This is a genomic window from Streptomyces sp. AC1-42W (assembly GCF_003248355.1).
Classification (GTDB): domain Bacteria; phylum Actinomycetota; class Actinomycetes; order Streptomycetales; family Streptomycetaceae; genus Streptomyces.
In genome coordinates this window covers 2909135-3023667 of sequence record NZ_QKWY01000001.1, presented here as the reverse complement: position 1 = coordinate 3023667, position 114533 = coordinate 2909135, and the positions used below count along the sequence as shown (strand labels likewise).

At 72.1% G+C, this 114533-nt stretch carries 101 protein-coding genes, 2 tRNA genes, 1 pseudogene and 1 riboswitch (1 of these 105 cut by a window edge); of the genes and pseudogenes, 20 read left to right on the top strand and 84 right to left on the bottom strand.

The genetic code is table 11. The features are described 5' to 3' along the window. Positions 1–66 precede the first annotated feature (66 nt). The 4 genes from DNK56_RS14015 to DNK56_RS35930 all read right to left on the bottom strand — a co-directional run bounded on the left by DNK56_RS14015 (position 67) and on the right by DNK56_RS35930 (position 2965). On the bottom strand, positions 67–801 hold the full coding sequence (locus tag DNK56_RS14015; protein WP_111333970.1) for a CHAT domain-containing protein: 735 nt from the start codon (positions 799–801) through the stop codon (positions 67–69). A 246-nt stretch (positions 802–1047) separates the two neighbouring features. Continuing rightward, entirely contained in the window at positions 1048–1311 is a 264-nt protein-coding gene (locus DNK56_RS36705; RefSeq protein WP_111333969.1) for a hypothetical protein, read from the bottom strand. 887 nt (positions 1312–2198) lie between these two features. Further along, positions 2199–2519, bottom strand: a complete 321-nt coding sequence (locus DNK56_RS34710; protein WP_146610487.1) for a hypothetical protein — start codon at positions 2517–2519, stop codon at positions 2199–2201. 20 nt (positions 2520–2539) lie between these two features. After that, entirely contained in the window at positions 2540–2965 is a 426-nt protein-coding gene (locus DNK56_RS35930) for a polymorphic toxin type 30 domain-containing protein (RefSeq protein ID WP_241989865.1), read from the bottom strand. Between the two features lie 120 nt (positions 2966–3085). On the opposite strand from DNK56_RS35930, the gene DNK56_RS14000 reads away from it, so the two are divergent. Then, positions 3086–4249, top strand: a complete 1164-nt coding sequence (locus tag DNK56_RS14000) for an IS4 family transposase (protein WP_111329449.1) — start codon at positions 3086–3088, stop codon at positions 4247–4249. Positions 4250–4524: 275 nt separating this feature from the next. On the opposite strand, the pseudogene DNK56_RS13995 reads toward DNK56_RS14000, so the two are convergent. The 5 genes and pseudogenes from DNK56_RS13995 to DNK56_RS13975 all read right to left on the bottom strand — a co-directional run. After that, a pseudogene (locus DNK56_RS13995) lies at positions 4525–8797 on the bottom strand (putative T7SS-secreted protein); the annotation flags it as partial. A gap of 2 nt (positions 8798–8799) precedes the next feature. After that, positions 8800–9456, bottom strand: coding sequence for a hypothetical protein (locus DNK56_RS13990; protein ID WP_111333968.1), 657 nt, complete (start codon positions 9454–9456; stop codon positions 8800–8802). A gap of 149 nt (positions 9457–9605) precedes the next feature. Beyond that, a complete protein-coding gene (locus DNK56_RS35925) occupies positions 9606–9953 on the bottom strand; it encodes a hypothetical protein (RefSeq protein ID WP_241989864.1) in 348 nt (115 codons plus the stop codon). Between the two features lie 139 nt (positions 9954–10092). Continuing rightward, complete coding sequence (locus DNK56_RS13980; protein ID WP_342211063.1) at positions 10093–10902, bottom strand: NAD-dependent epimerase/dehydratase family protein; 810 nt, start codon at positions 10900–10902, stop codon at positions 10093–10095. Between the two features lie 105 nt (positions 10903–11007). Then, entirely contained in the window at positions 11008–12360 is a 1353-nt protein-coding gene (locus DNK56_RS13975; protein WP_111333966.1) for a peptidase C39 family protein, read from the bottom strand. Positions 12361–12549: 189 nt separating this feature from the next. On the opposite strand from DNK56_RS13975, the gene DNK56_RS13970 reads away from it, so the two are divergent. After that, positions 12550–13134 (top strand): uridine kinase family protein, encoded by a 585-nt coding sequence (locus DNK56_RS13970; RefSeq protein WP_111333965.1) that lies wholly within the window; start codon positions 12550–12552, stop codon positions 13132–13134. Positions 13135–13527: 393 nt separating this feature from the next. Further along, positions 13528–15429, top strand: a complete 1902-nt coding sequence (locus tag DNK56_RS13965) for an AAA family ATPase (RefSeq protein ID WP_111335786.1) — start codon at positions 13528–13530, stop codon at positions 15427–15429. A 92-nt stretch (positions 15430–15521) separates the two neighbouring features. Here DNK56_RS13965 and DNK56_RS13960 read toward each other — a convergent pair whose 3' ends face one another. The 10 genes from DNK56_RS13960 to ribD all read right to left on the bottom strand — a co-directional run bounded on the left by DNK56_RS13960 (position 15522) and on the right by ribD (position 24095). Continuing rightward, positions 15522–16619, bottom strand: a complete 1098-nt coding sequence (locus DNK56_RS13960; protein ID WP_111333964.1) for a hemolysin family protein — start codon at positions 16617–16619, stop codon at positions 15522–15524. Continuing rightward, entirely contained in the window at positions 16616–17977 is a 1362-nt protein-coding gene (locus DNK56_RS13955; protein WP_111333963.1) for a hemolysin family protein, read from the bottom strand. The genes DNK56_RS13960 and DNK56_RS13955 overlap by 4 nt, the downstream gene beginning before the upstream one ends. A gap of 186 nt (positions 17978–18163) precedes the next feature. Next, complete coding sequence (locus DNK56_RS13950; RefSeq protein WP_111333962.1) at positions 18164–18628, bottom strand: PH domain-containing protein; 465 nt, start codon at positions 18626–18628, stop codon at positions 18164–18166. A 25-nt stretch (positions 18629–18653) separates the two neighbouring features. After that, the gene (gene hisG, locus DNK56_RS13945) at positions 18654–19538 is read right to left on the bottom strand and encodes an ATP phosphoribosyltransferase (RefSeq protein WP_111333961.1); all 885 of its coding nucleotides are present in this window, start codon (positions 19536–19538) and stop codon (positions 18654–18656) included. Positions 19539–19599: 61 nt separating this feature from the next. Next, entirely contained in the window at positions 19600–19872 is a 273-nt protein-coding gene (locus DNK56_RS13940; RefSeq protein WP_018103937.1) for a phosphoribosyl-ATP diphosphatase, read from the bottom strand. 34 nt (positions 19873–19906) lie between these two features. Beyond that, positions 19907–20392 carry a 6,7-dimethyl-8-ribityllumazine synthase gene (gene ribH / locus DNK56_RS13935; RefSeq protein ID WP_111333960.1) on the bottom strand — a complete coding sequence of 162 codons (486 nt, stop codon included), beginning with the start codon at positions 20390–20392 and terminating at the stop codon, positions 19907–19909. Positions 20393–20440: 48 nt separating this feature from the next. Continuing rightward, positions 20441–21739, bottom strand: a complete 1299-nt coding sequence (locus tag DNK56_RS13930; protein WP_111333959.1) for a bifunctional 3,4-dihydroxy-2-butanone-4-phosphate synthase/GTP cyclohydrolase II — start codon at positions 21737–21739, stop codon at positions 20441–20443. Then, the gene (locus DNK56_RS13925) at positions 21736–22380 is read right to left on the bottom strand and encodes a nicotinamide mononucleotide transporter family protein (protein WP_111333958.1); all 645 of its coding nucleotides are present in this window, start codon (positions 22378–22380) and stop codon (positions 21736–21738) included. The genes DNK56_RS13930 and DNK56_RS13925 overlap by 4 nt, the downstream gene beginning before the upstream one ends. Continuing rightward, positions 22377–22994 (bottom strand): riboflavin synthase, encoded by a 618-nt coding sequence (locus DNK56_RS13920; protein WP_111333957.1) that lies wholly within the window; start codon positions 22992–22994, stop codon positions 22377–22379. Before DNK56_RS13920 ends, DNK56_RS13925 begins: the two co-directional genes overlap by 4 nt. Continuing rightward, complete coding sequence (gene ribD, locus DNK56_RS13915) at positions 22995–24095, bottom strand: bifunctional diaminohydroxyphosphoribosylaminopyrimidine deaminase/5-amino-6-(5-phosphoribosylamino)uracil reductase RibD (RefSeq protein ID WP_111333956.1); 1101 nt, start codon at positions 24093–24095, stop codon at positions 22995–22997. A 158-nt stretch (positions 24096–24253) separates the two neighbouring features. Next, a riboswitch (FMN riboswitch) is annotated at positions 24254–24384 on the bottom strand. A 284-nt stretch (positions 24385–24668) separates the two neighbouring features. Here ribD and DNK56_RS13910 point away from each other — a divergent pair. Further along, complete coding sequence (locus DNK56_RS13910) at positions 24669–27023, top strand: chitinase C-terminal domain-containing protein (protein ID WP_111333955.1); 2355 nt, start codon at positions 24669–24671, stop codon at positions 27021–27023. Between the two features lie 71 nt (positions 27024–27094). On the opposite strand, the gene DNK56_RS13905 is transcribed toward DNK56_RS13910, so the two are convergent. Beyond that, complete coding sequence (locus DNK56_RS13905; RefSeq protein ID WP_111335775.1) at positions 27095–28273, bottom strand: ROK family transcriptional regulator; 1179 nt, start codon at positions 28271–28273, stop codon at positions 27095–27097. 137 nt (positions 28274–28410) lie between these two features. Here DNK56_RS13905 and DNK56_RS13900 point away from each other — a divergent pair, with 137 nt between their 5' ends. Both DNK56_RS13900 and DNK56_RS13895 read left to right on the top strand, forming a co-directional pair. Then, positions 28411–29634 (top strand): MFS transporter, encoded by a 1224-nt coding sequence (locus tag DNK56_RS13900; RefSeq protein WP_111333954.1) that lies wholly within the window; start codon positions 28411–28413, stop codon positions 29632–29634. 98 nt (positions 29635–29732) lie between these two features. Further along, complete coding sequence (locus DNK56_RS13895; RefSeq protein ID WP_111333953.1) at positions 29733–31124, top strand: uracil-xanthine permease family protein; 1392 nt, start codon at positions 29733–29735, stop codon at positions 31122–31124. A gap of 47 nt (positions 31125–31171) precedes the next feature. On the opposite strand, the gene DNK56_RS13890 is transcribed toward DNK56_RS13895, so the two are convergent. From DNK56_RS13890 to DNK56_RS13875, 4 genes are all read right to left on the bottom strand, one after another. Then, the gene (locus DNK56_RS13890) at positions 31172–32872 is read right to left on the bottom strand and encodes a flavin monoamine oxidase family protein (protein WP_111333952.1); all 1701 of its coding nucleotides are present in this window, start codon (positions 32870–32872) and stop codon (positions 31172–31174) included. Between the two features lie 68 nt (positions 32873–32940). After that, positions 32941–33738: a carbon-nitrogen hydrolase family protein gene (locus DNK56_RS13885; RefSeq protein WP_111333951.1), complete on the bottom strand. Its 798-nt coding sequence runs from the start codon at positions 33736–33738 to the stop codon at positions 32941–32943. A gap of 164 nt (positions 33739–33902) precedes the next feature. Next, on the bottom strand, positions 33903–34358 hold the full coding sequence (locus DNK56_RS13880) for an Lrp/AsnC family transcriptional regulator (protein ID WP_018103925.1): 456 nt from the start codon (positions 34356–34358) through the stop codon (positions 33903–33905). Positions 34359–34493: 135 nt separating this feature from the next. Continuing rightward, complete coding sequence (locus tag DNK56_RS13875) at positions 34494–35960, bottom strand: GuaB1 family IMP dehydrogenase-related protein (RefSeq protein ID WP_111333950.1); 1467 nt, start codon at positions 35958–35960, stop codon at positions 34494–34496. A gap of 308 nt (positions 35961–36268) precedes the next feature. Between DNK56_RS13875 and DNK56_RS13870 the strand changes: the two genes are divergently transcribed. After that, on the top strand, positions 36269–37294 hold the full coding sequence (locus tag DNK56_RS13870; RefSeq protein ID WP_111333949.1) for a terpene synthase family protein: 1026 nt from the start codon (positions 36269–36271) through the stop codon (positions 37292–37294). 76 nt (positions 37295–37370) lie between these two features. On the opposite strand, the gene DNK56_RS13865 is transcribed toward DNK56_RS13870, so the two are convergent. From DNK56_RS13865 to fmt, 4 genes are all read right to left on the bottom strand, one after another. Beyond that, positions 37371–38387, bottom strand: coding sequence for a sugar-binding transcriptional regulator (locus DNK56_RS13865; RefSeq protein WP_111333948.1), 1017 nt, complete (start codon positions 38385–38387; stop codon positions 37371–37373). Between the two features lie 150 nt (positions 38388–38537). Next, entirely contained in the window at positions 38538–39221 is a 684-nt protein-coding gene (rpe, locus tag DNK56_RS13860; protein WP_111333947.1) for a ribulose-phosphate 3-epimerase, read from the bottom strand. A 114-nt stretch (positions 39222–39335) separates the two neighbouring features. Then, on the bottom strand, positions 39336–40769 hold the full coding sequence (locus DNK56_RS13855; protein WP_111333946.1) for an RsmB/NOP family class I SAM-dependent RNA methyltransferase: 1434 nt from the start codon (positions 40767–40769) through the stop codon (positions 39336–39338). A 77-nt stretch (positions 40770–40846) separates the two neighbouring features. After that, entirely contained in the window at positions 40847–41779 is a 933-nt protein-coding gene (gene fmt / locus DNK56_RS13850; protein ID WP_111333945.1) for a methionyl-tRNA formyltransferase, read from the bottom strand. 244 nt (positions 41780–42023) lie between these two features. On the opposite strand from fmt, the gene DNK56_RS13845 reads away from it, so the two are divergent. Beyond that, positions 42024–42491, top strand: coding sequence for a hypothetical protein (locus tag DNK56_RS13845; RefSeq protein WP_111333944.1), 468 nt, complete (start codon positions 42024–42026; stop codon positions 42489–42491). A gap of 75 nt (positions 42492–42566) precedes the next feature. Here the strand turns inward: DNK56_RS13845 and DNK56_RS13840 are convergent, their stop codons facing one another. The 14 genes from DNK56_RS13840 to pyrR form a co-directional block, all read right to left on the bottom strand. Continuing rightward, on the bottom strand, positions 42567–44711 hold the full coding sequence (locus tag DNK56_RS13840; protein ID WP_111333943.1) for a primosomal protein N': 2145 nt from the start codon (positions 44709–44711) through the stop codon (positions 42567–42569). A gap of 127 nt (positions 44712–44838) precedes the next feature. After that, the gene (gene metK / locus DNK56_RS13835; protein ID WP_111333942.1) at positions 44839–46062 is read right to left on the bottom strand and encodes a methionine adenosyltransferase; all 1224 of its coding nucleotides are present in this window, start codon (positions 46060–46062) and stop codon (positions 44839–44841) included. 238 nt (positions 46063–46300) lie between these two features. Then, on the bottom strand, positions 46301–47503 hold the full coding sequence (gene coaBC / locus DNK56_RS13830; protein ID WP_111333941.1) for a bifunctional phosphopantothenoylcysteine decarboxylase/phosphopantothenate--cysteine ligase CoaBC: 1203 nt from the start codon (positions 47501–47503) through the stop codon (positions 46301–46303). A 147-nt stretch (positions 47504–47650) separates the two neighbouring features. Beyond that, entirely contained in the window at positions 47651–47923 is a 273-nt protein-coding gene (rpoZ, locus tag DNK56_RS13825) for a DNA-directed RNA polymerase subunit omega (protein ID WP_003970369.1), read from the bottom strand. A 45-nt stretch (positions 47924–47968) separates the two neighbouring features. Next, entirely contained in the window at positions 47969–48586 is a 618-nt protein-coding gene (gmk, locus tag DNK56_RS13820) for a guanylate kinase (RefSeq protein WP_111333940.1), read from the bottom strand. Between the two features lie 38 nt (positions 48587–48624). Then, a complete protein-coding gene (locus DNK56_RS13815; protein ID WP_018103912.1) occupies positions 48625–48948 on the bottom strand; it encodes an integration host factor in 324 nt (107 codons plus the stop codon). Positions 48949–49193: 245 nt separating this feature from the next. Next, positions 49194–50033, bottom strand: a complete 840-nt coding sequence (gene pyrF, locus DNK56_RS13810; protein ID WP_111333939.1) for an orotidine-5'-phosphate decarboxylase — start codon at positions 50031–50033, stop codon at positions 49194–49196. After that, the gene (locus tag DNK56_RS13805) at positions 50030–51139 is read right to left on the bottom strand and encodes a quinone-dependent dihydroorotate dehydrogenase (protein WP_111333938.1); all 1110 of its coding nucleotides are present in this window, start codon (positions 51137–51139) and stop codon (positions 50030–50032) included. Before DNK56_RS13805 ends, pyrF begins: the two co-directional genes overlap by 4 nt. Before the next feature lie 56 nt (positions 51140–51195). Continuing rightward, complete coding sequence (gene carB / locus DNK56_RS13800) at positions 51196–54504, bottom strand: carbamoyl-phosphate synthase large subunit (protein WP_111333937.1); 3309 nt, start codon at positions 54502–54504, stop codon at positions 51196–51198. Beyond that, positions 54497–55636, bottom strand: a complete 1140-nt coding sequence (gene carA, locus DNK56_RS13795; RefSeq protein ID WP_111333936.1) for a glutamine-hydrolyzing carbamoyl-phosphate synthase small subunit — start codon at positions 55634–55636, stop codon at positions 54497–54499. Before carA ends, carB begins: the two co-directional genes overlap by 8 nt. Further along, entirely contained in the window at positions 55633–56220 is a 588-nt protein-coding gene (locus DNK56_RS13790) for a PH-like domain-containing protein (protein WP_111333935.1), read from the bottom strand. The genes carA and DNK56_RS13790 overlap by 4 nt, the downstream gene beginning before the upstream one ends. Continuing rightward, entirely contained in the window at positions 56217–57503 is a 1287-nt protein-coding gene (locus DNK56_RS13785) for a dihydroorotase (RefSeq protein ID WP_111333934.1), read from the bottom strand. The genes DNK56_RS13790 and DNK56_RS13785 overlap by 4 nt, the downstream gene beginning before the upstream one ends. Positions 57504–57505: 2 nt before the next feature. After that, complete coding sequence (locus DNK56_RS13780) at positions 57506–58504, bottom strand: aspartate carbamoyltransferase catalytic subunit (RefSeq protein WP_111333933.1); 999 nt, start codon at positions 58502–58504, stop codon at positions 57506–57508. A gap of 87 nt (positions 58505–58591) precedes the next feature. Beyond that, complete coding sequence (gene pyrR / locus DNK56_RS13775) at positions 58592–59176, bottom strand: bifunctional pyr operon transcriptional regulator/uracil phosphoribosyltransferase PyrR (RefSeq protein ID WP_111333932.1); 585 nt, start codon at positions 59174–59176, stop codon at positions 58592–58594. A 221-nt stretch (positions 59177–59397) separates the two neighbouring features. Here pyrR and bldD point away from each other — a divergent pair, with 221 nt between their 5' ends. Next, positions 59398–59898, top strand: a complete 501-nt coding sequence (gene bldD, locus DNK56_RS13770; protein ID WP_018103903.1) for a transcriptional regulator BldD — start codon at positions 59398–59400, stop codon at positions 59896–59898. A gap of 156 nt (positions 59899–60054) precedes the next feature. Here the strand turns inward: bldD and nusB are convergent, their stop codons facing one another. From nusB to DNK56_RS13695, 14 genes are all read right to left on the bottom strand, one after another. Beyond that, positions 60055–60486 (bottom strand): transcription antitermination factor NusB, encoded by a 432-nt coding sequence (gene nusB, locus DNK56_RS13760; protein ID WP_111333930.1) that lies wholly within the window; start codon positions 60484–60486, stop codon positions 60055–60057. Positions 60487–60488: 2 nt separating this feature from the next. After that, positions 60489–61055 (bottom strand): elongation factor P, encoded by a 567-nt coding sequence (gene efp, locus DNK56_RS13755; RefSeq protein WP_111333929.1) that lies wholly within the window; start codon positions 61053–61055, stop codon positions 60489–60491. Between the two features lie 51 nt (positions 61056–61106). Beyond that, entirely contained in the window at positions 61107–62213 is a 1107-nt protein-coding gene (locus tag DNK56_RS13750) for an aminopeptidase P family protein (protein WP_111333928.1), read from the bottom strand. A gap of 83 nt (positions 62214–62296) precedes the next feature. Further along, positions 62297–63145 carry a Pro-rich N-terminal domain-containing protein gene (locus DNK56_RS13745; RefSeq protein ID WP_111333927.1) on the bottom strand — a complete coding sequence of 283 codons (849 nt, stop codon included), beginning with the start codon at positions 63143–63145 and terminating at the stop codon, positions 62297–62299. 126 nt (positions 63146–63271) lie between these two features. Beyond that, positions 63272–63712: a type II 3-dehydroquinate dehydratase gene (aroQ, locus tag DNK56_RS13740; protein ID WP_111333926.1), complete on the bottom strand. Its 441-nt coding sequence runs from the start codon at positions 63710–63712 to the stop codon at positions 63272–63274. Next, positions 63709–64803: a 3-dehydroquinate synthase gene (gene aroB, locus DNK56_RS13735; RefSeq protein WP_111333925.1), complete on the bottom strand. Its 1095-nt coding sequence runs from the start codon at positions 64801–64803 to the stop codon at positions 63709–63711. Before aroB ends, aroQ begins: the two co-directional genes overlap by 4 nt. Further along, positions 64800–65342: a shikimate kinase gene (locus DNK56_RS13730; RefSeq protein ID WP_111333924.1), complete on the bottom strand. Its 543-nt coding sequence runs from the start codon at positions 65340–65342 to the stop codon at positions 64800–64802. Before DNK56_RS13730 ends, aroB begins: the two co-directional genes overlap by 4 nt. Further along, positions 65339–66523 carry a chorismate synthase gene (gene aroC, locus DNK56_RS13725; RefSeq protein WP_111333923.1) on the bottom strand — a complete coding sequence of 395 codons (1185 nt, stop codon included), beginning with the start codon at positions 66521–66523 and terminating at the stop codon, positions 65339–65341. Before aroC ends, DNK56_RS13730 begins: the two co-directional genes overlap by 4 nt. Positions 66524–66655: 132 nt before the next feature. Then, on the bottom strand, positions 66656–67492 hold the full coding sequence (locus DNK56_RS13720; protein WP_111333922.1) for a shikimate dehydrogenase: 837 nt from the start codon (positions 67490–67492) through the stop codon (positions 66656–66658). Beyond that, positions 67479–69260: an endolytic transglycosylase MltG gene (gene mltG, locus DNK56_RS13715; RefSeq protein WP_111333921.1), complete on the bottom strand. Its 1782-nt coding sequence runs from the start codon at positions 69258–69260 to the stop codon at positions 67479–67481. Before mltG ends, DNK56_RS13720 begins: the two co-directional genes overlap by 14 nt. 95 nt (positions 69261–69355) lie before the next feature. Then, the gene (gene ruvX / locus DNK56_RS13710; protein ID WP_111335773.1) at positions 69356–69829 is read right to left on the bottom strand and encodes a Holliday junction resolvase RuvX; all 474 of its coding nucleotides are present in this window, start codon (positions 69827–69829) and stop codon (positions 69356–69358) included. A gap of 8 nt (positions 69830–69837) precedes the next feature. Continuing rightward, positions 69838–72507, bottom strand: coding sequence for an alanine--tRNA ligase (gene alaS / locus DNK56_RS13705; protein WP_111333920.1), 2670 nt, complete (start codon positions 72505–72507; stop codon positions 69838–69840). Further along, a complete protein-coding gene (locus DNK56_RS13700) occupies positions 72507–72818 on the bottom strand; it encodes a DUF6167 family protein (RefSeq protein ID WP_111333919.1) in 312 nt (103 codons plus the stop codon). Before DNK56_RS13700 ends, alaS begins: the two co-directional genes overlap by 1 nt. A gap of 7 nt (positions 72819–72825) precedes the next feature. Then, positions 72826–73266: a DUF948 domain-containing protein gene (locus DNK56_RS13695; RefSeq protein WP_111333918.1), complete on the bottom strand. Its 441-nt coding sequence runs from the start codon at positions 73264–73266 to the stop codon at positions 72826–72828. A 213-nt stretch (positions 73267–73479) separates the two neighbouring features. On the opposite strand from DNK56_RS13695, the gene DNK56_RS13690 reads away from it, so the two are divergent. Further along, the gene (locus tag DNK56_RS13690) at positions 73480–75681 is read left to right on the top strand and encodes an ATP-binding protein (RefSeq protein ID WP_199563761.1); all 2202 of its coding nucleotides are present in this window, start codon (positions 73480–73482) and stop codon (positions 75679–75681) included. Here DNK56_RS13690 and rpsD read toward each other — a convergent pair. Further along, positions 75669–76283 carry a 30S ribosomal protein S4 gene (gene rpsD / locus DNK56_RS13685; RefSeq protein WP_111333917.1) on the bottom strand — a complete coding sequence of 205 codons (615 nt, stop codon included), beginning with the start codon at positions 76281–76283 and terminating at the stop codon, positions 75669–75671. The genes DNK56_RS13690 and rpsD overlap by 13 nt on opposite strands. A 188-nt stretch (positions 76284–76471) precedes the next feature. Between rpsD and DNK56_RS13680 the strand changes: the two genes are divergently transcribed. Next, positions 76472–77173: a DUF2470 domain-containing protein gene (locus tag DNK56_RS13680; RefSeq protein ID WP_199563762.1), complete on the top strand. Its 702-nt coding sequence runs from the start codon at positions 76472–76474 to the stop codon at positions 77171–77173. Positions 77174–77236: 63 nt separating this feature from the next. Here the strand turns inward: DNK56_RS13680 and DNK56_RS13675 are convergent, their stop codons facing one another. The 4 genes from DNK56_RS13675 to DNK56_RS13660 all read right to left on the bottom strand — a co-directional run bounded on the left by DNK56_RS13675 (position 77237) and on the right by DNK56_RS13660 (position 81606). Then, a complete protein-coding gene (locus DNK56_RS13675) occupies positions 77237–78613 on the bottom strand; it encodes a replication-associated recombination protein A (protein WP_111333916.1) in 1377 nt (458 codons plus the stop codon). 99 nt (positions 78614–78712) lie between these two features. Beyond that, positions 78713–79348 (bottom strand): vitamin K epoxide reductase family protein, encoded by a 636-nt coding sequence (locus DNK56_RS13670; RefSeq protein WP_111333915.1) that lies wholly within the window; start codon positions 79346–79348, stop codon positions 78713–78715. 286 nt (positions 79349–79634) lie between these two features. Beyond that, entirely contained in the window at positions 79635–80897 is a 1263-nt protein-coding gene (hisS, locus tag DNK56_RS13665; RefSeq protein ID WP_111335769.1) for a histidine--tRNA ligase, read from the bottom strand. Between the two features lie 13 nt (positions 80898–80910). Next, positions 80911–81606 carry an MBL fold metallo-hydrolase gene (locus tag DNK56_RS13660; protein ID WP_111333914.1) on the bottom strand — a complete coding sequence of 232 codons (696 nt, stop codon included), beginning with the start codon at positions 81604–81606 and terminating at the stop codon, positions 80911–80913. A gap of 148 nt (positions 81607–81754) precedes the next feature. Here DNK56_RS13660 and DNK56_RS13655 point away from each other — a divergent pair, with 148 nt between their 5' ends. Both DNK56_RS13655 and DNK56_RS13650 read left to right on the top strand, forming a co-directional pair. Next, a complete protein-coding gene (locus DNK56_RS13655) occupies positions 81755–82549 on the top strand; it encodes a peptidylprolyl isomerase (RefSeq protein ID WP_111333913.1) in 795 nt (264 codons plus the stop codon). Between the two features lie 174 nt (positions 82550–82723). Next, positions 82724–83953 (top strand): DUF349 domain-containing protein, encoded by a 1230-nt coding sequence (locus DNK56_RS13650; RefSeq protein WP_111333912.1) that lies wholly within the window; start codon positions 82724–82726, stop codon positions 83951–83953. 73 nt (positions 83954–84026) lie between these two features. Here DNK56_RS13650 and DNK56_RS13645 read toward each other — a convergent pair whose 3' ends face one another. The 15 genes from DNK56_RS13645 to pgsA all read right to left on the bottom strand — a co-directional run bounded on the left by DNK56_RS13645 (position 84027) and on the right by pgsA (position 99219). Then, positions 84027–86576, bottom strand: coding sequence for a RelA/SpoT family protein (locus tag DNK56_RS13645; RefSeq protein ID WP_111333911.1), 2550 nt, complete (start codon positions 86574–86576; stop codon positions 84027–84029). A gap of 147 nt (positions 86577–86723) precedes the next feature. Beyond that, positions 86724–87275 carry an adenine phosphoribosyltransferase gene (locus DNK56_RS13640; protein WP_111333910.1) on the bottom strand — a complete coding sequence of 184 codons (552 nt, stop codon included), beginning with the start codon at positions 87273–87275 and terminating at the stop codon, positions 86724–86726. Beyond that, on the bottom strand, positions 87275–88381 hold the full coding sequence (gene secF, locus DNK56_RS13635) for a protein translocase subunit SecF (protein ID WP_111333909.1): 1107 nt from the start codon (positions 88379–88381) through the stop codon (positions 87275–87277). The genes DNK56_RS13640 and secF overlap by 1 nt, the downstream gene beginning before the upstream one ends. A gap of 1 nt (position 88382) precedes the next feature. Next, on the bottom strand, positions 88383–90125 hold the full coding sequence (gene secD, locus DNK56_RS13630; protein ID WP_111333908.1) for a protein translocase subunit SecD: 1743 nt from the start codon (positions 90123–90125) through the stop codon (positions 88383–88385). Positions 90126–90271: 146 nt separating this feature from the next. Continuing rightward, positions 90272–90739: a preprotein translocase subunit YajC gene (gene yajC, locus DNK56_RS13625; RefSeq protein WP_111333907.1), complete on the bottom strand. Its 468-nt coding sequence runs from the start codon at positions 90737–90739 to the stop codon at positions 90272–90274. 164 nt (positions 90740–90903) lie between these two features. Then, complete coding sequence (gene ruvB, locus DNK56_RS13620) at positions 90904–91992, bottom strand: Holliday junction branch migration DNA helicase RuvB (protein ID WP_111333906.1); 1089 nt, start codon at positions 91990–91992, stop codon at positions 90904–90906. A 76-nt stretch (positions 91993–92068) separates the two neighbouring features. Continuing rightward, on the bottom strand, positions 92069–92695 hold the full coding sequence (gene ruvA / locus DNK56_RS13615) for a Holliday junction branch migration protein RuvA (protein WP_111333905.1): 627 nt from the start codon (positions 92693–92695) through the stop codon (positions 92069–92071). Then, positions 92692–93258, bottom strand: coding sequence for a crossover junction endodeoxyribonuclease RuvC (gene ruvC, locus DNK56_RS13610; RefSeq protein WP_111333904.1), 567 nt, complete (start codon positions 93256–93258; stop codon positions 92692–92694). The genes ruvA and ruvC overlap by 4 nt, the downstream gene beginning before the upstream one ends. Positions 93259–93373: 115 nt before the next feature. Then, the gene (locus DNK56_RS13605) at positions 93374–94126 is read right to left on the bottom strand and encodes a YebC/PmpR family DNA-binding transcriptional regulator (protein WP_111333903.1); all 753 of its coding nucleotides are present in this window, start codon (positions 94124–94126) and stop codon (positions 93374–93376) included. Positions 94127–94187: 61 nt separating this feature from the next. Further along, entirely contained in the window at positions 94188–94781 is a 594-nt protein-coding gene (gene pdxT, locus DNK56_RS13600; RefSeq protein ID WP_111333902.1) for a pyridoxal 5'-phosphate synthase glutaminase subunit PdxT, read from the bottom strand. Between the two features lie 6 nt (positions 94782–94787). Beyond that, entirely contained in the window at positions 94788–95708 is a 921-nt protein-coding gene (gene pdxS / locus DNK56_RS13595; protein ID WP_111333901.1) for a pyridoxal 5'-phosphate synthase lyase subunit PdxS, read from the bottom strand. A 205-nt stretch (positions 95709–95913) separates the two neighbouring features. Then, a complete protein-coding gene (locus tag DNK56_RS13590) occupies positions 95914–96459 on the bottom strand; it encodes a hypothetical protein (RefSeq protein ID WP_111333900.1) in 546 nt (181 codons plus the stop codon). Between the two features lie 11 nt (positions 96460–96470). Continuing rightward, complete coding sequence (locus DNK56_RS13585; RefSeq protein WP_111333899.1) at positions 96471–97628, bottom strand: glycosyltransferase family 4 protein; 1158 nt, start codon at positions 97626–97628, stop codon at positions 96471–96473. Beyond that, on the bottom strand, positions 97625–98572 hold the full coding sequence (locus DNK56_RS13580) for a phosphatidylinositol mannoside acyltransferase (protein ID WP_111333898.1): 948 nt from the start codon (positions 98570–98572) through the stop codon (positions 97625–97627). Before DNK56_RS13580 ends, DNK56_RS13585 begins: the two co-directional genes overlap by 4 nt. Next, positions 98569–99219 carry a phosphatidylinositol phosphate synthase gene (gene pgsA / locus DNK56_RS13575; protein ID WP_111333897.1) on the bottom strand — a complete coding sequence of 217 codons (651 nt, stop codon included), beginning with the start codon at positions 99217–99219 and terminating at the stop codon, positions 98569–98571. Before pgsA ends, DNK56_RS13580 begins: the two co-directional genes overlap by 4 nt. A 264-nt stretch (positions 99220–99483) precedes the next feature. On the opposite strand from pgsA, the gene DNK56_RS13570 reads away from it, so the two are divergent. Together DNK56_RS13570 and DNK56_RS13565 are read left to right on the top strand one after the other, a co-directional pair. Then, complete coding sequence (locus DNK56_RS13570; protein ID WP_111333896.1) at positions 99484–101655, top strand: elongation factor G-like protein EF-G2; 2172 nt, start codon at positions 99484–99486, stop codon at positions 101653–101655. Between the two features lie 144 nt (positions 101656–101799). Next, positions 101800–103470 carry a hypothetical protein gene (locus tag DNK56_RS13565; protein ID WP_111333895.1) on the top strand — a complete coding sequence of 557 codons (1671 nt, stop codon included), beginning with the start codon at positions 101800–101802 and terminating at the stop codon, positions 103468–103470. 67 nt (positions 103471–103537) lie between these two features. On the opposite strand, the gene DNK56_RS13560 is transcribed toward DNK56_RS13565, so the two are convergent. Beyond that, entirely contained in the window at positions 103538–104098 is a 561-nt protein-coding gene (locus DNK56_RS13560) for an HIT family protein (protein WP_111333894.1), read from the bottom strand. A 66-nt stretch (positions 104099–104164) separates the two neighbouring features. On the opposite strand from DNK56_RS13560, the gene DNK56_RS13555 reads away from it, so the two are divergent. Beyond that, a complete protein-coding gene (locus DNK56_RS13555; protein WP_111333893.1) occupies positions 104165–104842 on the top strand; it encodes a potassium channel family protein in 678 nt (225 codons plus the stop codon). A gap of 100 nt (positions 104843–104942) precedes the next feature. Here the strand turns inward: DNK56_RS13555 and thrS are convergent, their stop codons facing one another. The 3 genes from thrS to DNK56_RS13540 form a co-directional block, all read right to left on the bottom strand. Beyond that, complete coding sequence (thrS, locus tag DNK56_RS13550; RefSeq protein ID WP_111333892.1) at positions 104943–106919, bottom strand: threonine--tRNA ligase; 1977 nt, start codon at positions 106917–106919, stop codon at positions 104943–104945. A gap of 81 nt (positions 106920–107000) precedes the next feature. Next, positions 107001–108251, bottom strand: a complete 1251-nt coding sequence (locus DNK56_RS13545) for a hypothetical protein (RefSeq protein ID WP_111333891.1) — start codon at positions 108249–108251, stop codon at positions 107001–107003. Beyond that, positions 108251–108817: a DUF4365 domain-containing protein gene (locus DNK56_RS13540; RefSeq protein ID WP_111333890.1), complete on the bottom strand. Its 567-nt coding sequence runs from the start codon at positions 108815–108817 to the stop codon at positions 108251–108253. Before DNK56_RS13540 ends, DNK56_RS13545 begins: the two co-directional genes overlap by 1 nt. Positions 108818–109004: 187 nt before the next feature. On the opposite strand from DNK56_RS13540, the gene DNK56_RS13535 reads away from it, so the two are divergent. Continuing rightward, on the top strand, positions 109005–109730 hold the full coding sequence (locus tag DNK56_RS13535) for a 3'-5' exonuclease (RefSeq protein ID WP_111333889.1): 726 nt from the start codon (positions 109005–109007) through the stop codon (positions 109728–109730). A gap of 94 nt (positions 109731–109824) precedes the next feature. On the opposite strand, the gene DNK56_RS13530 is transcribed toward DNK56_RS13535, so the two are convergent. Together DNK56_RS13530 and DNK56_RS13525 are read right to left on the bottom strand one after the other, a co-directional pair. Beyond that, positions 109825–109896 (bottom strand) — tRNA-Val (locus tag DNK56_RS13530). A gap of 39 nt (positions 109897–109935) precedes the next feature. Beyond that, the gene (locus tag DNK56_RS13525; protein WP_111333888.1) at positions 109936–110382 is read right to left on the bottom strand and encodes an SRPBCC family protein; all 447 of its coding nucleotides are present in this window, start codon (positions 110380–110382) and stop codon (positions 109936–109938) included. A gap of 84 nt (positions 110383–110466) precedes the next feature. On the opposite strand from DNK56_RS13525, the gene DNK56_RS13520 reads away from it, so the two are divergent. Continuing rightward, entirely contained in the window at positions 110467–112977 is a 2511-nt protein-coding gene (locus DNK56_RS13520) for an SCO7613 C-terminal domain-containing membrane protein (RefSeq protein ID WP_111335767.1), read from the top strand. A gap of 58 nt (positions 112978–113035) precedes the next feature. Here the strand turns inward: DNK56_RS13520 and DNK56_RS13515 are convergent. Continuing rightward, a tRNA-Val gene (locus DNK56_RS13515) sits at positions 113036–113107 on the bottom strand. Between the two features lie 54 nt (positions 113108–113161). Next, positions 113162–113653, bottom strand: a complete 492-nt coding sequence (locus DNK56_RS13510) for a TIGR02611 family protein (RefSeq protein WP_111333887.1) — start codon at positions 113651–113653, stop codon at positions 113162–113164. A gap of 189 nt (positions 113654–113842) precedes the next feature. On the opposite strand from DNK56_RS13510, the gene DNK56_RS13505 reads away from it, so the two are divergent. Together DNK56_RS13505 and DNK56_RS13500 are read left to right on the top strand one after the other, a co-directional pair. Further along, positions 113843–114256, top strand: coding sequence for an SsgA family sporulation/cell division regulator (locus tag DNK56_RS13505; protein WP_003987206.1), 414 nt, complete (start codon positions 113843–113845; stop codon positions 114254–114256). Positions 114257–114520: 264 nt separating this feature from the next. Then, positions 114521–114533 carry the beginning of a CGNR zinc finger domain-containing protein gene (locus tag DNK56_RS13500; RefSeq protein WP_111333886.1) on the top strand. The gene runs 560 nt beyond the window's last position, so only the first 13 of its 573 coding nucleotides appear in the window; it begins with the start codon at positions 114521–114523; the stop codon falls past the right edge of the window.

Below are 114533 nucleotides of genomic sequence, written 5' to 3'. Positions count from 1 at the left end.
GAGAGAGATCCGTCACTGCCCGGCCGCCGCCCGGTGCGGGCGCGGCCGGGCCCTCCCCCGTACCGGTCAGCGGCCCACGGCCACCAGCCCCGCCCAGAACGCCGGGTCCGCCCGGTCGTGGCCCGAGGCGACCAGGGCGTCCAGCAGCTCGGTCGCGAGGCTCCGCACGGCGGCGGGCAGCGACGCGGGCAGCTCCCGTTCCGGGCCGGCCATCCACAGCTGCGCCCCGCGCAGGGCGTCCGCCGGGGCCTGGCCCGTACGCAGCCCGTGGTGGAACAGGAGGTCCACGAGGGCCGTCGCGTGCAGCCGGACCGGCCACAGCGAGCCGAGGACGCAGGAGGCTCCCCCGGCCAGGAACGCCGCCGCCATGGTGAACGACTCGTCGTGGTGGCGGCGGGGCAGGCCGTTCATGCACGAGGCCAGCGAGACGCACAGGCCGGGGCCGCGCTCCGGCACGGGGAACCGCTGCGCGGCGATGGTCTGTACGGAGAGCCGGTCGACGTCCCCGGACGGCGTCCCGTCCGGACCGGGGACCGCGCCGAAGGCGAGGTGCGAGCGCCAGCTGTCCGAGGGGTCGGGGAGCAGATGCGCGGAGACGTCCACGATGCCGTGCGCGAGGGCGGCCCGGCGGATCTCCGCCAGGATCTCGGCGGGCCGCGTCGTGCCGTCCGGGCTCCGGACCGGCCGGCCGGACGCCCCGCCGGGCGGGCGGCCCGCCTCCGGGGCCAGCAGGCGCGGCCGGGGGTAGAGCCCCCGCGCCGGCGGGACCGCTCGTGCTCCAGCCCCCTCGGAATTCCCCAAGCTCTCGGCATCGTTCGAGCAGGGGATACCCCATCCCTGATGGAGTGCCCGAGGGCGCGTCGCCCGATCGCGATACCAGCGGCGTCTGACGGTACATTTTCTGGTGTTGGATGGTCGGTGGCTTCTGCCAGTGCCGACCGCCCCACATCGAGGTGTAGGCCGTATCGACCGCAACGACCGCGAGCCCCTGCTCGGCGGCCATGGAGACGAGCCGGGCCTTGAGTCTGCCGGTGGGGATGCCGGAGATCAGCTGCCGGAGGCGTCTCCGGCGCCCGTGCTTCTTCGGGGTCTCTCCGCGCCGAAGTCGACGTCCCCGATGGCAACCGCACCTCCGTCGGTCTGCCGTGCCCAGTGCAGGAGTTGGGTGAGGGAATGGCGGAGCCGGGCGTCGCGGTGGGGTGCGGTGCCGGTGAGGCCGTAGGCGAAGCGGTGGGGTTCGCCGACGGAATTGCTGTGGGGGGCGAGGTGGTGGGCGGCGGCGTGGCCGGCGTTGGTGTCGAACCCGATCACGCCCCGGGCCAGGGCCGTTTCCAGGGGGACGGTGGTTGCGGTGGGGCGCTGCCAGGACGCGGTCAGGTACCAGCGGCCACGGGTGGTGTCGTGGCGGGTGCGAGTGCGGCCGGAGTGGTCTCGTGGGCGTCGAGACTGGTGACGGCACAAACCGACTCGCGGCTCTCACACCCACCGCTCTGTTCGCGGCGTCTGTGGACGCCGAGGGCTGGGCAGCCATGGGGGAGGCTATGTCTGGGCAGGGCGGTGAGTTGCCAGTAGGCGGTCGGCTGGTTCCGCTTGATCAGGGCGATGTAGTGGGCCCTCTTCGTCTCGACCAGCCAGATGACGTTCGCCTGGACCGAATGCGGGCGTCGAAGGCGTTCAGAGATCCGCCCAAGTCCAGTGGTTCGAGCAAGGGCCGGAAGCGCATGGTCTCGTTCGTATTCGCTTCGACCTCCGCCTGTGCGAGGGGCAGGGCCCTGTGGTGGGTCCCCGCGGAGCAGATACTCTCGGCCGTCGGACAGGCGGGCCGACCCTCTCGGCGACTTGCCGTCGCCCGCGATCACCTGTCGTTTCCCCGAAGCTGTTCCTGCGGTGTTCCGGTCGGTGAGGTGGGCGCCGACGGTCCGGTCCAGGACGCCACCGCCGACAACCGTCGGCACGCGGCCGAGCGTGGTTCGCGAGGGGAACGACGCCACCACAGCGGATGTCGACTCTGTGCTTCTCGCTCTCGACACGGCCGCGCAGGCGCAGACGAGGAGGATCGAGGTCAGCGAGCACCAGCGGCCCCGTCTTGCGCACGGGCCGGGCACCAGGTCGAGGAAAGGGCTCATGCCGGCGACTTGACTGATGTCCAGCGGACCGAGTGACCAGATGGCCGGTCCTGTCTTCCCAGTCTTCGTTCATCATCCTTCAAGTAGATCGCTGACGTATTCGCAGAGCTGAGAGGGAAGGTCATCGAGGGTGATTTCACGCAGAGGCAAAAGGTCGTCAGGACGGACATGTCCGGTCGATGTGAGTTCGATAATGGCATGCAACTCGGCTTCCAGGGCGGCGTTCCCCTTTTCCGATGCGGCGGTTGCCGCCAGGAGCGTAGCCAGAGCCGACACTTGGGCAGACGTATAGGCGGCGACGTGGTCGGTCACTTCGTCAGCCGCGCGTTCTCGTCCTTGCGCATCGACTTCCAGGATCGTTCGCGCAATCCTGATGAATTCATGGGACTTCACTCCGGAACATCCGTTCGTCACTAGTACGGAAGAGGAAACTGCGTCGGCCAAGGAATGTGCGTGGCGTGAGCTGCATTATCATTGTAATTCGGACTGTTCGGGTTGTGGACCTGTCGATGATACAGGTTTCCTGCTTCGTCTTGATATCTTCCGCCGATCGATAAACGGTAGATGCCCCCATTTGCCGCGTTGGAGCCGGGCGGGGCGGTTCCGTCTTTGTCGTGCACACGAAGTCGAACTGTATTTCCTGTCTCGGAATCCTGCCATTTATATTCCACTCCTTTCTGCGCTCCACCGTTGGGGTCCGGTTTCAGTGTCCGCATCTCCGCATCGCCGGGAACGATGTCGAGCGGGTTGCGGCCACGCACGTCCCAGCCGCCGCCTTCGACGCGGGAGGGACAAGGGGCCAAGCCCAGTGGATCGGCCCATGCATGCGGGTTGGTCACATACGTCGCCGGATTGGGGGCGGGCTCCCAACGTCGCTCGCTTAGTTCATGATCGCGTAGAGTCTCGGTCTTGTGCCGAGAGATCACATAGTTGGTGAGACGTACCCGGAGCGGGTCCGGATGGGGGTGCTGTCGCGTACGTTCACGCCCGAGCTGGTCGACTTCGTGGTCGATGAGGCGGGGGCGCGCGAGGAGCGGACCCGGTCGTTGCCGGCCCGGCTGATGGTGTATTTCGTCCTGACGATGTGGCTGTTCAGCGGTGACGGATACGGCCTGGTGCTGCGGGAGTTGGTGGAGCACTGGCCGCGCCGGGCGCGGGAGGTGTGGCGTCCGGCGCGCACGGGGTCTCTGACAACGGCGCGGGCCCGGCTGGGTGCGGGGCCGCTGCGACTGCTCTTCGACCGGGTCGCCGGTTGCACCGGCACTGCGGCCACGCCGGGGGCTTTCTGGCGCGGGCTGCGGCTGACCTCCATGGACGGCACACTGCTGGACGTTCCTGACAGCGAGGCGAACGCTGCCGCCTACACCCGTGCCTCCAACGGAAATCGGCCTGGACCGTACCCGCAGGTGAGGCTCCTCGCGCTGGTGGAGTGCGGCACGAAGGCGTTGATCGGTGCGGTCTTCGACTCCTTCGCCGTCGGCGAGCGCACCTTGGCCGCCCGCCTCCTGGTGCACCTGCGGGAAGGCATCCTGTTGATGGCCGACCGGGGCTTTCCAGCCTATGAGCTGTGGCGGGCAGCCGCGGTCACCGGGGCCGAACTCCTGTGGCGGGTCTCGGATTCCTTCACCCTGCGGCCGCATGAGGTTCTGGCCGACGGCACCTTCCTCACCCGCCTGAACGGGCCGCGCGGCGCCCGGATCACCGTGCGCGCCGTGGAGTACACCGTGGTCACCACCACGATCGGCGCGGACGGCGACAGTGAGGAGACCTCGGAGCTGTTCTGCCTGATCACCACGCTCCTGGACCCCGAGGCGGCACCCGCCGCAGAGCTGGCAGAGCTGTACACCGCCCGCTGGACCAGCGAGACGATCTTCAAGCACATCAAGATCGAACAGCGGGGAGGACGCACCGCGACCCTCCGGTCCAACAGTCCCGCCATGGTCGAGCAGGAACTGTGGGCCATGCTCTGCGTCTACCAGGCCGTACACGACCTGGCCGTGGACGCCGCCCACCACGCGAACCTCCCCGTCTCGCACATCAGCTTCAAGAACACCCTCGCCGCCGCCCGACGTTCCGTCGGCGCGGACTTTCCCCCCTCGGCAACTGGCCGCCAGGATCCGTGACATCCAGGCCGACCTGACCCGCGAGGCCGTCCGTCCCCGCCCCGGACGTGCCGCACCCCGCGCCACCAAACGCAGCACCACCGGATACCGCACCCTCAAACCGGACGAGCCCGCCACCACCAAGGTCACCCACACGATCAGCCTCTCGCTCTTCCCCGAAGAACGACGACCACGCAAGCCGCGGGCGAAGCCGAGACCCCTGCAACTCGCCCCGCAGGAAACGACGTCACCGACACTCAAAGACATGGCGACGGCCATCTAATAGAGCGACGTTGGGCGGGCTCCAGACCCAGCGGATCCGGGGTGAAATAGCGAGCTGTCGCAGGATCGTAATGGCGGAAGACGTTGTAGTGGAGGCCCGTCTCCGGGTCGTAGTACTGGCCGGGGAACCGAAGCGGGGTATAGGTGGTGCTGGCGCTGGTCCATGCGGTGGTGCCCCATAGCGTATTCCGGGTGCGCCAGGCGATGTCACCGTTCTCATCTACGAGTTCGGTCGGTGTGCCGACGAGGTCGGTGGCAATGGCGAAGAACCGGCGGTCGACCTCGCTTTGCCGGCCGTCCGAGGCAAGGATGCGTTCGGTTTGCGCCAGCGGCGCCAGACCGCGGTGATCCCATGTGAGGGCCACCGGGTTGGGCATGCCCTGGGACAACGTGGTCTGTTCGCACAGCGCGGCACCGTCCCAGTCGAAGAGAACCTCCTCGACGACCGTTACCCCATCCACGGCGAGGCGCTGCTTGGCAGTGCGGCGGCCAAGCGGTTCGTAGCGGTATCGCCAGCACGTCCCGTCGGGGGTGACGACGGAGGTCAAGCGGCCCTCGGTGTCCCACGTATAGCGCCAGATGTCCGCCTTGCGGGAGAGGCGGCTCCTCCGGCGGAGCACCACGCGACCGAGGGAGTCGTGTTCATAGCGGACACTTCCGGCGCGAGTGAGGGCTGTTCCCTCGTACGTCCGAAGGCCGGTGGCCTCATGACCCGGGTGGGAGGCGGGCCAGGACGCCTCGATCTGGTTGCCACTTGTGTCATAGGCGTATCGCTCGCTCCAGCCATCAGCGGTCACGGACGTGACGCGGCCGGTCGAGTCGAGGTCGAAGGTGCGGGTACCCGAGAGTTGGTCCGTGAGCGCGATGAGATGGCCGTCAGCACGGTAGGCATACGTGCGGCTGTTGAAAGCGCGGCCACTCGCGGTCAGGTACTGGGCGGCCAGCCGTCCTGCCTCGTCCCAAGCAGAGTTCACCGTGAAGGAGCTGCCGAAGGCCCGGGACACTTCACGGCCGGCCATGTCGTAGGCGAAGGTGATGTGGTGGCCGCCAGTGGTCAAGTGGTCGGGGCGGCCAGCCTTGTCGTAGGCGTACGTGGTGACGTGGCCCGTGGGCGTTATGCGTCGGACTCGGCGTCCGAGGGCGTCGCACGTGAACGTGGTGGCACGGCCGTCGACGAGTTCCGTTTTGAGTCGGCCGCACCGGTCGTAGCGGCGGATCAGTTCGGTGTTCGGACCTGATGCATGAGCAAGACGGCCGGCCATGTCGTAGGCGTAATTGGTGACCTGACCATCGACATCCTTGCGGATCACCCGGCCCAACGCGTCGTGAGTGAGAGAGATGACGCCGCCGAGTGCGTCGACACGTGCCGTCAACTTGCCTGTGGGGTCGCGGCGGTAGAGGAGAGTGCGCCCGTCGAAGTCCGTCTCGGTGATGAGTCGTCCAGCAGCGTCGTATGTGTAAGTCCAGTCGAGTCCGTGTGGATTGATGACCCTGGTGAGACGCAGAGCGGAGTCGTGCTCGAATTGGTGGCGGGCGCCGTCCGGTCCGGTGCGGGCGGCGAGGAGGTCGAAGTGGGTGTACTCGAAGCAGGTCACCCCGCCGACGGGATCGGTGTGGGACAGGCAGTTACCTTCGCCGTCGTACGTCCATAACTCGGTGGCGCCGTCCGGGGCCGCTCGACGGCTCAGATTGCCGTCGACGTCCCATACGAAGCGGGTGACTGCTCCGACGGGGTCGGTGACGTGCACGACTCTGCCGAGGGCGTCACGTTCCAGGCATGTGACACCGCCGACCGGGTCGGTGACCTCCACGGTCAGGCCGGCGGCGTCGCACTCGATGTGGGTGGTGGCGCCGAGGGCGTCGGTGGCCGAGGTGAGGCGGCCCGCGTCGTCGTAGGTGTAGCGGGTGGTGGCCCCGGCCGCGTCGGTGACGGCCGTGCGGTTGCCGCGTTCGTCGAACTCCTGCGTGCGGCGGGCACCGTCCGGCTCGTTGATCTCCACAGGTAGTCCGAGCGAACCGTACTCGACTCGGACTTGGTTGCCATCGGCCCGGGTGATCGCGGCGAGTCGGCTGTTGTCGTCGTAGGTGTAGGTGGTGGTGTGACCCAGTGGGTCGGTGCGGGAGTGCGGGTTGCCGTGTGGGTCGTGGGTGAAGCGGGTGGTGCGGCCGAGTGGGTCGGTGATGGCGAGCGGGAGGCAGCCGGGGCCGAAGAGGTGGCGGGTGGTGTGGCCGTCGGCGGTGGTGAGCGTGGTGGTGCGGTGGCCGGACTCGGGGTCGGTGTAGGCGAGGGTGATCTGTACGTGGCCGGCCTCGCCGCCCTCCGCGACGACGCGGTCCCGGTCGTCGTAGACGTAGTCGTAGCGGCTGTCGTTGGAGTCGATCCAGGCGGTGACGCGGTGGCGGTCGTCGTAGACGAAGGTGGTCGTGGCGCCGGACGGCTTGGTGACGGCGGTGAGGTCGCCGTCCGTGTAGCCGTAGCTCATCAGGAGCAGGTCCGTGGCGTCCGCACCCGCACCCGTCAGGGACAGGGCGGTGATCCGGCCGTCGGCGGTCGTCAGGCCGAGCCGCCGGCCCGCGGAGTGGACCAGGGCCAGCGGCAGGCCGCCCTCGGCGCGCTCGACGGTGATCCGGTGGCCGTTGCGATCGGTGATCTCGCCGAGCCAGGCGACGCCGTCGCCCCCGGGCTCCGCGCCGGGCGGGGCGTCGAAGTCGAGGACCAGGCCGCTGTCGGGGTCGGTGACCGTGTAGTCGCCGTTCGCGTCGCGGGCCAGCAGCGTACGGGCCCGCCCGGACTCCGGCCGGACGGGCGCGCCGGGTGCCGGGTGCGGGTAGCGGATCAGGAGGCCGTCCGCGGTGACGTGGAGGACGCCGATGGAGTCGATCTGGAGGCGTTCGTCGACGGTGGAGGTCCAGGACGGGCCCAGGAAGCGGCCGGCGGTCAGGCCGGACTCGGTGCGGCGGGTGAACAGCAGCGGCAGGATGCCGGGGAGCGCGACATCGGTCTGCGGCAGGAACATCCGGCCCGTGGCCAGGTCGACGGGGTCGGTGCCGTCGGTGACGCGCCGGCCGTCCGACCGGGTGTGGGTGCCCTCCGGGGCGTCGTCCGCCAGTCGCCGCAGCCGGGCGATGTCGGACGCCTCGTCGACGACGCGCAGGCCCTTGACCGCGGCGCCGCCGCCTCCCGTGGCGGCGGTCAGCGCGAGGTCGGGGATCAGCCGGCCGACGCCCTCGGCCGGGTCCTTCATGAAGTCCTGGACCATCCGGCTGCCGGTGCCGGCCGGGTCGTTCGCGGCGACCACCAGCCCGGCCGCCAGGCTGTTGAGCGAGGTGGCGTACTGCGCCGGGTGCGTCAGGTTGTACGGATCCATCGGGTTGACACCCCGCACGAAGTTGACGATGCCCGCCGACGCCTTGATGATCCCGCCGTCCAGGTGCATGCCCATGACCTGGGACTCCTCGAACCCGTCCCGCACCTGCCCGGCGTACGACGGCTTCCGCGGCGCCAGGTCACGGGCGGCCCTGACCGCCGTCCGGGCGGTCTCCGCCGCACAGTTGCGCTGCTCGCGGGCGGCGGCGAGTAAGTCCTGCGCGTCCTGCATCAGCTGCTTGCCCGGGGTCGGTGAACGTCGACGCCGGCCGCGGCGGCAGCGAGGACGGGTCACGCCGGTCGGCGGGCAGCGCGTTGCAGCGGTCGACGGCGCTGTTGTAGTCGTCCACCTTCTTGCGGTGGGCGTCCGCGGCGTCCTCGGACGCCTTGACGCCCGCCTTCCACTTGTCGATCGCCGTCTGCGCCTGGCCCTGGGCCCAGGTGACGGTGTCCGCGAAGGCGTCGAGAGCCCCCAGCGCCCCGGCCGCGGCGTCGGCGGCCGCGTACCACTTCGGCGGCTGGGTGCTCACCGCGGTGCGCAGGGCGTCGGCCGTCTCGCCCTTGAGCTCTCCGGAGTCCAGCCCCTTCAGCCCGTCCCCGGTGCCGTCGAACGCGGCCCGGAACGCGCGGAGCTTCGCGACCGTGGCGGTGATCCCGGCGGGGCTGCCGTAGACGAGCTCGGTCCTGTCCTCGGTCTGCCCGAGGTCCATCTCGTCGACCTCGGCGCCCATCCGGTTGGCGACGGAGCGGGACTGTTCGCGCACCCAGTCCGCACCGGACTGCCAGCCGACGTCGTCCAGCCGGTCGGCCGTCCAGTTCCCCGCGTCCTCGACCCGGTCACCGGCCCACTCGATACCGTCCTCGACCGCGTTCTCGACCGGGTCGGGCGTCAGGTCGCTGATCACGTCGCCGATGCCCACGGTCAGTCGCCCCCCGGCTCACTTCGCTGCTGTGCCCGCTGGGCACGCTCTTGCGGGGACGGGCCGAACGTCTCGTCCAGCATGCCGTCGAACTGCTCGCCGGAGATCCCCAGCGCACTGTTGAACATGTCGGCCCGGCGCCCGCCGGTGCCCTCGGTGAGGACCGTGCGGCCGGTGTCCTTCCAGGTCTGCCCCATCTCCTGGCCGGCCCGCTGGAACGACTCCGGGCTGTAGTCCGGGTCCAGGTAGTCCGGCGTGAGGACGTCGCCCCAGTCCTGCCGGGCGATCTCCTCCTCGCTCGCGTGCGGGTTCCCGCCGAACAGGGCGTTGGCGCCCACCTTGAGCGTGCCCGCGAGGTACTGGTCGTGCTCCCACTGCGTACCCGCCGCCAGACCCAGCAGGTTCGCGAGCCCACTGGCGTCCCGCACCAGAGCCCGCACCCCCCACTCCCAGCGCTCGCAGAAGTCCTCGAAGTCGACCGCGAGCCCGTGGTGCCCGGCCTCCATCCCGGTCATCGCCAGCTCCGAGAACCCCTTGCCCAGCACCGAACCGGTCGCCCCGCCGAGCTCCCCCAGCCCGTCGACGGTCGAGTTCAGGCCCTTGGTGAACTCGGCGACCGACGCCTTGTCCAGACGCAGGTCCGCGCCGTCACCGCTCACACCCACACCTCCCACACCTCCCGCACCTCCCACACCTCCCACACCTCACCGACAACGACAGCGGCCCGCCGGAACGATGTCGACGACCGGCGGGAAGGGCACCGCCCTACTCTCCGTTCCGACGTCCACCGCGAGGCCGGCCGACTCGCTCAGGGCGGCACGATCTCGTCCACGATCCGCGCGCCCAACACCGCTGCGTACTGTACGGGTTGATCGCTGGGGTCGTGCTGCCGGGCGAACCAGGCCAGCGTCGTCTCGTCCGTGAACCCACAGATCCACCGCACCGCGCTCAACCGCGCCGACCACAAGCCGTCAGCGGCTATCGGCACCAGGAGAACGGAGTGCCGCATCTCGCCGACCAGCGTTCGAGGGGCGCCACCCCGCCCTTCGCTCGGCGATCCGCTCGACCCAACGCAGTTCTGGGCTGTTCCACGGTCCATCTTCCAGGTGCCGCCGGGCCGGCGTGGCTCGGGCATGATGGAGCGGCTGATCGCCATACGGATCGAGTTGACGCATCCCCAGTTCAGGGGATCGCCGGCTGCCCTCTCCCTCGCCGAACAGATCGAGGACTTCAGCGCCCTGTCTCCGGCGGGGAGGCTCGGTGCTCAGAATCCGCTGGCGATTCCGGCATGCCCCCTACCGGCCCAGCGCCGCAAGGATCACGTCCTCTCTTTCCGGTGCGATCCCGTGCTCATTCCAGCGCGGGTGCTCCACCGGCGTCCCGCCGTCGCTGAGCCACGCCCAGGTGTCCGTCACTGTCTCCAGCAGTGGGCGGCACACCAGTCCCGCAGCCTGCGCCCGCGTCGAGTCGATCTTCCAGACACCCTCGTGAGTGCGCCACAGCGGCAGCTCCGTCCACAGCTTCACGTCGTGGTACAGGAGCAGCTTGTCCGGCGCCCAGGCCAGTTGAGCATCGCTGCCTGTGACCCGTACGCAGGCCGCGAGCAAGTCACCCATCGTCTCCCGGCCGATCGGGGCGACGCAGTTGTACGCGCCGCCCCGATCGGCCGCACCCTGATCGAGTGCGAACGCGGCCACATCGCGGACGTCGATAGGCTGGATGGGCTGGTCCGGGGCGCCCGGTGCGAGCATCCGGCCGCCGTGGGCCGCTCGGTTCAGCCACCAGGGAAGCCGACCGACGTACTCGCCGGGGCCGAGGATGACGCCTGGCCGCACAATGGCCACCCGGTCTTCGCCGAACGTCGCGGTGACTGCTCGTTCGGCCCCTGCCTTCTGCCGTCCGTAGTACCAGTCCGGCCCGTTCCAATCCTGCGGGAGCCGACCGTAAGCGGCGTCGGTGTCGGGCGGCCCGTCCAGAACTACGGACTCCTCGGTCAATGGCTCGTCCGGCCATCCACGGTAGGCGTTCACGGTCGAGACATAGACGTACCGGCCGGCGACCGGTTCCAGGAGACGGGCTCCCGCAAGAACATCGCGCGGTGCCATCTCCGAGGCCGACGTGTCCACCACGGCATCCCACGGCCCCTGTCCGGCAAGCCGCTCCAGATCGGCGGCGACGGTGCGGTCACTCGGGCCGGGCCCGCTACGTGTTCACAGCAGCCCCACCGATCGCAGCGCGCGTCGCTGGAACGGGTCGGGGTGGGCCGGCCAGTAGAGGTAGCAGACGCCGCCCGTGCCGCTGCGGACCTTGCCGTTGGCGTCGTAGCGCTTGGTGCGCAGCCAGATGGTCTCCCACTCGTGGCGGCGGTAGACGCGGCGGACCGCCTCGTCGTCCGGGGAGGCGGGGTCGTTGGCGATGACGTCGCCGTCCGGGGTGAAGCCGATGACCGTCATCAGGTGGCCGGAGGTGCCGTAGCCGGCGCCGGTCAACTCTTCATCGAGGAAGGACTGCGAGGTGATGACGGGGATGCCGGCGCGGATCAGGGTCTCCACGTCGGCGAGGGAGCCGAGCCGGGTGACGGCGGCGCTCATGGCGGGGTACGTGGCCGCGTAGGCGGCGTTGAACGGCCAGTTGCCGCAGCCCTCGTACTGGTAGTCGTAGGTGAAGCGCGCGGCGTGGCAGACCTGCGGGTCCTGGATGCCGGGCTCGACCCAGGCGAGGTCGTCGGCGGTGGGTTTCCGGCCCCAGTACTCGATGATCATCTGCGATGAGGTGGGGCTGCACCACGCCTCGCCGCCGTTGTCGTACTCGGGGTACTGGCCGACGTGGATGTTCTGCGAGTAGCGCGGCACCGGAAGTTCGCGGCGCAGGCGGGGGGTGCTGGCGGGCACGGTGAAGCGGTCGGGGATGTCCGAGGCCATCGCGCCCACGCGCCACACCGTGGGGGTGCGCCGGGTGCCCGGAGCGCGGTACAGCGTCAGCCGGAGGCGGTAGGACCGCAGGCGCAGGCCGCTCGCCGCGTCGTCCACCGAGAAGGTGTCGGTCCACACGGAGCTGCGGCCGTCGCCCTGGCCGTCCACCGAGGTGCGGCGGATGTCCGTGTCGCCGGAGGCCCAGCGGCCCATCACGTACCACGGGGTCTCGGCGCCGTCCGAGTAGCGGCCGCGCAACTCGACCTGGAGCCAGGTGCCGGGCGGGGTGTGGGCGTTCCAGGAGGCGATGACCTCGGTGGCGGGGACGGCGGAGCGGTGGACGGGCGAGGTCCAGGTCGCGTACTCCCAGGCGGTGGTGGTGCCGGTGTGCGGGTCGGTGTAGTCCGTACGGCCCAGCGGGTGGGCGATGACGAGACCGGCACGGCGGCCGGGCACCGCGCGGGTGCCGGCGCCGTTGCCGCAGCGCCAGTCGGTGTACGTGGTCCAGGCGTGGTTGTCCACCGGGGTGCGGGGCGGCGCGGGCCGGTCGGCCCGGGGTGCCGCGAAGGCGGCGGACGACAGTGTGCCGGCTCCGGCGGCGGCCGCGACGGCGGCGGCGAGCACGGTGCGGCGGGATGCGGGACTGGGCATGGGCGAGACCCCCGGTCGTCGGCGGAATGGGGCTGCGGTGCACGACAGTGCGCCAACTATCGCGGGTCGCGTCCCGGTTCGGCCAGCGCTTCGGGCCGTGCCGGGCCCACCAATATTGGTCTCTGCCACTGGCGTGACCTGCGGCTGGGCCGAACGGCCGAGGGCGCGCCCGGCTCGTAGGCTGGGCGCATGAGCGACCTCGCGCCCCGGGCCGCGCTGCTGCGCGCCCTCCCCCCGTCCTGCGGCCCGGTGCGGCTGGTCGCCGTCGACGGCCACGCCGGATCGGGCAAGAGCACCTTCGCCGGCCGGCTCGCGGCGGCGCTCGGTGACGCCCCCGTGCTCCATCTGGACGACCTGGCCAGCCACGAGGAGCTGTTCGCCTGGACGGAACGGCTGCGCGACCAGGTCACGGGCCCGCTGTCGCGCGGCGAACCCGCGCGCTACGCGCCGTACGACTGGACGGCGCGGACCTTCGGGCCGCCCAGGACCCTGGAGCCCGCCCCCGTGGTCCTGATCGAGGGGGTGGGCGCGGGCCGGCGCGCGCTGCGGCCGCTGCTGGCGCGGCTGCTGTGGATGGACCTCGGCGCGCGGGAGTCCTGGGCGCGGGGCCGGCGGCGCGACGGACCGGCGCTGCGCTCCTTCTGGGACGGCTGGACGGCGGCCGAGACGGCGCACTTCGCCGCCGACCCGTCCCGCCCCTGGGCGGACGCTCTGGTACGGCAGTTGCCCGTGGGGTACGCGTGGCTGCCGGGGCCCTTGCGAGAGCGGTGCTGAACCGTTCCGTCACCGGGCGTGACCGATGCCCGCCGCCGTGCCGGGCGGCCCGAAATCGGCTCGGAACCGCCTCAACTCCGCTTGACCCGGGGGCGGTACAGGTCTTACGTTCTCAATGTGCGGCTTTTCGGAGCCCCCACAGACGCGAAGCCCCCGGTTGTTCCCCCGTGACCGGGGGCTTCGTCCTGTCCGCCGCGCGCCCCTCCCCCGCCCCGTTTCTCACCCTGGGTCACGACGCCTCCCGGGCCTGCGGCACCCTTCGTCGGATACGCACCGCACAGGTACGATGCCTCTCGGTGGGGTCAATTCCCGTCCACGGCACAGTGATTCACGCGCCTCGGCGGGCTTTCGGGCGCGGCGGGACATCCTGGGGGCACGTTTGTGGGGGACCTGATGGACTTCGGCACGCAGGGCACACAGGCCCCGGCCGACCTCGCCTGGCTGCGGGGCGTGGACGCCTACACGATGGGCGCCTATCCGCAGGCCGAGGAGGAGTTCCGCGCGGCCGTGCGCCAGGACCCCGCGATGGCCGACGCCTGGCTCGGACTGCACGCGCTGCGCGTCGACACCGCGTCGGCCCTGCTGCACATGCACCGCCACCGCGACCGCTTCGGCGAGCAGCGCACCCGTCACCGGCGCACCCTGAACTCCTGGTACTGGCTGGGCTGGTGGGTGCAGCCGGTCCTTGAGAGCCCGCGCGATCTGCTCCTGGCGCACGCCTCGCACTGGCTGGACGGCCGCCATGTGGCGGAGCTGGACCGGGCGCTGGCGGCCCTGCCCCCGGTGGAGACCGATCCCCAGGTCCGCTTCCTGCACGCCTGCCGCTCCTATCTGGTCAAGGACTGGGAGCAGCTCGTGCGCCACACCGAGCAGTTGATCGACGATCCGCTGCTGGGCATCGAGGCCGGACTGTTCGGCGGGATGGCGCGGGTGCGGCTGGAGATGTACGGGCAGGCGGAGCCGATGCTCGCCACGGCCCTGATGCGCTGCCGCAGCGAGCAGCCCCAGCGCAAGGAGCTGCGCTACTGGCTGGCCCGCGCGCACGAGGGCACCGGCCGCAGCGCCGCCGCCCTGCCGCTCTACCGGGCCGTGCACCGGATCGACCCCGCCTTCATGGACACCTCGGCGCGGCTCGCCGCCATCGCGGACTACGACGGCCTGGACGGCTCGGAGGACGTGTCGGGGCTCGCCGCGGTGTCGCTGACCGGCGTCGAGGCGGACGGGTTCTACGGCGAGGGGCAGGCGGAGAGCGCCCTGCCGCCGGGGGCCGAGCAGCCGGACGGCCGGGAGCTGCCGGCGGGCGGCGAGCCGCAGGACGCCTCCGGTGCCGCCGTCTCGCCGCTGCCCGGCGGGGTGCGGGCGAAGACCCCGGCGCGCCGGCCGTTCCCGGCCGGGCCCAGCGATCCGGCGCTGCTGGCCGAGGCGCTGGCGGAGCTGGAGCGGATGGTGGGCCTGGAGCCGGTGAAGCGGCAGGTCAAGGCGCTGTCGGCGCAGTTGAACATGGCGCGGCTGCGGGCGGGCCAGGGGCTGCCCGTACAGCCGCCGAAGCGGCATTTCGTCTTCTCCGGCCCGTCCGGCACCGGCAAGACGACGGTGGCGCGCATCCTGGGCCGGGTGTTCTACGCGCTGGGCCTGCTCGGCGGCGACCATCTCGTTGAGGCGCAACGGGCCGATCTGGTGGGCGAGTTCCTGGGCCAGACGGCGGTGAAGGCGAATGAGCTGATCGATTCGGCGCTGGGCGGGGTGCTGTTCGTCGACGAGGCGTACAGCCTGTCCAACACCGGGTACAGCAAGGGCGACGCGTACGGGGACGAGGCGCTTCAGGTCCTGCTGAAGCGGGCGGAGGACAACCGGGACCATCTCGTGGTGATCCTGGCCGGCTATCCGGAGGGCATGGACCGGCTGCTGTCCACCAATCCGGGGCTCTCCTCGCGCTTCACGACCCGGGTGGACTTCCCGAGCTACCGGCCGCTGGAGCTGACCGCGATCGGTGAGGTGCTGGCCGCCGAGAACGGGGACGGCTGGGACGAGGAGGCGCTGGAGGAGCTGCGCTCCATCAGCGGCCATGTCGTGGACCAGGGCTGGCTGGACGAGCTGGGCAACGGCCGCTTCCTGCGGACGCTTTACGAGAAGAGCTGCGCCTACCGCGATCTGCGGCTGTCGGGCTGTACGACGCCGCCGACGCGGGACGACCTGGCGACGCTGCGGCTGCCGGATCTGATGCAGGCGTACGGCGAGGTGCTGTCGGGCCGGGGGCCTGCGGGACGCGGCCCGCAGGAGCCGCCGGCGCCGTGACCCCTGCCGTAGCGCGGCGCCGCCGACCACCGGGGGGTTCCGGTGGCCGGCGGCGCCGCGGTACGGGTACAGCGACGGCTACGGGGACGGGCTCAGCCCACCAGGGCGCCCGCCCCGTCCGGATCGGTGGTCCGCTCCGCCGTGCGGCGTGGTTCCGCCACCCGGTGCGCCGGGTCGCGTACCTCGCCGACCAGCATCTCCAGCACGTCCTCCATCGCGACCAGGCCGAGCACCCGCCCGGAGGCGTCGGCGACCTGGGCGAGGTGCGTGGCGGCGCGGCGCATCACGGTCAGGGCGTCGTCCAGCGGGAGTTCGGCCCGTACGGTGGCCATCGGGCGCCACAGCTGCTGGGGCACCGCGCGCTCGCGGTCCTCCAGGTCCAGGACGTCCTTGACGTGCAGGTAGCCCATGAAGGGGCCGCCCCCGTCGGCGCAGACGGGGAAGCGCGAGAAGCCGGTCCGCACGGTCAGCTCCTCGATGCGGCGCGGGGTGACGGAGGGGTCGACGGTCACCAGCGCGGCCCGGCGCAGCAGGACGTCGGTGACCGGATGGCTGCCCAGCTCCAGGGCGTCCTCCAGGCGTTCGCGCGCCTCGGGTTCGATGAGTCCGGCCTGCCCGGAGTCCTCCACCAGGCGGTTGAGCTGCTCGCTGGTGAAGACGGCCTCCACCTCGTCCTTCGGTTCGACGCCGAAGAGGCGGAGCACCAGCCGGGCGCAGGCGCCGAGCGCGGAGGTGACCGGGCGGCAGAGCCGGGCGAAGCCGACGAGGCCGGGGCTGAGCCAGAGCGCGGTCTTCTCCGGCGCGGCCATCGCCAGGTTCTTGGGGACCATCTCGCCGATGACGAGGTGGAGGAAGACGACGAGGGCGAGCGCCAGCACGTAGCCGAGCGGGTGGACCAGCCCCTCGGGCAGGTGCACGGCGGTGAAGAGGGGCTCCAGGAGGTGGGCGACGGTCGGTTCGGCGACGGCGCCCAGGGTCAGCGAGCAGACGGTGATGCCGAACTGGGCCGCGGCCATCATCCGGGGCAGGTTCTCCAGCCCGTACAGCACCTGGCGGGCGCGGGTGGAACCGGCGGCGGCGAGGGGTTCGATCTGGCTGCGGCGCACCGAGACCAGGGCGAACTCCGCCCCGACGAAGAAGCCGTTCGCCAGGACGAGGAGTCCGGCGAGGAGCAGTTGGACGAGGCTCATCGCGCGGCCTCCAGGACGGCGGGCCGCGCGGGGTCCGCGGCGGCCGGCACGGCCACCCGGACGAAGCGGACCTTCTCGGCGCGGTAGTGGCCGACCTGGCGGACGGAGATCCGCCAGCCGGGGAGTTCGGCGCGGTCGCCGGGGGCGGGGATGCGGCCCAGCAGGTCGGCGACGAGTCCGGCGACCGTCTCGTACGGGCCGTCGGGCACGTCCAGTCCTATGCGGCGCAGGGTGAGGACCCGGCAGCTGCCCTCGGCGTCCCAGGCGGGCCGGCCGTCCTCGGGCGGGGCGGGGGCCAGCTCGGGGCGGTCGGCGCCCTCGGCGTCGTGCTCGTCGCGGACCTCGCCGACGAGCTCCTCGATGATGTCCTCCAGGGTGACGACCCCGGCGGTGCCGCCGTACTCGTCGACGACGACGGCGATCGGCTGCTCGTTGCGCAGCCGCTGGAGGAGCTGCTCGACGGGCAGGGTCTCGGGCACCAGGAGCGGCGGCACGGCGATGCGGCCCGCGGTGGTGCGCAGCCGGTCGGGGGCCGGGACGGCCAGGGCGTCCTTGAGGTGGATCATGCCGACGACCTCGTCGATGCGCTCCCGGTAGACGGGAAAGCGGGAGAGGCCGGTGGCGCGGGTGAGGTTGAGGACGTCCTCGGCGGTGGCGGAGGTCTGCAGGGCGCTGACCTTCACGCGCGGGGTCATGACGTGCTGGGCGGTGAGCCCGGCGAGCGACAGGGTCCGTACGAAGAGGTCGGCGGTGTCCTGTTCGAGGGTGCCGGCCTCGGCGGAGTGCCGGGCGAGGGAGACGAGTTCGCCGGGGGTGCGGGCGGAGGCCAGTTCCTCGGTGGGTTCGACGCCCAGCAGGCGTACCAGCCGGTTGGCCGCGGTGTTCAGGGCGCCGATGACCGGCCGGAAGAGGCGGGTGAAGCGGGCCTGCGGTCCGGCGACGAACCGGGCGACCGTGAGCGGGCGGGAGACCGCCCAGTTCTTCGGGACGAGTTCGCCGATGACCATCTGGACGGCGGCGGCGAGCAGCATGCCGGTCACCACGCTGACAGTGGGGACGGCGCCGTCGGGCAGGCCGGCCGCGGCGAAGGGGCCGTCGAGGAGCTGGGCGAGGGCCGGTTCGGCGAGCATGCCGACCACCAGGGAGGTGATGGTGATGCCGAGCTGGGTGCCGGAGAGCTGGAAGGAGAGTTCGCGCAGGGCGTCGGTGACCGATCGGGCCCGCCGGTCGCCCTCGGCCGCGGCGCGCTCGGCGTCCGCGCGTTCCACCGTGACGAGGCCGAATTCGGCCGCCACGAAGAATCCGTTGGCGAGGATGAGAAGGAATGCCGCGGTGAGCAGCAGTAGGGGGGTTGTCATGCCGCCGCCTCCGCTGAGGGGGCGGCGCAGGTACTACCGGACGATCCGTCCATTGCTGGAGGGAGTCACTCCTCGGGTCGCAGGAAAAGCCCCGCCGGCCGGGTGGGCCTTCGGGCGGGGCGGGGCGCGCACGGGGCGCCGCCGTTCTCCAGAGTAAACAACGGGAGGCCCTGTGGGGCAGGGGGCTCAGCCGTTGTCCGTGCCCGTGCCGCGGTTCTCGGCGAGGGCGCGGAGCGCGCGGGCGTCCCGGATGGCCTGCTGCTTGGCGATGCCGGGCTGGATGCCGAGGGCGGGCATGCTGGTGCCGTCGCTGAGGTCGAGGAAGACCCACGGATCGCCGACGCGCAGGTTGACGCGGACGATCTGGGCCCAGGACAGCCGGCGGCTGCGGGTGAGGTTGACGACGGTGACGCCCTCCTCGTCGGCGACGACCTTGGGCCGGCTGAGCAGTGCGAGGACGCCGAAGAAGAGGAGGGCGGTGAAGACGAAGCTGATCCGCTCTCCCCCGCTGAGCTGTTCGAGGGTGAAGGCGACGACGGTGATGACGGCGAACATCACCGCCCCCACGGTGAGCAGGACCATCCGGGTGCGGGTCGGCCGGAAGGTGACCGGCAGGGCCGGGGGGCCGGGCGGGGGCGTGGGGGCTGGCATCGTGCTCTTCTTCCGTCTCCCGCCGTCAGAGACGGCAGGCGTGGATCGCGGTGGTGAGGATGGCGCGGGCGCCGAGGTCGTACAGGTCGTCCATGATCCGCTGTGCCTCGGCGGCGGCGACCATGGAGCGGACGGCGACCCAGCCCTCGTGGTGCAGCGGGGAGATGGTCGGCGACTCCAGGCCGGGCGTCAGGGCGACGGCGCGCTCCAGGTGCTCGACGCGGCAGTCGTAGTCCATCATCACGTAGCTGCGGGCGACCAGGACGCCCTGGAGGCGGCGCAGGAACTGCTGGACCTTGGGTTCCTCGGCGGGGGCGCCGGTGGAGGGGGTCCCCCCGGGCGAGTCGGTTCGAGCCTGGGGGAGGATGACGACGGCCTCGGAGGTCATGATCGGTTCGCCGATGATTTCGAGGCCGGCGTTGCGCAGGCTGGTGCCGGTCTCCACGACGTCCGCGATCACCTGGGCGACGCCGAGTTCGATGGCGGTCTCGACGGCGCCGTCGAGGTGGACGACGGAGGCGTCCACGCCGGAATCGGCGAGGTGCTTGGCGACGATGCCCTCGTAGGAGGTGGCGATCGTCAGGCCGCCGAAGTCCTGCGGTCCGGCGACGGTGCCGGGCTTGGCGGCGAAGCGGAAGGTGGAGCGGGCGAAGCCGAGCCGGAGGATCTCCTCGGCCTGGGCGCCGGAGTCGAGCAGCAGGTCGCGGCCGGTGATGCCGATGTCGAGACGGCCCGAGCTGACGTAGATGGCGATGTCGCGGGGGCGCAGGTAGAAGAACTCGACCTCGTTGGCGGGGTCGACGAGGACGAGTTCCTTCGACTCCTTGCGCTGCTTGTAGCCCGCCTCATGGAGCATCGCCATCGCAGGCCCGGAGATGGCTCCCTTGTTGGGGACGGCGATGCGCAGCATGAGGTCGGGTTTCCTTTGCGGAGGGTGGGGCGGGACGGGTAGGGGGGGTGCGGGGTCCGGCTCAGAGGTGGGCGTAGACGTCGTCGAGGGAGATCCCGCGCGCGACCATCATCACCTGGACGTGGTACAGCAGTTGCGAGATCTCCTCGGCGGCGGCGTCCTTGCTCTCGTGCTCGGCGGCCATCCAGACTTCGGCGGCCTCCTCGACGACCTTCTTGCCGATGGCATGGACCCCCTTCTCCACCAGCTCGGCGGTGCGGGAGGTGGAGGGGTCGCCGTTGGCGGCCTTGAGCTGCAGCTCGGCGAAGAGCTCTTCGAAGGTTTTGTTCGCCATGATGTGCTCAGAATACGGGGTGCCGGGCCCGTACTCAGCGCCAGGGTTCGCTGACCGAGCGCAGTGTGGCGGCGGTGGCGACGGCGGCGGTGACCGCTTCGTGCCCCTTGTCCTCGTTGGACCCTTCGAGTCCGGCGCGGTCGAGCGCCTGTTCCTCGGTGTCGCAGGTGAGGACGCCGAAGCCGACCGGGACGCCGGTGTCGACGGCGACCCGGGTCAGCCCGGCGGTGACGCCGTGGGACACGTACTCGAAGTGCGGGGTGCCGCCGCGGATGATCACGCCGAGGGCGACGATCGCGTCGTAGCCGCGGCCGGCCAGCACCTTGGCGACGACGGGCAGCTCGAAGCTGCCGGGGACGCGGAGCAGGGTCGGCTCGTCGATGCCCAGCTCGTGCAGGGCGCGCAGGGCGCCGTCGACGAGTCCGTCCATGACCTTCTCGTGCCACTGTGCGGCGACGACCGCCACACGGAGGTCACCGCAGTTGCGTACGGACAGTTCGGGTGCGCCCTTGCCGCTCATGTCTCTCCTGCTTCTCTGTACGGGTGACGTGTTGTGGTGCCGGTGGTGCTACTGGTTGCCGCAGGTCGACGCGGTGGCGGCGTCGAGCCAGGGCAGGTCGTGTCCCATGCGGTCGCGCTTGGTGCGCAGGTACCGCAGATTGTGCTCGCCGGCCTGGACGGGCATCGGCTCGCGGCCGGTGACGGCCAGGCCGTGCCGGGTGATGGCGGCGGTCTTCTCCGGGTTGTTCGTCATCAGCCGCAGGCTGTGCACGCCGAGGTCCTTGAGGATCTGGGCGCCGGCGGCGTAGTCGCGGGCGTCGGCGGGCAGGCCCAGTTCCAGGTTGGCGTCGAGGGTGTCGACGCCGCGCTCCTGGAGTTCGTACGCGCGCAGCTTGGAGAGCAGGCCGATGCCCCGGCCCTCGTGGCCGCGCAGATAGACGACGACGCCGCGGCCCTCCTCGGTGACGCGGCGCATGGAGGCGTGCAGCTGGGGGCCGCAGTCGCAGCGTTCGGAGGCGAAGATGTCGCCGGTCAGGCACTCGGAGTGGACCCGGACCAGGACGTCGTCGCCGCCGGCGAGGTCGCCGTGGACGAGGGCGACGTGTTCGACGCCGTCCGTGGTGGAGCGGTAGCCGTACGCGGTGAAGGCGCCGAAGCGGGTCGGGAGCCGGACCGCGGCCTCGCGCCGGACGGTGGGTTCGCTGGTGCGGCGGTAGTCGATCAGGTCCGCGATGGAGATGATCGTGAGGCCGTGCTTGCGGGCGAATGGCACCAGCTGGGGCAGCCGCAGCATGACGCCGTCCTCGCCGGCGATCTCCACGATGGCCCCGGCGGGCCGCAGTCCGGCGAGCCGGGCCAGGTCCACGGCGGCCTCGGTGTGGCCGTTGCGCACGAGCACGCCGCCGGGGCGGGCGCGCAGCGGGAAGATGTGGCCGGGGCGCACGAAGTCGCCGGGGCCCGCGGTGCCGCCGGCCAGCAGGCGGAGCGTGGTGGCGCGGTCGGCGGCGGAGATGCCGGTGGAGACGCCGTGGGCGGCGGAGGCGTCCACGGAGACGGTGAACGCGGTCTGCATGGACTCGGTGTTGCGGCCGACCATCTGGGGCAGTTCGAGCCGTTCCAGCTCGTCGCCCTCCATGGGCGCGCAGATCAGGCCGCGGCACTCGCTCATCATGAAGGCGATGATCTCGGGGGTGGCCTTCTCGGCGGCGATGACGAGGTCGCCCTCGTTCTCGCGGTCCTCGTCGTCCACGACGACGACGGGCCGGCCGGCGGCGATGTCGCGGACGGCCTGCTCGACGGGGTCGAGGGCGAGGTCCTCCTCGGGCGTCCGGTGTTCCGGGTGCAGCCAGGTGGGCTGGGCGGTCATGCCGTGACTCCTTCCAGTACGGGTGTCCGCGTACGCAGCCACCAGTCGCGCATCCCCCACAGGACGAGGGCGCCGTAGACGACGTAGATGAGACCGGAGAAGGCGAGTCCGCTGTGGAAGTTCAGCGGGACGCCGACCAGGTCGACCAGAAGCCAGGCGAACCAGAACTCGACCATGCCGCGGGCCTGGGCGAGCATCGCGACGAGGGTGCCGGCGAAGATGTAGGCGTCGGCCCACGGGCTCCAGGAGAGCGAGGGGAAGGCGGTGAACAGGCCGCCGACCGCGAGGGTGCCGAGGGCGGCCCCGCCGGCCAGGTAGCCGCGTTCGCGCCAGGTGGCGAAGCGGACCGCGAGGGTGCCGTCCTGCGCCTGGCGCCGGCCCCGGGTCCACTGCTGCCAGCCCCAGACGGCGACGGCGATGACGATGAGCTGCTTGCCGACGCTGCCCGCCTGGTGGACGGAGACGTTGGCGGCGACCAGCACGACGCCGGACAGGAGCTGGGCGGGCCAGGTCCAGATGGAGCGCAGCCAGCCCAGGGTGAGGGCGATCAGGCCGACGGTGTTGCCGATCATGTCGGACCAGATGATGTGCTGGCCGAGGAGGGTGAACGCCTCGGAGTTCAGCCAGTGCACGGCGCTCACTTCGCGTCCTCTCCGGGCTCCGGCGCGCCGGCGCCGAGCAGCCGCTCGACGTACTTCGCGATGACGTCCACCTCCAGGTTGACCGGCTCGCCGGGCCCCTTGAGGCCGAGCGTGGTCAGGGCGAGGGTGGTGGGGATGAGGCTGATGGTGAAGTGGTCGGGGGCGGCGTCCACCACGGTCAGGCTGACGCCGTCCACGGTGATCGAGCCCTTCTCCACCACGTACCGGGAGAGGTGCGCGGGCAGCGACACCTTCACGACCTCCCAGTTCTCGGAGGGGGTGCGCTCCAGGATGCGGCCGGTGCCGTCCACGTGGCCCTGGACGATGTGGCCGCCGAGCCGTCCGCCGAGTGCCATGGGACGTTCGAGGTTGACGCGGGAGCCGGCGGTCAGGGCGCCGAGGCTGGAGCGGTTCAGCGTCTCGGCCATCACATCGGCGGTGAACTCGTGCTCGCCGAGGTCCACGACGGTCAGGCAGACGCCGTTCACGGCGATCGAGTCGCCGTGCTTGGCGCCCTCGGTGACGACGGGGCCGCGCAGACGGAAGCGGGAGGCGTCGTCGAGCCGCTCGACGGCGGTGACCTCGCCCAGTTCTTCGACAATTCCGGTGAACACTCAGTTTTCCTTCCGGGTGCGGCCGGGAACGGCGGTGACGCGCAGATCGGGGCCGATGCGAACGGTCTCCGTCACGTCGAGGCGCAACGCCTCGGCGAGCGTGTGGATTCCGGCGTCGGCGAGGGCGGCGGGGCCCGCGCCGAGGAGGACGGGGGCGAGATAGCCGACGACCTTGTCGACGAGTCCCGCGGCGACGAAGGCGCCGGCCAGGACCGGGCCGCCTTCGAGGAGTACGGAGCGCACGCCGCGCCCGTGGAGGGCGGCGAGCAGGGCGGTGAGGTCGAGGCCGGGCCCGGCGGGGGCGGGCGGGAGGCGCAGGACGGCCTCGGCGGGCAGGTGGCGCGCGTCGGCGTCCTCGGCGACCGCGATCAGGGTGGGCGCGGTGGTGTCGAGGACCCGGGCGCCGGGCCGTACGGCGGTGGCGCGGGTGTCCAGGACGACCCGCAGGGGCTGGACGGCGCCGTCGATGCCGCGCACCCCGAGCTGGGGGTCGTCGGCGCGGGCGGTGCCGGAGCCGACGAGCACGGCGTCCGCCTCGGCGCGCAGCCGGTGGACGTCGGCGCGGGAGGCGGCGGAGCTGATCCAGCGGCTGGTGGCGTCGGCCGCGGCGACCCGGCCGTCCAGGGTGGCCGCGTACTTCCAGGTGAGGTGCGGGCGGCCCCGGCGCACGGAGGTCAGCCAGGCGGCGTTGCCGGCCTCGGCCTCGGCGGCCAGGAGGCCGGACTCGGTGCGGACGCCGGCGGCGCGCAGGGTGGCGGCGCCGCCGGTGGCCTGCGGGTTCGGGTCGCCGACCGCGTACACGACGCGGGCGATCCCGGCGTCGACGAGTGCTCGGGAGCAGGGGCCGGTGCGGCCGGTGTGGTCGCAGGGTTCCAGGGTGACGTAGGCGGTGCCGCCCCGGGCCCGGTCGCCGGCCGCGCGCAGGGCGTGGATCTCGGCGTGCGGGCCGCCGGCGCGCTGGTGGAAGCCCTCGCCCGCGGGCTGTCCGGCGGCGTCGAGGACGACGCATCCGACGACCGGGTTGGGGCTGGTGGAGCCGAGGCCGCGGGCGGCGAGCGCGATGGCTCGGCGCATGGCGGTGATGTCGGCTGCGGTGTCCACCGGGTCCTCCTGCCTCTTCGGGCACGGACTCCGGGGCCTGTCGATAACGACAGAAGAAGCGGGACGCACGACAGGGGACGCCGGATGCCGGAGAACACGGATGGTCCGGTTGCCCGGAAAACCATCCGCCGACGGCGGCGTACCCGCGAAACGGCCCGCCGCGCACTGCCTCCCATCCGGACTTTAACCGTCGGTCCAGGAATCTCACCTGGTCAACCGGCCGCTGGATGCGGACGGGTCGCGGACTATAACCGCCGGTTCGGAATTACACCGACCCCGGAGTGCGCTGCTGCTGGTACAGGGTCAGTGTGCCACGTTCGGGCGCGGCCCATACGGGCGAACGCTGTGGAGTGGCTCACAGACGCCGCGTGACAAGGGTCTTTTCGGACACCTGGACAGGAAAGAACCACGATTGGTCCAGACCTATTGACGCACTGGTCTAGTCCTCTTAATCTCTGCGTCACCTCCGAGGAACGGTCCCCCGGTGTGCGCACACCGGTGACCAGGGACGAGTCACCCCCCTGTCCCTTCTTGTCAGTTGTGTTCTGCCGACCTCCCCAGGAGGAACCGAACGTGCTGTCCCCCACCCGTGCGAGAGCCTCGCTCCTCGCCGCCGGCGCCGGCGTCGCCGCGCTGCTGATCGGCTCGCTCTCCGCGACCCCCTCGGCCGCCGCCGTCGACCAGGAGTCCTGTCGCCCCGACGGGCTCTACGAGACGCCCGGTGTCACCGTCCCGTACTGCTCCGTGTACGACTCCGAGGGTCGCGAGAAGATGGGCGCCGACCACCCCCGGCGCGTCATCGGCTACTTCACCAACTGGCGGACCGGCAAGGACGGCAAGCCCGCCTACCTCGCCTCCGACATCCCCTGGGACAAGGTCACCCACCTCAACTACGCCTTCGCCCACGTCGACGGCTCGAACAAGCTCTCCGTGGGCGCGGACGGCCCGAACAACGCCTCCACCGGGATGACCTGGCCGGGCGTCAAGGGTGCCGAGATGGACCCCGGCTTCCCGTACAAGGGCCACTTCAACCTGCTGAACAAGTTCAAGAAGCAGTACCCGAACGTCAAGACGATGGTGTCGGTCGGCGGCTGGGCCGAGACCGGCGGCTACTTCGACGAGAGCGGCAAGCGCGTCGACTCCGGCGGCTTCTACTCGATGGCCACCAACGCGGACGGCTCCGTCAATCAGGCCGGAATCGACACCTTCGCCGACTCCGCGGTCGACTTCATCCGGACGTACGGCTTCAACGGGGTCGACATCGACTACGAGTACCCCACGACCATGAAGGACGCCGGCAACCCGCTGGACCACACGCTGTCCAACGGCCGCCGGGCCGGCCTGGTCAAGGGCTACGCCGCGCTGATGAAGACCCTGCGCGAGAAGCTCGACCGGGCGTCCGCCGCCGACGGCAAGCACTACCTGCTCAGCGTCGCCGCCCCGTCCTCCGGCTACCTGCTGCGCGGCATGGAGACCTTCCAGGTCCAGAAGTACCTGGACTACGTCAACATCATGTCGTACGACCTGCACGGCGCCTGGAACGAGTACGTCGGCCCGAACGCCGCGCTGTTCGACGACGGCAAGGACGCCGAACTCGCCCAGGCGAACGTCTACTCCACCTCGCAGTACGGCGGCATCGGCTACCTCAACACCGACTGGGCCTACCACTACTTCCGCGGTTCCATGCCGTCCGGCCGGATCAACATCGGCCTGCCGTACTACTCCCGCGGCTTCAAGAACGTCCAGGGCGGCACCAACGGCCTGTGGGGCAAGGCGGCCACCACCGACTGCCCGGCCGGCGCGGGGCTGACCAAGTGCGGTGACGGCGCTGTCGGCATCGACAACCTCTGGCACGACCTGGACGACAACGGCAAGGAGTCGCCCGCCGGCTCCAACCCGATGTGGCACGCCAAGAACCTGGAGAAGGGCATCGTCGGCGACTACGTCACCGACTACGGGTTCCCGGCGGACACCGAGCTGACCGGCACCTACGTCCGCAACTACGACTCCACCCTGGTGGCGCCGTGGCTGTGGAACGCCGAGAAGAAGGTCTTCCTCTCCACCGAGGACGAGCAGTCCGTCCAGGCCAAGGCCGACTACGTGGTCGACAAGGGCATCGGCGGCACGATGATCTGGGAGCTGGCCGGCGACTACGGCTGGAACGCGGCCAAGGGCCAGTACGAGCCCGGCTCGACGCTCACCTCCACGATGTACGACACCTTCAAGAACGCCACCCCCTACGGCGCGAAGCGCTCCACGATCGACCTGCCCACCCAGGCGCTGAACATCGACGTCTCCTTCGGCGCGTTCCCGCTGGGCGACTCGAACTACCCGATCAGCCCCAAGCTGACGATCACCAACAACACCAAGGCGACGCTGCCCGGCGGCACGGAGTTCCAGTTCGACTACTCCACCTCGGCGCCCGCCAACGCCAAGGACCAGTCCGGCTTCGGCACCACGATCGTCCGCAGCGACCACACCGCCTCGAACAACATCGGCGGACTGAAGGGCGACTACAACCGCGTCTCGCTGAAGCTGCCGTCCTGGCAGAGCCTGGCGCCCGGCGCCTCGGTCCAGGTCGACTTCGTGTACTACCAGCCGACGTCCACGCCGTCCAACTGGACCGTGACCTTCGACGGCAAGTCCTACGCCCTGGCGGGCGACCTGGCGCGCGGCACGACGGTCGTCGAGCCGGGCACCGGCTCCACCCCGACGCCCGACCCGTCCGGCTCCACCGGCCCGAGCCCCGACCCCACCCCCACGGGCGGCGCCTGCACGGCGGCGGCCTGGAACGCGGACACCGCCTACGGCGCGGCCACGACGGTGAGCCAGGACGGGCACCAGTGGAAGTCGAAGTGGTGGACGAAGGGCGAGAAGCCCGGAACCACCGGCGAGTGGGGCGTCTGGCAGGACCTCGGCGCCTGCTGAACCCGCTGAACCACTGAATCCCCCCGGTCCGGGGCGGGGCGTCCGACGCCCCGCCCCGGACCGTTCCCGTGTCAGCCCCGGGGGGCGAACAGCGCGTCCTGCGCCGCCTCGCGCGCCGCGAGCAGCGCCCCCTGCCTGACCGCCGTGCCGCCCAGCAGGGCCGCCCGGACCCCGGTACGCAGCGGGGACATCGTGGCCAGCCGCTCCTCGACGCGTGCGGCGAGGGCCGCGCCGCCCGCGTGGCCCACCTCGCCGGAGAGCAGGAGGAGGCCGGGGTCGAGGACCGCGGTCACCGAGGCCGCGCCCACCGCGATGCGGTCGGCCGCGGCGTCGAGGAAGCCCTCGCCGTCACCCTCCCCCGCGAGCGCCGCCCGGACGGCCGCCGCCGCGCCGGGCTCCTGGCCGTCCGCCGGGACGCCGATGCCGTGGGCGGCGGCCAGTTCGCACAGCGGCACCGAACCGGTCAGCGAGTGGAACCCTCCGTCGCAGTTGACGGCGGACGGCCTGCCGCCCGTGCCGGGGACCGGCAGGAAGCCGATCTCGCCCGCGCCGCCCGAGGCCCCCCGGCGCAGCTTCCCGTCGAGCATCACCGCCGCGCCCACCCCGTGGCCCAGCCAGAGCAGGACGAACGTGTCGCTGCCGCGGGCCGCGCCGACGCGGTGCTCGGCGACGGCGGCGAGGTTCGTCTCGTTCTCCACGAGCACCGTCGCCGGCAGCCTCCCCTGGAGCGCGCGGACCAGGCTGCGGTGCCAGGAGGGCAGTCCGCCGCTGTCGCGCAGCTCCCCGGTGACGGGGTCGATCAGGCCGGGCGCGCCGATGCCGACGCTGTGCAGGGGCGCGCTGCCCGCGCTGCGGGCGGTGGTCGCGAGCAGGGCGACGGCCTGTTCGACGGCGTTGTCCTCGGCGGTCTCGGTGCCGATCGGCAGGGTCGCCTCGGCGAGGGTGACGCCCAGCAGATCGGCGACGACGACGGAGACGCTGTCGGTGCGCACATCGAGCCCGGCGAGCAGCGCGCGGTCCGCGACGATGCCGTAGAGCCGTGCGTTGGGGCCGCGCCGGTCGGCGCCGGTCTCCCCCACCACGTGGACGAGGCCCGCGTCCTGGAGCCGTTCGACGAGGTCGGCGACGGTGGGCCGGGAGAGTCCGGTCAGCTTCTTCAGCTGGGTGGCCGTCAGGGGGCCGTCCTGCTGGAGGTGTTGCAGGGCGAGCCGGTCGTTGATGGCCCGAGCGGTGCTCGGTGATGCGCGCATACCGGAATCCTTCCAGACCGCCGCCGGCATCGGTCGAGCGGGCGGACTATTTATCAGGCAGGGTTCCTGATAGTTTACTGCCCGCAACACCGACAACTGCTTCAGCCGGGACGGCTTCAGCGAAGGGCACGGGGGACATGGCAAAGGAATCGACGACAGCGGTCTTCGGCACCGGGGAGGTGCGGCGGGCCAGGTACGCCATCGCGGCGGTCTTCACCGTGCACGGAGCGGTGACCGGCAGTTTCGCCACGCGGGTGCCCTGGATCCAGGACCACGCGGGCGTCAGCGCCGGGCAGCTCGGGCTCGCCCTGGCCTTCCCGGCGATCGGCGCCTCGGTGGCGATGCCGCTGGCCGGGGCGGTGAGCCACCGCTTCGGCGCCCGGACCGCGCTGCGCGGGCTGCTGGCCCTGTGGACGCTGGCCCTGGTCCTGCCCTCGCTGGCGCCCGACCTGCTGACGCTGTGCGTGGCGCTGTTCGCGTACGGGGCGGCCGCGGGCATGTCCGACGTGGCGATGAACGCCCTCGGCGTCGAGGTGGAGAACCGGCTCGACAAGTCGATCATGTCGGGGCTGCACGGCATGTGGAGCGTGGGCGCCCTGCTGGGGTCCGCGGCCGGCACGGTGGCCGCGCACGTGGGCGCGGACGCCCGGCTGCACCACGTCGTCGCCGCCCTGGTGCTGACCGCCCTGGGCCTGGTCGCCTGCCGGTGGGTGCTCGACCTGCGCAGCCGGCCGGACGAGGAGGCGCCGCCGCGGTTCACGCTGCCGCCCAAGTCCGCCCTGATCATCGGCGCGGTGGGCTTCTGCGCGGTGTTCGCCGAGGGTGCGAGCCTGGACTGGTCGGCGGTCTACCTGCGCGACTCGCTGGGCAGCTCGGCCGGTCTCGCCGCGGCGTCCACCACCGCGTTCGCGCTGACGATGGCGGTCGCCCGGATCGCCGGCGACCGGGTCGTCGACCGCTTCGGCGCGGTGCGCACCGTACGGGCCGGCGGGCTGCTCGCCACGGCCGGCGGCGTCCTGGTGGTCACCGGGCCGAACGCGGCGCTCGCCCTGTGCGGCTTCGGGATGATCGGGCTCGGGATCGCCGTGGTGGTGCCGCTCGCCTTCGCGGCGGCCGGGCGCAGCGGGCCCAAGCCGGCCCAGGCCATCGCGGGCGTCGCGACGATCACGTACACCTCCGGGCTCATCGCCCCGTCGGCGATCGGTTCGCTGGCGGAGGCCACCTCGCTGGTCGTGTCGTTCGGCCTGGTGTCGGTGCTGGCCTTCGGCCTGGTGCTGGGCGCCGGGGTGCTGCGGGCCGGCGACCGCAAGGCGCCGTCCGGCGAGGCGGCACGGGAGACGGCGGCGGCGCCCCGCGCCTGACCCGGGCCGGGCACCACTACCATGGCGCTGATCTTTTCCGCGTAGAGCGCCGTGTCCGGCGGGTACGGGCTCACGCACCTACACCACAGGGAGCAACCATGGGCCTCGGCGTGCGCTGGACCTTGCACGGCGACGGGAAGACGCCCGCACCGGGAGCGGTGGTCCGCCCCGACGAGCGGCTCTCCTGGCCCCGGACCTTCGGGCTCGGCGCCCAGCACGTGGTCGCCATGTTCGGCGCGTCGTTCGTCGCGCCGGTCCTGATGGGGCTCGACCCGAACCTGGCGATCATGATGTCGGGTGTCGCGACCGCCATCTTCCTGCTGGCCACGCGCGGCCAGGTGCCCAGCTACCTGGGCTGCTCGCTCTCCTTCGTCGGGGTGGCCGCGACGATCCGGGCGAGCGGCGGCGACAGCGCGGTGGTCACCGGCGCGGTGTTCGTGGTCGGCGCGGTGCTCTTCCTGGCCGGTCTCGCGGTGCAGCGGTTCGGCGCGCGGATCATCCACGCGGCGATGCCGCCGGTGGTCACGGGCGCGGTGGTCATGCTCATCGGGTTCAACCTGGCGCCGGTGACCGCGTCCACGTACTGGCCGCAGGACCAGTGGACGGCGCTCCTGGTGATGCTGTTCACCGGTCTGGCCGTGGTGTGCCTGCGCGGCTTCTTCTCCCGGATCGCGATCTTCCTGGGGCTGGTCTTCGGCTACGTCCTGTCCTGGGTGCTGGACCGGGTCCTCGGGAAGATCCACTCCCCCGCGGGCGGCGCCGAGGCGGTGGACCACTGGCGCCTGGACCTGTCGGGCGTCGGGAAGGCCGACTGGATCGGGCTGCCCTCGTTCCACGCGCCGAGCTTCGAGTGGTCGGCGATCCTGGTCGCGCTGCCCGTCGTCATCGCCCTGATCGCCGAGAACGCCGGGCATGTGAAGGCGGTCGGCGAGATGACCGGCGACTCGCTGGACGGCAAGCTGGGCACGGCCATCGCCGCGGACGGCGCGGCCTCGATGCTCTCGACGGCGGTGGGCGGCCCGCCGAACACCACGTACTCCGAGAACATCGGTGTGATGGCCGCGACCCGGGTGTACTCCACCGCCGCCTACTGGGCCGCCGCCGGCTTCGCCCTGCTGTTCGGCCTCTGCCCGAAGTTCGGCGCGGTCGTCGCGGCGATTCCGGGCGGGGTGCTCGGCGGCATCACGGTCATCCTGTACGGCATGATCGGCCTGCTCGGTGCGCAGATCTGGCTGAACGCCGGGGTGGACCTGCGCAATCCGCTGAACCTGGTGCCGGCCGCGGCGGGCATCATCATCGGCGTCGGCGGGGTCAGCCTGAAGATCACCGACAACTTCGAGCTGGGCGGCATCGCGCTCGGCACCATCGTCGTGATCACCGGCTACCACGTGCTGCGGGCCTTCGCCCCGGCCCACCTCAAGACGCAGGAGCCGCTGCTCGACTCGGGCACCTCCGCGTACGACGAGAAGCCGCCGGCCGCCGGCTCCTGACGGGAGCGGCCGTACGGGCCTGGTGAGGCCCGTACGGCCGGCGGCGCTCAGTCCTCCGGCAGTTCGACCGGGGCCAGTTCGTCGAAGAGGTCGCCCGGTCCGGGGTTGGTCGGGTCGGTGGCGCCGCCGAAGTGGTGCATCACGCCCCATACGGCGTTGAGCGCGGTCTGCACGGCGCCCTCGGCCCAGCCGGCCGTCCAGGAGATGTCGTCGCCGGCCAGGAACAGGCCCCGCTTGTCGGCGGGCAGCCGGTCCTGCATGAAGTGGGTGAACAGGCGCCGCTGGTAGCGGTAGTGGCCGGGCAGGTTGGCCTTGAACGCGCCCATGAACCAGGGCTCGTTCTCCCAGGACACGGTGACCGGGTTGCCGATGACATGGCCGCGGATGTCGACGTTCGGGTAGATCTCGCCGAGCGACTTCAGCATCACGTCCATGCGCTCGGTCGCCGACAGCGGCAGCCATTTGAGGCTGTCGTCGCACCAGGTGTACGAGAGGCAGACGCTGGCCGGCCGGTCCGGTCCGTCGTCCAGCAGATAGGTGCCCCGGGTCATCCGGTCGGTCAGCGTCATCGACATGGTGTCGCGCCCGGTGCTCTCGTCCTTGTCCAGCCAGAACGGCCGGTCCACGGGCACGAACAGCTTGGACGACTCCATGTAGTGGGTGCGCTCCACCGCCGTCCAGTGGTCGATCGGGAAGAGCGCGTCGTCGCAGGCGATCTTGGAGAGCAGCAGCCAGGACTGGCCGGTGAAGACGGCCGCCCGGTAGGTGCGGATGTCGCCGGCGGCGTCGGTGACGGTGATCCGGTTGCCGGCTGTGCGGTGCAGCCGGGTCACGGCGCCGCGCGGCTCGCCGTCGTGCAGCGAGGACAGCGAGGTGCCGAGCGGCCAGTGGACGATCTTCCGCGGCTCGCGCTCCCACAGGCGCTGCGGGAGCTGCTGGCTGCCGCCGACGATGGAGCGGTGGTGGTCGTCCGCCTCGGTGTAGACGACGCGCAGGATCTCCAGGATCGAGTTGGGGAAGTCGGTGTCCCAGCCGCCGGTACCGAAGCCGACCTGGCCGAAGATCTCGCGGTGCCGGAAGGACTTGAAGGCGTCGGAGTCGCAGAGGAAGCCGTAGAAGGTCTGGTTGTCGAGCTTCTCGACCAGCCGGGACCAGATCTCCCTGATCCGGGGGACGTCGCGTTCGCGCAGCGCCCGGTTCATGTCGGTGAAGTCGGCGCCCTCCTCCAGGCAGGCGTTCCAGGCGTCCATCACATCGCGGTAGACCTGCGGGAGTTCGTCGATGGTCCTGGCATAGTGCGACTCGCCCTTGAGGTCCACGACGGTGGAGGGGGTGGCCGGGGCGAGCGGGTTGGGGAACGGCTTGGTCTCCAGGCCGACCAGGTCGATGTAGTGCTGGAGCGAGGTGGACGAGGGCGGGAAGCGCATCGCGCCCATCTCGGCGGTGAGCGGTTCGCCGTCCGTGGCGCAGCCCTCGAACTCGACGGTGCGCAGCCGTCCGCCGATGCGGTCGGCCTCGTAGACGACCGGCCGCAGGCCCATCTTCATCAGTTCGTACGCGGTGATGATGCCGGAGAGCCCGCCGCCGATGACGGCCACCTCGGTGCCGTGCTCGGTGGCCGGGACCTGGCCGATGCCCGCCGGGTGGGCGAGGAAGTCGTCGTACGCGTAGGGGAAGTCCGGCCCGATCATGGTGATCGGCGGGGCCGCTTCCTCGGTGCTCTGGACGGCGGGGGGCACGGACGTCATGGGGTACGGACTCCTTGCGGGTACGGCGGGGCGGCGGAGAGGAGGGGTGCGGCGGGCTCGCGTCGGGCTCAGGCGAGGGAGCCGTACAGGCCGGGGCGGCGGTCGCGCAGATACGGGTTGGCGGCCCGTGAGGCGGCCAGCAGGGCGGGGTCGACGTCGCCGGTGACGAGTTCCCCGCCGTGCCCGGCGCGGGCGCGGACCGTGCCGTCGGGGCCGGCCAGGCAGCTCAGTCCGGTGAAGTCGTACGGGCCCTCGGGGCCGGTGCGGTTGACGTAGGCGATGTAGAGCTGGCTCTCGAAGGCGCGGACCGGGACGACGGATTCGGCGACGAACGAGAAGGGGTGCATCAGCGCGGTGGGGACCAGCAGGAGGTCGGTGCCGGCCAGGGCGTGCGCCCGGACGTTCTCCGGGAACTCGACGTCGTAGCAGGTCAGCAGGCCGATCCGGATGCCGTCCAGTTCGGCCTGGACGACGGGCTGCTCGCCGGGCGTGAACCAGTGCTGCTCGAAGTCGCCGAAGAGGTGCGTCTTGCGGTAGCGGGCGAGCGGAGTGCCGTCGGGGCCGATGAGCTGGGCGGAGTTGTACAGCGTCTCGCCGTCGCGCTCGGGGTAGCCGTAGTGGACGGCGATGCCGTGCCGTACGGCGATCTCGGCGACGGCCCGGGCGGCGGGCCCGTCCGCGGCCTCGGCGAGCCGGGGGACGTCGTCGCCGATGGCGTAGCCGGTGAGGTACAGCTCGGGGCAGACCAGCAGCCGGGCGCCGGTCTCGGCGGCGCGGCGCGCGGCGTCCGCCAGCAGCTCGACGGAGCCGGCGACCGAGCCGGGGCGTCCGGAGCTCTGGAACAGGGCGGTGCGCAACGGCGGCATGGCTGACCTCGGACGATGCGGGCGGAGCGGGGACGTAGAAGACGGTACGTTCCGCGATTCGGCCCGGACAAGCGGCGACCGTTGCGCATCGACGGCCGATCCGTTGCGCGGTTCGGGCGGGATGCGGCGATTCGTTGCGTGCCCCCGGTCCGTGCCGCGCGGGGTCAGCCCGGTGAGCCCGAGGAGTAACGCCGGAGCAGCGGCGAGAGCACCAGGACCGACTTGGTGCGCTCCACGTACGGTTCGCCCGCGATGCGCTCCAGGACCTGTTCGAAGTGGCGCATGTCGGCGGCGAAGACCTGGACGAGCGCGTCGGCGTCGCCGGTGACGGTGGAGGCGGAGGCGACCTCGGGGTAGCGGGCGAGGCCCTGCTTGATGGACTCCGGGGAGGTGTTGCGGCTGCAGTAGATCTCGATGTAGCCCTCGGTCTCCCAGCCGAGCGCGGCCGGGTCCACCCGCACGGTGAACCCGGTGATGGCACCCTCGGCGCGCAGCCGGTCCACGCGGCGTTTCACGGCGGGCGCGGACAGGCCGATGATCGAGCCGATGTCGGCGTAGGAGCGGCGGGCGTCCTCGGCCAGGGCGTGGACGATGCGCTCGTCCAGGTCGTTCAGTCGCACGTCGTACGGGTCACTTCTCTGCGGTGGCGCGGGCGGAGCCGGGCACGGCTGTGCCGGGGACGACGCGTGCCGCCCCCGGCAGTAGAACACGGCCCGGGGCCCGTCCGGCGGATCGGGGCCCCGGGGGTGCGGCGGCTAGCTCCAGCTGGCGTGCAGCGGCTTGCCCTCGGCGTAGCCGGCGGCGCTCTGTACGCCGACGACGGCCTTCTCGGCGAACTCCGCGAGGGAGGCGGCGCCCGCGTAGGTGCAGGAGGAGCGGACGCCCGCGATGATCGAGTCGATCAGGTCCTCGACGCCGGGGCGGGCCGGGTCCAGGAACATCCGGGAGGTGGAGATGCCCTCCTCGAAGAGCGCCTTGCGGGCGCGGTCGTACGCGGACTCGTCGGAGGTGCGGTTCTTCACGGCGCGCGCGGACGCCATGCCGAAGGACTCCTTGTAGAAGCGCCCGTCGGCGGTCTGCTGGAGGTCGCCGGGCGACTCGTACGTGCCGGCGAACCAGGAGCCGATCATCACGTTGGAGGCGCCGGCCGCGAGGGCCATGGCGACGTCGCGGGGGTGGCGGACGCCGCCGTCCGCCCAGACGTGCTTGCCGTACTTCTTCGCCTCGGCGGCGCATTCCAGCACGGCGGAGAACTGGGGCCGGCCGACGCCGGTCATCATCCGGGTGGTGCACATGGCGCCGGGTCCGACGCCGACCTTGATGATGTCGGCCCCGGCCTCGATGAGGTCGCGCACGCCCTCGGCGGCGACGATGTTGCCCGCCACGATCGGGACCCGCGGGTCCAGGGCCCGGACCGCGCGCACGGCGCTGATCATGGATTCCTGGTGGCCGTGGGCGGTGTCCACGACGAGGGTGTCCACCCCGGCGTCGAGGAGCTGCTTGGCCTTGCCGGCCACATCGCCGTTGATGCCGACGGCGGCGGCGATCCGCAGCTTGCCGTCCGCGTCGGTGGCGGGGGTGTACAGGGTGGCGCGCAGGGCGCCCTTGCGGGTGAGGATGCCGACGAGGCGGCCGTCCGCGTCCACGGCGGGGGCGAGCTTGCGGTTGGCGCCGTCGAGCTTGTTGAAGGCGTCGCGCGGGTCGATGTCCGCGTCCAGCAGGACCAGGTCCTTGGACATGACCTCGGAGAGCTGGGTGAAGCGGTCCACGCCGGACAGGTCGTGGTCGGTGACCACGCCGACCGGCCGGCGCTCGTCGTCCACGACGACCCCGGCGCCGTGGGCGCGCTTGTGCAGCAGGGACAGCGCGTCGGCGACCGTCTGGGCCGGGGACAGCTCGATGGGCGTGTCGAGGACCAGGTGGCGCGTCTTCACCCAGGAGATGACCTCGGTGACGACCTCGATCGGGATGTCCTGCGGGATGACGACCAGGCCGCCGCGCCGGGCGATGGTCTCGGCCATCCGGCGGCCCGCGATCGCGGTCATGTTCGCGACGACGAGGGGGATGGTGGTGCCGCTGCCGTCGGGGGAGGACAGATCGACTCCCTGGCGCGATCCGACCGCCGATCGGCCCGGAACCATGAAGACATCGTCGTACGTCAGGTCGTACGGGACCGAAGGGGACTCTGTGTAGCGACCGGTGCCGGGCTCAAGAAAACGCATAACACTCATTTTTTCATATGAAATCACGCAGGTCGCTTCCACGAAGGCACAACAAATGACCCCCCAATTTGTAGCTTCCTCCAAAAGGAATCCGCGAGAGGGGCCAAGGGCATATGCCACCTGCCTTGCCCGACGACTTTACCGGAACCGCGTTCATCCATTCCGATCATCTGCCCTGGACCTGGTGACGGGGGGTCAGGTAGCTTCAAACCCGCAGGTCCCGTGGGTCGTCACCATGCCCCGGAGGAACGGACGGACCATGCACAACTACCGTCACCCGTACGACCGGAGAGGATTGAGACCCGCCCGTGGAGAACAAACTTCCGGACATTTACTGCCCGTTCCCCCAGCGGATGAATCCGCATGTCGATCACGTACGCCGACATCTGGACACCTGGACTCGCGACACCGGCCTGGTGCACCGGGATTCGGCCCGGGAGCGATTCGAGCAGGCCGACTTCGGCGCATTCGTCAGCATGGTCCATCCGACCGCCGACAGTGAGCATCTCGAACTCGTCGCCGACTGGTTCGTCTGGCTCTTCCTCGTGGACGACCAGCTCGACGACGGCCACCTCGGACGCAGCCCCGAGCGCGTCCGGGACGTCGTCGCGCTGATGCTGTCGGTCGTCGAGGGCACCCGGACCGGGGTCCTGGCGAACGAGAAGGTGCCCGCGGCCGTGGTCGCCCTCATCGACCTGTGGCAGCGCACCACGCCGACCGCGGCGGTGCACTGGCGGCGCCGGTTCGCCTGGCATCTGCGCAAGTACCTCACCACCACCACGACGTGGGAGGCCGGGAACCGCGCGGCGGGCATAGTGCCGTCCGAGGAGCTGTACATCGAGAAGCGCCGCCATACCGGCGCGATCCTCGTCTGCATGGACCTCATAGAAATCGTCGCCGGCATCGAGGCGCCCCAGTCGATCCACAACGACCCCCGGTTCATCACGGCCCTGGAGTCGTCCTGCAACCATGTGTCGTGGGCCAATGACGTGTACTCCTACGAGAAGGAGCAGGTGCTCGGCGAGATCCACAACCTCGTCCACCTGGTCCGCCACCACCGCGGCCTCGACAAGCAGCGGGCGCTGGAACACGTCTGCGCGCAGATCGCCGGGGAGACGGAGCGCTTCCTGACGGCGGAGGCCGAACTGCTCGACGCCTACCCGCAGCTGGCGCCGATGCTGGAGCCGTACCTCGACGGGATGCGCAGCTGGATGCGCGGCAACCTCGACTGGTCCGGGCAGACGCCCCGCTACAACCCGGCCGACGTCAGCCAGTACGACCGGCCGGAACAGTATCTGGAGGCCACGGTGCTGGGCGTCACCCCGCAGGACTGACCACCGTGCGCATGAGGGAGGGGCGGCCGTACGGCCGCCCCTCCCTCATGTCCGTCGTATCCTCCGTCCGGAGGGGTCAGTCGCCGTCCGGGTCGGCCCGCTCCAGGGCCGGCCGGCGCGGGGCCCCGGACTCCGTCAGCAGGTAGTCCGCCGCGGCCGTGTCCGTCACCAGGCTGGTGACCAGTCCCGAGCGCAGCACCGCGCCGATCGCGGCGGCCTTGCGCTGCCCGCCCGCGATGGCCACGACCTCCGGAATCCGGCGCAGCCGGTCCGCCTCGACGGTGATGCACCGCTCACCGAGGTCCCGGCCGACCCGGCGGCCCTCCGCGTCGAACAGATGGGCCGACATCTCCGCGGCCACACCGAGCGAGGCGTAGTGCCGGCGCTCCTCGTCCGAGAGCATGTCGTGCACCGTGGAGATACCCGGCTCCCAGGAACCGATGGAGACGGCCGCCACCGTCACCTTGTCGAAGTACTCGAAGGCGCGGGCGATCCCGGTCTGGTGGCGCAGCGCGGCGGCCGTCGCCGGGTCCGGCAGCAGCATCGGCGCGTAGATCGGGTGGGCCTCGCCGCCGGAGACCTGGGCCGCGCGCCGCACCGCCTCCACCGAACCGCGCTCGGCGGTGCCCGCGTCGTACACCCCGGTGAGCTGCACGACCGTGCACGGCGGCAGCCGGTCGAGGGCGGCGGCCATGTGGATGGTGGAGCGGCCCCAGGCCAGCCCGAGCACATCGCCCTCGGTCACCAGTTCGCCGAGCAGATCGGCCGCGACCTCGCCCAGGTTCTCCGGGTCGGCCGCGTCGTCCTGCTCCTCCGCCGGGGACTCGACGACCACCGCGTGGCGCAGCCCGTAACGGGCCCGCAGCGCGTCGGAGCGCTCGGCGTCCAGCTCCGCCGGGACGCGGATCTCGATCCGTACGAGGTCGCGCTCCAGTGCGGTCTCCAGGACGCGCGCGACCTTGAAACGGCTGACGCCGAACTCCTCGGCGATCTGGATCTTGGACTTGCCCTCGAGGTAGAAGCGGCGGGCCATGGCCGCCGCCTGCACCAGCTCCGCGGGCCCCATCCGCAGGGCGGACCGGCCCGCCGACATTGCAGACACCGCGTTCTCCTCACTGCTGTTCACGCTCTTGATACGTCGTTCATCCTGTCAGATACGACGATCCCTGACCGGTCCCGTCGGACCCCGTTCATCTGCTCTTGGCCCGGACGACTCCTGTGCCCGTGTCCGCGCCGCGGGGGCTCAGTGCGCGCAGCCCCAGCCGGCCGCCCCGATGGCTCCCTCGGCCTTGGCCCGCAGGGACCGCACGGCGGCGGCCGGGTCGGCGGCGTTGTAGACGGCGGAGCCGGCCACGAAGACGTCGGCGCCCGCCTCGGCGCAGCGCTCGATGGTCGACTCGGAGACCCCGCCGTCCACCTGGAGCCACAGGTCGAGGCCGTGCTTGGAGATCAGTTCACGGGTGCGCCGGATCTTGGGCAGCATGATGTCCAGGAACGCCTGGCCGCCGAAGCCCGGTTCCACGGTCATGATCAGCAGCATGTCGAGCTCGGGGAGCAGGTCCTCGTACGGCTCGACGGGCGTCGCCGGCTTGAGCGCCATGGAGGCGCGGGCGCCCTTGGCGCGGATCTCGCGCGCCAGCCGGACGGGGGCCGCGGCGGCCTCGGCGTGGAAGGTGACCGACCCGGCCCCGGCCTCGACGTACTGGGGCGCCCAGCGGTCCGCGTCCTCGATCATGAGGTGGCAGTCCAGCGGCGTGTCCGTGGCCCTGCTGAGCGATTCCACGATCGGAACGCCGAGGGTCAGATTGGGCACGAAGTGGTTGTCCATGACGTCGACATGGAGCCAGTCGGCGCCTTCGACGGCCTTCGCCTCGTCGGCGAGGCGCGCGAAGTCGGCGGAGAGAATACTCGGGTTGATCTGGGCCATGGGCCAAGACTGCCATGTTCTGCGTCACTTCCCCGCCCCGGTGCGCTCCAAAGCCTCACAGGATCATTACGGTTCGAGCAAGAGCGGTGTTCCGCCCCGGCGCGGGGGGCGCGGTCAGCCGGTACGGCGCAGCAGCGCGAGGTACATGGCGTCGGTGCCGTGCAGATGCGGCCAGAGCTGGACGTCGGGCCCGTCGCCGAGCGCGGGCACACCGGGCAGCAGCGGGCGGGCGTCGATCCATTCCGCCTCGACGGGCGCGCCGCCGCGGCCCTTGAGCACGTCCTCGACGACGACCCGGGTCTCGGCGAGGTGCGGCGAGCAGGTGGCGTAGCCGACGACGCCGCCGACGCGGACGGCCTTGATCGCCTCGCGCAGCAGCCCGCGCTGGAGGGGCGCGAAGCCCTCCAGGTCCTCGGGGCGGCGGCGCCAGCGGGCCTCCGGACGGCGGCGCAGGGCGCCGAGGCCGGAGCAGGGCACGTCCACCAGGACCCGGTCGAAGGTGCCGGGGAGCCACGGCGGGCGGGTGCCGTCGGCGGTGACCACCTGGTACGGGCCGGGGTTGCCGGTCAGCGCGCGCTCCACGAGGCGGGCGCGGTGCGGCTGGCGCTCGGCGGCGAGCAGGGCGGCGCCGCGTCCGGCGGCGAGGGCGGCGAGCAGGGCCGCCTTGCCGCCGGGGCCCGCGCAGCCGTCCAGCCAGCGGGCGTCGGTGCCCTCCAGCGGGGCGGCGGCGAGCGCGGCGGCGACGAGCTGGCTGCCCTCGTCCTGGACCCCGGCCCGGCCCTCGCGCACGGCGGTCAGGGCGCCGGGCTCGCCGCCCTCGGCCATGCGCACGGCGTAGGGCGACCAGCGGCCGGGCAGCGCGCTGTCCTCGCCCAGCTCGGCGGTGAGCTCGGCGGTGGTGGAGCGGCCGGGGCGGGCGACCAGGGTGACCTCGGGGCGTTCGTTGTCCGCTTCGAGCAGGTCCTCGATGCCGGCGCGGCCGCCGCCGAGCGCGTCCCAGAGCGCGGAGACGACCCAGCGGGGGTGGGAGTGGACGACCGCGAGGTGGTCCTCGGCGTCGTCCTCGTAGGAGGGGGCCACCTTCGCCACCCAGCCGTCGAGGTCGTCGGCGGACACCTTGCGCAGGACGGCGTTGACGAACTTGGCGCGTCCCTCCCCCAGCACCACCCGGGCCAGCTCCACGCTCGCGGAGACCGCCGCGTGGGTGGGGATACGGGTGCCGAGCAGCTGGTGCACGCCCATGTTCAGCACGTCCAGGACCGGCGGGTCCACCTCGCGCAGCGGCCGGTCGATGCAGGCGGCGACGATCGCGTCGTACGTGCCCTGGCGGCGCAGCGTGCCGTAGACCAGCTCGGTGGCCAGGGCCGCGTCGCGGTGGTCGAAGTCGCCCTTGGCGCGGGCCTTCCTCAGCAGCGGGGGCAGGACGAGGTTCGCGTACGCGTCGCGCTCGTCGACCGCCCGCAGGACCTCGAAGGCGAGGAAGCGGACCGGGTCCTTCTTCGGGCGGCGGTGCGGCTTGGCGGGACGGCGACGCGGCTGGTCGTTCACAGTGAAAGGTGCTCCGCTGGCGGTGAGGAAACGAACCCTCCCAGCCTACGTCCCCGCCCGCCGCGGGCCGGCCGGTCTCAGCTGCCCAGCAGCTCGCCGGGGACGAGGCGGACGCCGCGCGCCCAGTCGGCGGCGCGCATCGGCTTCTTGCCCTGCGGCTGCACCCAGAGCAGCTCCACCGCGTGCGACCCGGTGCCCACGAACACGTTGTTCTTACCGGCCGACAGCTCGCCGGGCGCCAGCTCGGACCGGTCCACGGCGGGGGTGGCCTGGACGAGCTTGAGCCGCTCGCCCCGGAACAGCGTCCAGGCGCCGGGGGCCGGGGTGCAGGCGCGGACGACCCGGTCCACCCGCAGCGCGGGCGCCGACCACTGGACCTGGGCGTCCTCCACGGTGATCTTGGGGGCGAGGGTGACGCCGTCGGCCGGCTGGGGCACGGCGTGCAGGGTGCCGTCCTCGATGCCGTCCATGGTCGCGGCGAGCAGCCCGGCCCCGGCGAACGCCAGCCGGGTCAGCAGGTCGCCGCTGGTGTCGGTGGGCCGGACCTCCTCGGTCAGGACGCCGTAGACGGGCCCGGAGTCGAGCCCCTCCTCGATGAGGAAGGTGGAGGCACCGGTCACCTCGTCGCCGGCCATCACGGAATGCTGCACGGGGGCGGCGCCGCGCCAGGCGGGCAGCAGCGAGAAGTGCAGGTTGACCCAGCCCCTGGCCGGAATGTCGAGCGCCACCTTGGGCAGCAGCGCGCCGTAGGCGACGACCGGGCAGCAGTCCGGGGCGATCTCCCGCAGCCGGGCGAGGAAGTCCTCGTCCCTCGGCCTCGCGGGCTTCAGCACCTCGATCCCGGCCTCCTCGGCGCGCTGGGCGACCGGGCTGGCCACCAGCCGCCTGCCGCGCCCGGCGGGCGCGTCGGGCCTGGTCACGACGGCGGCCACCTCGTGGCGGCCGGAGGCGATCAGGGCGTCCAGGGCGGGAACGGCTACCTCGGGGGTGCCGGCGAAGACGAGCTTCATGGGTGGCTGACTGCCTCTCAGGCCGGACTCTCAGGCCGAAACGTTACGGTGACGAGCGACGCACCAGTCTAGGCGGTGTCTTGGACGGGGGGCGTACGCGTCCTCGCGCGCCCCTCGCACGTGCTCATACGCCCCCCGAGCGTGACCAGATCCACAGGTGCGGCGTTGGTCAAGAGAGATTGACCGAAGCGAGCCGCCCTGGTGCGGCCCGATCCCTTTCAACGCCGGTTCGAGAGGCTTCTTCATGGCCGACCACGCAACCCACGACGCCCAAGCGAGGGCCAGTCTGCATCTTCTGGTGCGGGACATCGAGCGGGTCCGGCGGCAGGTGGACGCGCTGCGCACGCTCACCGCCCAACTGGGCAACGTCTACCGCCCGCGCCGCTCCGGCCCCTCCGCGGGCTTCGTCGTCTACGGCAGGGCCCCCGCCCCCACGGTCAGACTGGCCCAGGAACTGCGGGACAGCGTCGAGACGCTGGTCACGGCGGCCGTGGACTTCGACCGCTCGCTGGGCTTCTCCTGGGACGCGGTGGGCTCCGCGCTCGGGGTCACCAAGCAGGCCGTCCACCGCCGGTACGGGGCGCGGCGGGCCTCGCAGGCGGCCGCGGAGCCGGAGGTGGTCCCGCAACGCGGCCCCGCCGTCCCCGCCGCGCGCACGCCCCAGCCCCCCACGGACCGCCCCAGCCCCTTCCCGGGCCCCCGCAACGGCTGACGGCATCCGGCCGGGTCCATCACGACCCGGCCCGCCCGGCGTCCCAGGTCCACGCGCCGGGCGGGCCGGCCCGTCTCAGCCGATGTCCACCGGGTCCACCCGGACCCGCACCGCGCCCGCGCCCCCTCCGGCGCCCCGCGCGATCCGTGCCGCGCGCAGCGCCGCCGCCAGCGCGGCCCCGCTCCCCGGCGGCACCCGGATCAGCGCCCGCTCCCAGCTCTCCCCCGGCGGTGCCTCGAAGGACCGCCGCGGCCGCCCCGGCTGCGCGGCGGGCACCGGCACCGGGCCCAGCACCTCCGCGTCCTGCGGCAGCCCGGCCAGCGCCAGGAACGCGGCCAGCGCCTCCGGAGCCCCCGTCACCGAAGCCATCCGGGACACCGGCGGAAAGCCCAGCTCGGCCCGCTCCGCCAGCTCCCGCCGGGCGTGCCCGACCGGGTCCCAGCGGACCAGCGCCTGCACGGGCCGCAGCGTCGGCTCGGCGACCACGACCACCGTGCCGCCCTCGGGCCGGCCCCGGACCAGCGCGGCGGCGGCCGTCCAGCGGCGCAGGGCCTCCTCGGCGGCGCGCAGATCGGGCCGGCCGACCATCGCCCAGCCGTCCAGCAGCAGCGCCGCCGCGTAGCCGCCCTCGGCGACCGGCTCGGCGCCCGGTGTGGAGACGACGAGCGCGGGCCGGTCCGGCACCGCGTCCAGGACGTGGTCGCGCCCGGAGGTCCGCACCGGCACCGCCGGGAACGCCCGGCCCAGCTCCTCCGCCGTGCGCCGGGCCCCCACGACCTGGGCGCGCAGCCGCCGCCCGCCGCAGGCCACGCAGTGCCAGGACGTCTCGGCCCGCCCGCACCAGGCGCAGTTCAGGTCCCGTTCGTCGGGCGCCTCCAGAGGGCCCGCGCACTGCCGGCACCGGGCGGGCTCCCGGCAGCGCTCGCAGGCGAGCCGGGGGGCGTAACCCCGCCGGGGCACCTGGACCAGCACCGGGCCGGTGCGCAGCCCGTCGCGGACGGTCTGCCAGGCGAGGCTGGGCAGCCGCGCGGCCCGCGCCGCCCCGTCCCGCGCCAGCTCGCCGTCGCCCACGGTGCGGATCACGGGCGCCGCGGCCCGCAGCTGCTCCCGCCCGGCGCGCAGCGGCAGCGCCCAGCCGCTCTCGACGAGCTGCGCGGCCTCGACCGTACAGCTGAGGGAGCCGAGCAGGAACGCGCAGCGGCCGTGCGTGGCCCGCAGTTCCAGGACCTCGCGGACATGGGGGAAGGGGGCGCGGTCGTCGCTGTGGCTGGAGTCGCCGTCGTCCCAGACGACGACGAGCCCGAGGTCGGTGACGGGCGCGAACATCGCGGCCCTGGTCCCCACGACGGCCCGGACGGAGCCGCGCCGCACGGCGAGCCATTCCCGGTAGCGCCTGCCCGGTCCGGAGCCGGCCGTCAGCAGGGCGTGCCGGCCCTCTCCGAGGAGCGCGGTGAGCGCGGCGTCGACCCGTGCGGCGGAGCGGCCGTCGGGGACGACGACGAGAGCGCCGCGCCCGGCGGAGAGGGTGGCGGCGACGGCCGTCGCGATCTCGGCCGGCCAGTGCGGTCCGGGCAGCGCGGTCCACACGGCCCTGGGGGCGCCCCCGCCGGCCAGCGCGGACAGGAACGCGGGCCCCTGTTCGTACCGCTCCCAGGTGCCGGGGGCGGGGCGGGCGGGGGCGGGCAGGGGGGCGGGGGACGGCCGGGACTCGGCCTGCGCGTTCCTCGGCGGGACGGCGAGCTGGAGGACGTCGGCGAGGCTGCCCGCGTACCGGTCGGCGACGGCGCGGGCGAGGGCGAGCAGTCCGGGGCCGAGGACGGGCTCCGGGGAGACGACGGAGGCGAGCGCGGCCAGCGCCCCGTTGTAGTCGGACCGGGCCAGCCGTTCGACGAGGAAGCCGTCGACGAGCCCGCCGCCCTCGCGCCGGCCGCCGCGCACATTGCGGCCCCCGGCGCCGAACCGGACCCGTACCCGCACACCGGGCTGGGCGTCGGCGTCCAGCCCGGCGGGGACCGCGTAGTCGAAGTACTGGTCGAGGTGGAGCGCCCCCTTGTTGACCAGGACGCGGGCGACGGGCAGCTCGTCGGCGAGCGCGGCCCCGCGCCAGGTGCGCGGTTTGGCGCGCGGCGCCTTGGCCCGGCGCACGGTCTCCCGGATCAGCGCGAGCTGTTCCGGCTCCCCCGCGCCGGATTCGCCGGACCGCTCGTTCTCGCTGCTCACAGCTCCATCCCTACCAGACGCCTCGGACAGCGGCGCCCGTCCTCCGCCATGGCCCCCGTACCGCGACGCGCCGGAGCCCGGACGCCGTGACGGCGTCCGGGCTCCGGTGTGGGACTGCCTGGCCGTCCTACAGACCGGCGGCGGCGCGCAGGGCGTCCACCCGGTCCGTGCGCTCCCAGGTGAAGTCCGGCAGCTCACGGCCGAAGTGGCCGTAGGCGGCGGTCTGGGAGTAGATCGGGCGCAGCAGGTCGAGGTCGCGGATGATCGCGGCCGGGCGGAGGTCGAAGACCTCGCCGATGGCGTGCTCGATCTTCTCGGTCTCGACCGCGGCGGTGCCGAAGGTCTCGACGAAGAGGCCCACCGGCTCGGCCTTGCCGATCGCGTACGCGACCTGGACCTCGCAGCGGGCGGCGAGCCCGGCGGCGACGACGTTCTTGGCGACCCAGCGCATGGCGTACGCGGCGGAGCGGTCCACCTTCGACGGGTCCTTGCCGGAGAAGGCGCCGCCGCCGTGGCGGGCCATGCCCCCGTAGGTGTCGATGATGATCTTGCGGCCGGTCAGGCCCGCGTCGCCCATCGGGCCGCCGATCTCGAAGCGGCCGGTCGGGTTGACGAGGAGGCGGTAGCCCTCGGTTTCGAGCTTGATGCCGTCCTCGATGAGCTGGGACAGCACGTGCTCGACGACGAACTCGCGGATGTCGGGCGCGAGCAGCGAGTCGAGGTCGATGTCGCTGGCGTGCTGCGAGGAGACGACGACGGTGTCGAGGCGGATGGCCTTGTCGCCGTCGTACTCGATGGTGACCTGGGTCTTGCCGTCGGGGCGCAGGTACGGGATGGTCCCGTTCTTGCGGACCTCGGACAGCCGGCGCGAGAGCCGGTGCGCGAGGTGGATCGGCAGCGGCATCAGCTCCGGGGTCTCGTCGCAGGCGTAGCCGAACATCAGGCCCTGGTCGCCGGCGCCCTGCTTGTCGAGTTCGTCTTCCCGGTCCCTCTGGGAGGCACCCTCGACCCGCTTCTCGTACGCGGTGTCGACGCCCTGCGCGATGTCCGGGGACTGCGCGCCGATGGACACCGAGACGCCGCAGGAGGCGCCGTCGAAGCCCTTCTTGGAGGAGTCGTAGCCGATCTCCAGGACCTTGTTGCGGACCAGCGTCGGAATGTCGGCGTAGGCCTTGGTCGTGACCTCTCCGGCGACGTGCACCAGACCGGTGGTGATCAGGGTCTCGACGGCGACGCGGGAGGAGGGGTCCTCCCGCAGGAGCGCGTCGAGGATGGTGTCGCTGATCTGGTCGGCGATCTTGTCGGGGTGGCCCTCGGTCACGGACTCCGAGGTGAAGAGACGGCGGGACACATCGCTCCCTGGGGTTGCAGCGGCTGCTGGCTGATCATTGGCCGGGCCGTCCGGGAGCTGCGCCCGGCACGGTCCGGCTTGCAGTTTATCGGTCGGCCCCGGCCGCCGGACACCGTGTCTCGCCCTTTGACCGACCTGTGACGTGTTCCACCCAGGTCGAAGTGCCCCGGAAGCCCGCCGTCCGCAGGCCCCGGCCGGGTCGCGCGGCTCCGGGCCGCCCCGGCGTGTCACCGGAAATTCATCCGAGGCGGGCGGCCACCAGGTCCCACACGACGTCGGCGAGCGCTTCCTTGGGGCCGTGGGGCACCGGCGTCTCGGTGCCGTCGGCGGCGAGCACCACGGCCTCGTTCTCCTCGGAGCCGAAGGTCTTGCGCTCCCCCACCTCGTTGACCACCAGCAGGTCGCAGCCCTTGCGGCGGAGCTTCTCGCGGCCGTGGGCGAGGACGTCGTCGGTCTCGGCGGCGAATCCGACGACGAGCTGTCCGGGCACGGCGCGGTCGGCGGCGACCTCGGCGAGGATGTCCGGATTGCGGACGAGCGCGAGGGGGGCCGGTTCCCTGCCGTCCTTCTTCTTGATCTTACCGGTGGCGTATTCGGCAGGCCGGAAATCGGCGACCGCGGCCGCCATGACGACGACGTCGGCGTCCCGTGCCGCCTCGATCACGGCCTCGCGCAGCTGGGTCGCGGTCCCCACGCGCACGATGTCGGCGCCGGACGGGTCGGGCAGTCCGGTGTTGGCCTCGACGAGCGTGACGCGGGCGCCCCGGGCGACGGCGGTGCGGGCGAGGGCGTAGCCCTGCTTGCCGGAGGAGCGGTTGCCGAGGAAGCGGACGGGGTCGAGGGGTTCGCGCGTCCCGCCGGCGCTGATGACCACGTGCCGGCCGGTGAGGTCGGGGGCGGCCGCGCCGCGGGCGAGGACGCGGCGGCAGACCTCGTAGATCTCGCCCGGATCGGGGAGCCGGCCCTTGCCGGTGTCCACGCCGGTGAGCCGGCCCACGGCGGGCTCGATGACGACGGCGCCCCGGCGGCGCAGCGTGGCGACGTTCTCGCGGGTGGCCGGGTGCTCCCACATCTCGGTGTGCATGGCCGGGGCGAAGACGACCGGGCAGCGGGCGGTGAGCAGGGTGTTGGTGAGCAGGTCGTCGGCGAGGCCGTGGGCTGCCTTGGCCAGCAGGTCGGCGGTGGCCGGGGCGACGACGACGAGGTCGGCGTGCTGGCCGATCCGGACGTGCGGCACCTCGTGGACGTCGTTCCAGACCTCGGTGGAGACGGGGTGGCCGGAGAGCGCCGACCAGGTGGCCGCGCCGACGAAGTTCAGGGCGGACGCGGTGGGGACGACCCGTACGTCGTGGCCGGACTCGGTCAGCCGGCGCAGCAGCTCGCACGCCTTGTACGCGGCGATGCCGCCGCTGACCCCCAGAACGACCTTCGGCTTGTCCACTGCGTCTCCCCGCACTCGGTTACGCACCCGGCGTACGTACACCCCCATGCTGCCTCACGGGTGCGGGCACCGGCCGGTCGGCCCGGGACACACCGCGGGCCCGGCGGGGATGCCGCCGGGCCCGTGGTGAAGACGCGTCGTCGCCGCTTACTGCGCGGGGCCCTCGATGGCCTCGGACGTGAGCAGGCCGGCGTTGATCTCGCGGAGCGCGATCGAGAGCGGCTTCTCGTGCACGTGGGTGTCGACGAGCGGACCGACGTATTCGAGAAGGCCCTCACCGAGCTGCGAGTAGTACGCGTTGATCTGGCGCGCGCGCTTGGCGGCGTAGATCACGAGGCTGTACTTCGAGTCGGTTGCCTCAAGGAGCTCATCAATCGGCGGGTTGATGATGCCCTCGGGCGTGGTGATGGAAGAGGACACGCTCTGCCTTCCGAAGGGGGTGGAGATCAAGAGCCGGGCGGTGGGTCACTCGCCGCCGGGCCGGTGGCCGGAAGCCTCCAGCATCAAGGCTAGCAGCTCACGTGCCACGTCCTCGACGGAGGTGTTGACGAGCGTCGTGTCGAACTCCGATTCGGCGGCCAGCTCGACCTTGGCGGCGCCGAGCCGGCGTTCGATCACCTCGGGCGCCTCGGTCCCCCGGCCGGTGAGCCGACGCACCAGCTCCTCCCAGCTCGGCGGGGCGAGGAAGACCAGCTGCGCGTCCGCCATGGACTGGCGGACCAGCCGGGCGCCCTGGAGGTCGATCTCCAGGAGCACCGGCTCCCCCGCCTCCAGCCGCTCCTGCACGGCGCGGCGCGGCGTGCCGTAGCGGTTGCCGGCGAACTCGGCCCACTCCAGCAGCTCACCGTTGGCGATCAGCTTGTCGAACTCCTCGTCGTCCACGAAGAAGTAGTGGACGCCGTTGCGTTCGCCGGGGCGCGGCTTGCGGGTCGTCGCCGACACCGACAGCCACACCTCGGGGTGAACCTTGCGCATATGTGCGACGACCGTGCTCTTGCCGACCCCCGAGGGGCCGGAGAGCACGGTCAGCCGCGGACGTACGTCCGGGGGTACGGGGGACGCCCCCCGCGATGTTGCAGCCATGGAGCGATTATCCAGGTTCTCAGGAGTGCCTGAGAACGTCAGGCGGCGGTGCCGCCGAACTCGCGCTCCAGGGATGCGATCTGGTTGGAGCCCAGACCCCGCACGCGGCGGCTCTCGGAGATGCCGAGCCGCTCCATGATCTGCTTGGCACGGACCTTGCCCACGCCGGGCAGGGACTCCAGCAGGGCCGAGACCTTCATCTTGCCGATGACGTCGTTCTCCTGGCCCGACTTGATGACCTCGTGGAGGGAGGCGCCGGAGTGCTTGAGTCGATTCTTGACCTCGGCCCGCTCCCGGCGAGCCGCGGCGGCCTTTTCGAGCGCGGCTGCGCGCTGTTCAGGGGTAAGGGGCGGAAGAGCCACGCCTACGTCACCTCGGATGTCGATCTGTCGGATACGGACCGGTGAGGCGACTGGAGCGCCCCTCACCTGGTGAGCCGCGAACACCCCGTGCGCGTCGGCTCTCGACGGAGACTAGCGGCCAAGGCCGCCGGAGTCAGCGAGAACAGACGAAAAGTCCTGGTCAGCCTCAGCCGACCAGGACTTTTCAGGCATAACGACCGACTTTTTTGGTCAGGATTTCGTCAACACGGTGTGAAGGGGCACACTCAGCGGTCCGAGACGGCCGTCCGGACCTCGTCCGCGAACCGCCCTGCCGCGTCGCGCAGCCCCGCCATGTCCGGGCCGTGGCGCAGCACGCCCCGGCTCACGCTGGGCACCACATTGCCCACCGCGTCCCCGAAGACGCCCGGCAGGTCCGCCGGGGTCGCCCCCTGCGCGCCGATCCCCGGCGCGAGCAGCGGGCCGTTGATCGCCAGGTCCACGCCCGCGTCGCCCAGCGTGGCCCCGACCACCGCGCCGACCGAGCCGAGCGGGGCGGCGCCCGCGTTCTCGGCGGCCATGTGGTCGAGCATCAGCTGGGCCAGCGGACGGCCGTCGGCGGCGGTGGCGCGCTGCACCTCGGCGCCCTCCGGGTTGGAGGTCAGCGCGAGGACGAAGACGCCGGCGCCGGAGATCGCCGCCGCGTCGAGCGCCGGGCGCAGTGAGCCGAAGCCGAGGTAGGGCGAGACGGTGACCGCGTCCGAGAACAGCGGCGAGTCCTTGTCCAGGTAGGTCACCGCGTAGGCGCCCATGGTGGAGCCGATGTCGCCGCGTTTGGCGTCCATCAGGACCAGGGCGCCGGCCGCGCGGGCCTCCTCGACGGCCTTCTCCAGGACCGCGATGCCGCGTGAGCCGAAGCGCTCGAAGAACGCGGACTGCGGCTTGAGCACGGCGACCCGGTCGGCCAGCGCCTCGACGACGGTCCGGGTGAACCGCTCCAGGCCGGCGATGTCGTCGTTCAGCCCCCAGGCGGTGAGCAGCGAGGCGTGCGGGTCGATGCCGACGCAGAGCGGGCCTCGGGTGTCCATGGCGTGGCGCAGCCGGGCGCCGAAGGGTTCCGGGGTCATTTCGCTGCCTTCCGGCTTTCCGCGCCGACGGCGTCGGCGAGCGTGGCGTACGGGGAGGCGGCCAGGCGCGCGGCCAGGCCCTTGTGGATGGCGCGGGCGTAGAAGGGGCCCTCGTAGATGAAGGCGCTGTAGCCCTGGACGAGCGTCGCCCCGGCGAGGATGCGCTGCCAGGCGTCCTCGGCGTTCTCGATGCCGCCGACGCCCACCAGGGTGATCCGGTCGCCCACGCGGCGGTGGAGGCGGCCGAGGACCTCCAGGGAGCGCGCCTTGAGGGGGGCGCCGGACAGTCCGCCGGTCTCCTTCACCAGCGCGGGCGGGGACGTCAGGCCCAGGCCCGCGCGGGCGATGGTGGTGTTGGTGGCGATGATGCCGTCCAGGCCGAGTTCGACGGCGAGGTCGGCGACGGCGTCCACGTCCTCGTCGGCGAGGTCCGGGGCGATCTTGACCAGCAGCGGGACACGGCGGTGGGTGACGGTCCGGTCGGCGGCCTCGCGCACGGCGGTGAGCAGCGGGCGAAGCGACTCGGTGGCCTGGAGGTTGCGCAGGCCGGGGGTGTTGGGCGAGGAGACGTTGACGACGAGGTAGTCGGCGTGGGCGGCGAGGCGCTCGGTGGACTTCACGTAGTCGGCGGCGGCGTCGGCCTCGGCGACGACCTTGGTCTTGCCGATGTTGACGCCCACGGTGGTGCGGAAGACCGGGTTGCGGGCGGCGAGCCGGGCGGCGACGGCGGCGGAGCCCTCGTTGTTGAAGCCCATGCGGTTGATCAGCGCGCGGTCCGCCACCAGGCGGAACAGCCGCCGCTTCGGGTTGCCGGGCTGCGGTTCGCCGGTGACGGTGCCGATCTCGACGTGGTCGAAGCCGAGCATCGCCATGCCGTCGATCGCGACCGCGTTCTTGTCGAAGCCGGCGGCGAGGCCGAAGGGGCCGTGCATCCGCAGGCCCAGGGCCTCGGTGCGCAGCTCCTCGTACCGGGGGGCGAGGGCGGCGGCGAGGAAGGTGCGCAGCACGGGGACGCGGGCGGCGAGGCGAATCCAGCGGAAGGCCAGGTGGTGGGCGCGCTCGGGGTCCATGCGCTTGAAGACCAGCTGGAAGAAGAACTTGTACATCACGGTGTCCTCATGGAGAGGGGGACACCGTTTCCGGTGTCCCCCTTGTGGGCTTCTCAGTCGCGGGCCGCGGTCAGGTGTTCCGCGTGTTCCTGGAGCGAACGGACGCCGACGTCTCCGTTGTTGAGGGCGTCGATGCCCTGGACGGCCGCGGCGAGCGCCTGGACCGTGGTCAGGCAGGGCACGGACCGGGCGACGGCCGCGGTGCGGATCTCGTAGCCGTCGAGCCGGCCGCCGGTCCCGTAGGGGGTGTTGACGATGAGGTCCACCCCGCCCTCGTGGATCAGCTGGACGATGGTCTTCTCGCCGTTGGGGCCCTCGCCCTCGGACTGCTTGCGCACGACCGTGGCGTTGATGCCGTTGCGCTTGAGGACCTCGGCGGTGCCGGAGGTGGCCAGCAGCTCGAAGCCGTGGGCGACCAGCTCGCGGGCCGGGAAGATCATCGAGCGCTTGTCCCGGTTGGCCACCGAGATGAAGGCGCGGCCCTTGGTCGGCAGCGGCCCGTAGGCGCCGGCCTGCGACTTGGCGTAGGCGGTGCCGAAGACCGAGTCGATGCCCATGACCTCGCCGGTGGAGCGCATCTCCGGACCGAGGATGGTGTCGACGCCGCGGCCGTGGATGTCGCGGAAGCGCGACCACGGCATGACGGCCTCCTTGACGGAGATCGGCGCGTCCAGCGGCAGGGTGCCGCCGTCGCCGGTCTTCGGCAGCAGGCCCTCCTCGCGCAGCTCGGCGACGGTCGCGCCCAGCGAGATGCGGGCGGCGGCCTTGGCGAGCGGGACCGCGGTCGCCTTCGAGGTGAAGGGCACGGTCCGCGAGGCGCGCGGGTTGGCCTCCAGGACGTAGAGGATGTCGCCGGAGAGCGCGAACTGGATGTTGATCAGGCCGCGGACGCCGACGCCCTTGGCGATGGCCTCCGTGGAGGCGCGCAGCCGCTTGATGTCGTGGCCGCCGAGGGTGATCGGGGGCAGCGCGCAGGCGGAGTCGCCGGAGTGGATGCCGGCCTCCTCGATGTGCTCCATGACGCCGCCGAGGTACAGCTCGGTGCCGTCGTAGAGGGCGTCCACGTCGATCTCGATGGCGTCGTCGAGGAAGCGGTCGACCAGGACCGGCCGGGTGGGGCTGATCTCGGTGGACTCGGAGATGTACGCCGAGAGCCGGGTCTCGTCGTACACGATCTCCATGCCGCGCCCGCCGAGCACGTACGAGGGGCGTACGAGGACGGGGTAGCCGATCTCGTCGGCGATCTCCTTGGCCTCGGTGAAGGTGGTGGCGGTGCCGTGCTTGGGGGCGGGCAGTCCGGCCTCGGCCAGGACGCGGCCGAAGGCGCCGCGGTCCTCGGCGGCGTGGATGGCCTCCGGCGGGGTGCCGACGACGGGCACGCCGTTGTCCTTGAGGGCCTGCGAGAGGCCCAGCGGGGTCTGGCCGCCGAGCTGCACGATGACGCCGGCGATCGGACCCGCCAGCGATTCGGCGTGCACGATCTCCAGCACGTCCTCCAGGGTGAGCGGCTCGAAGTAGAGGCGGTCGGAGGTGTCGTAGTCGGTGGAGACCGTCTCCGGGTTGCAGTTGACCATCACGGTCTCGTAGCCGGCGTCGCTGAGCGCGAAGGAGGCGTGGACGCAGGAGTAGTCGAACTCGATGCCCTGGCCGATGCGGTTGGGGCCGGAGCCCAGGATGATCACCGCGGGGCGGGTGCGGGGCGCGACCTCGCTCTCCTCGTCGTAGGAGGAGTAGAAGTACGGCGTTTTCGCGGCGAACTCGGCGGCGCAGGTGTCGACCGTCTTGTAGACCGGGCGGATGCCGAGCGAGTGGCGGACCTCGCGGACGACGTCCTCGCGCAGGCCGCGGATCTCGGCGATCTGGACGTCCGAGAAGCCGTGCCGCTTGGCCTCGCCCAGCAGCTCGGGCCCGAGCTTGTCGGCGGCGGCCAGCTCGTCGGCGATCTCCTTGATGAGGAAGAGCTGGTCCACGAACCAGGGGTCGATCTTCGTGGCGTCGAAGACCTCCTCCTGGGTGGCGCCGGCCCGGATCGCCTGCATGACGGCGTTGACCCGGCCGTCGGTCGGGCGGACGGCGGCGGCCAGCAGCTCGGCCTTGTCGCCGGGGTCGCCGGTGAAGGTGAACTGCGAGCCCTTCTTCTCCAGCGAGCGCAGGGCCTTCTGGAGGGCCTCGGTGAAGTTCCGGCCGATGGCCATGGCCTCGCCCACCGACTTCATGGTGGTGGTGAGGGTGGAGTCGGCGGAGGGGAACTTCTCGAAGGCGAAGCGCGGTGCCTTGACGACGACGTAGTCGAGGGTCGGCTCGAAGGAGGCCGGGGTCTTCTCGGTGATGTCGTTGGGGATCTCGTCGAGCGTGTAGCCGACGGCCAGCTTGGCGGCGATCTTGGCGATCGGGAAGCCGGTGGCCTTGGAGGCGAGCGCCGAGGAGCGGGAGACGCGCGGGTTCATCTCGATGACGATGACGCGGCCGTCGGACGGGTCGATGGCGAACTGGATGTTGCAGCCGCCGGTGTCGACGCCGACCTCGCGGATGATCGCGATGCCGATGTCGCGCAGCCGCTGGTACTCGCGGTCGGTGAGGGTCATCGCCGGGGCGACGGTGATCGAGTCACCGGTGTGGACGCCCATCGGGTCGAAGTTCTCGATGGAGCAGACGACCACGACGTTGTCGTTGCGGTCGCGCATCAGTTCCAGCTCGTACTCCTTCCAGCCGAGGATGGACTCCTCCAGGAGCACCTCGGTGGTCGGGGAGAGCGTGAGGCCCTGGCCCGCGATGCGGCGCAGCTCGTCCTCGTCGTGGGCGAAACCGGAGCCGGCGCCGCCCATGGTGAAGGAGGGGCGGACGACGACGGGGTAGCCGCCGAGGGTCTCCACACCGGCCAGGACGTCGTCCATGGAGTGGCAGATGACCGAGCGGGCGGACTCGCCGTAGCCGATCTTCTCCTTGACGGCCTCCACGACGCCCTTGAAGAGGTCGCGGTCCTCGCCCTTGTTGATGGCCTCGACGTTGGCGCCGATGAGCTCGACGCCGTACTTGTCGAGGACACCGTTCTCGTGCATGGAGATCGCGGTGTTGAGCGCGGTCTGGCCGCCCAGGGTGGGCAGGAGCGCGTCGGGGCGCTCCTTGGCGATGATCTTCTCGACGAACTCGGGGGTGATCGGCTCGACATAGGTGGCGTCGGCGATCTCCGGGTCGGTCATGATCGTCGCCGGGTTGGAGTTCACCAGGATGACGCGCAGGCCCTCGGCCTTGAGCACGCGGCACGCCTGGGTGCCGGAGTAGTCGAACTCGGCGGCCTGCCCGATGACGATCGGGCCGGAGCCGATGACCAGGACGGACTGGATATCGGAGCGCTTAGGCACGCTGGCCCTCCATCAGGGAGACGAAACGGTCGAAGAGGTACGCGGCGTCGTGCGGGCCGGCGGCCGCCTCGGGGTGGTACTGGACGCTGAAGGCCGGTCGGTCGAGCAGCTGGAGGCCCTCCACCACGTTGTCGTTGAGGCAGACGTGGGAGACCTCGGCGCGGCCGTAGGCGGTGTCGGAGACCTTGTCGAGGGGGGCGTCGACGGCGAAGCCGTGGTTGTGCGCGGTGACCTCGACCTTGCCGGTCGAGCGGTCCTGCACGGGCTGGTTGATGCCGCGGTGGCCGTACTTCAGCTTGTAGGTGCCGAAGCCGAGCGCGCGGCCCAGGATCTGGTTGCCGAAGCAGATCCCGAAGAGCGGGGTGCCCCGGTCCAGGACGCCCCGCATGAGGGCGACGGGGTGGTCGGCGGTGGCCGGGTCGCCGGGGCCGTTGGAGAAGAAGACGCCGTCCGGGGCGACGGCGTAGATCTCGTCCAGGGTGGCGGTGGCGGGCAGCACGTGCACCTCGATGCCGCGCTCGGCCATCCGGTGCGGGGTCATGCCCTTGATGCCGAGGTCGATCGCGGCGACGGTGAACTTCTTGGTGCCGGCCGCGGGGACGACGTAGGTCTCCTTGGTGGCGACCTCGGCGGAGAGGTCGGCGCCCTTCATCTCGGGGGCCTGCCGCACGCGGTCGAGCATCGCGGTGTCGTCGGTGACGGCGGCGCCGGAGAAGATGCCGACGCGCATGGCGCCGCGCTCGCGCAGGTGGCGGGTGAGGGCGCGGGTGTCGATGCCGCTGATGCCGACGACGCCCTGGTCGGCCAGTTCCTGGTCGAGGGTGCGGCGGGAGCGCCAGTTGGAGGGGGTGCGGGCGGGGTCGCGGACGACGTAGCCGGAGACCCAGATCCGCTGGGACTCGGGGTCCTCGTCGTTGACGCCGGTGTTGCCGACGTGCGGGGCGGTCATCACGACGACCTGGCGGTGGTACGAGGGGTCGGTCAGCGTCTCCTGGTAGCCGGTCATGCCGGTGGAGAAGACCGCCTCGCCGAAGGTCTCCCCCACAGCCCCGTAGGCACGGCCGCGGAAGGTGCGGCCGTCCTCCAGGACGAGTACGGCGGGAGCCTGGGCTCCCCGAGTGGAGGTCGTCATCGTGCGATGCCTTCCGTAGTGCTGGTGAGGTGGTTGACGGCGTCGACCCACGCGGGGTGTTCGGCCGCGTGGTCGGAGCGGAATCCGGAGTCGATCAGCTGGTCGCCGAGCGCCCAGGTGACGACGAGGAGGCCGCCCTCGGGCAGGACCTTGCCCGCCAGTGCCTTCTCGGTGCGGGCGCCGCGCAGGTCGGCGGCGGGGACGAAGAAGCCGGCCGCGCCGGGCCTGACGACGTCGAGGCCCTCGGCGGTGAGGGTCAGCTCGACGCGGCTGCGGGTGCCGAGGCCGTGGGCCACGATCCGGTCGAGCCACTGCCCGGCGGTGGTCGAGGCGTGGTAGCGGCCGGTGAGCGTGAGCGGCTTCTCGCCGTCCGCGGAGCCGTCCGCGAAGCCGTCGGGGGTGCTCGCCGGGGCGGGCAGGTCCGACTGGAGGTTGCCGCGCCACTTCCAGCCCTGGCGCATCAGCCAGTAGACGAACACGACGAGGACGACGAGTCCGATCACCCAGCTGATCCGTGCGGACCAGTCGGTCACTTCCGCCGACTTCTGCTCGGCGGCCAGTTGGTACAGGGTCTGTGTTGTCACGCGAGCTTCCCGTCGACGACCGTGGCACGGCCCCGCAGGAAGGTGTGGGTCACTCGGCCCGGCAGCTCGCGCCCCTCGTACGGGGTGTTGCGGCTGCGGGAGGCGAAGCCCGCGGGGTCCACGGTTCCACGGTATGCCGGATCGACCAGGGTGAGGTTGGCGGGCTCACCCGCCGAGACGGGGCGGCCGTGTCCTTCGAGCCGTCCGATGGCCGCGGGGCGGGCCGACATGCGGTCGGCGACGCCGGCCCAGTCGAGCAGCCCGGTCTCCACCATCGTCTGCTGGACGACGGAGAGCGCGGTCTCCAGGCCCACCATGCCCATGGCGGCGGCGGCCCACTCGCAGTCCTTGTCCTCGTGCGGGTGCGGGGCGTGGTCGGTGGCGACGCAGTCGATGGTGCCGTCTGCGAGGGCCTCGCGCAGGGCCAGCACGTCGGCCTCGGTGCGCAGCGGCGGGTTGACCTTGTAGACCGGGTTGTAGGAGCGGACCAGCTCGTCGGTGAGGAGGAGGTGGTGCGGGGTGACCTCGGCGGTGACGTTCCAGCCCTTGGACTTGGCCCAGCGCACGATCTCGACGGAGCCGGCGGTGGACAGGTGGCAGATGTGCACCCGGGAGCCGACGTGGGCGGCGAGCAGGACGTCGCGGGCGATGATCGACTCCTCGGCGACGGCGGGCCAGCCGCCGAGGCCCAGCTCGGCCGAGACGATGCCCTCGTTCATCTGGGCGCCCTCGGTGAGGCGGGGCTCCTGGGCGTGCTGGGCGACGACGCCGTCGAACGCCTTCACGTACTCCAGGGCGCGGCGCATGATGACCGCGTCGTCGACGCACTTGCCGTCGTCGGAGAAGACCTTCACTCCGGCGGCGGAGTCGTGCATGGCGCCCAGCTCGGCGAGCTGCTTGCCCTCCAGGCCGACGGTGACGGCGCCCACGGGCTGCACGTCGCAGTAGCCGGACTCCCTGCCGAGCCGCCAGACCTGCTCGACGACGCCGGCGGTGTCGGCGACCGGGAAGGTGTTGGCCATGGCGTGCACGGCGGTGAAGCCGCCGGCCGCGGCGGCCTTGGTGCCGGTGAGGACGGTCTCGGAGTCCTCGCGGCCGGGCTCGCGCAGGTGGGTGTGCAGGTCGACGAGGCCGGGCAGCAGGACCTGGCCGGCCGCCTCGATCACGGTGGCGTCGCCGGCGTCGAGGCCGGTGCCGACCTCGGCGATGGTCTCGCCGTCGATGAGGACGTCCTGCGGGTCGCCGCCGAGTACCTTCGCGCCGCGGATAAGGATCTTGCTCATGGTTACTTGTTCTCCTCGGTACGGGCGGCGGGGGCGGGGGCGGCGGCCTGGGCGGCCGGCTCGTAGCCGCCCAGCAGCAGGTAGAGCACGGCCATGCGGATGGAGACGCCGTTGGCGACCTGCTCGACCACCGTGCAGCGGTCGGAGTCGGCGACCTCGGCGGTGATCTCCATGCCGCGGACCATCGGGCCGGGGTGCATGACGACGGCGTGCTCGGGCATCCTCGCCATGCGCTCGCCGTCCAGGCCGTAGCGGCGCGAGTACTCGCGCTCGGTCGGGAAGTAGGCGGCGTTCATCCGCTCACGCTGCACACGCAGCATCATCACAGCGTCGGACTGGGGCAGCACCTCGTCGAGGCCGTAGCTGACCTCGCAGGGCCAGCGCTCGACGCCGACCGGGACCAGGGTCGGCGGGGCCACCAGGGTGACGTGGGCGCCGAGCGTGTTCAGCAGGTGGACGTTGGAGCGGGCGACGCGGCTGTGCAGGATGTCGCCGACGATGGTGATCCGGCGGCCTTCGAGGTCCTTGCCGAGCCCGGTGTCGGCGCCGACGAGCCGGCGGCGCATCGTGAAGGCGTCCAGCAGGGCCTGGGTGGGGTGCTCGTGGGTGCCGTCGCCCGCGTTGACGACCGCGCCGTCGATCCATCCGGAGGTGGCCAGCCGGTACGGGGCGCCGGAGGCGCCGTGGCGGATGACGACGGCGTCGGCGCCCATGGCCTCCAGGGTCAGGGCGGTGTCCTTGAGGGATTCGCCCTTGGAGACGGACGAGCCCTTCGCGGAGAAGTTGATGACGTCGGCGGACAGCCGCTTGGCGGCCGCCTCGAAGGAGATGCGGGTCCGGGTCGAGTCCTCGAAGAAGAGGTTGACGACGGTCCGGCCGCGCAGGGTCGGGAGTTTCTTGATCGGCCGGTCGGCGACCCGGGCCATCTCCTCGGCGGTGTCGAGGATCAGGACGGCGTCGTCGCGGGTGAGGTCGGCGGCCGAGATGAGGTGACGCTTCATCTGGGTGTTCTCCGGGTGGCTGGAGTTTTCAGGCATGCGGGCGCGCGGAAGCCGCCGTACGGCGGGCGGGGCCGTACGGGTGGGTGGCTAGCGCTCGACCGCTGAGGCGTCCTGCTCGACCCCGAGCAGCACGGCGTCGCGGCCGTCCTCCTCGGCGAGCTGGACCTTGACCGTCTCCCGCAGCGACGTGGGGAGGTTCTTGCCGACGTAGTCGGCGCGGATCGGCAGTTCGCGGTGGCCGCGGTCCACCAGGACCGCGAGCTGCACCGCGCGGGGCCGGCCGATGTCGCCCAGTGCGTCGAGGGCGGCGCGGATCGTGCGGCCGGAGAAGAGGACGTCGTCGACGAGGACGACCAGGCGGCCCTCGATGCCCTCGCCGGGGATCTCGGTGCGGGCCAGGGCGCGCGCGGGGCGCAGCCGGAGGTCGTCGCGGTACATCGTGATGTCGAGGGAGCCGACCGGGATCGTGCGGCCGGTGATCTCTTCGAGCTTGGCGGCGAGCCTGCGGGCGAGGAAGACGCCGCGGGTCGGGATGCCGAGGAGCACCACGTCGTCGGCGCCCTTGGCGCGTTCGACGATCTCGTGGGCGATGCGGGTGAGCACCCGTGCGAGGTCGGGGGCCTCCAGAACGGGGCGGGCCGCGTTGCCGGTGGCGTCGTGCTGTGCGTCCATAAGAAACGGACCTCCTTCTCCGCCTCACGGGACGGACCTTAAAGGACGTCGGATGTGCGTCTACCACGCTACCAGGGCCCGCGGCCGGACCCTTCCCCGCCCCCGGGGAAAGCCGGTACGGACCATCTCAGCTTGACGCGACCAAGTAACGCTGCGTAACCTCACAGTGAGTTACCAGCCACGCGGCGCAGCCGCGTACGTTCCAGCGTCCGGGGAGCCATATGTCCAGCGAATACGCAAAGCAGCTCGGGGCCAAGCTCCGTGCCATCCGCACCCAGCAGGGCCTCTCCCTCCACGGCGTGGAGGAGAAGTCCCAGGGCCGCTGGAAGGCCGTCGTGGTCGGTTCGTACGAGCGCGGCGACCGTGCCGTGACCGTACAGCGCCTTGCCGAGCTGGCGGACTTCTACGGTGTCCCGGTCCAGGAGCTCCTGCCGGGCACGACGCCGGGCGGCGCCGCCGAGCCGCCGCCGAAGCTCGTGCTCCAGCTGGAGCGCCTGGCGCACGTGCCGCCGGAGAAGGCGGGCCCGCTCCAGCGCTACGCGGCCACGATCCAGAGCCAGCGCGGCGACTACAACGGCAAGGTGCTGTCGATCCGCCAGGACGACCTGCGCACGCTGGCCGTGATCTACGACCAGTCGCCTTCCGTGCTGACGGAGCAGCTGATCAGCTGGGGCGTGCTGGACGCGGACGCGCGCCGTGCCGTCGCCCACGACGAGGGCTGATCCGCCCCCTTCGGGAGAAACGTGCCGCCGGGCCGGCGGGGCCCCTCACGGGTGCCTCGCCGGCCCGTTCGCGTGGGCGGAAGGCATGCCGCACATGCCGAAGGGCCCACGGCCGGGTGGCCGTGGGCCCTTCGTGGGCGGAATGCCGCCGGGGTGTCACTGCTCCCGGCGGAGATTCGGCTTGAGGTCCTTGAAACGGGCCAGCAGGCCGTTCACGAAGGACGGGGAGTCGTCGGTCGAGAACTCCTTGGCGATCTGCACCGCCTCGTCGATCACGACCGCGTCCGGGGTGGCGTCCACCCAGATCAGCTCGTAGGCGCCGAGCCGCAGGATGTTCCGGTCGGCGACCGGCATGCGGTCGAGGTCCCAGCCCTCGGAGTACGTGACGATGAGGTCGTCGATGCGGTCCGCGTACTGCGCGTACCCCTCGACCAGCTCCATCGTGTACTCGGTGACCGGCGGCTGACGGGTGTCGGAGCGCGAGTGCCGCACCCAGTCCGCGAGGACCGTCAGCACGGACGCACCGCGCTGGTCGGCCTCGAAGAGGATCTGGAAGGCGCGCTTGCGGGCCGTGTTACGGGCAGCCACGACTACTTGTTCACCCGGCTGAGGTACTCGCCGGAGCGGGTGTCGACCTTGATCTTCTCACCCGTGGTGATGAAGAGCGGGACACCGATCTCGTAACCGGTCTCCAGGGTGGCGGGCTTGGTGCCGCCGGTGGAGCGGTCGCCCTGGACGCCCGGCTCCGTGTGCTGGATGGTCAGCTCGACGGCGGCCGGCAGCTCGACGTAGAGCACCTCGCCCTCGTGCTGGGCGACGGTGGCGGTGAAGCCCTCGACGAGGAAGTTGGCGGCGTCGCCGACGGTCTTGCGCTCGATCATCAGCTGGTCGTACGTGTCCATGTCCATGAAGACGAAGTACTCGCCGTCCATGTACGAGAACTGCATGTCGCGCCGGTCGACGGTGGCCGTCTCGACCTTGATGCCTGCGTTGAAGGTCTTGTCGACGACCTTGCCGGAGAGCACGTTCTTGAGCTTGGTGCGCACGAAGGCCGGGCCCTTGCCGGGCTTGACGTGCTGGAACTCGACGACGGACCAGAGCTGGCCCCCGTCGAGCTTGAGCACCAGGCCGTTCTTGAGGTCGTTCGTGGAAGCCACGGTTGCGGAATCTCCTGGACTGAAGCTGGTGGAACGACCGAGGGACACGCGCTACAGCGCGAGCAGCTCCTTGGTCGTAATGGTGAGTAGCTCGGGTCCGCCGTCCGCCTCGGGGCGCACGACGAGCGTGTCATCGATCCGGACCCCGCCCCGACCGGGGAGGTGGACCCCCGGCTCGACAGTGACCGGCACACAAGCGTCCAGTTTACCCATGGACGCGGGTGCCAACTGCGGGTCCTCATCGATTTCGAGCCCCACCCCGTGGCCCGTGGAGGGGGCGAGGCCCTCTCCGTAGCCCGCGGAGTCCAGGAGATGGCGGGCGGCCCGGTCCACGTCACGGTACTCGGCGCCGGGCAGCAGGGCCTCGCGGCCGGCCCGCTGAGCGGCGAAAACGAGCTCGTACAGTTCGATCTGCCAATCGGCGGGGGCCGTGCCGATGACGAAGGTCCGGCCGATCTCGCAGCGGTAGCCGCGGTAGTTGGCGCCCAGGCAGACCGAGAGGAAATCCCCCTCCTCCACCCGCCGGTCGGTGGGCCGGTGGCGGCCCCGGCCGGAGTTCGGGCCGGTGGCGACGGAGGTGGCGAAGGCGGGCCCGTCGGCGCCGTGGTCCACCAGCCGGCGCTCCAGTTCCAGCGCCAGGTGACGTTCGGTGCGGCCGACGAGGATGGATTCGAGAAGTTCGCCCAGCGCCTGGTCGGTGATCTCGGCCGCGATCCGCAGACAGCCGATCTCCTCCTCGTCCTTCACGACGCGCAACTGCTCCACGGTGGCGCCCAGGTCGGTCAGCCGCAGCTTCGGCGCGACGGAGGCCATGGCCCGGTGCCGGGCGACGGTCAGGTAGTGCTCCTCGACGGCCAGCGACCGGGCACCGCCGGTCGCGGCCAGCTCCGCCGCCGCGACCACCGGATCGGCGCCGGCCACCGGCAGCGGGTCCACCCTCAGCTGCTCGTCGGGCCGTCCGTCCGCCGGGTCACCGGTCGGCGGGCGCGGGCACAGCAGGACGTCCTCGCCGGGGCCGAGCAGCAGGACCGCGCCCGGCGGCGCTCCCCCGGCGAGGTAGCGGACGTTGGCGGGGCGGGAGACCAGGGCGGCCGCGGCTCCGACAGCGGCGCAGCGGTCGCGGAGCAGCCCGCGTCGGACGGCGTACACCTCTGACATGCGTCGAGCGTACGAGCGGGGCGGCGGGCCCGCCCGGCGGGCGCATCCGACCGGGGGGGCCGCGCCGGGGCCGCGGCCGGGGATCACCAGGACGGAGGGCTGGCCAGGGAGCGGGCGAGTATGTCGTCCAGGACCCTGGCGGTGGTCTCCACGTCGTACGCCGAGTTGTCGATGATCGGCAGTCCGGAGCCGTACCAGCCGGCCATCCGGCCGTGGATGCGGGCCACCTCCTCGTCGGAGAGGCGGCGGTTGCCGCTGCGCTTGGCGTTGCGCTCCAGGACGATCTCCAGGCCGGGCAGCAGCACGACGGGCAGCAGGCCGGGGCCGACGTGGCGCTTCCAGCCGCCGAGGCCGACGACGGGCCGGTCGGGGAAGACGGCGTCGTCCAGGATGCAGGAGATACCGTTGGCCAGGAAGTTGCGGGCGGCGAAGCCGCAGGTGCGGCGGGCCAGGCGGTACTGGGCCTCGGACTGGTCGTTCCAGCCGGACTGCGGGTCGGCGAAGCCGGAGCAGACCCACTCGCGGACGTCGTCCAGGCTGACGTGGGCGGTGGGCACCCGGCGGCGGGCCGCCCAGAGCCGGGCCACGGTGGTCTTCCCGGCGCCCGCGGGGCCGATCAGGAGCACGGCGAGGGTCGCGTTGCCCGTGCCGGGTCCGGCGGGCGGGGCGGGCAGCGGCACGGGCCGGCCGGGCGGCAGCTGGACGTGTCCGGTGGTCTCGCGGGGGGCCGGGGCGCGGTGCGGCGCGGGTCCGGTCCAGCCGCCGGGGCCCTGCGGCACGGGCGGGCCGGCGGGCGGGGGGCCCGGATGCGCGGCGGGCGGGTGCGGCGGCGGGACCGGCGCACCGGGATGCGGGCCGGGGTGCGGCGGGCCGGCGGGACCGTGTCCGGGACCTCGGGGCGGAGGCAGCGGGGCCCCCACTGCGTGCTGCATCCGGTGCGACTCCGTCTCGTACAGGCAACTGGCGCTGGTGCAACGGCAACGGTACCTTCCCCGGCCGCCACTGGGACAACGGCCGGGGAGGGCCCGAAGTGCCCCGAGGTGCCTCGCCCGGGACGGTCAGTCCGCGAGTTCCTCCGCCAGGGCGCGCAGGGCGAGCCGGTAGGAGCCGATGCCGAATCCGGCCACGGTCCCGGTGGCGACCGGGGCGACCACCGAGGTGTGGCGGAATTCCTCCCGTGCGTACGGGTTGGAGATGTGCACCTCGATCAGCGGGGCGGTGCGCTGGGCGGCCGCGTCCCGCATCCCGTACGAGTAGTGCGTGAAGGCGCCCGGGTTGAGAACGACCGGAATTGATCCGTCGGCGGCCGCGTGGAGCCAGCGGATCAGCTCGCCCTCGTCGTTCGTCTCGCGGACGTCGACGTCGAAGCCCAGCTCCTTGCCCAGCGCGCGGCACGTCTCGACGAGACCGGCGTACGAGGTGGCGCCGTAGACGTCGGGTTCGCGGGAGCCCAGCCGACCGAGGTTGGGGCCGTTGAGCACGAGGACCCGGCGGCTCATGCCGAGACCTCCCCGTAGGCGGCGAGCAGCACGGCCGGGTCGGGGCCCTCCAGGACGGCGGGCTTGCCGAGGCCGTCCAGGACGATGAAGCGCAGCAGGTCGCCGCGCGACTTCTTGTCGACCTTCATGTTCTCCAGCAGCCGGGGCCACTGGTCGCCGCGGTAGGTGAGCGGCAGCCCCACGGACTCCAGGACCGCGCGGTGCCGGTCGGCGGTGGCGTCGTCCAGGCGGCCGGCCAGCCGGCCCAGTTCGGCGGCGAAGACCATGCCGACCGACACGGCGGCGCCGTGGCGCCACTTGTAGCGTTCGTTCTTCTCGATCGCGTGGCCCAGGGTGTGGCCGTAGTTGAGGATCTCGCGCAGCCCGGACTCCTTGAGGTCGCTGGAGACGACCTTGGCCTTGACCCGCACCGAGCGCTCGATCAGTTCGGCGGTGTGCGGTCCGGCGGGCGTACGGGCGGCCTGCGGGTCCGCCTCGATCAGGTCGAGGATCACCGGGTCGGCGATGAAACCGGCCTTGATGATCTCGGCCAGACCGGAGACGTAGTCGTGCACCGGCAGCGAGTCCAGGGCGGCCAGGTCGCAGAGGACCCCGGCCGGCGGGTGGAAGGCGCCGACGAGGTTCTTGCCCTCGGCGGTGTTGATGCCGGTCTTGCCGCCGACCGCCGCGTCGACCATGCCGAGCACGGTCGTCGGTACGGCGATCCAGCGCACCCCGCGCAGCCAGGAGGCGGCGACGAAGCCCGCGACGTCGGTGGTGGCGCCGCCGCCGACGCCGACGATGACGTCGGTGCGGGTGAAGCCGGTCTGGCCGAGCGCCTTCCAGCAGTAGGCGGCGACCTCGACGGTCTTGGCCTCCTCGGCGTTGGGCAGCTGGATCGCGATGGCCTCGTAGCCCTGACCGGCGAGGTCCTGGCGGACCGCCTCGCCGGTCTCGGCGAGGGCCTCGGGGTGGAGGACCGCGACGCGCTTGGCGCGCTCGCCGATGAGTGCGGGCAGCTCGCCGAGGAGCTGCCGGCCGATCAGTACCTCGTACGGATCGGAGCCCGCGCTGCCGGCGACGGCGACGCGGATGGGTGCCTGCTCGGTCATGGTGTGTTCTCCCGGCCGGACGGGGCTCCGTCCGGCAGCTCCAGTGCGTCGAGGACCGCCTGGGCGACCTCTTCGGGTGTGCGCTCGTCGGTGGCGACGACCGTGCGGGCGACCTCGGTGTAGAGGTGCCGGCGGGCGTCCATCAGCTCGCGCCACTGCCGGCGCGGGTTGACCGCGAGCAGCGGGCGGGCGGCGCCGAGGCCGACCCGGCGGACCGCCTCCTCCACGTCCATGGAGAGGTAGACGACCGGGTGGCCGGCGAGCAGGGCGCGGGTGGACGGGTCCAGGATCGCCCCGCCGCCGAGCGCGAGGACGCCGGTGTGCTCGGCGACGGCGGCACGGACGGCGTCCCGCTCAAGCGCCCGGAAGTGGTCCTCGCCCTCGTCGTAGAAGATCTCGGCGATGGGCTTGCCCGCGCTCGCGACGACATCGGCGTCGGTGTCCCGGTAGGCGGCGCCCAGCCGGGCGGCGAGCAGTTCGCCGACCGTGGACTTGCCGACGCCCATCGGGCCCACCAGGACGACCAGCGGACCGCTCATCGGATCTGGAGGTTGTCGAGGTACGAGCGCACGTTGCGGCGGGTCTCGGGGACGCTGTCGCCGCCGAACTTCTCCGCCACCGCGTCGGCCAGGACCAGGGCGACCATCGCCTCGGCGACGATGCCGGCGGCCGGGACGGCACAGACGTCGGAGCGCTGGTGGTGCGCCTTGGCGGGCTCGCCCGTCACGACGTCGACGGTCGCCAGGGCGCGCGGCACGGTGGCGATGGGCTTCATGGCGGCGCGCACGCGCAGCAGTTCGCCGGTGGTGAGGCCGCCCTCGGTGCCGCCGGCCCGGCCGGAGGCGCGCTTGATGCCGTCCTCGGTCGCCAGGATCTCGTCGTGCGCCTTCGAGCCGGGCACCCGGGCGAGGTCGAAGCCGTCGCCGACCTCGACGCCCTTGATGGCCTGGATGCCCATGAGCGCGCCGGCGAGGCGGGCGTCGAGGCGGCGGTCCCAGTGCACGTGCGAGCCGAGGCCGACCGGCACGCCGTAGGCCAGCACCTCGACGACGCCGCCGAGGGTGTCGCCGTCCTTGTGGGCCTGGTCGATCTCGGCGACCATCCGCTTGCTCGCGTCGGCGTCGAGGCAGCGGACCGGGTCGGCGTCGAGCCGCTCCACGTCGGAGGGGACGGGGTAGACCCCGTACGGCGCCTTGGCGGCGGCCAGCTCCACGACGTGGCTGACGATCTCGATGCCGGCGGTCTCCTTGAGGTAGGACCGGGCGACGGCGCCGAGGGCGACGCGGGCGGCGGTCTCCCGGGCGCTGGCGCGCTCCAGGACCGGGCGGGCCTCGTCGAAGCCGTACTTCTGCATGCCGGCGAGGTCGGCGTGGCCGGGGCGGGGCCGGGTCAGCGGGGCGTTGCGGGCCTGGGCGGCCAGCGTCTCCGGGTCGACCGGGTCGGCCGACATGACCTGCTCCCACTTGGGCCACTCGGTGTTGCCGACCATCACGGCGACCGGGGAGCCCATGGTGAGGCCGTGCCGGACGCCGCCGAGGAAGGTGACCTCGTCCCGCTCGAACTTCATCCGCGCACCGCGCCCGTAGCCGAGCCGCCGCCGGGCGAGCGCGTCCGCCACCATCTCCGTGGTGACCGGGACGCCGGCCGGAAGGCCCTCCAGCGTCGCCACCAGTGCGGGGCCGTGCGACTCCCCCGCGGTCAACCAGCGCAACCTGCTCAACGGTGCTCCTCATGCTCGCGCCTGAAAATCCAGCGGCGCGACCGGGTGCGCGGCCCTGGCCCGCCGCCCCCGATCCTCCCACGGCCGGGACCCCGGACCCGCCGCCGGTCCAGCAGACGGACGGTGCGGGCGTCAGCGGGCGGCCAGCGCCGCTTCCCCGGCCTTGCGCATGGCGGCGAGCGGGGCCGGTGAGCGGCCCGTCATCAGCTCCACCTGGAGGACGGCCTGGTGGACCAGGAGGTCGAGACCTCCGACGACCGCGCCGCCGTGTGCGACCCAGGCTGCGGCGAGCCGGGTGGGCCACGGCTCGTACAGCACGTCGAAGAGCGTGCCGGGGCGCTCGGGAACGGCCCCGGCCAGCGCGTCGGCCGCGCCGGCGGGGGTGGTGGCGATGACGAGGGGTTCGGTCAGCGCGCGGTCGGCGTCGGACCAGTCGGCGGTGCGCACGTCGACGCCGAGCCGTTCGCCCCAGCCGCGCATCTCCTCGGCGCGGGCCTCGCTGCGCACGTAGGCGGTGACGGTGCCGGCGCAGATGCCGGCCAGCGCGGCCAGCGCGGAGGACGCGGTGGCGCCGGCGCCGAGGATGGCGGCGGACTCCACCTTCTCGACGCCGCGTTCGCGCAGGGCGGCGGCCATGCCGGGGATGTCGGTGTTGTCGCCGGTGCGGCGGCCGTCCTCGCCGAGGATCACGGTGTTGACCGTCTCGACGGAGGCGGCGGTGTCGCTGATTCCGTCGAGCAGCGGGATGACGGCGCGCTTGAGCGGCATGGTGAGCGAGAGCCCCGCCCAGGTGCCGTCCAGCCCTTCGATGAAGCCGGGCAGCGCCCGCTCGTCGACCTCGAACCGGTCGTACGACCAGTGGTCGAGCCCCAGCTCGGCGTACGCGGCCCGGTGCAGGACCGGGGAGAGCGAGTGGGCGATGGGCGAACCGAGGACGGCCGCGCGGCGCGGCCCGTCATTGAAGGCCATGCTTTTCCTTGAACTTCTCGTTGAGCTTCTCGTGCTCGGCCGCCGTCTTGGTGAACTGGGTCTTCTTCCCGTCGAGCGAGATGAAGAACATCCAGCCGCCGCTGGTAGGACTCAGTGTCGCGCGCAGGGCCTCGTCCCCGGGGTTGCCGATGGGACCGGGCGGCAGGCCGGCATGGTAGTACGTGTTGTACGGATCAGGATTGGTACGGATCTCTTTCGAACCGATCTTGATCTTGCTCTGGTTCGTCAGATAGTTGTACGCGGAGTCGAATTCGAGCTTCCGGTTCGTCACCGTGTTGTTCGGCTTGAGCCGGTTGTAGACGACTTCCGCCATCTTGCGGAAGTCGTCGTGCGTCAGACCTTCCGCCTGAACGAGGCTGGCCACCGTGAGTACCTGCCAGGGGCCGTCGAGTTTGTACTTCTTGGCCGTTCCCTGGAGGTCGAGTTTCTTGTATTCCTCGTTGGACCGCTCGACCATCTTCTTGAGCATCGCCTCCGGCTTGGTCTCCTTCGTCAACGGGTACGCGGCCGGATAGAGAAAGCCTTCGAGCGGGTCCTTGACATCCTTGTTCTTACTCGCCCAGTCAGGCAGGCCCAGTTCACCGCTCTTGGACTTGGCGATCTTCTTGGTCGTTCCCTTGTCGAGGCCGAGCCGTTCGTCCAGCAGCGCGTAAATGGCGACGTTGCGGGTGCCCTCCGGGATGACCAGGAGGTTCTGGCTCTTCGGGTCCACCATCATCTTCACGGCCTCGGACGCCGACATCTGCGAGTGCAGCAGGTAGACGCCCGCCTGGATCGACTTGCCCTTCGGGTTCTCGTTCTGCGCCGAGACGAAGGCGTCGACGCTCTTGACCACGCCCGCCTTCTTGAGGATGTTCCCGATCTCGTTGCCGAACGCGCCCTTCGGGATCTCCACCTCGACCGAGCCGGAGCCGCTGCCCGAGAAGTCGGGCGCCGGGCCGTACCGGTCCTGGTAGAACGAGTATCCGAAGTAGCCGACTCCGCCGACGCCGGCGACCAGGACGACGGAGAGCACCAGGCAGGCACAGCCGCCGCGGTTCTTCTTCTTGCCCTTGCCCCGGCGGTCGCCGCCCTTCCCGCGCCGGGACTCGCGCGGGTCGTCCTCGTCCTCGTCGTCGTAGTCGTCGTCCTTGGGAGCCCTGTCGTCCTTCTCGTCCGTACCGGTGAAGAAGGGGTGGGTCTCCTCCGGCGGCTCCTCCGGGTCCCAGTCCCGGGCCGGTTCCGGCGCCTCGGCTGGCGTGGGCTCGCGGTGGCCGGGCGGCTGCGGGGGCGGGTAGGCGTCGGGCGTTCCGTAGTAGTCGTTCGTCTCGCCGTAGCCGTACGTGGCGGCGGGCCCGCCGTCGTACGGCGGCATCGCCTGACCGCCGGTGTCCCAGCCGGTGTCGTAGCCGGGCTGCTGCTGCGGCTGCTGCGCGTAGGGGTCGTGCGCCTGCTGCTGCGCGTAGGGGTCGTGCGCCTGCTGCTGCCCGTACGGGTCGTGCGCCTGCTGCTGGTACTGCTGCTGGGCGTACGGGTCGGGCGGCTGAGGCTGCTGGTGCTGTGGGTGCTGCTGCTGCGCGTACGGGTCGTGCGCCTGCTGCTGATAGGGGTCGTACTGGCCCTGCGGGTACTGCTGCTGAGCGCCGTACTGGCCGTCGTACGGGGCCTGGCCGTGGGCAGGCTGCTGGCCGCCCCACCCCTGGTCCCCGTACAAGGGGTCCTCGGGATGCCACGGTTCGGAGCCGGAGCCCCGGCCATACTCAGTCATCGATCCCCTTGAGCCGCGAGACGCTGTTCCGCCTCTTCGGTGTGCGGTGCATGTTCGAACACCGCCGCATCGCGCGGAACGTTACCGTATTGCGATCAGACCACCACTTCGACGCCTTCGCCCGGCGGACTGCCCGACACCCGCTCGGATTCCAGAGCGTTCTGGAGGATCACCACAGCGGCAGCCTGATCGATGACGGACCGGCCCTTTTTGGACTTCACGCCCGAAGCGCGCAGCCCGTGCGTGGCCGTCACTGTGGTCATCCTCTCGTCCACGAGCCGCACCGGAATGGGTGCGACCGCCTGGGCGAGGACCTGGGCGAAAGCCCGGACCTTGGCGGCCGCCGGGCCCTCACCGCCCCCCAGGGAGCGTGGCAGGCCGACGACGACCTCGATCGGCTCGTACTCGGCGACGATCTGGCCGAGCCGCCGGTGGGCGGCCGGGACGTCGCGTCCCGGCACGGTCTCCACCGGCGTCGCCAGGATGCCGTCGGGGTCGCACGAGGCGACCCCGATCCGGGCGTCCCCGACGTCGATCGCCAGCCGGCGACCGCGGCGCATCTGCGGCATGTCCGGCGTCACGCCGTCTCGGTGACGAGGCGTTCGACGGCGGCGACGGCGTCACCGATCGCCTCCGGGTTCTGGCCACCGCCCTGGGCGACGTCCGGCTTGCCGCCGCCCCCGCCGCCGAGGGTCTTGGCGGCGGTACGGACGAGGTCACCGGCCTTGAGACCGCGCTCGCGGGCGGCCTCGTTGGTGGCGATGACGGTCAGCGGGCGCCCGTTGGCGGTCGTGAACAGCGCCACCACGGCCGGGCGGCCGCCCTGGATGCGGCCGCGCACGTCCAGGACGAGCTTGCGCAGGTCGTCGGCGGAGGTGCCGTCCGGCACCTGGCCGGTGACCAGGGCGACGCCCCGGACGTCGATCGCGGACTCGGCGAGACCGGCGGCGGCCGCGAGGACCTTCTCCGCGCGGAACCTCTCGATCTCCTTCTCGGCGTCCTTCAGCTTGCCGAGCATGCCCGCGATCTTCTCCGGCAGCTCCTCGGAGCGGCCCTTGACCAGCTCCTGGAGCTGGGCGACGACCGTGTGCTCCCGGGCGAGGAAGTTGTACGCGTCCACCCCGACGAGGGCCTCGATGCGGCGCACCCCGGAGCCGATGGACGATTCGCCGAGCAGCTTGACCAGGCCGAGCTGGGCGGTGTTGTGGACGTGCGTGCCGCCGCACAGCTCCTTGGAGAAGTCGCCGATGGTGACGACGCGGACCCGCTCGCCGTACTTCTCGCCGAACTCCGCGATGGCGCCCTGCTTCTTCGCCTCGTCGAGCGACATGACCTCGGCCTGCACGTCGAGCTCGCGGGCCAGCACCTCGTTGATCTTCTGCTCGACGTCGGTGAGGACCGTGCCGGGGACGGCGGCGGGCGAGCCGAAGTCGAAGCGGAAGCGGCCCGGCGAGTTCTCCGAGCCGGCCTGGGCTGCGGTCGGGCCGAGCGCGTCGCGCAGCGCCTGGTGGGTGAGGTGGGTGGCGCTGTGGGCGCGGGCGATGGCGCGGCGGCGGGTGGCGTCGATCGCGGCGTACGCGGAGGCGCCGACCGTGACCTCACCGACCTGGACGGAGCCCTTGTGCACGGAGACACCCGGCACCGGCTGCTGGACGTCGCGCACGACGATGACGGCGCCGCTGTCGAGCCGGATGCGGCCCTGGTCGGCGAGCTGGCCGCCGCCCTCGGCGTAGAACGGGGTGCGGTCCAGGACGACCTCGACCTCGTCGCCCTCGGTGGCGGCGGGCGAGGGCACGCCGTCGACGAGGAGGCCGACGATCGTCGACTCGCCCTCGGTCATGGTGTAGCCGGTGAACTCGGTGACGCCGGAGTTGTCGGCGACCTCGCGGTAGGCGGACAGGTCGGCGTGGCCGGTCTTCTTGGCCTTGGCGTCGGCCTTGGCCTTGTCCCGCTGCTCCTGCATCAGGCGGCGGAAGCCGTCCTCGTCCACGGAGAGGCCCTGCTCGGCGGCCATCTCCAGGGTGAGGTCGATCGGGAAGCCCCAGGTGTCGTGGAGCAGGAACGCCTTGTCGCCGGCGAGGACCGTGCCGCCGGCGGCCTTGGTCTCGGTGACGGCGGTCTCCAGGATGTTGGTGCCGCCCTTGAGGGCCTTGAGGAAGGCGGCTTCCTCGGCGAGCGCGACGGTCTCGATGCGCTTGCGGTCGGTGATCAGCTCCGGGTACTGCTGCCCCATGGTGTCGATCACGACCTCGGCCAGCTCGCGGACGACGGAGCCGGTGGCGCCCATCAGGCGCATGTTGCGGATGGCGCGGCGCATGATGCGGCGCAGCACGTAGCCGCGGCCCTCGTTGCCGGGGGTGACGCCGTCGCCGATGAGCATGACGGAGGTGCGGATGTGGTCGGCGATCACGCGCAGCGACACGTCGGTGGACCGGGCGGCGCCGTAGCGCACCCCGGTCAGCTCGGTGGCGCGGTCCATGACGACGCGCAGGGTGTCGGTCTCGTACATGTTCTGGACGCCCTGCAGGATCATCGCGAGGCGTTCCAGGCCGAGGCCGGTGTCGATGTTCTTGGACGGCAGGTCGCCGAGGATCGGGAAGTCCTCCTTGCCGTCGCCCGCGCCGCGCTCGTACTGCATGAAGACCAGGTTCCAGATCTCCACGTACCGCTCGTCGTTGACGGCCGGGCCGCCCTCGACGCCGAACTCGGGGCCGCGGTCGTAGTTGATCTCGGAGCAGGGGCCGCACGGGCCGGGGACGCCCATGGACCAGAAGTTGTCCTTCTTGCCCAGGCGCTGGATGCGCTCGGCCGGGACGCCGATCTTGTCGCGCCAGATGGCCTCGGCCTCGTCGTCGTCCAGGTAGACGGTGATCCACAGGCGCTCGGGGTCCAGCCCGTAGCCGCCGTCCGCCACGGAGTTGGTCAGCAGCTCCCAGGCGTACGCGATGGCGCCTTCCTTGAAGTAGTCGCCGAAGGAGAAGTTGCCGCACATCTGGAAGAAGGTGCCGTGCCGGGTGGTCTTGCCGACCTCTTCGATGTCCGGCGTGCGCACGCACTTCTGCACGCTGGTGACGCGCGGGGCGGGCGGCTTGACCTCACCGAGGAAGTAGGGCTTGAAGGGCACCATGCCGGCGGGGACCAGCAGCAGAGTCGGGTCGTCCGCGATGAGCGACGCCGAAGGGACAACGGTGTGACCGCGCTCCTCGTAGAAGCTCAGCCAGCGGCGACGAATTTCTGCCGACTCCATCAGTGGTCCTCATTCCGGTTGTACGAGTGGTAGGGAAGGGTGGGGTGGGTGGCGGGGCCGCCGCCGGGCAGGGCGGGGGTGTCCGTGGCCTCGATGCCCAGCGCCTCGCCGAGTTCGGCCTCGCGGCGGGCCATGCCCTCGCGGACGTCCAGCGCGAAGTCCTTGATCCGGTGGCCGGCCACGACCGCCTTGTCGGCGGCCTGCGCGGCGAGGCTCTCGGGGGCGAGCTGCCTGATCTTCCGGTTGACCTTGGTGGTGGCCCACACCCCGGCGGCTGCGCCGGCGGTGAACCAGAACGTACGGCGGAACATCGCTGCGTCAGTCCTTAGATCCGCGGGAATTACGGCCGTTGCGCTTCCGGGCGCGTGCCGACGGCACGGTCCGGCCGACGATCACCGAGCGCCCGGAGCGGGCTTCCGGTTCGGGGGCGGAGCGGCGGCCGATGGCCTGCCTGACCCCGTAGCCGAACGCGGCGACCTTGACCAGCGGGCCGCCGAAGGCGGAGGCGACGGTGGTGGAGAGCGCGGAGGCGTTGGAGGTGACTTCCTGCACGTCCGTGGCGATGGCGTCGACCTTGTCGAGCTGGGTCTGCGCGGCGCGCACGGTCGCGGAGGCGTCCGCGAGCAGCGGTACGGCCTGTTCGGTCACGTCCGCGACGAGTCTGGTGGTCGCCCTGAGCGTCTGGGCGAGCCTCACCAGCACGACGGCGAGGAACGAAACCAGGATCGCCCAGAAGACGGCCACCAGAATCCCGGCCACCTCACCACCGGACACAGTGCACCGCGCTCTCTGGCTTGTCGTCTGTCTGTCTTGTTCTCCTGCTCTGCGGCGAGGGCCGCCGGGGCGGCCGGTCGCCTCCCTTGAGCCTATCGCGCCGGGGCTCGCGCCCCGTACCGCATAAGCCGTCGTGCGGCGGGTGTCCGCATGACGCGTTTATACGGAGTGCTTTCAAGCCAGTACTCAGCGTGTTTCATGCGACGCCCTCAGCGCCCCTCTTCGCCCGCCGGTGATTCCGGTACCCCGGCCGCCTGCGACGACGCCGCCGCGCACCCGTGTCCGGGCAATCTCCCCGCCGAACTGAACGGCTTCGTGGGCCGCGAGAGCGAGCTGGCCGCGCTGGCGCGGTCGCTGGAGGAGTCCCGGCTGGTGACGGTCACCGGGGTGGGCGGCGTCGGCAAGACCCGGCTGGTCACCCGCGCCGCCGCGCTTCTGGAGAAACGGTACTGCGACGGTGTCTGGCTGGTGGAGCTGTCCGCCGTGCACGACGCCGATCTGCTGGAACACGCCGTGGCCGGGGCGCTGGGGCTGACCGACCAGACCGCCCGGCCGCCCCGCGCGGCGCTCGTCGAGCACTGCGCCGGCCGCGGCCTCCTGCTGGTCCTGGACGGTTTCGAACATCTGGTGGACGAGTGCGCCGCACTGGTACGGGAGCTGCTGCGGCGCGCCCCCCGGCTGCGGGTGCTCGCGGCGGGCCGGCTGCCGCTGGAGCTGCCGGGCGAGAGCGTCCATCCGCTCGCCACGATGACCGACGAGGACGCGCTGCGGCTGTTCGCCGAGCGGGCCGCCGGGGTGTGCCCGGACTTCCGGCTGACCGACCGCAGCCGGGGCCCGGCCCGCGAGCTGTGCCGCAGGCTGGACGGGATTCCGCCGGCCCTGGAGCTGGCGGCCGGGCGGCTGCGGGCGCTGCCCACCGAGCAGGTCCTGCAGCGGCTCGACGACCGCTTCCGGCTGCTGACCGGCGGCGGCCGGGGCGCCCTGGACCGGCACCAGACGCTGCGTACGGCGATCGGCTGGAGCCATGAGCTGTGCTCGCCGCCGCAGCGGATGCTGTGGGCCCGGCTCTCGGTCTTCGCCGGGCAGTTCGACCTGGAGGCCGTCGAATACGTGTGCAGCGGCCCCGAGCTGCCCGCCGACTCGGTGCTGGACGTGCTCTCCGGGCTGCTCGCGCAGTCCGTGGTGCTGCGCGAGGACTCCCCCGCCGGCACCCGCTACCGGATGCTGGACACCGTCCGCGAGTACGGGGCGGAGTGGCTGGCCGCCACCGGGGACGCCGACCGGCTGCGCCGCAGGCACCGCGACTGGTTCCTGGGGCTGGCCACCTGGTGCGAGCTGGACTGGTTCAGCCCCCGGCAGGCGGAGGTGGCGGCGCGGGTGGAGAGCGAGCTGCCCAATCTGCGCCGGGCCATGGAGTGCTCGCTGGAGAGCCCGCAGGAGGCGCACCTCGCCCAGTACCTGGCGGGCACGCTGTGGTTCCTGTGGGTGGGCTGCGGGCGGCTGTCCGAGGGCCGGCACTGGCTGGACCACGTGCTGGAGGAGGACACCCCGTACGACGCCTCGCGGCTCAAGGCCCTGTGGGTGCTCGGCTACGTCGCGGTCGTCCAGGGCGATCCGGTGGCCGCGGTCTCCGCGCTGACGGAGTGCCGGGAGGAGGCCGAGGCGGCGGGCGACGCCGTGGCCGCCGCGTATGCCGTGCACCGCACCGGGTGCCTGGCGCTGGTCACCGACGACATGGAGCGCGCGCGGGATCTGCTGGGCGACGCGCTCACCCGCTACCGGGAGCTGGGCGAGCTGAACAGCAACGTCCTGATGGCCCAGGTAGAACTCGCCATGGCCACCGGCTTCCTCGGCGACACCGAGCGGGCCGCGGCGATCTGCGAGGAGGTCCGGGACATCTGCGAGGACCACGGCGAGCGGTGGGCCCTGAGCTACGCGCTGTACGTGCTGGCCTACGCCGCTCTGGAGCGGGGGCGTCCGGAGCGGGCCCGGCGGCTGCTGGACGAGTCGCTGTCGATCAGCCACGCGTTCCACGACCTGCTCGGCACCGTACTGGCCGTCGAACTGCTGGCGTTCGTCACGGTGACCGAGGGCGACGCGGCGGAGGCGGCGCTGCTCCAGGGGGCCGCCGACCGGATCTGGCCGTCCGTGGGGCTGCCGCTGTTCGGTTCGGCGCACTACGGGGCGCCCCGGGCGCGCTGCGAGGAGCTGGCCCTGCGGAAGCTGGGCGAGGCGCGGTACGCCGCGGAGCTGGGCGCGGGCCGGGAACTGGGGCCGGACGCGGCGGTGGCGCGGGCGCCGGCGGGGCGGAACGCGAAGGCCCGCCGCCTCCCGGAGTGCCGGGAAGGGGCGGGCCTGAGCGCCGGTGAAGAGCGGCTGCGCCTGGATCAGCGGGCGTAGTACTCGACGACGAGCTGCTCGTCGCAGATCACGGGGATTTCCTTGCGGTTCGGGTCCCGGTCAAGGCGGAAGGCCAGGGCCTTCAGGTTCACCTGCAGGTAGCGCGGGGTCTCGCCGTCCGTGGCGTAGCCACCCTCGCGGGCCACCTGGAAGGGGTGCTTCTCGCGGCTGCGCTCGCGGACCATGACGATGTCGTCCGGGCGGACACGGAACGACGGCTTGTCGACCTTGCCACCGTTGACCTCGATGTGGCCGTGGACGACCATCTGGCGGGCCTGGTAGATGGTCCGGGCGATGCCCGAACGCAGGACCAGCGCGTCGAGACGGCGCTCGAGCTCGACGACGAGCGCCTCGCCCGTCTTGCCCTCGGCCTTCTTGGCGCGGTCGTAGGCACGCGCCATCTGGCGCTCGCTGATGTCGTACTGCGCACGCAGACGCTGCTTCTCCAGCAGACGGACCTTGTAGTCCGAGTTCTGCTTGCGGCCGCGGCCGTGCTCGCCCGGCGGGTAGGGGCGGGCCTCGAAGTACTTGACCGCCTTCGGCGTCAGCGCGATGCCGAGCGCGCGGCTCTTCTTGACCTTGGGACGCGACTGATTAGGCACGTTCTCCAGACCTCCGTTGTAGGTTAGGTTAGGCTCACCTTACTCAAGGAGATCGCATGTCTCGCCCTGGGAACACCACACACGTCACGGACAGCACAGACAGCATCGACGCGTCTGATGGCGTCGAGATGACGGAGGACCGATCAGATCGTGGTCAGCCGCGTCCCAGCGGGCTTGAAATCACACGGATGCCGTCAGCAGCCGAGCGCACACGAACTCTCGTACAGAGTACCTGCTCCGCGGTGCTGCTCGTTCCCGGCCTCGAATCGGCGGGCTCGGACCAGCTCATGCCGCTGTCCCGGGGCGTGGGCCCGGACGGCGATCTGTTCCTGGAGTTCCCCGAGGTCTCCCCGGTCGTACGCGCCGCCGCGCACGCCCAGGACGACGAGCTGCCGGCCGTGCTGGAGATCACGGACGTCGCCCCGGTCTCCGTACCCCACCGCGTCCGGGGCCGGGCCCGGGTCGCCGGTTGGCTGACCGCCGTGCCCGGCATGGCGGGTCCCGGCCGGATGCTGCTGCGGCTGGAGACGGGCGAGGCGTACGTCGACGACCTGTGGGGGACGGAGTCGGTGGCGGCGGAGGACTTCCGCGACGCCTCCCCCGACCCGCTCGCCGCCCATGAGGCGGACCTCCTCCAGCATCTGCACGCGGCGCACCCGCGGGAGCTGGCGGCGCTGAGCGGGCTGCTCGGCAGCCGGGCCTCGTGCACCTGCGCCGCGCACCGGCCGGCCGTGGTGCCGCTGGCGCTGGACCGGCTCGGGCTGCGGGTGCGCGTGGTCGAGCGGGACGGCGGCTGCTTCGACGCGCGCTTCGAGTTCCCGGAGCCGGTGCGGGACGTGGCCGCACTCAGCCACGCGATGCACACCCTCTTCGCCGCGGCCTCGCGCTGACCGGCGCCCCGGCCCCGCCGCTCCCGCTCACCCGCTCCGGCCCCGCCGCTCGCCGGCCCGCTGTCAGGCCGGGTCCGCGCCGTCCTCGGCGGGGGTGCGGCCGAGGCGCTCCCTGACCCGGTCCACCACGTCCGCGTACCGCGCCTCGGCGCCGTAGCGCGTGGGGCGGTAGTACCGCCTGTCGCCCACCGCGTCCGGCGCGTACCGCTGGGCGGCGATCCCGCCGGGCACGTCGTGCGGGTAGACGTAGCCCTGGGCGTGACCCAGCTTGGCGGCGCCCTGGTAGTGGCCGTCGCGCAGATGGGCCGGGACCGGGCCGGCCAGCCCCTTGCGGACGTCCTCGCGGGCGGCCGAGATCGCCAGCGTGGCCGCGTTGGACTTGGGGGCGAGGGCCAGGGCGATGGTGGCGTGGCTGAGGGTGAGCGCCGCCTCGGGGAAGCCGATCAGGGCGACCGCCTGGGCCGCGGCGACGGCGGTGGGCAGCGCCGTGGGGTCGGCGAGGCCGATGTCCTCGCTGGCCGAGATCATCAGCCGGCGGGCGATGAACCGGGGGTCCTCGCCCGCCTCGATCATGCGGGCCAGGTAGTGCAGGGCGGCGTCCACGTCGGAGCCCCGGATCGACTTGATCAGCGCGCTCGCCACGTCGTAGTGCTGGTCGCCGTCCCGGTCGTACTTCACGGCGGCGCGGTCGACGGTCTCCTCCAGGGTGAGGAGCGTGATCGCCTCCTCCCGCTTGGCGAGCGCCGCTCCGGCGGCGGCCTCCAGGGCGGTCAGCGCCCGGCGCGCGTCGCCCCCGGCGATGCGCAGCAGGTGTTCCTCCGCGTCCTCGGGGAGCGTCACCGCGCCGCCGAGACCGCGCTCGTCGGTGAGGGCGCGGCGCAGCAGGTCGCGCAGGTCGTCCTGGGTCAGGGGCTCCAGCGTGAGCAGCAGGGAGCGCGAGTGCAGCGGGGAGATGATCGAGAAGTGCGGATTCTCCGTGGTGGCGGCGATCAGGGTGACCCAGCGGTTCTCCACGGCGGGGAGCAGGGAGTCCTGCTGGGCCTTGGAGAAGCGGTGGATCTCGTCCAGGAAGAGGACGGTCTCCTTGCCGTAGCCCCCGGCGGCGCGGCGGGCGCCGTCGATCACGGCGCGGACCTCCTTGACGCCCGCGGTGATCGCGGAGAGTTCGACGAACCGCTTGTTCGTCGCCTTGCTGACCACGTACGCGAGGGTGGTCTTGCCGATGCCGGGCGGGCCCCAGAGGATCACCGACGAGGGGCCGGCCGGTCCGCCGCTGCCCTCGCCCACCAGGCGGCGCAGCGGCGAGCCCGGCTTGAGCAGGTGCTGCTGGCCCACGACCTCGTCGAGCGTGCGCGGACGCATCCGGACAGCGAGGGGGCTGCTGGACGGGTCCTTCTCCTGGCGGTCTTCGGCGGCTGCGGTAAAGAGGTCGGGCTCCACGTCGTGAAGCCTAAGCCACCGCACCGACAGTGCCCCGGGGCCGGTGGTCCGGGGGCACTGTCGGTGCGGTGGCGGGGGCCGGGCGACGCGGGGCGCCGGTCAGCTGGTCCAGAAGTCCCACCAGCGGGTCAGGATCAGCATGCCGATGATGCCGATCCACAGCACCGGGACCACCCAGTGGAACTCGCTGAGGCCGTTGCGCAGCCAGGCGGGCGCGGGGATGATCCCCTCCCGGATGTTGTGCGTGGTGACGTAGCAGAACATGAAGATGGTGGCGACCCAGGCCAGGCAGCACCACAGGCACAGCGAGTTGATGTTGTACAGCGACTGGTACTGGAGCCAGGTGCAGAAGCCGACGCCGAACAGCGTGCCCGCGTTGATCCCGAGCCAGTACCAGCCGCGGAAGCGGGCGCCGGCGAGCAGAGCCAGGCCGATGCCGATGATCACCGGGTAGGTGACCATGCCCAGCCAGGGGTTGGGGAAGCCGAACGCGGACGCCTGCTCGCTCTTCATGATGTTGCCGCAGGCCACCACGGGGTTGAGGCTGCAGCCGGGGACGAAGGAGGGGTCCTCCATCATCTTGAGCTTGTCGAGCGTGATGACCCAGGCGGCGAGCGTTCCGGCGGCACCCGTGATCACCAGCAGAAGGGCCAGCGCACGGCTGCCGCCGAAGGTGCGCGTCCCGCCGCTCTCGTCCTGGTCGGAGGAGGGATGGTCAACCGCTGCAGTCGTCATATCGCCGTTTCCGTCACTGAGTAGCCTGCTGGGGCAGGGTCATTGTGCCGTACGGCTCGACCGCTCTTCCGTTCGATGCGGATAAAGGTGTGCGCATTTCTGCGGGCGGCCGCGGGAGCGGGAGGCCGGTCGCGCGGCCTCGACAAGGGAGATCGTCTTCCCGGCGGGCCCTCCGTGAGCGTCACCGTGCGCGGGAACGGAATCACCGTGCGGGATGAATCCGCACCCACTGCGTTGACGCGAGCGTGCCGGGGGCGGAGCGGTCGCCCGCCCCCGGGGCCGTGTCTCAGCCGAGTCGCGCGCGGACCGCCGCCACGACGTCGGACACCGGGACGGGGGTCTGCTCGCCGGACTCCATGTCCTTGAGCTGGACGTGGCCCTCGGCCAGATCGCGCTCACCGGCCACGATCGTGAACCGGGCACCGGAGCGGTTGGCGCTCTTCATCGCGCCCTTGAGCCCCCGGCCGCCGTACGCGAAGTCCGCGGCGACGCCCTCCCGGCGCAGCTGGTTGACGACGCCGAACAGGACCCGGCGCGCCTCCTCGCCGAGCGGGACGGCGAAGACGCTGGTGGTGGCGGGCAGTTCCAGCTCGACGCCCTCGGCCTCCAGGGCGAGGACCGTGCGGTCCACGCCGAGCGCCCAGCCGACCGACGGGAGCGCCGGGCCGCCGATCATCTCGGAGAGCCCGTCGTAGCGGCCGCCGCCGCCCACCGCCGACTGCGAGCCGAGGCCGTCGTGGACGAACTCGAACGTGGTGCGCGTGTAGTAGTCGAGGCCGCGGACGAGCTTCTCGTCGTCCTCGTACACGACCCCCGCCTCGTTGAGCAGGTCGCGGACCTCCTCGTGGTACGCCTTGCAGGCGTCGCACAGGAAGTCGCGCAGCGCGGGGGCGCCGGCCAGCTGCTCGCGCACCTCGGGGCGCTTGTCGTCGAGGACGCGCAGCGGGTTGATCTCGATGCGCCGGCGGGTCTCCTCGTCCAGGTCGAGTTCGCGCAGGAAGCCCTGGAGCGCGTCGCGGTAGACGGGGCGGCACTCCTTGTCGCCCAGCGAGTTCAGCAGGATGCGGAACTCACGCAGGCCCAGCGCGCGGTACGCCTGGTCGGCCAGGATGATCAGCTCGGCGTCGAGCGCCGGGTCCTCGGCGCCGATGGCCTCGGCCCCGACCTGCGAGAAGTGGCGGTAGCGGCCCTTCTGCGGGCGCTCGTAGCGGTAGTACGAGCCGGAGTACCAGAGCTTGACCGGCAGGTTGCCGAGCTTGTGGAGGTTGGCCTCCAGCGCGGCGCGCAGCACGGACGCGGTGCCCTCGGGGCGCAGGGCGAGCTGGGAGCCGCCCTTCGTGGTGAGGGTGTACATCTCCTTGGTGACGATGTCGGTGGACTCGCCGACGCCCCGGGAGAAGAGGGCCACGTCCTCGAAGCCGGGGGTCTCGATGTAGCCGTAGCCGGAGTTCTTCAGGGGGGCGGCGATCGCCTCCCGCACCGCGAGGTACTTCGCGGAGTCCGGCGGGGTCAGGTCGTAGGTGCCCTTGGGGGCCTTGAAGGTGCTCACGATTCCGCTCTCGTCACATTCCTCGCCGGGGCGCGTCCGCACCGCTCATACCGGTCAGGTACGGGTTGGTGGCGCGCTCGCGGCCGATGGTCGTCTGGGGGCCGTGGCCGGACAGCACCACCGTCGAGTCGTCGAGCGGCAGGCACACGCGGGCCAGCGACTCGAGGAGCTCGGCGTGGTCGCCGCCGGGCAGGTCGGTGCGTCCGACGGAGCCGGCGAAGAGCAGGTCGCCCGAGAAGAGGACCTGGGGGACCTCCGGGGTCTCGGGCATCCTGAACGTCACCGACCCCTTGGTATGGCCGGGCGTGTGGGAGACGCCGAACTCCATGCCCGCGAGCGCCAGCCGGGCCCCGTCGGTCAGCTCCCGGACGTCGTCGGGCTCCCCCACCGTCAGCTCGCCCATGAGCGGCATCCCGATGGAGCGGCCGAGGGCCTTCTCCGGGTCGCTCATCATGTAGCGGTCCCGGGGGTGGATCCAGGCGGGGACGTCGTGCGCGCCGCACACCGGGACGACCGAGGCGACGTGGTCGATGTGGCCGTGGGTGAGGACGACGGCGACGGGCTTGAGCCGATGCTTTCTCAGCGCTTCCTCGACGCCCTCGGCGGCCCGGTGGCCGGGGTCGATGATCACGCACTCCTCGCCCGCGGCGGGGGCGACCAGGTAACAGTTGGTCCCCCAGGCCCCGGCGGGGAACCCGGCAATCAGCACGATCGTCCTCAATGGTCGTCCAACGGGAGCGGCGGCGACCTGGGTCACAGCAGTTCAGAGCCTACCGGCGCTCCTCATTCCACAGCTAACCCATATACCGTACGGGGCAACCCAGGCCCGATCACACGACGTACAAGGAGAACACCCGGTGGTCAGCAGCGATCAGCGGCGGCGGCAGCTCGCCAGGGAGAAGTACGAGCGGCAGCAGCAGCGCCGGGAGGAGGCCCGCCGCAGGTCACGGCGGCTGATCCTCTCGATCACCTCGGCGGTGGCCGTGGTGGCGGTCATCGGCGGCGCGACGTACTTCGCCACCCGCGGGGACGACGACAAGGACAAGACGGACGCGGCGGCGAGCCAGAGCCCGTCCGCCGAGGCCTCGCCCTCCCCCACCGAGGAGGCGAAGCCGGAGCCGGCGATGAAGATCGACAAGAAGGCCGAGTACACGATGTCGCTCAGGACGAGCCAGGGCGACATCGCGTTCACCATGGACGCGTCGAAGACCCCGCACACGACGAACTCCTTCAAGGCGCTGGCCGACAAGAAGTTCTTCGACGGGACGAAGTGCCACCGGCTGACCACCGAGAACATCTTCGTGCTCCAGTGCGGCGACCCCAAGGGCGACGGCACCGGCGGTCCGGGCTACACGATCCCCGACGAGAACCTGACCGCGCTGGGCAAGGCGGCCGACGACGGCAGGGTCACGTACCCGGCGGGCACGGTGGCGATGGCCAACACCGGCCAGCCGCACACCGGCGGCAGCCAGTTCTTCCTCGTCTACAAGGACAGCAAGCTGCCGCCCACGTACACGCCGTTCGGCACGATGGACGAGAAGTCGCTGAAGATCGTCGAGGCCGTCGGCAAGGCCGGTGTGGAGGGCGGTGCACCGGACGGTGCGCCGAAGAAGGCCGTGAACATTTCGAAGCTGACCGTCGACAAGGTGTGATTTGCGCGGCGGGCCGCCGTCGCGGCCGAATAAATCCGGCCGCGCTGAGTGCGGACAGCCGGGCGGCCCGTCGCCTAGATTGACGTCGTGCAGGGCGGGCGCTGCCCGCCCCAGGAAACTGTGGACGATGCCAGGGGGGTGATCCCCTCGCGGGCATCAGGTGGAGGAGGCGCTGTGAGCAGCGACCCGTGGGGCCGTGTCGACGAGACGGGCACCGTGTACGTGCGTACAGCCGAGGGCGAGCAGGTCGTCGGATCGTGGCAGGCCGGTTCACCGGAGGAGGCACTGGCCTACTTCGAGCGCAAGTACGAGGGCATTGTGGTCGAGATCGGCCTCCTCGAACGGCGGGTGAAGAACACCGATCTGTCCGCGAAGGACGCGACGACCGCCATCGAGCACCTGCGCACCCAGGTCGACGAGCACCACGCCGTCGGCGACCTGGACGCGCTGCGCAAGCGGCTGGACGCGCTCGTCGCGACGGTCGAGTCCCGGCGCGAGGAGCGCAGGGCGCAGAAGGCCAAGCAGGCCGACGAGGCGCGGGGGGCCAAGGAGGCGCTGGTCGCCGAGGCCGAGGAGCTGGCGGCCAGCGAGCAGTGGCGTTCGGCGGGCGAGCGGCTGCGCGCCCTGGTGGACACCTGGAAGGGCCTGCCCAGGCTCGACCGGAAGTCCGACGACGAGCTGTGGCACCGCTTCTCGCACGCCCGCTCGGCGTTCTCCAAGCGCCGCAAGGCCCACTTCGCCTCGCTGGACGCCCAGCGCGAGGAGGCCCGCAAGGTCAAGGAGCGGCTGGTCGCCGAGGCCGAGGCGCTCTCCGGGTCCACGGACTGGGGGACGACGGCCGCCCGCTACCGCGACCTGATGACGCAGTGGAAGGCCGTCGGCCGCGCCCAGCGCGAGGCCGAGGACGACCTGTGGAACCGTTTCCGCGGTGCCCAGGACGTCTTCTTCGCGGCCCGCGGCGAGGTCTTCGCGGAGCGGGACGCGGAGCAGGGCGAGAACCTCAAGCTCAAGGAGGAGCTCGCCGCCGAGGCCGAGAAGCTGGTGCCGGTGACGGACCTGAAGGCGGCCAGGGCCGCGTTCCGGGGCCTCAACGAGCGCTGGGAGGCCATCGGCCACGTACCGCGTGACGCCCGTCCGAAGGTCGAGGGGCGGATGCAGGCGGTGGAGCGGGCGCTCCAGGAGGCCGAGGAGGCCGAGTGGCGCCGGACCAACCCGGAGGCGCGCGCCCGTGCCGCCGGGCTGACCGGCCAGCTCCAGGCCGCCGTGGACAAGCTGCGCGGTCAGATCGACACGGCCCGTGCCTCGGGCAACAACGCCCGCGCGGACAAGCTGGCCCGTGAGCTGGAGGGCCGGCAGGCGCTGCTGGACCAGGCGCTCAAGGGCCTGGAGGAGTTCGGCGGCTGATCCCGGCTGCCCCGTAAGGAGAGGGCCCCTTCCCACGCTCGTGCGGGAAGGGGCCCTCTCCTCGTACGCGGGGCTACGGGCGGCGCGCCGAGGTCACCCGGTAGACGTCGTACACGCCCTCCACACCCCGTACGGCCTTCAGGACGTGGCCGAGGTGCTTGGGGTCGCCCATCTCGAAGGTGAAGCGCGAGGTGGCCACCCGGTCGCGTGAGGTCTGCACGGCGGCGGACAGGATGTTGACGTGCTGGTCGGACAGGACCCGGGTGACGTCCGACAGGAGCCGGGAGCGGTCCAGGGCCTCGACCTGGATGGCGACCAGGAAGACGGAGGACTGGGTGGGCGCCCACTCGACCTCCAGAATCCGTTCCGGCTGCTGCGAGAGCGAGTCGACGTTGACGCAGTCGGCGCGGTGCACGGAGACACCGCTGCCGCGGGTGACGAAGCCGATGATGGGGTCGCCCGGCACCGGGGTGCAGCAGCGGGCGAGCTTGACCCACACGTCCTCGACGCCCTTGACGACGACGCCGGGGTCGGCGTTGGAGCGGCGCTTGTTGCGGCTGCGCGAGGGCGGGGTGCTCTCCTCCAGGTCCTCGTTGGCCGCGTCCTCGCCGCCGAGGGCCTGGACCAGCTTCTGCACCACGCCGGCGGCGGCGACATGGCCCTCGCCGATCGCGGCGTACAGCGAGGAGATGTCGGGGTAGCGCATCTCGTGCGCCAGGGTCACCAGCGAGTCGCCGGTCAGGATGCGCTGGATCGGCAGGTTCTGCTTGCGCATGGCCCGCGCGATGGCGTCCTTGCCCTGCTCGATCGCCTCGTCCCGGCGCTCCTTGGAGAACCAGGCGCGGATCTTGTTGCGGGCACGCGGCGACTTGACGAAGCCCAGCCAGTCGCGGGAGGGCCCGGCACCGGCCGCCTTCGACGTGAAGACCTCCACCAGGTCGCCGTTGTCCAGCGTGGACTCCAGCGGCACCAGGCGGCCGTTGACCCGTGCTCCTATCGTCCGGTGGCCGACCTCCGTGTGGACGGCGTACGCGAAGTCGACCGGGGTGGCCCCGGCCGGAAGCGCTATGACGTCGCCCTTGGGCGTGAAGACGAAGACCTCGTTGCGCGAGAGGTCGAAGCGCAGCGACTCCAGGAACTCGCTGGGGTCCTCGGTCTCCTTCTGCCAGTCCAGGAGCTGGCGCAGCCACGCCATGTCGTTGACGGTGTCCTGGCCGCGTCCGGTGTTCTTGGGGACGTCGGTGCGTACCTTGGAGGCGCCCGCGACGGCCTCCTGCTTGTACTTCCAGTGCGCGGCGATGCCGTACTCGGCGCGGCGGTGCATGTCGAAGGTGCGGATCTGCAGTTCGACGGGCTTGCCGCTGGGGCCGATCACCGTGGTGTGCAGCGACTGGTACATGTTGAACTTGGGCATCGCGATGTAGTCCTTGAACCGGCCGGGGACCGGGTTCCACCGCGCGTGGACGGTGCCGAGCGCGGCGTAGCAGTCGCGGACGGTGTCGACCAGGACCCGGATGCCCACCAGGTCGTAGATCTCGGCGAAGTCGCGGCCCCGCACGATCATCTTCTGGTACACGCTGTAGTAGTGCTTCGGCCGTCCGGTGACGGTGGCCTTGATGCGGGCGGCGCGCAGGTCGGCCTGGACCTCGTCGGTGACGACGGCGAGGTATTCGTCGCGCTTGGGGGCGCGTTCGGCCACCAGCCGCACGATCTCGTCGTACATCTTGGGGTAGAGGATCGCGAAGGCGAGGTCCTCCAGCTCCCATTTGATGGTGTTCATGCCCAGGCGGTGGGCGAGCGGAGCGTAGATCTCCAGCGTCTCGCGGGCTTTCTTCTCCTGCTTCTCGCGCTTGAGGTAGCGCATGGTGCGCATGTTGTGCAGCCGGTCGGCGAGCTTGATGACCAGGACGCGCGGGTCCTTGGCCATGGTGACGACCATCTTGCGCACGGTCTCGGCCTGGGCGGCCTCGCCGAACTTGACCTTGTCGAGCTTGGTGACGCCGTCCACGAGCAGGGCGACCTGGTCGCCGAAGTCGCGGCGCAGGGTGTCCAGGCCGTATTCGGTGTCCTCGACGGTGTCGTGCAGCAGCCCGGCCATCAGGGTCGCCGGGTCCATGCCCAGCTCGGCGAGGATCGTGGTGACGGCGAGCGGGTGTGTGATGTACGGGTCGCCGCTCTTGCGCTTCTGGCCGCGGTGCCAGCGCTCGGCGACCTGGTAGGCGCGTTCGATCTGGCGCAGCGTGGCCGTCTCGGTCTTGGCATCGTTGCCGCGGACGATGCGCAGCAGCGGTTCGAGGACCGGGTTGTACGGGCTGGAGCGCTGCACGCCGAGGCGGGCGAGCCGGGCCCGGACGCGGTTGGACGAGCCGCCGGAGCGGGACGCCTGGCCGGCGGCGGATCCGGTGGGCTTGGCGGGCGGCTTGGGCGCGGTCGGCGCGGGTGCGGCCGGCTGGGCGGGGGAAGCGGGCGCGGGTCCGTTGGCCTCGGCGGGCGCCGGGCCCGTGCCGGGCTGGGGCGCCGGGGGCTTCGGCTTCTCCGCGGGCTGCTGCTTCGCGGGCGTGACGGGGGCCGCCGCGGGCTTGTCGGGCTGCGGGGCGGCGGCTGGCTGGGCCTCGTCTGGCAAGAGCGCTCCTCGTGCGATCCGGACACCCGGAAAGGCCATCGTAACGACCCGGTGGCCGGTCCTCCCCCGGGGACGGGGAGAGCTCGTGGAACGCCGACGGGCACCCGGTTGTTCCCGGGTGCCCGTCGGGTGTGGTGCCGCCGCTCGTCAGACGGTGATCAGGGCCTCCAGCGGGGCCCCGCGCAGGTGGTCGGCGAGGCGGGCGCGGCCGTCCAGGAAGCCCAGCTCCATCAGGACGGCGACCCCGGCGACCTGGGCGCCGGCCCGGCGGATGAGCTCCAGGGAGGCTTCGGCGGTGCCTCCGGTGGCCAGGACGTCGTCGATGACCATGATCCGGTCGTCGGCGGACAGGTCCTCCGCGTGGACCTCGATCTCGGCGGTGCCGTACTCCAGCTCGTACGCCTGGCTGAGCGTGGCTCCCGGCAGCTTCCCGGCCTTGCGGACCGGTACGAAGCCGAGGCCGGCCCGGACCGCGACGGGCGCGGCCAGGATGAAGCCGCGGGCCTCCAGGCCGACGATCTTCGTGGCGCCGTGCCGCAGGCACAGCTCCGCGAGGGTGTCGGTCAGCGCCGTGAACGCGACCGGGTCCGCGAGCAGCGGGGTGATGTCCTTGAACATCACGCCCGGCTCGGGGTAGTCCGCCACGTCACGGATGCGGCTGAGCAGGAGGTCCCTGGTGGTCTCGGTGGTGCTGGTCATCAGCGCTTCCCCGGAGTCCGGCCGTGGCCCCGGCGGGGCTGACGGCGTTGGCCGACGACCGCACCGGCGGGTGCGGCCTCGTCGTCGAGGGTCCCGCCATCGCCGGGCTCCTCCGTCTCGTTGGCCTCGCCCTTGGCGGCGGCTGCCGCGCGCTTGGCGAGGACCCGCTTCTTGAGGGCCTTCATCTGCGGCTCGCGCTCCTTGAGGTCCGCGACGAGCGGGGTCGCGATGAAGATCGAGGAGTACGCACCGGCCGCGAGGCCGACGAAGAGGGCCAGTGAGATGTCGTTCAGCATGCCGGCGCCGAGCACACCGCCACCGATGAACAGCAGGCCGGCGACCGGCAGCAGGGCGACGACCGTGGTGTTGATCGAGCGGACCAGCGTGCTGTTGATCGAGAGGTTGGCGACGTCGCTGTACGTGTACCGGGTCTGCCGGGTGATCCCGTGCGTGCCCTCCTTGAGGCTGTCGAAGACGACGACCGTGTCGTAGAGGGAGTAACCGAGGATGGTGAGCAGACCGATCACGGTGCCCGGCGTGACCTCGAAGCCGACCAGGGCGTAGACACCGACCGTGATGGTGATGTCGTGGATCAGCGCGACGAGGGCCGCGACGGCCATCCGCCACTCGAAGGCGATCGCCAGGTAGATGACGACCAGCAGCATGAAGATGCCGAGGCCGGTCCATGCCTTGTTGGCGATCTGCTCGCCCCAGCTGGGGCCGACGAGGTCCGCGGCGATCTTCGCGCGCGGGACGCCGAGGTCGGCGGCGAGCTTGTCCTGGATCTGGTCGGACTTCTGGGTGTCGACCTCGGTGATCTGGACGCGCAGACCTCCGTTGCCCAGCTTCTGGACGATGGCCTGGTGGCCGGAGGCCTCCGTGGCCAGGTCCTCCGCCTCGGCGACGGACACGCTCGTCTTCGGGGTGGTGAAGACGGCACCGCCCTTGAACTCGATGCCCATGTTGAGGCCGCTGACCACGAGGCCGAGGATGGCCGTGATGGTGATCAGGACGGAGACGCCGTACCAGATCTTGCGCTTGCCGATGAAGTCGTAGCCGACCTCGCCTCGATAGAGGCGGGCGCCGAGATTCCCGAGTCGCGACATCTCACGCCTCCTTCGGTTCGGTGGGGGCGTTGACGCGGCGGGAGCGGCGCAGCGGCGGCTTGGCCCCGAGGCGCTTCGGGTCCAGACCGGACCACGGGTGGCCGCTGGCGAAGAACTTCTTCCGGGCCATCAGCGTCAGCAGCGGCTTGGTGAAGAGGAAGACCACGACGATGTCGAGCAGCGTGGTGAGCCCCAGCGTGAACGCGAAGCCCTGGACCTTGCCGACGGTGACGACGAAGAGCACGGCGGCGGCGAGGAACGACACGAAGTCGGAGACCAGGATGGTGCGGCGGGCGCGCGGCCAGCCCCGCTCGACGGCCGGCCTCAGCGTGCGGCCCTCGCGGATCTCGTCTCTCACGCGTTCGAAGTACACGATGAAGGAGTCCGCGGTGATACCGATCGCCACGATGGCTCCACAGACGGCGGGCAGGTTCAGCGCGAAGCCGATGCCGGGGCCGAGGAGCGACATGATCGTGTAGCTGAGGATGCCGGAGACCAGGAGGCTGAGGAGGGCGATGAACGCGAGTCCTCGGTAGTAGGCAACCAGGTAGATCACCACGAGCGCGAGGCCGATGGCACCGGCGATGAGCCCGGCCCTCAGCTGCTCGCCGCCGAGTGCGGCGGTGACGGTGGTGACGCTCTGCTCCTTGAAGGAGAGCGGGAGGGCGCCGTAGGAGAGGACGTTGGCCAGTTCCTCGGCGGAGTCCTGGTTGAAGCTGCCGGAGATCTCGGCGCTGCCGCTCAGCGTGGAGTTGACGCGGGGAGCCGAGACGACCTCGCCGTCGAGGGCGATGGCGAACTGGTTCTGGGGCTCCTGCTGCGCGGAGAGCTTCTTGGTGATCGTCTGGAACTGCTTGGAGCCCTTGTCGGAGAACTCCATCTGCACGATCCACATGCCGCGCTGCTGGTCGAAGTTGGCACGGGCGCTGTCGACCTCGGTGCCGGAGACCTCGGCCGGGCCGAGCACGTACTTGATGTCGCCCTCGGAACTGCAGGCGACGACCGTGTCCTCGGCCTTGCCGCCGCGGGCGGCCTTGGAGCGCGATTCCTTGGTGGAGCAGTCCAGCGCCTCGAACTGCTTCTGCAGCTTCGCGGCGGCGGCCTCGTCCTCGGCGGACGCGGACTGGCTGGCCTTCGGGGTCGGGGAGGCGTCGGCCTTCAGGGCGCCGGTGACGGCGCGGCCCTGGGCGGTGGCGGAGGCGGACGGCGCGGTCGAGGAGCCGGCATGCTCACCCTCCTCGCCGTCCGAGGCCTCTTCCGATGCTGATGCCTTGGGTGAGGGTGGCGCGCTGGTCTTGCCCGAGGGTGAGGCGCTCGGTGCCGGGGTGGGCGTTCCCGGGGCGATCGTCAGCACGGGCCGGAAGTAGAGCTTGGCCGTGGTACCGACCTGCTTCCGGGCCTGGGCGGAGTTCGTGCCCTTGGGGATGTTGACGATGATGTTCCTGTCGCCCTGGGTCTGGACCTCGGCCTCACTGACCCCAAGACCGTTGACGCGGCGGTTCATGATCTCGACCGCGGTGTCCATGTTGGTCTTGTTGATCGCCGACTCCTGGCCGGGCTCGGCCTTGGCCTCCAGCGTGATGGACGTGCCGCCCGCCAGGTCGATGCCGAGTCTCGGCGTCGGCTGGTGGGCCAGGAACATCCCGCCCGTCAGCGCGACCATGGCGATCAGGATCAGCGCCAGGGATCGCCCTGGCTTCCCCTGTCCACCGGCCGCGCCTCGGCCTTTCTTCGGTGCTGCCACCTTGTCGTTTCTCCCTGTCCAACCGCCCCGCGCCGGGTACGCGCCCGAGCGGCCACGAAGTTTAGTGGGGGCCCGCCCCCTCGAAAAAGCGCACGGACCGGGGGTGGCCGGATGCCATCGGCACCCGGCCTCCCCGTGTCGGTGCGCTACTTCGAGCCGGTCTCGCCGTCGCCCTTGCCCTCGGCCTTGTCGTCGGCCTCGGCCCCGGCCTCGTCGCCCTCGTCCGAGTCGGTCTTCTTGACCAGGTCGGTCTTGGCGTCGTCGGTGTCGGGACCGGTGAGCGAGGAGGCGTCGTCCGGCACGATCGCGCCGTCGACGTCGAGCTCGGGCTCGTCGCCGTGGACGATGCGGTTGTACTCCGCGTCGTCGAGAACGGCGCCGATGGCGTTCTTGGCGTAAACGGCGTGGACGCCGGGAGCAACCTCGAGGAGGACCGTGTCGGCGTGCAGCTCCTTGACGGTGGCGTACATCCCCCCGATCGTGCGGACGCCGGTACCGGGCTGCATTTCGTCGCGCATCGCCGCAGCCGCCGCCTGCTTCTTCTTGGCGGACCGCGTCATCAGGAACATGGCCCCGATGAGCACGATGAGGGGGAGGAGAGTCAGGGGATTCACGGGACGAGTTTCCTTCGCACGACCGCGATGGAGAGCGGCCTGTTCTTCGGGGGTGGGCACACCGCCCCCAAGGGGCGGCATCGGCGGAGTCTAAGCGAGTCCGTATCGATGGAACAACGCCCAGCATGGCACCGTGGTTCCGCTCCCGGTCAACCTGTGACGCATCACGCCCCGAACAGGCCCTGTTGTCCCGTTACGCCGTTCTGTGGCTGGACCATTCCCAGGTGGGCCCAGGCAGCGGGGGTGGCGACGCGCCCGCGCGGGGTCCTGGCCAGCAGCCCTTCGCGGACGAGGAAGGGCTCGGCGACCTCCTCGACGGTCTCCCGCTCCTCCCCCACGGCGACCGCCAGGGTGGACAGGCCGACCGGACCGCCGCCGAACAGCTTGAGCAGGGCGCCCAGCACCGCCCGGTCCAGCCGGTCGAGGCCGCGGGCGTCGACCTCGTACACCCCGAGGGCCGCCGCCGCGGTCTCCCGGTCGATCCGGCCGTCGGCCTTGACCTGGGCGTAGTCCCGTACGCGGCGCAGCAGCCGGTTGGCGATGCGGGGCGTGCCCCGGGAGCGGCCGGCGATCTCGGCGGCGCCGGCGGCGTCCGTCTCGACGTCGAGCAGGCGGGCGGAGCGGTGGATCACGCGTTCCAGCTCGGCGGGGGTGTAGAACTCCATGTGGCCGGTGAAGCCGAAGCGGTCGCGCAGCGGGGGCGGCAGCAGCCCGGCCCGGGTGGTGGCGCCGACCAGGGTGAAGGGGGGCAGCTCCAGCGGGATCGCGGTGGCGCCGGGGCCCTTGCCGACGATGACGTCGACCCGGAAGTCCTCCATGGCCATGTACAGCATCTCCTCGGCGGGCCGGGACATGCGGTGGATCTCGTCCAGGAAGAGGACCTCGCCCTCCTGGAGCGAGGAGAGGATCGCCGCGAGGTCTCCGGCGTGCTGGATGGCGGGGCCGGAGGTGATGCGGATCGGGGCGTTCATCTCGGCCGCGATGATCATGGAGAGGGTGGTCTTGCCGAGGCCGGGGGCGCCGGAGAGCAGCACGTGGTCGGCGGTGGCGCCGCGGGCGCGGGCGGCCTTGAGGACGAGGTCGAGCTGTTCGCGCACCTTCTCCTGGCCGACGAACTCGTCGAGGTCCTTGGGGCGCAGCGCCGCCTCGACCGCGGTGTCGTCGCCGTCGGCGCCGGCGTCGACCAGCCGCTCGTCGGCCGGCCGTTCGTCGTAGCGTTCGTCCATGCCGGCGTCGGTGTCGTCCCAGTTCATCTCGTCTGTCCGCCTCGGATGTATCGGTGTCCCGGCCGGGGGTGGCCGGCGGGGCGTAGCAGGGGGCCCGCGCGGTTCAGCGTGCCCGGTTGAGGGTCTGCAGGGCGGCGCGCAGGAGCTGCGGCACGGGGGCCGGGCCGCCTGCGGCCAGGGCTTCCTCGGCCTGCGGGGCGACGGCGGCGACGGCTTCGTCCGCCTCGCGGGTGGCGTAGCCGAGGCCGATGAGCGCGGCCTGGAGCTGGTCGCGCCAGGAGGCGGAGACGGCGGCGCCGATGCCCTGGCCGGGGGCGTGGCCGCCGACGGGTTCGCCGAGCCGGTCCTTCAGTTCGAGCAGGAGTTTCTGGGCGCCCTTCTTGCCGATGCCGGAGACCGCGGTGAGGGCCTTCTCGTCGCCGGTGGCGACGGCGAGGCGCAGGGCGTCGGGGGTGTGGGTGGCGAGCATGGCCTGGGCGAGGCGGGGGCCGACGCCGCTGGCGGTCTGCAGGAGTTCGAAGACCTGTCGCTCGTCGTCGTCGGCGAAGCCGTAGAGCGTCAGCGAGTCCTCGCGGACGACGAGGGAGGTGGCGAGTCTGGCCTGCCGGCCGACGCGCAGGTCGGCCAGGGTGTTGGGGGCGCACTGGACGGCCATGCCGATGCCGCCGACCTCGATGACGGCCGTGGTCGGGGAGAGCGCGGCGACGGGGCCGCTGACGAAGGCGATCATCGGGGGACCTTCCGGACGGGTACGGCCGCGGTGCGCGCGGCGCGCGGCGCGCGGGCCGCGGCCGCGTGCGCCTGCTGGAGGCGGTTGAGGGCGGGGGCGCGCCAGATGTGGCAGATGGCGAGCGCCAGGGCGTCGGCGGCGTCGGCCGGTTTCGGCGGGGCGTCCAGCCGCAGGAGCCGGGTGACCATGGCTCCGACCTGGGCCTTGTCGGCGCGTCCGCTGCCGGAGATGGCGGCCTTGACCTCGCTGGGGGTGTGCAGGGCGACGGGGAGGCCGCGCCGGGCCGCGCAGAGCATGGCGATGGCGCTGGCCTGGGCGGTGCCCATCACCGTACGGACGTTGTGCTGGGCGAAGACGCGCTCGACGGCGACGCAGTCGGGGCGGTGTTCGTCGAGCCACTCCTCGATGCCGCGTTCGACGGCCACCAGGCGGTCGCCCAGTTCCGCGCCGGCCGGGGTGCGGACGACGCCCACGCCGCACATGGTCAGGGGCCGTCCCGCGACGCCTTCGACGACGCCGACGCCGCACCTGGTCAGACCCGGGTCCACGCCGAGCACCCGCACGGTCCGCCCCTCCCTGCCGATCGGTCAACTGTTCCAGCAGGCTATCGGTCACCACCGACAACGCGACGGGCCGACGGGGTGTGTCCCCCGCCGGCCCGCTCGCGACAGGCGTGGCTCAGGCGTCCACCTTGGCCATGACCTCGTCGCTGACGTCGAAGTTGGCGAAGACGTTCTGCACGTCGTCGCTGTCCTCCAGCGCGTCGATCAGCTTGAAGATCTTGCGGGCGCCCTCCTCGTCGAGGTCGACCTGCATGGTGGGCAGGAAGTTGGCCTCGGCCGAGTCGTAGTCGATGCCCTCCTGCTGGAGCGCGGTACGGACCGCGACCAGGTCGGTGGCCTCGCTGACGACCTCGTAGGTGTCGCCCAGGTCGTTGACCTCCTCGGCGCCCGCTTCGAGGACGGCACCGAGCACGTCGTCCTCCGTCAGCTCGCCCTTGGGGACGATGACGACGCCCTTGCGGTTGAAGAGGTACGAGACGGAGCCGGGGTCGGCCATCGAGCCGCCGTTGCGCGTCATGGCGACGCGTACGTCGGACGCGGCACGGTTGCGGTTGTCGGTGAGGCACTCGATGAGCACCGCGACACCGTTGGGTCCGTAACCCTCGTACATGATCGTCTGGTAGTCGACGCCACCGGCCTCGAGACCGCCACCGCGCTTGACCGCGGAGTCGATGTTCTTGTTCGGGACCGAACTCTTCTTCGCCTTCTGGATCGCGTCCACGAGGGTCGGGTTGCCCTCGGGGTCCACACCACCGGTGCGGGCCGCGACCTCGATGTTCTTGATCAGCTTCGCGAAGAGCTTGCCGCGCTTGGCGTCAATCACGGCCTTCTTGTGCTTCGTCGTAGCCCATTTAGAGTGGCCGGACATCTGCCTTCTCCTTCGCGTCACCAAATTCCGTACGAACCCGAGAGATCCTACCGGGATCGAGTCACCCGGCCGCGCGCACCATCTCGGTGAAGTACGCGTGGAGCCGGTGATCGCCGGTCAGTTCCGGGTGGAAGGACGTGGCGAACGCGTTGTCCTGCCGTACGGCCACGATGTGTCCGCCGTGCTCGGCGACGACCTTCGCGCGGGCGCCCACGGACTCGACCCAGGGGGACCGGATGAAGACGCCCTCCACCGGTCCGCCGTCGATCCCGGCGACCTCGACGGCCGCCTCGAAGGACTCGTTCTGCCGCCCGAAAGCGTTACGGCGCACGATCATGTCGATGCCGCCCAGCGTCTCCTGGCCGGACCGGGGGTCGAGGATCTTGTCGGCGAGCAGGATCATCCCGGCGCAGGTGCCGTAGACGGGCATGCCGGCCGCGATCCGCTCGCGCAGGGGCTCCAGCAGGCCGAACAGGGCGGCCAGCTTGGACATGGTGGTGGACTCGCCGCCGGGCAGGACCAGGCCGTCGACCTCCGCCAGTTCCTCGGGACGCCGGACCGGCCTGGCCAGGGCGTTCGCCGAGGCCAGGGCGATCAGGTGTTCCCGGACGTCGCCCTGGAGGGCCAGGACGCCGACCACAGGCGTTGCGCTCATCGCTGCTTACCAGCCGCGGTTCGCGTAGCGCTCGGCCTCGGGCAGCGTGTCGCAGTTGATGCCGACCATGGCCTCGCCCAGGTCGCGGGAGGCGTCCGCGATGATCTTCGGGTCGTCGAAGAAGGTGGTGGCCTTCACGATGGCGGCGGCGCGCTTGGCCGGGTCGCCGGACTTGAAGATGCCGGAGCCGACGAAGACGCCCTCGGCCCCGAGCTGCCGCATCAGCGCCGCGTCCGCCGGGGTGGCGACGCCGCCCGCGGAGAACAGCACGACGGGCAGCTTGCCCAGCTCGGCGACCTCCTTGACCAGCTCGTAGGGGGCGCGCAGCTCCTTGGCGGCGGCGTACAGCTCGTTGTTGTCGTAGCCGCGCAGCCGGGCGATCTCGTTCTTGATCTGGCGCAGGTGGCGGACGGCCTCGACGACGTTGCCGGTGCCGGCCTCGCCCTTGGAACGGATCATGGCCGCGCCCTCGGCAATCCGGCGCAGCGCCTCGCCCAGGTTGGTGGCACCGCAGACGAACGGCGTGGTGAAGGCGAACTTGTCGCTGTGGTTGACCTCGTCGGCCGGGGTGAGGACCTCGGACTCGTCGATGTAGTCGACGCCGAGGGACTGGAGCACCTGCGCCTCGACGAAGTGCCCGATGCGGGACTTGGCCATCACCGGGATGGACACCGCCTCGATGATCTCCTCGATCATGTTCGGGTCGGACATCCGGGCCACGCCGCCGTCCTTGCGGATGTCGGCCGGCACCCGCTCCAGGGCCATGACGGCCACGGCGCCCGCGTCCTCGGCGATCTTCGCCTGCTCGGCGTTGACGACGTCCATGATCACGCCGCCCTTGAGCTGCTCGGCCATGCCGCGCTTGACGCGGGCGGTGCCGGTGGCCGGGGTGTCGGCGGACTGCGGGGTGCTGGGGAGTGTGGACACGGATCGACCTCACTGTGGGGAAGCGGATGCGGGGACGCCCAAGGGCGCACACCCGAGCAAACGCCCCCCGACCAGTCCACAGCAAGGGCCAATGGGTGGCCGGTGGCTCGTTTTGCCCCGGCCCCCGCGCGCACGGACCGGGCCACCGTCCGTCAGCCGCCGAGCGGTCCGCTGTCCGTCAACTGCCGGACCGGGCCGCCCCCTGTCAGCTGCCGGGGCGGTCCGCCAGGGCCACCGGCGGCTCGTCGTCCATTTCGAAGGCCAGCGGGAACGGGGCGTGCCCGGCGAGCCGGAACCAGCGCACCGTGCGGTGGCGGCGCAGCGCCCGCGCCGCCCGGACCGCGTCGTTGTGGAACCGCCGCGCCATCGGCACCCGGCGCACCGCGGCCGCCAGCTCGGACGCCGCCTCCTGGCCGCCGGGGATCTCCCGCACCGCCTCCACCTGCTCGCTCTCGCCGAACACCGCGCGCAGGGCGGCGCTCAACTCGCTCTCGGCGACCTCCCGCTGCTCCTGCGGGGACTGCCGGGCGGCGTGCGCGGCCTCGTACAGCACGATCGAGGAGGCCGGGTCGAGCACCCCGGAGGTGGCGAGTTCCTGGGTGACCGAGGCCCGGCGCAGCAGTTGCGCGTCGAGGGCGGCGCGGGCCGCGTCGATCCGGGTGTGCAGCCGGTCGAGGCGGCCGGCGGTCCAGCTGAGGTACAGGCCGATCGCGACGAGGACGACGACGGCCCAGATGAGGGTTGCGGTCACGGGCCGAAAGGCTACCGGGCGGGCCCGAACCGGCCGCGCAGGCCGGTGCGCTCGTCCGCCGCGACCGAGGCGGCGCCGTCCGTCACCGTCTCGTACACGGCGAGGATGTCCGCCCCGACCGTCGACCAGTCGAAGCGCCGCACATGGGCGCTGCCCCTCTCGCGCAGTCCGGCGCGCCGCTCCGGGTCGCCCAGCAGCCGGATCGCCGCCCCGGCCAGCGCGTCGGCGTTCTCGTTGGCGAACAGTTCGCCCGCCGCGCCCTGGTCCAGCACCTGGGCGAAGGCGTCCAGGTCGCTGGCGAGGACCGGCGCGCCCGCCGACATGGCCTCGACCAGGATGATGCCGAAGCTCTCGCCCCCGGTGTTGGGCGCCACGTACAGGTCGACGCTGCGCAGCAGCCGCGCCTTGTCCTCGTCGCTCACCATGCCCAGGAACTCCACGCGCGAGCGCATCTCCTTCGGCAGTGAGGCGACGGCCTCCTCCTCGTCGCCCCGGCCGGCCACCAGCAGCCTGGTCTCCGGGCGGGCGGCCAGGATGGCGGGCAGCGCCCGCATCAGCACGGGCAGCCCCTTGCGCGGCTCGTCGATGCGCCCGATGAAGCCGATGGTGCCGCCCTGCCACTCGGGCCGGGGTTCGGCCCTCGCGAAGAAGTCGACGTCCACACCGTTCGGGATGACGACGGCGTCCCCGCCGAGGTGCTCGACGAGGGTCCGGCGGGCGTACTCGCTGACCGCGATCCGCGCGCTGATCTTCTCCAGCGCGGCCTGCAGGATGGCGTACGCGGCGATCATCGCGCGGGAGCGCGGGTTGGACGTGTGGAACGTGGCGACGATCGGTCCCTGGGCCGCCCAGCAGGTCAGCAGGCCCAGCGACGGCGAGGTCGGCTCATGGATGTGGACGACGTCGAAGGTGCCCTCGTGCAGCCAGCGCCGCACCCGCGCCGCCGACAGGAAGCCGAAGTTCAGCCGGGCCACGGAACCGTTGTAGCGCACGGGCACGGCCCGGCCGGCGGAGACCACGTACGGCGGCAGCGGCGTCTCGTCGTCGGCGGGCGCCAGCACGGACACCTCGTGGCCGAGCCGGATGAGGTGTTCGGCCAGGTCCCGGATGTGGAACTGCACACCGCCCGGTACGTCCCAGGAGTACGGGCAGACGATGCCGATCTTCACGTCGTGTCTCCGCTCCGGTCTCCGCGGGGTTCGAGGTCGGCGAGCCAGAGCCGTTGCAGCATGTGCCAGTCCTCCGGGTGCTCGGAGATGCCCAGGGCGAACGCGTCGGCCAGCGCCTGGGTCATCCGGGACGTCCGCGCGCCCCGGTCACCCGCGTCGGGCACCTCGACGGGCGGATGGATACGGGCCTTCATCACCGGCGTGTCGTCGTACGAGAGCGTCACCGGAAGGAGCAGCGCGCCGGTCTGCTGGGCGAGCAGCGCGGGGCCGGCCGGCATCCGGGCCGTGTCTCCGAAGAACGACACCGCCACCCCGGAGGCGGACAGATCGCGGTCGGCGACCAGACAGACCAGGCCGCCCGACCGCAGCCGCCGGGCCAGCGTCCCGAACGCGGCGCCGCCGGTGTGCGGCAGCACCTCCATGCCCAGGCCCTCGCGGTAGGCGACGAACCGGTCGTACAGCGATTCGGGCTTCAGCCGCTCGGCGACCGTGGTGAACGGCACCTTCAGGTCCGTGGTCACCCACGCCCCGGCCAGGTCCCAGTTGCCCAGGTGCGGCAGGGCGAGGATCACCCCGCGCCCGGAGTCGAGGCCGTCCGTCAGCCGGTGGGCGTCCGTCACGTCGATGGACGCCTTGATCCGCTCCGGGCTCCAGGTGGGCAGCCGGAACGATTCCATCCAGTAGCGCATGTAGGAGCGCATGCCCGCGCGCGACAGGGCGGCGAGCCGGGCCGCGTCGGCGTCCGGCACGACGCGGGCGAGGTTGGACTCCAGCCGCAGCACGCTCTTGCCGCGCCGCCGCCACACCTGGTCGGCGAGGGTACGGAACAGGGCCCGCGCCACCGGTTCGGGCAGCGTCTTGACCGCCGCCCAGCCCAGCCCGTACAGCCCGTCGCTCAGCCGTTCCCGCACGCCCGGCCGCGTGTCCGGGCCGGGGCCGCTCACCGCCCGGCCGCGTCGGCCGCGTCCGCCTCGGCGGACTCGCGGCGCACGGTGACGACGCGCTGGACCAGCGTCACCAGGCTGCCGACGGCGACGATCCACAGCGCGATCGGCAGCAGCACCTGGATGCCCGGCACACCGAACTTGTGCAGCCCCGCGAAACCGGCCGCCACCAGCGAGATCACCAGGCGCTCGGCGCGCTCCACGAGCCCGTTGACCGCCACCGGCAGACCGATCGACTCGCCGCGCGCCTTGGTGTACGAGACCACCTGGCCGCTGGCGAGGCAGAAGATCGCCACCGCGCACAGGATGTTGTCGTCGCCGCTGCCCGCGTACCAGAGGGCGAAGCCGCCGAAGATGGCCCCGTCCGCGACCCGGTCGAGCGTGGAGTCCAGGAACGCCCCCCAGCGGCTGGAGATCCCGGCCTGGCGCGCCATGTTCCCGTCCACGAGGTCGGAGAACACGAAGATCGTGATGACGATCGTGCCCCAGAAGAACTCCCCCATCGGGAAGAAGACCAGCGCACCGGCCATCACCCCGGCCGTACCGATCAGGGTGACGGCGTCAGGGCTCACGCCGAGGCGGAGGAGCAGTGCGGCGAACGGCGTGAGAACACGCGTGAAAAAGGCACGCGCGTACTTGTTCAGCATGGCCTTCCCGAGGGTCGGTGGGCCGTGTGACCCCGACGGCCACCGGCAGGAGGGCGCTGAAGGCCCTGAACCGGCCGGGGCTGTCAGCACCCTCCGCGTCCATCGTAGTCACGGCCGACCCCCCGTAACGTCCGGGCACCCCGGCGCGGGGAGTGCGTGCTGTGGACGGCGTCCGGCGGGAGTGCCAAGCTCGAAATACCGCGGGCGCCGCCGCAGCCGCCGCGCCGGCCCCGCACTCGGTGCACCGTCCGAGCGGAGGCACACATGGGCAGCACGGCACACCCGCACCCCGGACCGGGGGCCCGCCGCCCCCGCACCCTGCGCAACGTGGCACTGGTCGGCCACAGCGGCTCCGGCAAGACCACGCTCGTCGAAGCGCTCGCGCGGACCGCGGGCGCCATCGGCCGGGCGGGCCGGGTCGAGGACGGCACGACCGTCTCCGACCACGAGGACACCGAGCACCGGCAGGGCCGCTCCGTCCAGCTCTCCGTCGTCCCGGTCGAATGGGACGGGTTCACCGTCAACCTGCTCGACACACCGGGCTACGCCGACTTCGTCGGGGAGGTCCGGGCCGGACTGCGCGCGGCGGACGCCGCCCTGTTCGTCGTCTCGGCGGCCCAGGAGCCCGGAACCGTCGCCGGCACCACCAGGACCCTGTGGGAGGAGTGCGCCCGCGTCGGCATGCCCCGCGCCATCGTCGTCACCCACCTCGACACCGCCCGCACCCCGTTCGACGCGATGACCCGGCTCTGCGGCGAACTCTTCGGCGCCGACGACCCCGACGCCGTACTCCCCCTCCACCTGCCCGAGTACGGCCCCGAGGCCGCCGACGGGCACGCCCCGCTCACCGGCCTCACCGGCCTGCTCCCGCAACGGGACCCGGACGGCGCAGACCGCTCCGGCGACCGGCGGGCCGCCCTCGCGGCGGCGCGGGCCCGGCTCATCGAGGGCATCATCGCCGAGAGCGAGGACGAGACCCTGATGGACCGCTACCTCGGCGGCGAGACCCTCGACGCCGAAACCCTCCTCCGCGACCTCGAACGCGCCGTCGCCCGCGGCTCCTTCCACCCCGTGCTCGCCGCCGCGCCCGCCGCCCGCGACACCCACCTCGCCGTGGGCACCGCCGAACTCCTCGACCTGGTCACCCGCGGCTTCCCGCCCCCGTACGCGCACCCGCTCCCCGCCGTCACCACCCCGGACGGCGCCCCGCTGCCCGCCCTGGACGGCGACCCCGAAGGGCCCCTGGTCGCGGAGGTCGTCAAGACGTCCTCGGACCCGTACGCCGGCCGGCTCTCCCTGGTCCGCGTCTTCTCCGGCACCCTGCGCCCCGACGACACCGTCCACATCCACGGCCACGGGCTCGACGGCCCCGGCCGCGAGGACCGCCCCGGCCACCGGGCCCGTGCCCGCGTCGGCGCCCTGACCTCACCCTTCGGGAAGCTGCAGCGGCCCATCGACGCGTGCGTCGCCGGGGACCTGGCGTGCGTGGCCCGGCTGGACGCAGCCGAGACCGGCGACACCCTCTCCGGCACCGCCCACCCGCTCCTGCTCGCCCCCTGGACCGGCCCCGACCCGCTGCTGCCGCTCGCCGTCCGGGCCCACGGCGCGGCCGACGAGGACAAGCTCTCGCACGGCCTGGCCCGGCTGGTCGCCGAGGACCCGGCGCTGCGCCTCGAACAGAACCCGGACACCGGCCAGCTCGTCCTGTGGTGCCTCGGCGAGGCCCACCGGGACGTCGCCCTGGACCGGCTGCGCGACCACTACGGGGTCCGGGTGGACACCGTCCCGTACGAGGTGGCCCTGCGCGAGACCTTCGCCGCACCGGCCACCGGGCACGGCCGCCAGGTCAAGCAGTCCGGCGGACACGGCCAGTACGCGGTCTGCGAGATCGACGTCGAACCGCTGCCCGCCGGCTCCGGTATCGAATTCGTCGACCGGGTCACCGGCGGAGCCGTCCCCCACCCGTTCATCGCCTCCGTGGAGAAGGGCGTCCGTGCCCAGGCCGCCCGGGGCGTCGCCACCGGGCACCCGCTGACCGACGTCCGGGTCGTGCTGCGGGACGGCAGGGCGCACTCCGTGGACTCCTCCGACGCCGCGTTCCAGACCGCCGGCGCCCTGGCCCTGCGCGAGGCCGCGGCCGGGGCGGGCATCCGGCTGCTGGAGCCCGTCGCCGAGGTCGGCGTGCTGGTCCCCGACGACTACGTCGGCCCGGTGCTCAGCGACCTCTCGGGCCGCCGGGGCCGGGTCACCGGCACCGAACAGTCCGGCGACGGGCACACGCGGGTACGCGCCGACGTGCCCGAACTGGAAATCGGCCGGTACGCGATCGACCTGCGCGCCCTGACCCACGGCACCGGCCGCTTCGACCGCGCCTACGCCCGCCACGAGCCCATGCCCGCACGACTCGCCGACCGCGTACGGGCCCAGGACGGCTGAAACGCTCCGCGACGCGTTGTCCACAGGGCCGGACGCGGTGCGTTTCCGGACGATACGCTGGGACCCCGACTCAGAAAGTGTGCCGGGCACGGCAGTTGGGAAACAGCCGCAGGAGCGGTTCCTCGGTGGCGAGTGGGGGCGACAGTGGCCAGCAACGGATTCGATTTCTCACCCGGAGCACAGATTCCGCTCCAGGGATCGGCGAGCGCGGCGGTGGCGACCAACGCCCTCGCCTCCGCGGCGTACCGCGACAGTCCGGTGGAGGACATCCTCAAAGCCAACAGCGAGTGGCACAAGTCCGAAGTGAAGGCGGGCCGTTCGAAGTTCTTCACCTCGGACTACTTCAAGCCCAACCTCGGCGAGGCGTTCTCCCGCGCCGTCCAGGAACGCATGCTCGGCGGCGCCCGCAAGGACCTCATCCAGTCCTTCGGCAGCGACCCGCAGACCGTCGTCGAGCACTGCCTGGCCGCGACCCGTCTGCGCAAGACCCGCGACGCCCGACTCACCGCCGTCACCGCCCTGTTCGGCTTCCTCTTCCTGCCCGGCATGCTGCTGTGGGTCCTCGTCTTCCGGCTCCGCGACGGCTTCGCGAAGACCAAGGACAAGGGCATCACCGTCCTCGGCAACAGCCTGCTGCCGCTCGTCGGCATCGGCGTCGTCGTCCTCATGCTCAAGCTGCCGCTGACCGGCCTCCTCGGCCTCTATCTGCGCCTGATGTTCGTCGCCCCCGTCATCGGCTGGTACCTCGCCCGGCGCATCGCGGAACGGTCCGCCCAGGACATGCGCGCCCGCTGGGACGGCCTGCTCTCCGGCGGCGGCGTCATCGCCAAGATCCCCGAGGCGGTGCCGAGGAACCCCAGCGAGACCGCCCGCGAGGCCCTGCGCCAGGGCCTGGAGAAGCTCACCGCCGAACAGCAGGCCAACTCCCTCTTCTACGCGGGACCCAAGGGCATCCTCGGCATGGGCACCCGCTGGGGCAGCTGGCATCTCGCCGAGGACCTGGTCCCCAAGGAACCCGGCAAGGAGATCCACCAGTTCCGCAGCTGGGACGTCGTCCGCGTCATCCACGACCAGCTGAAGCTGCTGGAGCGCGGCCCCCTCAACACCGGCGGATTCCCCACCCCGTCCGTCACCCACTGGATCGTCACCCCCATCGGGGAGAACACCGACAGCGTCAGCCGCCCCCAGGGCGAGGACGTCGCCACCTACCAGATCAAGCCCCACGAGATACAGCGGATCTGCAACCACCAGCAGTTCGGCGGCGGCAACCGCCACTACCTCGGCGTCCAGTTCACCCTCTGGGACGGCCAGCTCGTCATCACCATGATGATCACGGTCACCGTCCTCTACGAGACCCTGCGCATCGAGGTCACCGGACACGCCCTCGGCCCCGTCCACTCCCTCTTCACCAGCAAACCGGCCGCGAAGACCAAGACCGTCAACAAGACCGTCCGGTTCTGGGAGACCCGCGACATCACCCTCGCCCTCGTCGACGCCTCCGAGGTCACCCGCCTCGCCCTGCGCGCCCCCCTCACCTGGTACCCGCCGCTCCTTGACTACCTCGGCGGCAAGATCGCCCTCCCCGAGCCCTTCGGCCTCCGGCACGCCTGGGCCGAGAAGCCCTGGCGCCACCGCTTCATGGCCGACGACGCCATGCGCGCCGCCACCCCCGTCCTGCGCGTCGTCCACAACGCCGCGATCAAGGTCCTGGAGGAGCACGGCGTGGACACCGAACGCTTCACCAACCGCTCGTCGGTCCTCAGCGGCCTGGTCCAGGCCCCCACCCCCGGCAAGGCCGACCTCTACGACGCGTAACCGCCCGCACACGCCGGTGGGGCGCCCCGGACGACAGCCGGGACGCCCCACGGGCGGGCGAGCGGGATCAGGCGGCGGGCCAGGCGTCCGCCAGCATCTTCCGCGTGTCCGCCAGCAGCTGCGGCAGCACCCGCGTGTGCCCCACCACCGGCATGAAGTTGGCGTCCCCGCCCCACCTCGGCACCAGATGCTGATGCAGATGCGCGGCGATGCCCGCACCCGCCACCTCGCCCTGGTTCATCCCGATGTTGAAACCCTGCGCACCCGACGCCGCCCGCAGCGCGGCCATCGCCCGCTTGGTGAAATCGGCCAGCTCCGCCGTCTCCGGACCGTCCAGCTCCGTGTAGTCCGCGACATGCCGGTACGGCACCACCAACAGGTGCCCCCCGTTGTACGGGTACAGATTCAGCACGGCGTACACCTTCGCACCGCGCGCGACGACGAGCCCGTCCTCGTCCGACTTCTCCGGAATCCCGCAGAACGGGCAGCCGTCCCCCGCCTCCGGACCGGTCGGCTTGTTCTCACCCCGGATGTACGCCATCCGGTGGGGCGTCCACAGGCGCTGGAACGCGTCGGGCGTCCCCACTCCGATCTGCTGCTCCGGCTCAGTCGTCATGCCGGCCAGCATATTGCTTCACCTGTGCGGAGCGTGTCGCCGGGGCCGTTCCGGTTCACGCCCCGCGATGCTGGGCCGATGAGCGCGCGCACCCCGGACCGGCCCCCACCCGCTCTCACCCGCTGGGAGGGGCGCACCGAGATCCCGCTCCTGGCCGCCTCCCTCGTCTTCCTGGCCGGCTACGCCTTCCGCGTCCTCGCCCCGGACGACGCCCAGCCCTGGCACGACCTCTCCCTCGCGCTCGTCGGCGGCACCTGGACACTCTTCGTCGTGGACTACGCGGTACGCCTCCGGCTCAGCGGCCTCGGCCTCCGCTTCCCGCGCCTGCGCTGGCTCGACACCCTGGTCCTGGTCCTGCCGCTGCTGCGCCCCCTGCGCGTGGTGCAGGTGTACACGGCGGTCCAGGACAGGCGGGACCGCCCCCGGCTCGGCCTGTACGCGCGGGTGATCTCGTACGCCGGGATGACGGCGGTCCTGCTCGGCTTCTCGGCGGCGCTCGGCGTGTACCACTGGGAGCACGGCGCTTCGGGCGCCTCGATCCGCACGTTCGGGGACGCCGTCTGGTGGGCATGCGCGACGCTGACGACGGTGGGGTACGGGGATGCCGTGCCGGTGACGGTGATGGGCCGGGTCATCGCGGCGGGCCTGATGGCGTGCGGCCTGGCGCTGCTGGGGGCGGTGACGGGCGCGTTCTCGTCGTGGCTGATCCAGGTGTTCCGGCGCGAGGACGAGAAGGGGCCCCCGGCGAGCGGCTAGCTCGTCCGGGGGCCCAGCCCCGCTTGCGCGGGGAGCGTGGAACCTTCGCCCGGTGGTGGTTGCGCATTTTCGGGCCACCCCCGCTCGCGCGGGGAGCACCTCACACCTGCACGCGACGCTCCACCACGTCAACGAGCTTGGCGATCGCTTCGTCACGGGGGATGCCGTTCTCCTGCGAACCGTCGCGGTACCGGAACGACACCGTGCCCGCGTTCATGTCGTCGTCGCCGACGATGATCATGAACGGCACCTTGGCCTTCTGGTGGGTCCTGATTTTCTTCTGCATCCGGTCCGACGACGCGTCCACGTCGACGCGCAGCCCCTTCTTGCGCGCCTCCGAAGCGAACTCCTGGAGGTACGGGATGTGCGTGTCGCCGATCGGAATGCCCATCGCCTGCACCGGGGCCAGCCACACCGGGAAAGCGCCCGCGTAGTGCTCAAGCAGCACCGCGAAGAAGCGCTCGATGGAGCCGAACAGCGCGCGGTGGATCATGACCGGGCGCTGCTTGGAGCCGTCCGGACCGGTGTACTCCAGGTCGAAGCGCTCCGGCAGGTTGAAGTCGAGCTGGATGGTCGACATCTGCCAGGTCCGCCCGATGGCGTCCCGCGCCTGCACCGAGATCTTCGGGCCGTAGAAGGCGGCCCCGCCCGGGTCCGGGACCAGGGGCAGGCCCTGCTTCTCGGCGACCTGGCGCAGCGTCTCGGTGGCCTCTTCCCAGGTCTCGTCCGACCCGACGAACTTGGTCTCGTCCTTGGTGGACAGCTCCAGGTAGAAGTCGGTGAGCCCGTAGTCGCGGAGCAGGTTCAGGACGAAGGTGAGCGTCCGGTCCAGCTCCTCCGCCATCTGCTCACGGGTGCAGTAGATGTGCGCGTCGTCCTGCGTGAAGCCGCGCGAGCGGGTCAGGCCGTGCACGACGCCCGACTTCTCGTACCGGTACACCGTGCCGAACTCGAAGAGGCGCAGGGGCAGTTCACGGTACGAACGGCCGCGCGCGTCGAAGATCAGGTTGTGCATCGGGCAGTTCATCGGCTTGAGGTAGTAGTCCACCCCGTCGTCGAGCTGCATGGGCGGGTACATGCCGTCGGCGTACCAGTCCAGGTGGCCGGACTTCTCGAAGAGCTTGCCCTTGGTGGCGTGCGGCGAGTAGACGAACTCGTAGCCCTCCTCCTCGTGGCGGCGGCGCGAGTAGTCCTCCATGGCCCGGCGGATGACGCCGCCCTTGGGGTGGAAGACGGCGAGGCCGGGCCCGATCTCGTCCGGGAAGGAGAAGAGGTCCAGCTCGTTGCCGAGCTTGCGGTGGTCGCGCTTGGCGGCCTCCTCCAGGAACTCCAGGTGCGCCTTCAGCTCGTCCTTGGTCGGCCAGGCGGTGCCGTAGATACGCTGCAGCATCGGGTTCTTCTCGCTGCCCCGCCAGTACGCGGCGGCGTTCCGCATCAGCTTGAACGCCGGGATGAACCGGGTCGTGGGCAGGTGCGGACCCCGGCAGAGGTCGCGCCAGCACAGTTCGCCGGTCTTCGGGTCGAGGTTGTCGTAGATGGTCAGCTCGCCGCCGCCCACCTCGACGTCCGCGCCGTCGTCCGAGGAGGCGGAGCCCTTGATGCCGATGAGCTCCAGCTTGTACGGCTCGTCGGCCAGCTCCTCGCGGGCGTCCTCGTCGGAGACCACGCGGCGGGAGAACTTCTGGCCCCGCTTCTGGATCTCCTGCATCCGCTTCTCGATGGCCTTGAGGTCCTCGGGCGTGAACGGCTTCTCGACGTCGAAGTCGTAGTAGAAGCCGTCCTTGACCGGCGGGCCGATGCCGAGCTTGGCCTCGGGGAAGAGCTGCTGCACGGCCTGGGCCATGACGTGCGCGGTGGAGTGCCGCAGGATGTCGAGGCCGTCCTCGGAGGTGATCTCGACGGGCTCGACGGTCTCGCCGTCCTTGGGCTCGTACGCGAGGTCCTTCAGCTCGCCGCCGACGCGGGCGGCGACGACGGTGCGCTCGCCGGGGAAGAGGTCGGCCGCCGTAGTGCCCGTCGTCACCACGCGCTCTTCCCGCTCGGAATCGCGTTGGATGGTCACACGGACGTCTGACACCGGTCTCTCCTGACTCAGGGGGCGCACCGCACTCCGCTGGCGCGTGCAGAGGGAATCGTACCGAGCCGAGGGCCCGCTTCGCTAAAAGGCTGTGTCGCGAAGGCCCTCCTCCCTTCCCCACTCCCCCGTGCACGCTTCCTCGAAGGAGGAGACGTTCTCCTGGAGCGACTTCATCAGCCGGTCCCGCTCCTCGTCGTCCACCTGTACGGGGACGACCTGCGAGGCGCCGGTGAGCCGCCGGAAGCCGCCCCGGCTCTCCAGCCGGCCCGAGACCCGGATCGGCAGCCCCACGAGATGGGCCTGTCCCGCGATCCGGTACGCCTCCTCGTCGAGCTCGATCCGTACGTACGGCACCTCGGCGCCGGCCAGGACCCGCAGGCGTACGATCCCGGCGCCGCGCGGTCCGGGGCGGCGCAGCCGGACCACGGCGCCGGTGATCGTCACGGTGACGGCGGGCTCGTCGCGCAGGTAGCGGGCGCCGGCGCGGCGCAGGGCCGGCAGGTCGCCCGGTGAGAAGGCGACGGGTTCGGGGCGGGCGGTGCAGCCGTCGGGGGTGCCGGCGGCTGGCGCCCAGTCCAGGGCGACGGCGGCGCCCTGCGAGCCGCGGACGAGGACGATCAGGGCCTGGGTCAGTTCCCGGCTGACGCCTGCCGCGACGGCCTCGTCGAAGGCGTCCATGCCGCCGGTGGCGCGCTGGTGGTCGACGGCTTCGCGGGTGGCGCGCAGGGCGTGGTGGAGGCGTACGGCGGCGGGGCGGCCGGGGTCGACGGGGACGAAGGCGGTGAGCGTCCGCCCACCGGGGACGGGGCCGGTCAGGACGGGGCCGAGGGCGGCGTATGCGCGTGCCCGGTGGCGGGCGCCGTGGTGGCCGGCCCGGTCGCGGACTGCGAGGGCGCCGGCCAGCAGGATCTGCCGGGCGGCGGCGTGCAGCCGTTCGGCGTCGAGCCAGTCGGCCGCGCCGGAGGCGGGTTCGGGGATGTCGCGGCGCCAGCGGATCTCGTCGCTGGGCACGGCGAGGGCGGTCAGGATCTCGTGGGCGGCGGGTGCGGCGGTGCGGGCGAGCGCGGTGAGGGCCTCGCCGAGCAGCTCGTCGCTGTCGGGGAAGGTCCGGGTGCGGGGGACGAGCAGGCTGGTGGTGCCGGTGGGCGGGGTCCAGCGGCTGTAGGGGCCGTCCCCGCCGCCGCCCCCGCCGCGCCGCCGCCAGCCGTGCCGGGCGAGCAGGGCGCTCAGGACGGCGGGGTCGACGTGGGCGGGGTCGGGCGGGACCGGCGCGGGTGCGGAGGGTTCGCCGAAGAGGCGTACGGAACGGGGCCGGCCGGTGGGCTCGTGCATCAGGGTCTCCCTCCCGCCCCGACGCGGGTCATGATCTCGCAGAGCGCCCGGTCGTCGAAGACGCGCGAGGTCAGGAGCCGCACGGTGGTCCGGTGGCGGCCGGTCACGGGGTGGCCGGCCAGGTTGGTCCAGTAGCAGCAGTGCCGCAGGTCGAGGCTGTCGGGCCCGGCACGCAGCCAGTCGTCGCGGCTGCGCGGGACGAGCATCACGACCAGGATCTTGTGCACCGAGACGGGTGTCCGGGCGAGCTTCACGAGGTGGGCGTTGTCCAGCGTGAAGGAGAACGTCCGGCCGGGCGGCCGGGGCGGGATCTGGTAGGTGCACTTCAGCTGGACCTTGATGGTCACCTCGTCGTCGACGACATGGCCGGGGGCGCCGTGGCTGACATGCCAGTCGATGCCGTTGTCGGGGAAGGGCTGCGACAGCGAGCAGCCCGCCGCGGCGGCGACGGCGTGCAGATAGCCCACCTGGAGGGTCTCCATGCAGGCGGTTGTGGCGAGTGTGCCGCGCAGCGGTGCGGTCCGCTGGGGCAGCAGCCCGCTCGGTTCGGGCTGCGCGAGCGCCATGGCTGCGTAAGCCTTCCGGGCCGTACCGATGGGGATGAGGGGTGGCGGGCGGTCAACTTCCGCCGCCGGTACTTGTGTTGTCACCGCACGGGGTCGTCCGCAAACGGCGTATCAGGCAATTGGCGCGGGTATCACCGAACCGGGCAGGGGGACCACCATCTGCCGTGCGGGTGCGAGGAGTTCGGGGATGACTCACTGGTACGAAGGGCCGCTGGCCGCTTTCGACACGGAGACGACGGGTGTGGACGTCGAGGGGGACCGGATCGTTTCGGCCGCCCTGGTCGTCCAGGACAGGGCGGACGGGCCGGTGCGGGTCAGTCGCTGGCTGGTGAATCCGGGGGTGCCGGTGCCGCCGGGGGCGACGGAGATCCACGGGCTGACCGACGACCATCTGCGGCGCAACGGGCGGTGGCCGGCCCCGGCGGTGGAGGAGATGGCCCGTGCGCTGGCCGAGCAGTGCGCGGCGGGCCGGCCGCTGGTGGTGATGAACGCGCCGTTCGACCTGACGCTGCTGGACCGGGAGTTGAGGCGGCATCGGGCGTCGTCGCTGGGGGCGTATCTGGAGCGGTCGCCGCTGTGTGTGCTCGATCCGCGTGTGCTGGACAAGCATCTGGACCGCTATCGCAAGGGCCGGCGCACGCTCACCGACCTGTGTGAGCTGTACGGCGTGCCGCTGGCGGGTGCGCATGACGCGGCGGCGGACGCCTCGGCCTCGCTGGAGCTGGTCCGGGCGGTGGGGCGCCGGTTCTCGGCGCGGCTGGAGCGGCTGACCCCGGCGGAGCTGCATACGCTCCAGGCGGTGTGGCACGCCGCCCAGGCGCGCGGGCTGCAGGCGTGGTTCGCCCGGAGCGGGACGCCGGAGACGGTGGACCCGGCCTGGCCGCTGCGGCGGGAGCTGCGTACCGCCGCGTGAGGGCGCGCGGCCGGGCGGACACGGGCACATGGGGTGGGTGCGGATACGCGGAAGCCGGTCCGTCGGTGGAACTGACGGACCGGCTTCTCCGGGGTGGGCGATACTGGGTTCGAACCAGTGACCTCTTCGGTGTGAACGAAGCGCTCTCCCACTGAGCTAATCGCCCGGCAACGGGTTGAACCATACAGGGCCGGGCGGCCGTCGTTCAAACCGCTTGCAGCGCGGCCGCGAGGCCGCGGCGTCCGGCGCGCATCATCAGGGCGTGGTTGGCGCGGAACACCGGCCGGCAGGGCAGGGCGAGGGCCCGCAGCAGGGTGCGGCGCACCTCGACCTCCTGCTCGTACACGACGCGGGTGCCGGAGCCGTAGGCGGTGACCGTCCAGCGGGCCCAGCCGTCGAGATCGCCGCCGAGCGCGGCCTCCAGGATGCCGTGCGCCGGGTCGCGGCGCCGTTCGCTGACGGTGGTGACGAGGTCGTAGGGGAGGAAGGAGCGGACGCGGGTGGTGCCGGAGCCGTCGTCGGAGCGGGTGGCCTCGCGGACCTGCGGCCACCACCGGGGGTAGTCCTCGATGTGTGCGAGGTGGGCGTAGACGGCTCCGGGTGGTGCGGGAAACACCCATACGCTGACGAATCGGTAGTGGTTCCAGTCCATCGCCCCAGGATGCGGGTACTCAGGCGGCGATCTGAGTACCCGCGCGCATGTCCCCCGGCCGTGGCGCGCAGCACACTCGCGGCCATGGAACATGTGCCGCCGCCCGCCGAGGAACTGGCGCTCCTCGATCGTGAACTGGCCCGACTCGACGCCCGCCGGGCACAGCTGCTGACCCGGCGTGCCTGGCTGGTGCGGGTGCTCGGGGCCGCTGCCGCCGCGCCCGCCGCCGGTCCGGCACCGTGGGGTCCGCCTCCGGGGCGGGGCCCGGTGGCGCCGTGGGGTCCGGCCGCCGTTCCGGCGGCGGGTGGGTTCGGCCCGCCGCAGGCCGCGGCGCCCAGTGCGCAGAACGTGCTGCTGGTGCTCGGCGGGCTGCTGCTGGCGGTGGCGGCGCTGGCGTTCACGCTGGTGAGCTGGGGCGACATGGGCATCGGCGGGCGCAGCGCGGTGCTGACGGCGGTGACGGCCGGGGCGCTGCTGGCTCCGGTGGCGCTGCTGCGGCGGGGGCTGTCGTCGACGGCGGAGGCGCTGGCGGCGCTGGCTTCGGTGCTGATGGTGCTCGACGCGTACGCGGTGTACGAGGTGGCGGTGCCGGACGCGGACGGTGCCGGGTACACGGCGACCGCGGCGGCGGTGCTCGCGGTGCTGTGGGGGGCCTACGGGCTGCTGCTTGACCGGTTGCGGCTGCCGTTGCCGCTGGCGGTGTGCTCGGCGCAGCTGCCGTTGGTGCTGTGGGCGTGGGCGGCGGACGCGGGGCCGTTGTGGTTCGCGGCGGCGCTGCTGGTGACGGCGGCGCTGGACGGCGTGGTGGCACTGCGGGGCGGCCGGGTTCCGGTGCGGGTCACGGCGTGTGTCGCGCTGTGTGTGACGGGTGGGTCCGGGCTGCTGGTGGCGCTGGTGGAGTCGCTGTCGGCGGGCGGTCCCGCGGGTGCGGTGGTGCCGGGGGCGCTGCTGCTGGCGGGTGCGGCAGCGGCGCTGGCGGGGGCCCGGAGGGCTCCGGCGGCGTTCGCGGTGGCCGGTGGCGCGGTGGCCGGTCTGGCGGCGGTCGCGGCGGTGGGCGGGGTGCCCGCGGCCGGGCCGGCGGACGGGTGGCCGGTGCTCGCGTATCTGCTGTGCGGCGGGGTGCTGCTGGTCGGGGTGCGGGCTCCGCTGGGGGTTTCGGTGGGGCGTGGGCTCGGGTGGGCCTCGGGTGCGGTGGTCGCGGGGTCGGTGCTGGTGTCGCTGCCGCCGGTGACGGTGGTCGCGGTGGGTCCGGTGTCGCGGCTCGGCGGGGTGTGGTCCGGGGTTCCGCGCGACGGGGCGCGGGGCGCGGTGGGCGCGGTGGAGCTGCCGTGGTCGGAGATGGCGTACGCGCCGGTGGTGCTGCTGCTGGTGGCGGTGGCGCTGGGCGCGGCGTACCGGTGGTGGGAGGGTCTGCTCGGGTGGGCGGGTCCTGCGGTGGCGGTGGGTCCGGCCTGGCGCGGTGCGGCGGGTTCGGCGGCGGTGGCGTCGGGCTGGGCGGGGCTGCTGGTGCTGCCGGTGGCGCTGGATCTGTCGTTCGCGGCGGCGCTGGCGGTGCGGCTGGTGCTGGTGGTGGCGTCGTTCGCCCTGGCGGTGGCCGCGCTGCGGGCGGGTGCGCGGGGTGTGGCGGTGACGGCCGCGGTGGTCGGGGCGGCCGGTGCGCTGGGTGCGGGGCTGCTGTCGCTGGCGACGGAGGCGGGCACGTACACGGTGTTCGGTGTGTTGCTGGTGGTGTTCGCGGGGCTGGCGGTCGTGCTGGACGGCCGTGCGGGGGTGTCGCCGGTGGTGGTGCCGGCGGCGGCCTGTGCGGCGGTGGTGTGCGCCGGGGTGCCGATGGGCGCGCTGGGGGCCTCGCTGGGGTGGGCGGTGCACGAGGCGGCTGTGCTGCTGCTGGTGGTGCCGGCGGTGACGGTGGTGCTCGGTGCCCGGTTGAAGGGGCACGCGGTGGCGCTGCCGGTCGAGGTGGCGGGTGCGGCGGTGGGTGTGGTGGCCGTGGCGATGGCGGTGGGCGACGCGCGGTTCCTGGCGCTGGTGCTGGCGCTGTGCGGGGTGCTGGCGGCGGGGACGGCGCTGCGTGCGGAGCGGCGCCCGTCGGCCGGGTATCTCGCGACGGGGTTGTTCGTCCTGGCGGCCTGGGTGCGGCTCTCGGTGGCGGGGGTGTCGGCGCCGGAGGCGTACACGCTGCCGGTGACGGTGCCGGCGCTGGTGGTCGGGGTGCTGCGTCGGCGGCGCGATCCGGCGGCCTCGTCGTGGGCGGCGTACGGGGCGGGTCTGTCGGTGACGCTGGTGCCGTCGCTGGGCGCGGCCTGGACGGACCCGCACTGGACGCGTCCGCTGCTGCTGGGGCTCGCGGCCCTGGTGGTGACGCTGGTGGGGGCGCGGCTGCGGCTGCAGGCGCTGCTGGTGCTGGGTGGTGCGGTGCTGGCGCTGGACGCGCTGCACGAGCTGGCGCCGTATGTGGTGCAGGTGGCGGGGGCGCTGCCGCGCTGGGTGGTGCCGGCTCTGGCGGGGGTGCTGCTGCTGGCGGTGGGGGCGACGTACGAGAGGCGGCTGCGGGACGCCCGGCGGCTGCGGGAGGCGCTGGGCCGGATGCGGTGAGCGGGCGGGAACGCCGAGGGCCCGGAAGCCTCTACGGCTTCCGGGCCCTCGGTCCGGGTGGGCGATACTGGGTTCGAACCAGTGACCTCTTCGGTGTGAACGAAGCGCTCTCCCACTGAGCTAATCGCCCCGGCGCACCGCAAACATTACCGCATGTCAGCGGTGCCCCCCGACCACCTCGGGATCACTCGTGGATCTTCCACGGCATGACGATCCCGAACTTCCAGACGTAGATCCCGACGAGCACCGCGATGATCACGAGTCCGACGACCGTGAGGATGATGTTGCGGCGCCGGACCTTGGGGTCGAGGGCGCGCTGGGCGGCCTCGGTGACCTTGCGCCGGGTCCAGCGCAGCACCAGCTGGGCCCAGACGAACTCGGTCGCCCAGATCGCCATGCCGCCGAAGATCACCAGCCAGCCGGGGCCCGGCAGCGGCAGCATGATGATGCCGGCCACCACGACGGCGAGGCCCACCACGAAGACGCCGGCCTGCCAGCTCAGGTGCAGCGCTCTGGATGCCTGGATGAAGCCCGGCGCTCTGGAGCCGAGCGGCGCGTCCTCCTTGGTCACTCCCGGTATGACGTCCCCCGTCGCGTCGCGGGACGCCTGCCCCGCCTCGGAATCCGGCTTCGCCGCTGGGGCGACTCCGTCCCGCTCGTCACTCTCCGCATGCATGGAGCCAACTTACCGGACGGCCTCCTGTCACTGGAATGGCCGCATGACGCAAAGTTACACACCGCTGTACGAGCTACCCGAAGAGACACAAAACGGTCAGAGGGGTTTACAACGCCACCGTAGGTGGCATGTCGATTTCGCCGACGTGCGAATCCCCGAGCGCACACTGAGCGAAAGGCCCTGGCGCTTATGAACACCACGGTCAGCTGCGAGCTGCACCTGCGCCTCGTTGTGTCGAGCGAGTCCTCACTGCCTGTACCCGCGGGCCTGCGGTATGACACGGCCGATCCGTATGCCGTGCACGCCACCTTCCACACCGGAGCGGAGGAGACGGTCGAGTGGGTTTTCGCCCGCGACCTCCTTGCCGAAGGGCTGCACCGGCCCACCGGCACCGGCGACGTCCGCGTCTGGCCATCCCGTAGTCACGGCCAGGGCGTCGTCTGCATCGCGCTGAGCTCCCCGGAGGGCGAGGCACTGCTCGAGGCCCCGGCGCGGGCCCTGGAGTCGTTCCTGAAGCGGACCGACGCCGCGGTTCCACCGGGCACCGAACACCGCCACTTCGACCTCGATACGGAGCTCTCCCACATCCTGGCCGAGAACTGAGCCAGGGCCGGGAGCCGCACGCCGCCGTCCGACTCGGGGAGACGGCGTCGCGCGGACAACCTCATACGGCTGACACCGGCGCCGGTGACCGCGGAAACCACCGCGGTGACCGGCGCCGGTCCGCGTCTCCGGCCCCGCGCCCCGGCCCCCAGCGCTCGCGTGGAGCCGCGCACGCCCCCGTACACCCCTGTGCGCCCCCGGCAAGCCAGTAGAGTCGAACGGCATCGGCGGGCGCCCGCCCGCGGGAGGCCAGGGAGCGAAAGCGTGCTGATCCCTC

Coding starts and splice junctions, on each gene's coding strand:
- DNK56_RS14000 (WP_111329449.1), top strand. CDS start 3,086: ATGGGGGTGCTGTCGCGTACGTTCACGCCCGAGCTGGTCGACTTCGTG.
- DNK56_RS35925 (WP_241989864.1), bottom strand. CDS start 9,953: ATGGCGATCAGCCGCTCCATCATGCCCGAGCCACGCCGGCCCGGCGGC.
- DNK56_RS13980 (WP_342211063.1), bottom strand. CDS start 10,902: ATGGCACCGCGCGATGTTCTTGCGGGAGCCCGTCTCCTGGAACCGGTC.
- DNK56_RS13975 (WP_111333966.1), bottom strand. CDS start 12,360: ATGCCCAGTCCCGCATCCCGCCGCACCGTGCTCGCCGCCGCCGTCGCG.
- DNK56_RS13970 (WP_111333965.1), top strand. CDS start 12,550: ATGAGCGACCTCGCGCCCCGGGCCGCGCTGCTGCGCGCCCTCCCCCCG.
- DNK56_RS13965 (WP_111335786.1), top strand. CDS start 13,528: ATGGACTTCGGCACGCAGGGCACACAGGCCCCGGCCGACCTCGCCTGG.
- DNK56_RS13960 (WP_111333964.1), bottom strand. CDS start 16,619: ATGAGCCTCGTCCAACTGCTCCTCGCCGGACTCCTCGTCCTGGCGAAC.
- DNK56_RS13955 (WP_111333963.1), bottom strand. CDS start 17,977: ATGACAACCCCCCTACTGCTGCTCACCGCGGCATTCCTTCTCATCCTC.
- DNK56_RS13950 (WP_111333962.1), bottom strand. CDS start 18,628: ATGCCAGCCCCCACGCCCCCGCCCGGCCCCCCGGCCCTGCCGGTCACC.
- hisG (WP_111333961.1), bottom strand. CDS start 19,538: ATGCTGCGCATCGCCGTCCCCAACAAGGGAGCCATCTCCGGGCCTGCG.
- DNK56_RS13940 (WP_018103937.1), bottom strand. CDS start 19,872: ATGGCGAACAAAACCTTCGAAGAGCTCTTCGCCGAGCTGCAGCTCAAG.
- ribH (WP_111333960.1), bottom strand. CDS start 20,392: ATGAGCGGCAAGGGCGCACCCGAACTGTCCGTACGCAACTGCGGTGAC.
- DNK56_RS13930 (WP_111333959.1), bottom strand. CDS start 21,739: ATGACCGCCCAGCCCACCTGGCTGCACCCGGAACACCGGACGCCCGAG.
- DNK56_RS13905 (WP_111335775.1), bottom strand. CDS start 28,273: ATGCGCGCATCACCGAGCACCGCTCGGGCCATCAACGACCGGCTCGCC.
- DNK56_RS13900 (WP_111333954.1), top strand. CDS start 28,411: ATGGCAAAGGAATCGACGACAGCGGTCTTCGGCACCGGGGAGGTGCGG.
- DNK56_RS13895 (WP_111333953.1), top strand. CDS start 29,733: ATGGGCCTCGGCGTGCGCTGGACCTTGCACGGCGACGGGAAGACGCCC.
- DNK56_RS13890 (WP_111333952.1), bottom strand. CDS start 32,872: ATGACGTCCGTGCCCCCCGCCGTCCAGAGCACCGAGGAAGCGGCCCCG.
- DNK56_RS13885 (WP_111333951.1), bottom strand. CDS start 33,738: ATGCCGCCGTTGCGCACCGCCCTGTTCCAGAGCTCCGGACGCCCCGGC.
- DNK56_RS13875 (WP_111333950.1), bottom strand. CDS start 35,960: ATGCGTTTTCTTGAGCCCGGCACCGGTCGCTACACAGAGTCCCCTTCG.
- DNK56_RS13865 (WP_111333948.1), bottom strand. CDS start 38,387: ATGTCGGCGGGCCGGTCCGCCCTGCGGATGGGGCCCGCGGAGCTGGTG.
- rpe (WP_111333947.1), bottom strand. CDS start 39,221: ATGGCCCAGATCAACCCGAGTATTCTCTCCGCCGACTTCGCGCGCCTC.
- fmt (WP_111333945.1), bottom strand. CDS start 41,779: ATGAAGCTCGTCTTCGCCGGCACCCCCGAGGTAGCCGTTCCCGCCCTG.
- DNK56_RS13845 (WP_111333944.1), top strand. CDS start 42,024: ATGGCCGACCACGCAACCCACGACGCCCAAGCGAGGGCCAGTCTGCAT.
- gmk (WP_111333940.1), bottom strand. CDS start 48,586: ATGGCTGCAACATCGCGGGGGGCGTCCCCCGTACCCCCGGACGTACGT.
- pyrF (WP_111333939.1), bottom strand. CDS start 50,033: ATGACCCCGGAACCCTTCGGCGCCCGGCTGCGCCACGCCATGGACACC.
- DNK56_RS13805 (WP_111333938.1), bottom strand. CDS start 51,139: ATGTACAAGTTCTTCTTCCAGCTGGTCTTCAAGCGCATGGACCCCGAG.
- carA (WP_111333936.1), bottom strand. CDS start 55,636: ATGACGACCTCCACTCGGGGAGCCCAGGCTCCCGCCGTACTCGTCCTG.
- DNK56_RS13785 (WP_111333934.1), bottom strand. CDS start 57,503: ATGAGCAAGATCCTTATCCGCGGCGCGAAGGTACTCGGCGGCGACCCG.
- DNK56_RS13780 (WP_111333933.1), bottom strand. CDS start 58,504: ATGAAGCGTCACCTCATCTCGGCCGCCGACCTCACCCGCGACGACGCC.
- pyrR (WP_111333932.1), bottom strand. CDS start 59,176: ATGGACGCACAGCACGACGCCACCGGCAACGCGGCCCGCCCCGTTCTG.
- bldD (WP_018103903.1), top strand. CDS start 59,398: ATGTCCAGCGAATACGCAAAGCAGCTCGGGGCCAAGCTCCGTGCCATC.
- DNK56_RS13750 (WP_111333928.1), bottom strand. CDS start 62,213: ATGTCAGAGGTGTACGCCGTCCGACGCGGGCTGCTCCGCGACCGCTGC.
- DNK56_RS13745 (WP_111333927.1), bottom strand. CDS start 63,145: ATGCAGCACGCAGTGGGGGCCCCGCTGCCTCCGCCCCGAGGTCCCGGA.
- aroQ (WP_111333926.1), bottom strand. CDS start 63,712: ATGAGCCGCCGGGTCCTCGTGCTCAACGGCCCCAACCTCGGTCGGCTG.
- aroB (WP_111333925.1), bottom strand. CDS start 64,803: ATGACCGAGCAGGCACCCATCCGCGTCGCCGTCGCCGGCAGCGCGGGC.
- DNK56_RS13730 (WP_111333924.1), bottom strand. CDS start 65,342: ATGAGCGGTCCGCTGGTCGTCCTGGTGGGCCCGATGGGCGTCGGCAAG.
- DNK56_RS13720 (WP_111333922.1), bottom strand. CDS start 67,492: ATGGCCTTCAATGACGGGCCGCGCCGCGCGGCCGTCCTCGGTTCGCCC.
- mltG (WP_111333921.1), bottom strand. CDS start 69,260: ATGACTGAGTATGGCCGGGGCTCCGGCTCCGAACCGTGGCATCCCGAG.
- ruvX (WP_111335773.1), bottom strand. CDS start 69,829: ATGCCGCAGATGCGCCGCGGTCGCCGGCTGGCGATCGACGTCGGGGAC.
- alaS (WP_111333920.1), bottom strand. CDS start 72,507: ATGGAGTCGGCAGAAATTCGTCGCCGCTGGCTGAGCTTCTACGAGGAG.
- DNK56_RS13700 (WP_111333919.1), bottom strand. CDS start 72,818: ATGTTCCGCCGTACGTTCTGGTTCACCGCCGGCGCAGCCGCCGGGGTG.
- DNK56_RS13690 (WP_199563761.1), top strand. CDS start 73,480: ATGCGACGCCCTCAGCGCCCCTCTTCGCCCGCCGGTGATTCCGGTACC.
- DNK56_RS13680 (WP_199563762.1), top strand. CDS start 76,472: ATGCCGTCAGCAGCCGAGCGCACACGAACTCTCGTACAGAGTACCTGC.
- DNK56_RS13670 (WP_111333915.1), bottom strand. CDS start 79,348: ATGACGACTGCAGCGGTTGACCATCCCTCCTCCGACCAGGACGAGAGC.
- DNK56_RS13640 (WP_111333910.1), bottom strand. CDS start 87,275: ATGACCAGCACCACCGAGACCACCAGGGACCTCCTGCTCAGCCGCATC.
- secF (WP_111333909.1), bottom strand. CDS start 88,381: ATGTCGCGACTCGGGAATCTCGGCGCCCGCCTCTATCGAGGCGAGGTC.
- ruvB (WP_111333906.1), bottom strand. CDS start 91,992: ATGAACTGGGACGACACCGACGCCGGCATGGACGAACGCTACGACGAA.
- ruvA (WP_111333905.1), bottom strand. CDS start 92,695: ATGATCGCCTTCGTCAGCGGCCCCGTCGCCGCGCTCTCCCCGACCACG.
- DNK56_RS13605 (WP_111333903.1), bottom strand. CDS start 94,126: ATGTCCGGCCACTCTAAATGGGCTACGACGAAGCACAAGAAGGCCGTG.
- pdxT (WP_111333902.1), bottom strand. CDS start 94,781: ATGAGCGCAACGCCTGTGGTCGGCGTCCTGGCCCTCCAGGGCGACGTC.
- pgsA (WP_111333897.1), bottom strand. CDS start 99,219: ATGCTGAACAAGTACGCGCGTGCCTTTTTCACGCGTGTTCTCACGCCG.
- DNK56_RS13570 (WP_111333896.1), top strand. CDS start 99,484: ATGGGCAGCACGGCACACCCGCACCCCGGACCGGGGGCCCGCCGCCCC.
- DNK56_RS13560 (WP_111333894.1), bottom strand. CDS start 104,098: ATGCTGGCCGGCATGACGACTGAGCCGGAGCAGCAGATCGGAGTGGGG.
- DNK56_RS13555 (WP_111333893.1), top strand. CDS start 104,165: ATGAGCGCGCGCACCCCGGACCGGCCCCCACCCGCTCTCACCCGCTGG.
- DNK56_RS13545 (WP_111333891.1), bottom strand. CDS start 108,251: ATGCACGAGCCCACCGGCCGGCCCCGTTCCGTACGCCTCTTCGGCGAA.
- DNK56_RS13540 (WP_111333890.1), bottom strand. CDS start 108,817: ATGGCGCTCGCGCAGCCCGAACCGAGCGGGCTGCTGCCCCAGCGGACC.
- DNK56_RS13535 (WP_111333889.1), top strand. CDS start 109,005: ATGACTCACTGGTACGAAGGGCCGCTGGCCGCTTTCGACACGGAGACG.
- DNK56_RS13525 (WP_111333888.1), bottom strand. CDS start 110,382: ATGGACTGGAACCACTACCGATTCGTCAGCGTATGGGTGTTTCCCGCA.
- DNK56_RS13520 (WP_111335767.1), top strand. CDS start 110,467: ATGGAACATGTGCCGCCGCCCGCCGAGGAACTGGCGCTCCTCGATCGT.
- DNK56_RS13510 (WP_111333887.1), bottom strand. CDS start 113,653: ATGCATGCGGAGAGTGACGAGCGGGACGGAGTCGCCCCAGCGGCGAAG.
- DNK56_RS13505 (WP_003987206.1), top strand. CDS start 113,843: ATGAACACCACGGTCAGCTGCGAGCTGCACCTGCGCCTCGTTGTGTCG.